At 58.4% G+C, this 111,980-nt stretch carries 123 protein-coding genes, 1 tRNA gene and 2 pseudogenes (1 of these 126 running past the window's edge); 50 read left to right on the top strand and 76 right to left on the bottom strand.

The window, feature by feature from the left end; translation table 11 throughout:
* Nucleotides 1–119: the start of an ester cyclase gene (locus E5K03_RS15185; protein ID WP_138007636.1), read on the bottom strand. 307 nt of this gene lie to the left of the window's left edge; the window shows 119 of its 426 coding nt (coding positions 1–119); the start codon lies at nt 117–119; its stop codon lies beyond the left edge, outside the window.
* Between the two features lie 151 nt (nt 120–270).
* Here E5K03_RS15185 and E5K03_RS15180 point away from each other — a divergent pair, with 151 nt between their 5' ends.
* Nucleotides 271–1,134 (top strand): alpha/beta fold hydrolase, encoded by an 864-nt coding sequence (locus tag E5K03_RS15180; RefSeq protein WP_138007635.1) that lies wholly within the window; start codon nt 271–273, stop codon nt 1,132–1,134.
* Between the two features lie 9 nt (nt 1,135–1,143).
* Entirely contained in the window at nt 1,144–1,527 is a 384-nt protein-coding gene (locus tag E5K03_RS15175; protein WP_138007634.1) for an aminopeptidase, read from the top strand.
* Here E5K03_RS15175 and E5K03_RS17955 read toward each other — a convergent pair.
* From E5K03_RS17955 to E5K03_RS15160, 3 genes and pseudogenes are all read right to left on the bottom strand, one after another.
* Nucleotides 1,509–1,727: pseudogene (locus E5K03_RS17955) on the bottom strand (hypothetical protein); the annotation flags it as partial. The gene E5K03_RS15175 and the pseudogene E5K03_RS17955 overlap by 19 nt on opposite strands.
* Before the next feature lie 97 nt (nt 1,728–1,824).
* Entirely contained in the window at nt 1,825–2,511 is a 687-nt protein-coding gene (locus E5K03_RS15165) for a hypothetical protein (RefSeq protein WP_138007633.1), read from the bottom strand.
* Nucleotides 2,512–2,522: 11 nt separating this feature from the next.
* On the bottom strand, nt 2,523–3,206 hold the full coding sequence (locus tag E5K03_RS15160; protein WP_171006716.1) for a helix-turn-helix domain-containing protein: 684 nt from the start codon (nt 3,204–3,206) through the stop codon (nt 2,523–2,525).
* Between the two features lie 222 nt (nt 3,207–3,428).
* Here E5K03_RS15160 and E5K03_RS15155 point away from each other — a divergent pair, with 222 nt between their 5' ends.
* From E5K03_RS15155 to E5K03_RS15140, 4 genes are all read left to right on the top strand, one after another.
* Entirely contained in the window at nt 3,429–3,737 is a 309-nt protein-coding gene (locus tag E5K03_RS15155) for a hypothetical protein (protein ID WP_138007632.1), read from the top strand.
* A gap of 324 nt (nt 3,738–4,061) precedes the next feature.
* Complete coding sequence (locus tag E5K03_RS17630; RefSeq protein WP_240730044.1) at nt 4,062–4,352, top strand: hypothetical protein; 291 nt, start codon at nt 4,062–4,064, stop codon at nt 4,350–4,352.
* A gap of 415 nt (nt 4,353–4,767) precedes the next feature.
* Nucleotides 4,768–5,070, top strand: coding sequence for a UPF0175 family protein (locus E5K03_RS15145; RefSeq protein ID WP_343145916.1), 303 nt, complete (start codon nt 4,768–4,770; stop codon nt 5,068–5,070).
* Complete coding sequence (locus E5K03_RS15140; RefSeq protein WP_138007630.1) at nt 5,070–5,558, top strand: hypothetical protein; 489 nt, start codon at nt 5,070–5,072, stop codon at nt 5,556–5,558. Before E5K03_RS15145 ends, E5K03_RS15140 begins: the two co-directional genes overlap by 1 nt.
* 185 nt (nt 5,559–5,743) lie before the next feature.
* On the opposite strand, the gene E5K03_RS15135 is transcribed toward E5K03_RS15140, so the two are convergent.
* The 3 genes from E5K03_RS15135 to E5K03_RS15125 form a co-directional block, all read right to left on the bottom strand.
* Entirely contained in the window at nt 5,744–6,091 is a 348-nt protein-coding gene (locus tag E5K03_RS15135; protein WP_138007629.1) for a type II toxin-antitoxin system PemK/MazF family toxin, read from the bottom strand.
* Between the two features lie 3 nt (nt 6,092–6,094).
* On the bottom strand, nt 6,095–6,490 hold the full coding sequence (locus tag E5K03_RS17445) for a winged helix-turn-helix domain-containing protein (RefSeq protein ID WP_205743014.1): 396 nt from the start codon (nt 6,488–6,490) through the stop codon (nt 6,095–6,097).
* Nucleotides 6,491–6,675: 185 nt separating this feature from the next.
* The gene (locus tag E5K03_RS15125) at nt 6,676–7,296 is read right to left on the bottom strand and encodes a hypothetical protein (RefSeq protein WP_138007628.1); all 621 of its coding nucleotides are present in this window, start codon (nt 7,294–7,296) and stop codon (nt 6,676–6,678) included.
* 11 nt (nt 7,297–7,307) lie between these two features.
* Here E5K03_RS15125 and E5K03_RS15120 point away from each other — a divergent pair, with 11 nt between their 5' ends.
* The gene (locus tag E5K03_RS15120) at nt 7,308–8,597 is read left to right on the top strand and encodes an MBL fold metallo-hydrolase (RefSeq protein ID WP_321167637.1); all 1,290 of its coding nucleotides are present in this window, start codon (nt 7,308–7,310) and stop codon (nt 8,595–8,597) included.
* Here E5K03_RS15120 and E5K03_RS15115 read toward each other — a convergent pair whose 3' ends face one another.
* The 6 genes from E5K03_RS15115 to serB form a co-directional block, all read right to left on the bottom strand.
* A complete protein-coding gene (locus tag E5K03_RS15115) occupies nt 8,598–9,032 on the bottom strand; it encodes a GNAT family N-acetyltransferase (RefSeq protein WP_138007627.1) in 435 nt (144 codons plus the stop codon).
* Between the two features lie 5 nt (nt 9,033–9,037).
* Complete coding sequence (locus tag E5K03_RS15110) at nt 9,038–9,538, bottom strand: peroxiredoxin family protein (protein WP_138007626.1); 501 nt, start codon at nt 9,536–9,538, stop codon at nt 9,038–9,040.
* 151 nt (nt 9,539–9,689) lie between these two features.
* On the bottom strand, nt 9,690–12,368 hold the full coding sequence (locus tag E5K03_RS15105) for a DEAD/DEAH box helicase (RefSeq protein WP_138007625.1): 2,679 nt from the start codon (nt 12,366–12,368) through the stop codon (nt 9,690–9,692).
* Nucleotides 12,369–12,432: 64 nt separating this feature from the next.
* Nucleotides 12,433–13,488: a Brp/Blh family beta-carotene 15,15'-dioxygenase gene (locus E5K03_RS15100; protein WP_138007624.1), complete on the bottom strand. Its 1,056-nt coding sequence runs from the start codon at nt 13,486–13,488 to the stop codon at nt 12,433–12,435.
* Complete coding sequence (locus tag E5K03_RS15095) at nt 13,485–14,312, bottom strand: lycopene cyclase domain-containing protein (protein ID WP_138007623.1); 828 nt, start codon at nt 14,310–14,312, stop codon at nt 13,485–13,487. Before E5K03_RS15095 ends, E5K03_RS15100 begins: the two co-directional genes overlap by 4 nt.
* A 118-nt stretch (nt 14,313–14,430) precedes the next feature.
* The gene (serB, locus tag E5K03_RS15090) at nt 14,431–15,171 is read right to left on the bottom strand and encodes a phosphoserine phosphatase SerB (RefSeq protein ID WP_138007622.1); all 741 of its coding nucleotides are present in this window, start codon (nt 15,169–15,171) and stop codon (nt 14,431–14,433) included.
* Nucleotides 15,172–15,221: 50 nt separating this feature from the next.
* On the opposite strand from serB, the gene serA reads away from it, so the two are divergent.
* Nucleotides 15,222–16,847 (top strand): phosphoglycerate dehydrogenase, encoded by a 1,626-nt coding sequence (serA, locus tag E5K03_RS15085; RefSeq protein ID WP_138007621.1) that lies wholly within the window; start codon nt 15,222–15,224, stop codon nt 16,845–16,847.
* Between the two features lie 21 nt (nt 16,848–16,868).
* Here serA and E5K03_RS15080 read toward each other — a convergent pair whose 3' ends face one another.
* The 6 genes from E5K03_RS15080 to E5K03_RS15055 form a co-directional block, all read right to left on the bottom strand.
* Nucleotides 16,869–17,240 carry a hypothetical protein gene (locus E5K03_RS15080; RefSeq protein WP_138007620.1) on the bottom strand — a complete coding sequence of 124 codons (372 nt, stop codon included), beginning with the start codon at nt 17,238–17,240 and terminating at the stop codon, nt 16,869–16,871.
* 69 nt (nt 17,241–17,309) lie between these two features.
* Complete coding sequence (gene thrC / locus E5K03_RS15075; RefSeq protein ID WP_138007619.1) at nt 17,310–18,596, bottom strand: threonine synthase; 1,287 nt, start codon at nt 18,594–18,596, stop codon at nt 17,310–17,312.
* Nucleotides 18,597–18,670: 74 nt separating this feature from the next.
* Entirely contained in the window at nt 18,671–19,039 is a 369-nt protein-coding gene (locus tag E5K03_RS15070) for a helix-turn-helix domain-containing protein (protein WP_138007618.1), read from the bottom strand.
* A gap of 79 nt (nt 19,040–19,118) precedes the next feature.
* Nucleotides 19,119–19,361 (bottom strand): hypothetical protein, encoded by a 243-nt coding sequence (locus E5K03_RS15065; RefSeq protein ID WP_138007617.1) that lies wholly within the window; start codon nt 19,359–19,361, stop codon nt 19,119–19,121.
* A gap of 11 nt (nt 19,362–19,372) precedes the next feature.
* Nucleotides 19,373–20,074 (bottom strand): DUF5828 family protein, encoded by a 702-nt coding sequence (locus tag E5K03_RS15060; protein ID WP_138007616.1) that lies wholly within the window; start codon nt 20,072–20,074, stop codon nt 19,373–19,375.
* A gap of 108 nt (nt 20,075–20,182) precedes the next feature.
* Complete coding sequence (locus E5K03_RS15055) at nt 20,183–20,407, bottom strand: hypothetical protein (protein ID WP_138007615.1); 225 nt, start codon at nt 20,405–20,407, stop codon at nt 20,183–20,185.
* A 100-nt stretch (nt 20,408–20,507) separates the two neighbouring features.
* Between E5K03_RS15055 and E5K03_RS15050 the strand changes: the two genes are divergently transcribed.
* On the top strand, nt 20,508–20,879 hold the full coding sequence (locus tag E5K03_RS15050; RefSeq protein WP_138007614.1) for a cupin domain-containing protein: 372 nt from the start codon (nt 20,508–20,510) through the stop codon (nt 20,877–20,879).
* Nucleotides 20,876–21,559 (top strand): hypothetical protein, encoded by a 684-nt coding sequence (locus E5K03_RS15045; protein ID WP_205743013.1) that lies wholly within the window; start codon nt 20,876–20,878, stop codon nt 21,557–21,559. The genes E5K03_RS15050 and E5K03_RS15045 overlap by 4 nt, the downstream gene beginning before the upstream one ends.
* A 35-nt stretch (nt 21,560–21,594) precedes the next feature.
* Here the strand turns inward: E5K03_RS15045 and E5K03_RS15040 are convergent, their stop codons facing one another.
* The 3 genes from E5K03_RS15040 to E5K03_RS15030 all read right to left on the bottom strand — a co-directional run bounded on the left by E5K03_RS15040 (nt 21,595) and on the right by E5K03_RS15030 (nt 25,045).
* Nucleotides 21,595–23,472, bottom strand: coding sequence for a carbon starvation CstA family protein (locus tag E5K03_RS15040; RefSeq protein WP_138007613.1), 1,878 nt, complete (start codon nt 23,470–23,472; stop codon nt 21,595–21,597).
* A gap of 324 nt (nt 23,473–23,796) precedes the next feature.
* Nucleotides 23,797–24,747, bottom strand: coding sequence for an ArsA family ATPase (locus tag E5K03_RS15035; RefSeq protein ID WP_138007612.1), 951 nt, complete (start codon nt 24,745–24,747; stop codon nt 23,797–23,799).
* A 1-nt stretch (nt 24,748) separates the two neighbouring features.
* Nucleotides 24,749–25,045: a hypothetical protein gene (locus E5K03_RS15030; RefSeq protein ID WP_138007611.1), complete on the bottom strand. Its 297-nt coding sequence runs from the start codon at nt 25,043–25,045 to the stop codon at nt 24,749–24,751.
* 132 nt (nt 25,046–25,177) lie between these two features.
* On the opposite strand from E5K03_RS15030, the gene E5K03_RS15025 reads away from it, so the two are divergent.
* Nucleotides 25,178–26,473, top strand: a complete 1,296-nt coding sequence (locus tag E5K03_RS15025; protein ID WP_138007610.1) for a CobW family GTP-binding protein — start codon at nt 25,178–25,180, stop codon at nt 26,471–26,473.
* Nucleotides 26,474–26,485: 12 nt separating this feature from the next.
* Here the strand turns inward: E5K03_RS15025 and E5K03_RS15020 are convergent, their stop codons facing one another.
* Together E5K03_RS15020 and E5K03_RS15015 are read right to left on the bottom strand one after the other, a co-directional pair.
* A complete protein-coding gene (locus E5K03_RS15020) occupies nt 26,486–26,701 on the bottom strand; it encodes a hypothetical protein (protein ID WP_138007609.1) in 216 nt (71 codons plus the stop codon).
* A gap of 113 nt (nt 26,702–26,814) precedes the next feature.
* The gene (locus tag E5K03_RS15015) at nt 26,815–27,135 is read right to left on the bottom strand and encodes a hypothetical protein (RefSeq protein ID WP_138007608.1); all 321 of its coding nucleotides are present in this window, start codon (nt 27,133–27,135) and stop codon (nt 26,815–26,817) included.
* 60 nt (nt 27,136–27,195) lie between these two features.
* Between E5K03_RS15015 and E5K03_RS15010 the strand changes: the two genes are divergently transcribed.
* Nucleotides 27,196–27,408, top strand: a complete 213-nt coding sequence (locus E5K03_RS15010) for a hypothetical protein (protein ID WP_138007607.1) — start codon at nt 27,196–27,198, stop codon at nt 27,406–27,408.
* Between the two features lie 85 nt (nt 27,409–27,493).
* On the top strand, nt 27,494–28,171 hold the full coding sequence (upp, locus tag E5K03_RS15005) for a uracil phosphoribosyltransferase (RefSeq protein ID WP_138007606.1): 678 nt from the start codon (nt 27,494–27,496) through the stop codon (nt 28,169–28,171).
* A gap of 75 nt (nt 28,172–28,246) precedes the next feature.
* Here the strand turns inward: upp and E5K03_RS15000 are convergent, their stop codons facing one another.
* From E5K03_RS15000 to E5K03_RS14900, 21 genes are all read right to left on the bottom strand, one after another.
* On the bottom strand, nt 28,247–30,295 hold the full coding sequence (locus E5K03_RS15000; protein ID WP_138007605.1) for a S9 family peptidase: 2,049 nt from the start codon (nt 30,293–30,295) through the stop codon (nt 28,247–28,249).
* A 230-nt stretch (nt 30,296–30,525) separates the two neighbouring features.
* Nucleotides 30,526–31,161: an IMPACT family protein gene (locus E5K03_RS14995; protein ID WP_138007604.1), complete on the bottom strand. Its 636-nt coding sequence runs from the start codon at nt 31,159–31,161 to the stop codon at nt 30,526–30,528.
* Nucleotides 31,162–31,228: 67 nt separating this feature from the next.
* Nucleotides 31,229–31,636 carry a hypothetical protein gene (locus tag E5K03_RS14990; RefSeq protein WP_138007603.1) on the bottom strand — a complete coding sequence of 136 codons (408 nt, stop codon included), beginning with the start codon at nt 31,634–31,636 and terminating at the stop codon, nt 31,229–31,231.
* A 1-nt stretch (nt 31,637) separates the two neighbouring features.
* A complete protein-coding gene (locus tag E5K03_RS14985; RefSeq protein ID WP_138007602.1) occupies nt 31,638–32,138 on the bottom strand; it encodes an amino acid-binding protein in 501 nt (166 codons plus the stop codon).
* A gap of 52 nt (nt 32,139–32,190) precedes the next feature.
* Nucleotides 32,191–32,778 (bottom strand): imidazoleglycerol-phosphate dehydratase HisB, encoded by a 588-nt coding sequence (gene hisB, locus E5K03_RS14980; RefSeq protein WP_138007601.1) that lies wholly within the window; start codon nt 32,776–32,778, stop codon nt 32,191–32,193.
* A 125-nt stretch (nt 32,779–32,903) separates the two neighbouring features.
* The gene (gene hisA / locus E5K03_RS14975) at nt 32,904–33,638 is read right to left on the bottom strand and encodes a 1-(5-phosphoribosyl)-5-[(5-phosphoribosylamino)methylideneamino]imidazole-4-carboxamide isomerase (protein WP_138007600.1); all 735 of its coding nucleotides are present in this window, start codon (nt 33,636–33,638) and stop codon (nt 32,904–32,906) included.
* 66 nt (nt 33,639–33,704) lie between these two features.
* Entirely contained in the window at nt 33,705–35,450 is a 1,746-nt protein-coding gene (gene flaJ, locus E5K03_RS14970; protein WP_138007599.1) for an archaellar assembly protein FlaJ, read from the bottom strand.
* A 15-nt stretch (nt 35,451–35,465) separates the two neighbouring features.
* Nucleotides 35,466–37,139 carry a type II/IV secretion system ATPase subunit gene (locus tag E5K03_RS14965; RefSeq protein WP_138007598.1) on the bottom strand — a complete coding sequence of 558 codons (1,674 nt, stop codon included), beginning with the start codon at nt 37,137–37,139 and terminating at the stop codon, nt 35,466–35,468.
* Nucleotides 37,140–37,160: 21 nt separating this feature from the next.
* Entirely contained in the window at nt 37,161–37,916 is a 756-nt protein-coding gene (locus tag E5K03_RS14960) for an ATPase domain-containing protein (RefSeq protein ID WP_138007597.1), read from the bottom strand.
* The gene (locus E5K03_RS14955; RefSeq protein ID WP_138007596.1) at nt 37,913–38,374 is read right to left on the bottom strand and encodes a flagellar protein G; all 462 of its coding nucleotides are present in this window, start codon (nt 38,372–38,374) and stop codon (nt 37,913–37,915) included. Before E5K03_RS14955 ends, E5K03_RS14960 begins: the two co-directional genes overlap by 4 nt.
* A 3-nt stretch (nt 38,375–38,377) precedes the next feature.
* Nucleotides 38,378–38,824 carry a flagellin gene (locus tag E5K03_RS14950; RefSeq protein ID WP_138007595.1) on the bottom strand — a complete coding sequence of 149 codons (447 nt, stop codon included), beginning with the start codon at nt 38,822–38,824 and terminating at the stop codon, nt 38,378–38,380.
* Between the two features lie 18 nt (nt 38,825–38,842).
* Nucleotides 38,843–40,297: a FlaD/FlaE family flagellar protein gene (locus E5K03_RS14945; protein ID WP_321167636.1), complete on the bottom strand. Its 1,455-nt coding sequence runs from the start codon at nt 40,295–40,297 to the stop codon at nt 38,843–38,845.
* An 88-nt stretch (nt 40,298–40,385) separates the two neighbouring features.
* Nucleotides 40,386–40,898, bottom strand: a complete 513-nt coding sequence (locus tag E5K03_RS14940; RefSeq protein WP_138007594.1) for a chemotaxis protein CheD — start codon at nt 40,896–40,898, stop codon at nt 40,386–40,388.
* A gap of 2 nt (nt 40,899–40,900) precedes the next feature.
* A complete protein-coding gene (locus tag E5K03_RS14935; RefSeq protein WP_138007593.1) occupies nt 40,901–42,079 on the bottom strand; it encodes a chemotaxis protein CheC in 1,179 nt (392 codons plus the stop codon).
* Nucleotides 42,080–42,442: a chemotaxis protein CheY gene (gene cheY / locus E5K03_RS14930; protein ID WP_138007592.1), complete on the bottom strand. Its 363-nt coding sequence runs from the start codon at nt 42,440–42,442 to the stop codon at nt 42,080–42,082.
* A 66-nt stretch (nt 42,443–42,508) separates the two neighbouring features.
* On the bottom strand, nt 42,509–43,183 hold the full coding sequence (locus E5K03_RS14925; RefSeq protein ID WP_138007591.1) for a DUF7500 family protein: 675 nt from the start codon (nt 43,181–43,183) through the stop codon (nt 42,509–42,511).
* Between the two features lie 78 nt (nt 43,184–43,261).
* Nucleotides 43,262–43,828 carry an archaellin/type IV pilin N-terminal domain-containing protein gene (locus E5K03_RS14920; protein WP_138007590.1) on the bottom strand — a complete coding sequence of 189 codons (567 nt, stop codon included), beginning with the start codon at nt 43,826–43,828 and terminating at the stop codon, nt 43,262–43,264.
* A gap of 202 nt (nt 43,829–44,030) precedes the next feature.
* Complete coding sequence (locus E5K03_RS14915) at nt 44,031–44,600, bottom strand: archaellin/type IV pilin N-terminal domain-containing protein (protein ID WP_138007589.1); 570 nt, start codon at nt 44,598–44,600, stop codon at nt 44,031–44,033.
* A gap of 36 nt (nt 44,601–44,636) precedes the next feature.
* The gene (locus tag E5K03_RS14910) at nt 44,637–45,218 is read right to left on the bottom strand and encodes an archaellin/type IV pilin N-terminal domain-containing protein (RefSeq protein WP_138007588.1); all 582 of its coding nucleotides are present in this window, start codon (nt 45,216–45,218) and stop codon (nt 44,637–44,639) included.
* A 30-nt stretch (nt 45,219–45,248) separates the two neighbouring features.
* Nucleotides 45,249–45,827 carry an archaellin/type IV pilin N-terminal domain-containing protein gene (locus E5K03_RS14905; protein ID WP_138007587.1) on the bottom strand — a complete coding sequence of 193 codons (579 nt, stop codon included), beginning with the start codon at nt 45,825–45,827 and terminating at the stop codon, nt 45,249–45,251.
* A 47-nt stretch (nt 45,828–45,874) separates the two neighbouring features.
* A complete protein-coding gene (locus E5K03_RS14900; protein WP_321167635.1) occupies nt 45,875–46,429 on the bottom strand; it encodes an archaellin/type IV pilin N-terminal domain-containing protein in 555 nt (184 codons plus the stop codon).
* 526 nt (nt 46,430–46,955) lie between these two features.
* Between E5K03_RS14900 and E5K03_RS14895 the strand changes: the two genes are divergently transcribed.
* A complete protein-coding gene (locus E5K03_RS14895) occupies nt 46,956–47,291 on the top strand; it encodes a helix-turn-helix domain-containing protein (RefSeq protein ID WP_138007585.1) in 336 nt (111 codons plus the stop codon).
* A gap of 9 nt (nt 47,292–47,300) precedes the next feature.
* Here E5K03_RS14895 and E5K03_RS14890 read toward each other — a convergent pair whose 3' ends face one another.
* Nucleotides 47,301–48,029 carry an RAD55 family ATPase gene (locus tag E5K03_RS14890; RefSeq protein ID WP_138007584.1) on the bottom strand — a complete coding sequence of 243 codons (729 nt, stop codon included), beginning with the start codon at nt 48,027–48,029 and terminating at the stop codon, nt 47,301–47,303.
* A gap of 328 nt (nt 48,030–48,357) precedes the next feature.
* Between E5K03_RS14890 and E5K03_RS14885 the strand changes: the two genes are divergently transcribed.
* Complete coding sequence (locus E5K03_RS14885; RefSeq protein ID WP_138007583.1) at nt 48,358–48,939, top strand: response regulator transcription factor; 582 nt, start codon at nt 48,358–48,360, stop codon at nt 48,937–48,939.
* 28 nt (nt 48,940–48,967) lie between these two features.
* On the opposite strand, the gene E5K03_RS14880 is transcribed toward E5K03_RS14885, so the two are convergent.
* From E5K03_RS14880 to E5K03_RS14860, 5 genes are all read right to left on the bottom strand, one after another.
* On the bottom strand, nt 48,968–50,398 hold the full coding sequence (locus E5K03_RS14880) for a single-stranded-DNA-specific exonuclease RecJ (protein ID WP_138007582.1): 1,431 nt from the start codon (nt 50,396–50,398) through the stop codon (nt 48,968–48,970).
* A gap of 58 nt (nt 50,399–50,456) precedes the next feature.
* Nucleotides 50,457–51,362: a transcription initiation factor IIB gene (locus E5K03_RS14875; protein ID WP_138007581.1), complete on the bottom strand. Its 906-nt coding sequence runs from the start codon at nt 51,360–51,362 to the stop codon at nt 50,457–50,459.
* Nucleotides 51,363–51,619: 257 nt separating this feature from the next.
* On the bottom strand, nt 51,620–51,952 hold the full coding sequence (locus E5K03_RS14870) for a DUF7344 domain-containing protein (RefSeq protein WP_138007580.1): 333 nt from the start codon (nt 51,950–51,952) through the stop codon (nt 51,620–51,622).
* Nucleotides 51,953–52,284: 332 nt separating this feature from the next.
* Complete coding sequence (locus E5K03_RS14865) at nt 52,285–52,716, bottom strand: HIT family protein (RefSeq protein ID WP_138007579.1); 432 nt, start codon at nt 52,714–52,716, stop codon at nt 52,285–52,287.
* A gap of 472 nt (nt 52,717–53,188) precedes the next feature.
* The gene (locus E5K03_RS14860) at nt 53,189–53,815 is read right to left on the bottom strand and encodes a uracil-DNA glycosylase (protein WP_138007665.1); all 627 of its coding nucleotides are present in this window, start codon (nt 53,813–53,815) and stop codon (nt 53,189–53,191) included.
* Nucleotides 53,816–54,153: 338 nt separating this feature from the next.
* Between E5K03_RS14860 and E5K03_RS14855 the strand changes: the two genes are divergently transcribed.
* Nucleotides 54,154–54,396: a hypothetical protein gene (locus E5K03_RS14855; RefSeq protein WP_138007578.1), complete on the top strand. Its 243-nt coding sequence runs from the start codon at nt 54,154–54,156 to the stop codon at nt 54,394–54,396.
* A gap of 87 nt (nt 54,397–54,483) precedes the next feature.
* Here the strand turns inward: E5K03_RS14855 and E5K03_RS14850 are convergent, their stop codons facing one another.
* On the bottom strand, nt 54,484–55,347 hold the full coding sequence (locus E5K03_RS14850) for a ribose-phosphate diphosphokinase (protein ID WP_138007577.1): 864 nt from the start codon (nt 55,345–55,347) through the stop codon (nt 54,484–54,486).
* Between the two features lie 22 nt (nt 55,348–55,369).
* Nucleotides 55,370–56,188 carry an HVO_0234 family beta-propeller protein gene (locus E5K03_RS14845; protein ID WP_138007576.1) on the bottom strand — a complete coding sequence of 273 codons (819 nt, stop codon included), beginning with the start codon at nt 56,186–56,188 and terminating at the stop codon, nt 55,370–55,372.
* A gap of 148 nt (nt 56,189–56,336) precedes the next feature.
* Between E5K03_RS14845 and E5K03_RS14840 the strand changes: the two genes are divergently transcribed.
* The 4 genes from E5K03_RS14840 to E5K03_RS14825 all read left to right on the top strand — a co-directional run bounded on the left by E5K03_RS14840 (nt 56,337) and on the right by E5K03_RS14825 (nt 59,350).
* Nucleotides 56,337–57,518 (top strand): inorganic phosphate transporter, encoded by a 1,182-nt coding sequence (locus E5K03_RS14840; RefSeq protein WP_138007575.1) that lies wholly within the window; start codon nt 56,337–56,339, stop codon nt 57,516–57,518.
* 1 nt (nt 57,519) lies between these two features.
* Nucleotides 57,520–58,014 carry a DUF2062 domain-containing protein gene (locus tag E5K03_RS14835; protein WP_138007574.1) on the top strand — a complete coding sequence of 165 codons (495 nt, stop codon included), beginning with the start codon at nt 57,520–57,522 and terminating at the stop codon, nt 58,012–58,014.
* A gap of 555 nt (nt 58,015–58,569) precedes the next feature.
* A complete protein-coding gene (locus E5K03_RS14830) occupies nt 58,570–59,049 on the top strand; it encodes an SIMPL domain-containing protein (protein ID WP_171006714.1) in 480 nt (159 codons plus the stop codon).
* On the top strand, nt 59,009–59,350 hold the full coding sequence (locus E5K03_RS14825) for an SIMPL domain-containing protein (protein ID WP_171006713.1): 342 nt from the start codon (nt 59,009–59,011) through the stop codon (nt 59,348–59,350). Before E5K03_RS14830 ends, E5K03_RS14825 begins: the two co-directional genes overlap by 41 nt.
* A 237-nt stretch (nt 59,351–59,587) precedes the next feature.
* Here the strand turns inward: E5K03_RS14825 and E5K03_RS14820 are convergent, their stop codons facing one another.
* Nucleotides 59,588–60,787 carry a hypothetical protein gene (locus E5K03_RS14820; RefSeq protein WP_138007571.1) on the bottom strand — a complete coding sequence of 400 codons (1,200 nt, stop codon included), beginning with the start codon at nt 60,785–60,787 and terminating at the stop codon, nt 59,588–59,590.
* Between the two features lie 109 nt (nt 60,788–60,896).
* Nucleotides 60,897–61,892: a radical SAM protein gene (locus E5K03_RS14815; RefSeq protein ID WP_138007570.1), complete on the bottom strand. Its 996-nt coding sequence runs from the start codon at nt 61,890–61,892 to the stop codon at nt 60,897–60,899.
* A 165-nt stretch (nt 61,893–62,057) separates the two neighbouring features.
* On the opposite strand from E5K03_RS14815, the gene E5K03_RS14810 reads away from it, so the two are divergent.
* The 3 genes from E5K03_RS14810 to E5K03_RS14800 all read left to right on the top strand — a co-directional run bounded on the left by E5K03_RS14810 (nt 62,058) and on the right by E5K03_RS14800 (nt 64,771).
* Entirely contained in the window at nt 62,058–62,792 is a 735-nt protein-coding gene (locus E5K03_RS14810) for a DUF6517 family protein (RefSeq protein ID WP_138007569.1), read from the top strand.
* 78 nt (nt 62,793–62,870) lie between these two features.
* Entirely contained in the window at nt 62,871–63,989 is a 1,119-nt protein-coding gene (locus tag E5K03_RS14805) for a DUF373 family protein (RefSeq protein WP_138007568.1), read from the top strand.
* Nucleotides 63,990–64,342: 353 nt separating this feature from the next.
* Nucleotides 64,343–64,771: a hypothetical protein gene (locus tag E5K03_RS14800; RefSeq protein ID WP_138007567.1), complete on the top strand. Its 429-nt coding sequence runs from the start codon at nt 64,343–64,345 to the stop codon at nt 64,769–64,771.
* A gap of 20 nt (nt 64,772–64,791) precedes the next feature.
* Here E5K03_RS14800 and E5K03_RS14795 read toward each other — a convergent pair whose 3' ends face one another.
* Entirely contained in the window at nt 64,792–66,486 is a 1,695-nt protein-coding gene (locus E5K03_RS14795; protein ID WP_138007566.1) for a DNA-directed DNA polymerase II small subunit, read from the bottom strand.
* Nucleotides 66,487–67,011: 525 nt separating this feature from the next.
* Between E5K03_RS14795 and E5K03_RS14790 the strand changes: the two genes are divergently transcribed.
* A complete protein-coding gene (locus E5K03_RS14790) occupies nt 67,012–67,584 on the top strand; it encodes a S26 family signal peptidase (RefSeq protein ID WP_138007565.1) in 573 nt (190 codons plus the stop codon).
* 75 nt (nt 67,585–67,659) lie between these two features.
* On the opposite strand, the gene E5K03_RS14785 is transcribed toward E5K03_RS14790, so the two are convergent.
* Nucleotides 67,660–69,393, bottom strand: a complete 1,734-nt coding sequence (locus E5K03_RS14785) for a Cdc6/Cdc18 family protein (RefSeq protein WP_138007564.1) — start codon at nt 69,391–69,393, stop codon at nt 67,660–67,662.
* A gap of 849 nt (nt 69,394–70,242) precedes the next feature.
* Between E5K03_RS14785 and E5K03_RS14780 the strand changes: the two genes are divergently transcribed.
* The 4 genes from E5K03_RS14780 (at nt 70,243) to E5K03_RS14765 (ending at nt 73,480) form a co-directional block, all read left to right on the top strand.
* A complete protein-coding gene (locus tag E5K03_RS14780; RefSeq protein ID WP_138007563.1) occupies nt 70,243–70,884 on the top strand; it encodes an Era-like GTP-binding protein in 642 nt (213 codons plus the stop codon).
* A complete protein-coding gene (locus tag E5K03_RS14775) occupies nt 70,884–71,288 on the top strand; it encodes a DUF2073 domain-containing protein (RefSeq protein WP_138007562.1) in 405 nt (134 codons plus the stop codon). Before E5K03_RS14780 ends, E5K03_RS14775 begins: the two co-directional genes overlap by 1 nt.
* Nucleotides 71,289–71,292: 4 nt before the next feature.
* Nucleotides 71,293–71,964, top strand: a complete 672-nt coding sequence (locus E5K03_RS14770) for a Zn-ribbon domain-containing protein (protein WP_138007561.1) — start codon at nt 71,293–71,295, stop codon at nt 71,962–71,964.
* Nucleotides 71,965–72,301: 337 nt separating this feature from the next.
* Complete coding sequence (locus E5K03_RS14765) at nt 72,302–73,480, top strand: aspartate kinase (protein WP_138007560.1); 1,179 nt, start codon at nt 72,302–72,304, stop codon at nt 73,478–73,480.
* Nucleotides 73,481–73,502: 22 nt separating this feature from the next.
* Here E5K03_RS14765 and E5K03_RS14760 read toward each other — a convergent pair whose 3' ends face one another.
* Both E5K03_RS14760 and E5K03_RS14755 read right to left on the bottom strand, forming a co-directional pair.
* A complete protein-coding gene (locus tag E5K03_RS14760) occupies nt 73,503–74,168 on the bottom strand; it encodes a metallophosphoesterase family protein (protein WP_138007559.1) in 666 nt (221 codons plus the stop codon).
* A gap of 195 nt (nt 74,169–74,363) precedes the next feature.
* Complete coding sequence (locus E5K03_RS14755) at nt 74,364–74,951, bottom strand: IMP cyclohydrolase (RefSeq protein WP_138007558.1); 588 nt, start codon at nt 74,949–74,951, stop codon at nt 74,364–74,366.
* 114 nt (nt 74,952–75,065) lie between these two features.
* Between E5K03_RS14755 and E5K03_RS14750 the strand changes: the two genes are divergently transcribed.
* Nucleotides 75,066–75,138 (top strand) — tRNA-Gln (locus tag E5K03_RS14750).
* Nucleotides 75,139–75,213: 75 nt separating this feature from the next.
* Here E5K03_RS14750 and cgi121 read toward each other — a convergent pair.
* Both cgi121 and E5K03_RS14740 read right to left on the bottom strand, forming a co-directional pair.
* Entirely contained in the window at nt 75,214–75,768 is a 555-nt protein-coding gene (gene cgi121 / locus E5K03_RS14745) for a KEOPS complex subunit Cgi121 (RefSeq protein WP_138007557.1), read from the bottom strand.
* Nucleotides 75,769–75,796: 28 nt separating this feature from the next.
* A complete protein-coding gene (locus E5K03_RS14740) occupies nt 75,797–78,256 on the bottom strand; it encodes an ATP-dependent DNA helicase (RefSeq protein WP_138007556.1) in 2,460 nt (819 codons plus the stop codon).
* Between the two features lie 84 nt (nt 78,257–78,340).
* Between E5K03_RS14740 and E5K03_RS14735 the strand changes: the two genes are divergently transcribed.
* Nucleotides 78,341–78,583: a ferredoxin gene (locus E5K03_RS14735; protein ID WP_137198087.1), complete on the top strand. Its 243-nt coding sequence runs from the start codon at nt 78,341–78,343 to the stop codon at nt 78,581–78,583.
* A gap of 52 nt (nt 78,584–78,635) precedes the next feature.
* On the opposite strand, the gene E5K03_RS14730 is transcribed toward E5K03_RS14735, so the two are convergent.
* The 5 genes from E5K03_RS14730 to E5K03_RS14710 all read right to left on the bottom strand — a co-directional run bounded on the left by E5K03_RS14730 (nt 78,636) and on the right by E5K03_RS14710 (nt 83,593).
* Nucleotides 78,636–78,869, bottom strand: a complete 234-nt coding sequence (locus E5K03_RS14730; RefSeq protein ID WP_138007555.1) for a HalOD1 output domain-containing protein — start codon at nt 78,867–78,869, stop codon at nt 78,636–78,638.
* Between the two features lie 463 nt (nt 78,870–79,332).
* Nucleotides 79,333–80,616 carry an O-acetylhomoserine aminocarboxypropyltransferase/cysteine synthase family protein gene (locus E5K03_RS14725; protein WP_138007554.1) on the bottom strand — a complete coding sequence of 428 codons (1,284 nt, stop codon included), beginning with the start codon at nt 80,614–80,616 and terminating at the stop codon, nt 79,333–79,335.
* Nucleotides 80,617–80,773: 157 nt separating this feature from the next.
* Nucleotides 80,774–81,652 (bottom strand): metal ABC transporter permease, encoded by an 879-nt coding sequence (locus tag E5K03_RS14720; protein WP_394343990.1) that lies wholly within the window; start codon nt 81,650–81,652, stop codon nt 80,774–80,776.
* Nucleotides 81,653–81,798: 146 nt separating this feature from the next.
* Nucleotides 81,799–82,539, bottom strand: coding sequence for a metal ABC transporter ATP-binding protein (locus tag E5K03_RS14715; RefSeq protein ID WP_138007553.1), 741 nt, complete (start codon nt 82,537–82,539; stop codon nt 81,799–81,801).
* Between the two features lies 1 nt (nt 82,540).
* A complete protein-coding gene (locus E5K03_RS14710; RefSeq protein WP_138007552.1) occupies nt 82,541–83,593 on the bottom strand; it encodes a metal ABC transporter substrate-binding protein in 1,053 nt (350 codons plus the stop codon).
* Nucleotides 83,594–83,929: 336 nt separating this feature from the next.
* Between E5K03_RS14710 and pdhA the strand changes: the two genes are divergently transcribed.
* From pdhA to glmM, 6 genes are all read left to right on the top strand, one after another.
* Complete coding sequence (gene pdhA / locus E5K03_RS14705; protein WP_138007551.1) at nt 83,930–85,039, top strand: pyruvate dehydrogenase (acetyl-transferring) E1 component subunit alpha; 1,110 nt, start codon at nt 83,930–83,932, stop codon at nt 85,037–85,039.
* Nucleotides 85,036–86,040, top strand: a complete 1,005-nt coding sequence (locus tag E5K03_RS14700; protein WP_138007550.1) for an alpha-ketoacid dehydrogenase subunit beta — start codon at nt 85,036–85,038, stop codon at nt 86,038–86,040. Before pdhA ends, E5K03_RS14700 begins: the two co-directional genes overlap by 4 nt.
* Nucleotides 86,041–86,043: 3 nt before the next feature.
* Entirely contained in the window at nt 86,044–87,615 is a 1,572-nt protein-coding gene (locus tag E5K03_RS14695; protein ID WP_138007549.1) for a dihydrolipoamide acetyltransferase family protein, read from the top strand.
* 4 nt (nt 87,616–87,619) lie between these two features.
* Entirely contained in the window at nt 87,620–89,044 is a 1,425-nt protein-coding gene (gene lpdA / locus E5K03_RS14690; protein ID WP_138007548.1) for a dihydrolipoyl dehydrogenase, read from the top strand.
* 122 nt (nt 89,045–89,166) lie between these two features.
* Nucleotides 89,167–89,901 (top strand): hypothetical protein, encoded by a 735-nt coding sequence (locus tag E5K03_RS14685; RefSeq protein WP_138007547.1) that lies wholly within the window; start codon nt 89,167–89,169, stop codon nt 89,899–89,901.
* 88 nt (nt 89,902–89,989) lie between these two features.
* Nucleotides 89,990–91,345, top strand: a complete 1,356-nt coding sequence (gene glmM, locus E5K03_RS14680; RefSeq protein WP_138007546.1) for a phosphoglucosamine mutase — start codon at nt 89,990–89,992, stop codon at nt 91,343–91,345.
* An 85-nt stretch (nt 91,346–91,430) separates the two neighbouring features.
* Here glmM and E5K03_RS14675 read toward each other — a convergent pair whose 3' ends face one another.
* The 3 genes from E5K03_RS14675 to E5K03_RS14665 form a co-directional block, all read right to left on the bottom strand.
* Entirely contained in the window at nt 91,431–92,600 is a 1,170-nt protein-coding gene (locus E5K03_RS14675) for a DUF7118 family protein (protein ID WP_138007545.1), read from the bottom strand.
* Between the two features lie 2 nt (nt 92,601–92,602).
* Nucleotides 92,603–92,977: a phosphoribosyl-AMP cyclohydrolase gene (gene hisI / locus E5K03_RS14670; RefSeq protein ID WP_138007544.1), complete on the bottom strand. Its 375-nt coding sequence runs from the start codon at nt 92,975–92,977 to the stop codon at nt 92,603–92,605.
* 84 nt (nt 92,978–93,061) lie between these two features.
* Nucleotides 93,062–94,048 carry an A24 family peptidase gene (locus E5K03_RS14665; RefSeq protein WP_240730043.1) on the bottom strand — a complete coding sequence of 329 codons (987 nt, stop codon included), beginning with the start codon at nt 94,046–94,048 and terminating at the stop codon, nt 93,062–93,064.
* A 149-nt stretch (nt 94,049–94,197) separates the two neighbouring features.
* Between E5K03_RS14665 and E5K03_RS14660 the strand changes: the two genes are divergently transcribed.
* The 4 genes from E5K03_RS14660 to E5K03_RS14645 all read left to right on the top strand — a co-directional run bounded on the left by E5K03_RS14660 (nt 94,198) and on the right by E5K03_RS14645 (nt 98,330).
* Nucleotides 94,198–94,611 (top strand): hypothetical protein, encoded by a 414-nt coding sequence (locus E5K03_RS14660; RefSeq protein ID WP_138007543.1) that lies wholly within the window; start codon nt 94,198–94,200, stop codon nt 94,609–94,611.
* A gap of 10 nt (nt 94,612–94,621) precedes the next feature.
* Nucleotides 94,622–96,460, top strand: coding sequence for an ATP-dependent nuclease (locus E5K03_RS14655; RefSeq protein WP_138007542.1), 1,839 nt, complete (start codon nt 94,622–94,624; stop codon nt 96,458–96,460).
* A gap of 141 nt (nt 96,461–96,601) precedes the next feature.
* Complete coding sequence (locus E5K03_RS14650; RefSeq protein ID WP_138007541.1) at nt 96,602–97,231, top strand: LysE/ArgO family amino acid transporter; 630 nt, start codon at nt 96,602–96,604, stop codon at nt 97,229–97,231.
* A gap of 76 nt (nt 97,232–97,307) precedes the next feature.
* Entirely contained in the window at nt 97,308–98,330 is a 1,023-nt protein-coding gene (locus E5K03_RS14645) for a hypothetical protein (RefSeq protein ID WP_138007540.1), read from the top strand.
* A gap of 226 nt (nt 98,331–98,556) precedes the next feature.
* Here the strand turns inward: E5K03_RS14645 and E5K03_RS14640 are convergent, their stop codons facing one another.
* Nucleotides 98,557–98,757, bottom strand: coding sequence for a hypothetical protein (locus E5K03_RS14640; protein WP_138007539.1), 201 nt, complete (start codon nt 98,755–98,757; stop codon nt 98,557–98,559).
* A 191-nt stretch (nt 98,758–98,948) separates the two neighbouring features.
* A complete protein-coding gene (gene fer / locus E5K03_RS14635; RefSeq protein ID WP_138007538.1) occupies nt 98,949–99,338 on the bottom strand; it encodes a ferredoxin Fer in 390 nt (129 codons plus the stop codon).
* Nucleotides 99,339–99,510: 172 nt separating this feature from the next.
* On the opposite strand from fer, the gene E5K03_RS14630 reads away from it, so the two are divergent.
* Complete coding sequence (locus tag E5K03_RS14630; protein ID WP_138007537.1) at nt 99,511–100,380, top strand: CheF family chemotaxis protein; 870 nt, start codon at nt 99,511–99,513, stop codon at nt 100,378–100,380.
* A 206-nt stretch (nt 100,381–100,586) separates the two neighbouring features.
* On the opposite strand, the gene E5K03_RS14625 is transcribed toward E5K03_RS14630, so the two are convergent.
* From E5K03_RS14625 to cheB, 5 genes are read right to left on the bottom strand one after another with little or no spacing between them, the layout of a single operon-like run.
* The gene (locus E5K03_RS14625) at nt 100,587–101,450 is read right to left on the bottom strand and encodes a CheF family chemotaxis protein (protein ID WP_138007536.1); all 864 of its coding nucleotides are present in this window, start codon (nt 101,448–101,450) and stop codon (nt 100,587–100,589) included.
* Nucleotides 101,451–101,487: 37 nt separating this feature from the next.
* A complete protein-coding gene (locus E5K03_RS14620; RefSeq protein WP_138007535.1) occupies nt 101,488–102,711 on the bottom strand; it encodes a HEAT repeat domain-containing protein in 1,224 nt (407 codons plus the stop codon).
* Nucleotides 102,712–103,521, bottom strand: coding sequence for a CheR family methyltransferase (locus E5K03_RS14615; protein ID WP_138007534.1), 810 nt, complete (start codon nt 103,519–103,521; stop codon nt 102,712–102,714).
* A gap of 34 nt (nt 103,522–103,555) precedes the next feature.
* Nucleotides 103,556–105,790 (bottom strand): chemotaxis protein CheA, encoded by a 2,235-nt coding sequence (locus E5K03_RS14610; protein ID WP_138007533.1) that lies wholly within the window; start codon nt 105,788–105,790, stop codon nt 103,556–103,558.
* Nucleotides 105,787–106,797 (bottom strand): chemotaxis-specific protein-glutamate methyltransferase CheB, encoded by a 1,011-nt coding sequence (cheB, locus tag E5K03_RS14605; protein ID WP_138007662.1) that lies wholly within the window; start codon nt 106,795–106,797, stop codon nt 105,787–105,789. Before cheB ends, E5K03_RS14610 begins: the two co-directional genes overlap by 4 nt.
* A gap of 235 nt (nt 106,798–107,032) precedes the next feature.
* On the opposite strand from cheB, the gene E5K03_RS14600 reads away from it, so the two are divergent.
* From E5K03_RS14600 to E5K03_RS14560, 9 genes and pseudogenes are all read left to right on the top strand, one after another.
* Nucleotides 107,033–107,497 (top strand): chemotaxis protein CheW, encoded by a 465-nt coding sequence (locus tag E5K03_RS14600; RefSeq protein WP_138007532.1) that lies wholly within the window; start codon nt 107,033–107,035, stop codon nt 107,495–107,497.
* Nucleotides 107,498–107,604: 107 nt separating this feature from the next.
* On the top strand, nt 107,605–108,300 hold the full coding sequence (locus tag E5K03_RS14595) for an RAD55 family ATPase (protein ID WP_138007531.1): 696 nt from the start codon (nt 107,605–107,607) through the stop codon (nt 108,298–108,300).
* Nucleotides 108,300–108,692, top strand: a complete 393-nt coding sequence (locus E5K03_RS14590; protein WP_138007530.1) for a hypothetical protein — start codon at nt 108,300–108,302, stop codon at nt 108,690–108,692. Before E5K03_RS14595 ends, E5K03_RS14590 begins: the two co-directional genes overlap by 1 nt.
* A gap of 45 nt (nt 108,693–108,737) precedes the next feature.
* A complete protein-coding gene (locus E5K03_RS14585) occupies nt 108,738–109,361 on the top strand; it encodes a DUF7504 family protein (RefSeq protein ID WP_138007529.1) in 624 nt (207 codons plus the stop codon).
* 253 nt (nt 109,362–109,614) lie between these two features.
* Nucleotides 109,615–109,932 carry a DUF5783 family protein gene (locus tag E5K03_RS14580; protein ID WP_138007528.1) on the top strand — a complete coding sequence of 106 codons (318 nt, stop codon included), beginning with the start codon at nt 109,615–109,617 and terminating at the stop codon, nt 109,930–109,932.
* Between the two features lie 47 nt (nt 109,933–109,979).
* Nucleotides 109,980–110,348, top strand: a complete 369-nt coding sequence (locus tag E5K03_RS14575; protein ID WP_138007527.1) for a NifU family protein — start codon at nt 109,980–109,982, stop codon at nt 110,346–110,348.
* A gap of 329 nt (nt 110,349–110,677) precedes the next feature.
* Nucleotides 110,678–111,004, top strand: a complete 327-nt coding sequence (locus E5K03_RS14570) for a hypothetical protein (protein WP_138007526.1) — start codon at nt 110,678–110,680, stop codon at nt 111,002–111,004.
* Nucleotides 110,994–111,608 (top strand): hypothetical protein, encoded by a 615-nt coding sequence (locus E5K03_RS14565; protein WP_138007525.1) that lies wholly within the window; start codon nt 110,994–110,996, stop codon nt 111,606–111,608. The genes E5K03_RS14570 and E5K03_RS14565 overlap by 11 nt, the downstream gene beginning before the upstream one ends.
* Before the next feature lie 174 nt (nt 111,609–111,782).
* A pseudogene (locus tag E5K03_RS14560) lies at nt 111,783–111,980 on the top strand (transposase); the annotation flags it as partial.

Raw genomic sequence — 111,980 nt, 5'->3', positions numbered from 1 at the left:
TGCCCGTGTATCACGACGTCCTCGGCGACGAGTTCTCGCAGCGTCTCTGCGTCGCGGTCGTTGATGGCTTCGATGGCGTTCCGAACGAGTTCCTTCTGTTGGTCAACCGTTGCGCTCATGTCTTCACATCTTGGTTGTGGCGGATGTCTTTTAGTTGTTAATCCGGCACGAGTCCTCGTAATCAGGAACCTAACTCTTCCACACTGATCCTATTTAACAGATACACGATATTTCACAAATGTTAGTAGCTACAGCGCAAACATTCGGCATATGCCGACGATCGAAACGAACGGGATTCAGACGTACTACGACGACTACGGCGACGGTCGGCCGATCGTCGTGCTTCACGGGGCAACCGCGGATCATCAGGTCTGGGCCGAACAGTTGCAGCCGCTCACCGACGACTACCGAGTCATCCTGTACGACCTCCGGGGACACGGCAAGACTGGTGGGTCAGAGCTTGACCGATACACACTCGACACCTATGTAGACGATCTTGCCGCCTTCATTGACGCGATCGGTCTGAGCCAGCCGGTCGTCCTCGGACACTCGCTGGGCGGGATGATTAGCTATAGGTTCGCTGCCGAGCATCCTGGGAATCTCTCTGCGCTCATCACAGTCGGGGCAAGGACACCAGAGATGTTTTCGACACGCGAGCGGCTCCTCAAGACTGCGAACGATCGCGTACTAATGCCGCTCATGGGAAACGAGCGGATGCTGAACGCCGTCATGTGGGCTGTGGAGAAGTTCTTTGGTGATGAATCGACGGTAGACGTCGACGAATTACAACAAATCCGGGAGGCCCACGGGTGTGATACGCCGGAACTCCCGCCGAGCGAGCGGTCTAAAATTCTGTATGCAGTACGAGAGTACTCCACGTCGAGTTGGTCGTGGCAGTCGTCTGGCATCCCTGTCTTGATGCTGTACGGCGAGAACGAGCCGTTCATGGAACCACACGCGGACTTTCTAGAAACACAACTCGAGGAGTGCCGTACTGCCGAGATACCGGACGCGAGCCACAATGCCCAGGTGGACAATCCGGAGTTCATTTGCGCTCGACTTCGCGAGTTCCTCGATGACACGTCCGAGAAAGGAGAGCAGACGGTTACGACTCTGTCAGAACAGGGTGAGTAACCGTTCAAAATGTCACGAATGCTAAAATCTCGTACGAGAGAGCAGGCGGAGTTACTGATGGAGTGGGCCGTCGACGTCCAGTCCGGAGACATGGTCACGATCTTGGCGCCGCCCCCCGCGAAGGAACTGGTCACCGCACTCCATGGGGAGATCGGGGAGCGCGGGGCAGAGCCGGTGACGGTCATGGCCTCGCTGGACACGACCGTCGGCCCATCGGGCGAACACACCGCCGAGTTCCTCACAAGCCACGACGGCGAGTTCGAGACGCCACGCCACTTTCAGGCACTCTTCGAGGAATCAGACGTGTTCATCGGCATCGGGGGCGGGACGAACACTCACATTCTCAGCCATGTCCCATCCAAGGTACAGCAACGGCGATCGACGATCGAGTGATCGGGATGACCGATGCCCCATCCGTACGCGTGGACTTCTTCCCGCGCGATATCGGCCGTATCGGGGGCATAGACTGCGATGTCATCGAGGTATTCGAGCGCCACAACTGGAATCGCCGACACACTGTCGGTCGACCGTGTGCGGATCAGATTCCGTCCCACGGCGTTCGCGATCGTGGGCGTCACGAGCGGAATTTCTTCCTCTTCAGTGAAATCTCGAATGACTCTCCGCAATCATCGCACTCGTGGGCCATACTCTGACTACAGGTGTCTGGAGGAAATGCGTTCTTGCTTTCTATCAGCGTCTATCGAGTTGGGCTCGCAAGAACTGGATTAGTTCGTCGATGTTGTCTTCTGGGAGTTCCTTCTGTTGGAACACACCCTTGAACGAGTCCGCGAACTCGTCGCTTTCGAGTTCCGCTATCACGCGTTCGATTTGCTCGGCTAACTGGTTCGGGTTCCCGCGATGGATGTGTTGTTCAATGCTGTCGAGATCTGCCTCGGAACCGACGATCACCAGATCTCGCGCATCTGCGAGCCGACCGCTGTGGAGCTTGAGCGCGAACAACAGTGCCGGCTCGGGAATCCGAGCAGTCAGCCCCTCTGCTACCTCGAGAGACTCGACAGTGCTGTATTCGTGGAGATAGCGGTACGACCATTCCGCATCGGTCTGGCGACAGCGAAGTGCGTCGACGAGTGCGTCAAATTCGACCGCGTTGTCGCCAACCGGTTTTTCGTACCGGACGATTCGTCCCTCGTACACGTTTGCCACGTCGTTATCGAACGCTTTGCTGTACCCCAGTTCGCCGAGGAAGGCATCGTACGCGTCGAGTTCTGTTTCAGGGACCACCATATCGACATCAGTAGTGAACCGAGTCTGAAACGCCGAGATTGCCCATCCTCCGACGAGTACGTACGGTAGGTCTTCGTCCTGTACGGCGTGGTGTGTGTCGATGAGTTCGGCTTGACGCTCTTGGAGGCTCATTGGTGGCTCGTTCAGTCAGCGGTCATCTGGTCGTGATGACTCGCGTCGATGTCCACGTCGTGCTCGTCGGCGATCATCTCCAACGCCGGTTCGTACGCTGCCCGGGTCTCCATCATCTGACTGACCGTGGCGTCCAGCGGAATCACGGGATTGCCGTCGACCCACTCGACGTCGATGCCCTCTGCCTGCGGGAACAAGACGTAGTGGACGCTCCCGTCAACATCGGCCGCGTCCGGGCGTTCACCCACGGTCGTGTCGACCCCGAACCGCTCGAAAAACTCGATCCACCGATCGACGTCGCGCTCGTGAACCTCGATGAACACGGGATAATCGTCGTGACTTCGAGCGATCTGGAATCCGCCGCTCGTCCAGACGTAGGCGGCATCGATCTCCGTGTAGGCGAACTCCATCCCGGCGAAGTGGGGGATCACGTACGCGTCCTCCTGTGGAACGTCGTCGCGGGTGTACAACGTGCCCATCATCTCCTCGTAGCGCCGTCGCATCTCGTAGTCACGGACTCGAACGCCGTTATCTGTATTTGAGATGATTTCTGCGTCGTCTAATCGATTGATCCAGTCGTAGACCCATGAATACGACGTACCGATCTTATTCGATATTCGGTTGATAGAATCTCCACGCTGGACCGATAAGACGATCTTCGCAGCGGTGGGATTTATGAATTCGGTCGTCGTCATAGTCCATCTAGTTATCTCGAACGAGATGATAGCTGATGAATCTATCGTCGAATCCAGAATTGGTGGGTTTGCTCGCTACCGCTTCAGGTACGCAGTTGGCAGTCCTCTCCGTGGTTTGGCCTGCGATGATCTGCGAGACGTTAGCATCCCATTCGAATAGATGTACTGACACGGATGGCGCGTCACAACGTCTATTACTGTGGGGGCAGTGGTACTAGTAAGATGGCCGCAAACAACGACAAAATCCAGTTCCGTGGGGAGACGGAGAAGGAAGCCTCACAAATCGTCGATGAAATGCGTCTTGGAGGGATCAATATCAGTGAACTCGCCCGACAGGGCCTCCAGCAGATGCTTCGTGAAACGTTGTCTGAAGAGGAAAAAATGGAACTCCACCAGCGGTACAAGCAGGGAGAGATTTCCGAGGAGGTCGCGCAAATCCTCATTGGTGACGCTTTAGAGGAAATCGAGCGTGAACGTGAGGCGTTCGAGGACGCCATGGAGCTTGACACGAGCGGCGTGTTCCAGCAGTGAGAGACGATGGCAGACGATGAGGTACGTCATCCCGTTGTTGTTGATACAGACGCACTGATCGCGGTTGCAAATACGTCCCTTTGGACTCAAGTTGAGGAAAATCTCAGTCTCACGACAACGAACGTATGTTGTCACGAGCTGAGACGGCACGTTCGAGACAAATCCGAGTATGCATCCGAGGGAACACGAGAACAATGGGTTCACGACGGAAGCGAGAACGCGTTGGAACCGTTCGATATGGAGTCAAAAGAATCGTTTACTTCGGTCACTTGTGTTCCGCGACCGCATGGCGACAATGCTGGAGAGGAATCTATTCGACGAGAGGTGGAGCAAAATTCTGAGGAGTATCGGTTCGCGATCTTGATGGATAGTGACGGTCGAGACTCGATCAATCGCGTGTTCGATGAACAGGACGGTGATGGAAGGGCAGTGGCCCCGCCATTTCTGTTGTATCTTTTGTTACAGAAAGACGAGTGTACCGTGGAGGAGTTCTGCAAGGCGTGTGGTGAAATGCTTCGAGGAGAAGGTTGGACAGGGTATCAAGCGGTTCAAGCAGCATGGGAAGCGATTCCGGTCGATTGCTCGCAGTATCTCCCGGACGATCTCCTCCCGTAAGTTCGACGGCGCTCATACTACCGGCTGTAACAGTGAGACAGAATTCGGCATCCCGGAGTGGCGAATATCTTTGCGAACTTACAGCCGGCAGTATCAGTTAGTAGGCACAACAGATCGGGACGAATAGTTGTAGTAGTGATCGCGTCGTGTCATGTGTGCGTCTCCAAATTGTGTGACATCGCCCGTGGGGACACTGCCAGTGAGTGGCCTCGCCCACGCCGTTCAGTTGCCGGGTCACCGATCATCGCACATAATCCGTGTTCGTTCACTGCCCGCGAATAGCCGTTCATACGCGAAGAGATGCCGTCGAAACCGAAAGGGACATCGGATAGGACTGGCGTTACTCGGCCGGAGATCCCATGTCGCATGATGTCTCGGCCATCCATTACATCTAACACGTATCGTAACGTAATAGATTGTAACGATAAAGACAGTCACCACGCGCATCCCAGAAGACGACGAGGAAGCGCTCGCCGAACTTGAGGCGGAGATGAGCGCCGATCGCTCGGAAGTCCTTCGTCGTCTCATCCGACAGGGGCTCGAAGATTGGCGCAAGGAGCGAGCACTCGATCGACTCCGGGATCACGCTGTGACGGTACGGAAGGCGGCCGAGTTGGCAGAGATCTCATACGTCGAGATGCTGACGCTCGCCGCTGCGGAAGGGATCGACGTGGGGTACACAACTGACGATCTCGAACGGGATCTCGATCGAATCTGATGGTTGTCGTCGATTCCTCTGCGCTGATTCCACTCGCGTGGGTCGGCCAACTCGACCTCATCTCGACCGCCTTCGATGACGTTCGAACGACCGAGGAGGTCCGGGAAGAAGTCCTCACCGAGGGGAAGCGTGGTACCGCCGCACTCGACGAGTTTTTGACGGACGTGGCTGTTCACGACACGCCAGTCCGTGCCGACGAGGTGGCGTCAATGGAGGGAATCGCAGTAGCCGACGCGTCGGTGATTCTCCTGGCGGCGGACGACGAGGAAATCCTCCTCGCCAACGACAAGGCGCTGATCGAGGTCGCCCGGAGCCACGGCGTCGAGTGCTGGTGGGTGACAACGCTATTGCTCAGTTGTACCAAAGCAGGAGATCTGACGGCAGATGCGGCCACCAACCTTCTGTACGATCTCGTGAACGAGGGAATGAACCTGCATCCGAAAGTCTACTCGCAGGTCCAGAAGAAACTCCGAGAGTTTGGCAACTAACATTCACCACACGGCTTAAGCCGGTGGGCTTTCCCCTCGCTACCACTGTTAAATTGGTCTTTGTCTCACCCGACACGACAATTCGTATCGACGATCGACTTCTCGGTGACTTTCTCCCACGACTGAAGTCGTGGGGTTCTGCTATCTTTGTGTCATGGTGTATTCGGTGCTGATCTGGCGTTCGACTACTCGACTGCAGACGGATCAAGATACGAAAGGAGAGCTGTCGTGACACGGCCCGCGAACTCGTCGGTGACCGCACCCTGAATCCCCGTGATGTGGGTTTCGTCTTTCAGTGTCGCTACCGACCACGGTAGGACATAACTTTGCGTCCGGGGGTCGCCCCGAATCCACGCATCGCTCGGTACGGCAAAACTTCCCTGATGATGTGACTGCGTGGTAAACGCGACCGCAATGGATTCTTCATCGGAATATGGAAGTCGATCAGTCGACACGACCACCCACGGTCGTGGGTTCCCGCCGCCCGACTTGAACGGGTCGGGAGCCCACACAACTGCGCCTCGCTCAGCCATCGTCTACGCTTCCCCACCGCCGTCCTCGTCGCGTCCATCGATCGGATCGACCGCGGTTTCCATCCACTCGTCGATCTGTTCGTCTGAAAAGCCGCCGTCGATCTCGTCTGCCGTTGCGGCACCGAGCAGTCCGGCAGAGGCCGTGGCGTGTTCAGCATCGGAAATCTTCCAGTAGTGGCCGCGGTGTTCGACCAGTCCGCGTCGTTCGAAGCGCTTGAGGGTCGGCCCGACGCTTCCCCGAGGCACGTCGACGTGGTCGACGATCTCGCGCTGTCGGAACGCCTTGTCGGCATTCTCGAGGAGGAACCGATAGATCCGCCCCTGCGTCGTGTCGGATGTGAGGTCGATGACGGAGGTGTTCTCATCGATCGTCCGAAACTCGTCCTCTGTGATCGGCATTGTGTATCAGTTTGTATTAGATTATATTAGATCTTATTGGTAGCTATCTTTTTGCGAGGAAAAAGATGTATCCAGATGCGAGATGAGTGGATCGTGACACGCCTGCGGTTCGGCGAGATGGCCACCGGCCTTGTTGAATTACGAGGAGGGACGATATCAAGGACAGTTGAAAATCCGTTGAACCGTTAACACACCGGCTTCGGATCGATCCCCATTCCCTCAAGCGCCGCAACATATTCGCCGTAGACGATCGAGATCGCCTCACCAGCGGCTGCCTCAGCTTCATCAGTAACCTCGATCGAATCGAGCAGCTCAACACCGCGATCGACCTGCTCAGTGGTCTCCGATCGCAGTTCCCGGAACGTCGCTGCCCCAGCGCGATCGGCCTCGTTCACGAAGAAATTGATGACCTGCAGCAGCGATCGCGACGACGCAAGCGGCCGCGCGAGGAGGCCGGCAGCGATTCGCTCGTCAGTCGACTCGAGCGATCGCAGGTACTCGTGGAGCCCGTCCGGCGCTGGATCGTCGACGTCGACAGAGCCCAACTCCACAATCCGCTCGTAGTGGTTGCATTCCTGTGCGGCGACGTCAGCAAACGCCGTCGCGACGCGATCGACCGATTCGTCGTCAGCCCACTGCTCAAAGGTGTCCGCCGCGCGGCGCTCTGCCATCGCGGCGGTTTCGAGCACCGTGTCGCGATCGAGCGCGGCGTGCGTCGTCGCGATGAGTGCCTTTTCGGAGCCGAGGCGATCGAGTTCGGTTGCGTAGGCGGTTTCAATCCGATCGAGGAGGTCACTGCCGTCCATACTGCCACTTTGTGGGGGACGTACTCAACAGTGCCGGCGATCTGGATGTCAACACAAAAACAGCGAGTGCGGCGATCGACGATCGATCAATGACCGGTCGGGACCGACCGCGATCGAGACCGCAATTCAAGGCTGTCGATCGCGTACAGGAGGGTATGACACAGGACGGGAACGACCAGGCGATTACACCTGAGGCGTTGTGGGAGCGGCTCGAAGCTGGCGAGCCCGTCGAACTGCTCGACGTGCGGAACCGCGAGGAGATCAACGCCTGGCAGATCGACGGCGAGCGCGTGTCGACGACTGAAGTGCCGTATATGCGGTTTCTGAGTGCGCGGGTGAACGACGAGGTAGCGTCGCTGGTCGATCCTGAGCAGTCGTACGTCGTCGTCTGTCCGCGCGGTGAGGAAAGCGCCGAGGTCACAGCCGATCTCCGAGCGGCGGGTATTGATGCCCAGAATCTCGCCGGCGGCATGGAGGGATGGGCGCGGGTTTACCTCTCGACGACGATCGCCGAGGACCCGACCGTGCTCCAGTACCATCGGCCGGCAAGTGGCTGTCTCGCGTACGCCGTGGTTTCGGGTGGAGATGCACTCGTTGTCGATCCCCTGCGCGCGTTCGTCGATCGCTACGCGGCGGACGTGGCGGCACTCGACGCAGAGATTACTCACGTGCTCGACACCCACGTCCACGCAGACCACGTGAGCGGTGTTCGAGAGCTGGCGGCCGCAACCAACGCGACACCGATCGTCCCCGCTGGCGCGACAGACCGCGGGCTTGCCTTCGAGGCCGACACGATCGGAGACAGAGAGACGATCGCGATCGGTGACGCGGACGTCGAGGTGCTCGCAACGCCGGGACACACGACCGATGCTGTATCACTCGTCGTCGACGGGACGCTGCTTTCGGGTGATTCGCTCTTTTTGGACGGCGTCCCCCGACCGGACCTACAGTTCGGCACAGCGGCAGCCGAAGAGCTGGCCGGCGAGCTATACGACACCCTGACCGATCGCCTCGCGAGCCTGCCCGACGACACCGTCGTCGCGCCGGGGCACGTCCCGCCCGGACGACGGCCGGATGCCGACGGCGTGTACACCGCACCGTTGGGCGAACTCCGCGATCGACTGGCGGCGTTCTCGGAGGAACGGACCGCGTTCGTCAATCGGATTGTCGACTCGATCGGCGAGCCGCCAGCGAACCACGAACGAATTGTTGCGGCCAATCTCGGCCAAGAATCACTGACCGACGAGGACGCTTTTGAGGTAGAACTCGGACCGAACAACTGTGCAGTTGCCGTGGACTGATTACGGGCGTGAGAGGCGGCCGAACAGCCGATCGTCCGCGTCGTCCGCATTGGCTGGGCCGTCTGTGTTGGCCGCACCCGGTAGCGGTTCGATCGTAAATCCGATCGACTCGTAAAATGGCCGCAGTTCAGAATCGAACGCGGCAGTGATCGCGCCGTCGCGACTCGCTGCATGCGCAAGGAGCTGACTCCCGATCCCGTCACGGCGGTGTGAAGGGTGGACCGCGATCGCCTCGACGTGCGCCGGATCACGGTCGAGGTCGAGAGACACTGCACCGACGACGCGCTCGGCACGGACTGCAACAAATACCGCACCGTGGGCGATCGCATCCCGGAGGGTGTCGAAGTCAACCGTCAAGAGCGCGCCCTCGAACAGCCGGATCACGTCGATCGCTTCGTCTTCGGCGGCCGGCCGGATGGAGACGGGTCGCGACACGGGCGTTATTGATCGCCGCGGGCAGTGTCGATTTCGGCGAGGAGCCCGTCGATGCTCGGCCGATCGGCCGGCGCGGTCCCCACGTGGGTGTAGATGACCCGCGGCGCCGTGCGGAGGTCGACGACGATCGCCTGTGGCATTCGACCGATCAGGTCGTGGAGGTTCCCGAGAATCCCGAACCGGACAGGCTGGTCGTAGCGATCCGAAACAGACGTATCCTCGTCAGCAAGAACAGGAAACGGGAGGTCGTACGTCTCAGCCCACTCTGCGGCCCGGTCTTTCGTTTCGGGGAGGATCGAGAGCACCTCGGCGTTTCGGGCTTCGAACTCGTCGTACTGCTCGGCGATCGCCTGGACCTGCTTTCGGCAGTTCCCACAGAAGTGATCGCGCTGGAACAACAAGACGGCGAAGTCGGCGTCCAGATCGGTCAGCGAGAGCGGGTCGGGGCCGGGGCCGCCGTTTGGGAGTTGGAAGGCGAGCGACTCGGCGGAGATATCAGCGGACATACTCCCTATTGGGGTCGAACAGACAAAAAGCCGATCCGGTCCGGCGTGGGCCGCGCAGTCTTGTTTCGCGATCGGCGAGACGAATCGATCGCTACGGGTCAGATTAATTCGTCCGCTCCGAGTCAGCCTACGCCGATCGCTCCGAGTCAGCCTACGCCGATCGCTCCGAGTCAGCGTGATCGGGATGCTCCGATGTCGACCCGTACTCGGAGCCGACGACCTCACGGATTCGATCGGCGGTCACCTCACCGACCCCCGACACCTCGAGTAGATCGTCTTTGCGGGCGGTCATCACCGCCTCGACCGTCTGGAACGCCGTCAAGAGTGCTTCAGCGGTGACCGGCCCGATGTCGGCGATCGAGGAGACGACGTACTCCTGTTGTTCGGCGAGGGTCTTTGCGGCCTTCTCGCCGTGAACCTGGACCGATCGATCGCGGGTTTCCTGCTCGCGGCGAGCGATCGTCTCCAGCAGTTCGGCGGTATCTCCCTGATCGGTCGTTCGCAGGACGCTCGCGCCGTAGTCGACTGCGAGGCTCGCGATCGCCCCCCGGATCGCGTTCGGGTGGACGTTGCGCTCGCCGTAGAGGTCCTCACCCTCGATGATTACGACCGGCCGCGCGTAGTTGCGCGAAAGGTCGCCGATCTGCTCGAACATGGAGCGATCGCCGCCGGTGAGCGTGTCGAGGAAGTCTGCGACCGATTTTCGTTCGACCGCAACGCGGTCCGAGAGGACGTAGTCGCCGACCGCAAGCGTCTCCAGTCGAGTGAGGATGCCTTCGCGCGTCGAGAGGTCACGGGCGATCGTCGACTCGAGTTCGCGCTGGTCGATCACGATCTCGACGCCGTCGGCGGCGCGAGCAGTTGCGACGATTCCGTCTGCAGTGTCTCCATCAGCACTGTCGCCGGCTTCTTCAGTGGAAGCGTCACCAGCCCCTCGATCGGAGCCGTCACCAACGTTCTCATCAGGGCCATCGCGATCGGCCTCCGCAGAATCAGAATCTGCACTCGGAGTACCAAAGTCGGTCAGTCCCGGCTGGCGGTTCGCTGACTCTGTCGGTTGACGGCTCTCTGATTCCGGTGGCTGGGAGGTGTCTGCTGCAGCCGAGTGCTGGCCGTTCGACGCCGACGATCGATCGTCGCCGTGAGCGTCGCCAACCGGATCGTTGCCTCGATCGTCACCAGCCTGATCGTCGCCGCGATCGCTGCCGTTTCGGGCTGTCCCAGCGCCAGCAGAGCCCTCGAAGGCATCGAGCCCCGACTGCTCGCCAGCGTCGAGTTCCGCCTCGACGTCATCGGCGATCGATTTGAGTTCGCGGAGCTCGGACTCCATCTGCTTTTCTTTGCGGCGAGAGATCCAAAAGTACGCCTCGTCGCGGGTATCTTCGGCCATGAGCACGACCACGCGACCCTCCTCCTGACGGCCAGTCCGGCCCTTTCGCTGGATCGATCGGATCGCTGTCGGCACCGGCTCGTAGAACAACACCAGATCGACCTCCGGAACGTCCAACCCCTCCTCGGCGACCGACGTCGAGACAAGTACCTCAAACTCGCCGGCGCGGAAGGCATCAAGCGTCTCCTGTTGGTCTTTTTGGCTCATACCCGGCGAGCCCTCTTTGTTTCCTTGCCCGACAAACCGCCGGACGTGGAAGCTTTCGGCGAGGAAGTCGGTCAGCGCTTCGGCGGTGTCTCTGGACTCGGTGAAGACGATGACGCGATCGCCGCCGTCGATCCCGAGTGTTTCCGCGAGCAGGATGCGAGTCTGGGCGAACTTCGGGTGCAGTTTGTCGTAGGTGTCGGCCTTCCGCATCGCCTTCCGAACGTTCGGCTCGGCGACGAGCCGCTGGCTAGCCTTCGAGGCACCCGAGGAGCGAGCGGCGTTTCGCTGGCGCTCGAAGTACCGTCGGAGAGATTCGACACTCTGGGTTTCGACCAGTTCGACCGCCCGCCGCAGCTTCATTACCTCCGCGTGGATCGACATGCCCTGATATCCCTCGGATTTGTCGTTGTCCATCAGCCGCCGGAGTTTCCCGCCGATCGTGTTGAGCTGCTTTTGGGAGATATCCGGCGACGTGCGGTTCGTCACGCCGAGTTCCTTCAGCGACCCCAACCGGTCTTTGATCACCTCGTTGAGTAGATCGCGGATCTCAAGCAGTTCCTCGGGGAGGTCGATCCGTTTCCACTCGACCTCGGTGTCGTGGGTGTACTCGGCGACGTCAGCGTCCTCTTCGGACATGACCTCGACGCGATCGAGCCCGAGGTTCGCACACACCGTCAGGATGTCCTCTTTATCACCGCCCGGCGAGGCGCTCATGCCAGTCACGAGCGGGTCTGCGGCGTCAGCGTGGTACCGTTCGGCGATGTAGACGTACGCGTACTCGCCGGTGCCGCGGTGGCACTCGTCGAAGGTGAGGTGTGTCACCGAGCGGAGACTGATCCGATTGCCGACGAGGTCGTTCTCGACGACCTGCGGGGTCGCAATCACAATACGAGCGTCCTCCCATAGCGCCGCACGATCGTCCGGGCGGACGTCACCAGTGAACACGACGATCTCCTCGTCGGGAATTGACAGCGCCTCGCGGTAGAACTCCGCGTGCTGTTGGACGAGCGGCTTTGTCGGCGCGAGAAACAGCGCCTTGCCACCAACTTCATCGAGCCGCGTTGCGGTCACAAGCAGGCTCACCGTGGTTTTGCCGAGCCCGGTGGGCAGACAGACGAGGGTGTGGGCCGATCGGGCCGCCCCCGCCAACTGGATCTGATAGAGTCGCCGCTCGATGAACGACTGCGACAGCATCGGGTGCTCAACGTAGGCAACGTCGTCGGAGACCGCCATTGTGTGCGCTACGGCGTCGCCGTTGTTAAGGGTTCGTCAAGCGCGGCGGAAGTGAAATGTCGTCTCAGCCAGCCCCAGTCCCGAGCTGACGGCGATCCATCCACGTCACGACGGCCACGTGCGGCAGGGTCAAAAGCGCAATCCCGACGAGGTACACGGCCAGCAAACTGTCGGGATCGATCCCGACCGAGAGCCCGACAAACAGGCCGACGAAGACGAGAAGCGAGGCGGCGGTCAACGGCGCTGCATCGCGGGCGAACCGCCCCACCGGCGCACGCAGTTCACCCGCCGTAAGGGCGGTGAGCGATCGATCGTCGATCGCCGCAAGCCGACCGATGTGTCTGACCGCGTGCCATACCGCAAAGTAGACCCCGATCGCAAAGATCGGCGGCAACACCCAAAAGTACGCCCAGAGCAGTCCAACCTCGAGCACGTCGCGCCGCCAGGCACGCGCATTGAGTCGGTCCTGTCTCACCCGATAGAGCCCGAGTGCGAGTGACGCGATCGTCACGCCGGCAAACGCAATGGCAGCCACGAGACGAGTGTCGGGGGTGAAAACAACGCCGAGTGTCCCGCTGGCATCAGCGGCGAATAGCGAAACGATCGCCGTCGCAACTGCCCGATACTCGTCGGGATGCGACAACAGCGGGACAAGCATCGGCAATCCGCCGCGGACGATGATCGACAGCCAGCGATCGAGCCGGCCCGACAGCGACCCGACGCCGCCGATCGCCGCCAGTGCGTACACATCACCCTGCCCCCAGTGATACCACGTGAGCAGGATGAAACTCACGAACCCCACAACAGGAGCGACCAGCCAGACGAGTAGGTAGCCGGCCATCAAAACCGCGTAGACGCCACCGACGACGGCGTACGATCGACGACGGCGAACGCCCGCGAGTCGAGCAGGGACGAGGTGGTCGACAGCGCCATGGGGGAGCCCAAAGACGACAACACTCACCAGGAATGGCGCGTAGCGCACTCGCGTCGGAAGTTGTGAGACGATCGGCCACACGAGAATCGTCGCCGCGAGGACGTACGCCGGCCACCGAAGCGTCGCCCGCGAGAGCGTCGAGCGGGCTAAAACGGGCAGCGACGATCGCACGGAGGCTGCCGTCATCTGTTATCTGGACGCTCCTCGGGGGCGGCTGGATCGGGGCTGGACCGCTCGAACGAAACAGCGGTAACGATCGCGGCGACTGGTGTGGGCCACCCTGTCTGATCCCAGTAATCGAGCACCCACTCGAACAGCGTGAGGCCGTGGATCGTCATGAGCGCTGCCGAGAGAAAGAACAGCATCTCTTCGATCGGCAGTCCAAGGACGGCGATTCCAGTCGTGTACGTCGGCGAGATGACCCACGTACCCATCTCGATCGCAATCCGATCGGCGATCCAAAAGTACGCAGACGGAACGAGCGCTGCTTCGAGCCACACCCGTGGAGTCCGCATGAGGTAGCCGCCGCCGACGGCCCACTGCAGGGCGACCACCGGGCCGGTCCACGCAACGAGCGCGCCGAGGTACAGGTACGACGCCGACAGTGTCACGAGCCACAGGCCGCCAACAGTCATTGCGACCCCGACGAGTACTCCCGCAAGCCGTGGGGTCCACGAGAAATCACCCGAACGGAACGTCGGATCGAACCCCCGATAGTAGAGATACAGCCCGACGATCACCGTTTTGATGATGAAAAACAGGTACTCGCCGAGCGGGATCGACAGCGCCCGAAAGGCGACTGCGCCGTCGGCGTACCACCACGCGCCGCGCTGGATGAGGTAGCTGCCCCACGGCGTGGTGTAGCCGAACGCGATCGTGACGAGAATCGCAATCCCCACAGCCGATCGGCGCTTTCGCACCGGCTCGTAGTTTGGGGCAAGATACAGCAACAGCGCTAACACGGGAAGCGTGAAAACGAGGTGAAACTGGAGATAGGTCAGTTGAATCATGGTCGGAGACGGACGCCGCAGTCGATTGATCGAACGTACACCCAACCTAGACTACCCATGTGTCGAGATACGATTGACAGTCAGATAAAGCCGCTGCCAGACAGCGTCGGTTCGGCGGCTACGACCGCGTCAACACGCCGTGATCGATGAGCGATTTGGCGAGGTCGTCCATCGAAGAAACAGTGAGATCACAGACGGGTTCGACCGCCGGCTTGGGGCTGAAACCGATCGCGATCCCCGCAACCTCGAGCATCGGCAAATCGTTCGCGCCGTCGCCGACAGCGATCGTCGCCTCGGGATCGATTCCCAGTTCGTCGGTGAGCGCCAAGAGCTGTTCGTCTTTTGTACCCTCGATGAGCGGCCCAGTCACCTCGCCGGGGAGCCGGCCGCCGGAGACCGGCAGGTGGTTCGCGACGATGCGATCGACCTCGGTGTCCGCAGCCGCGAGGGCCGCCTCGACACCGTCGTCGAACCCACCGGTGAGGATCACAACGGTGTGTCCCTGCTCGCGAAGCTGATCGATAACGTCGCCTGCGCCGGGGCGAAGCCGAACGGACTCGTAGGCCTCGTCAGCGCGCTCGACTGACAGCCCCTCAAGGAGTGCCGCACGGCGACGGAGGCTGTCGGCGTAGCTGAGTTCGTCGTTCATTGCTCGCTCTGTGATGTCGGCCATTTCCTCGGCGACGTCCATCCGCTCGCCGAGCAACACCGTCATCTCCGAGTCCGAGAGCGTCCCGTCGAAGTCGAAGGCAATAAGCGCCATAGCTGTCTGTTCGGCTCGACGGATTTGAAACGCGACGGTTTCGATCGTCGGTTGGTTAAATCGTAGATCGGCCGCGTGAGTATCTCTCGCATGCATAATCGGCCGACGTGGAAACTCTTAACAGCCAGCCGGCGATCCGTACAGGCATGAACGTACTCGTCACGGATCCGATCGCAGAGGCTGGTCTCGATCGGTTACGTGAGGCAGGTTACGACGTTCGAACTGACTACGATATCGAAGGCCAAGAGCTACTGGACGCGGTCGCTGACGCGAACGCCCTCATCGTTCGCTCCGGAACAGAGGTCTCACGGGCGGTTTTCGAGGCCGCGCCCGACCTCGTGATCGTCGGACGAGCCGGGATCGGCGTCGACAACATCGACATCGAAGCGGCGACCGACCACGGCGTGATTGTCGCGAACGCGCCCGAGGGGAACGTCCGCGCAGCGGCCGAACACACCGTCGCCATGGCGTTTGCGGTCGCGCGATCGATTCCGCAGGCGCACGCACGACTCAAAGACGGCGAGTGGGCCAAATCCGACTACCTTGGCACCGAGATTAACAACAAGACCCTCGGGATTATCGGGCTCGGCCGAGTTGGCCAGGAGGTCGCAAAACGGCTCGACACGCTCGGCATGAATCTCGTTGTCTACGATCCGTACATTTCCGAAGAGCGCGCCGCGCAGTTCGGCGCGGAGCTGATCGAAGACCTTGAGGAGTGTTTGCGGCGGGCAGACTTCGTGACGATCCACACGCCGTTGTTGCCTGAAACCGAGAACATGATCGGCACTGAGGAACTCGCACTGCTGGAGGGCGGCTACGTCATCAACTGTGCTCGGGGCGGAATCATCGACGAGGACGCGCTCGCAGCGGCTGTCGACGATGGAACGGTAGTCGGCGCAGCGCTTGACGTCTTTGCCGAGGAGCCGCTGCCGGCAGACTCGCCGCTTTTGGCTGTCGATGACGTGATCGTGACGCCGCACCTGGGTGCCTCGACCGAGGCCGCCCAAGAGAGCGTTGCGATCGATACCGCCGAACAGGTAATTGCCGCATTCAACGAACAGCCGGTGTTGAACGCGCTCAACGCGCCTTCGGTCGACGAAACGGCGTTCCCGCGAATCGAGCCGTACATCCCGCTGGCTGAAACCGCCGGCAAGGTCGCCGCACAACTACTCGGGAAGCGAATTACCGAGATCGAGGTCCACTACGAGGGTGAAGTTGCCGAAGAGGACGTCGAGCTCATCACTGCAAGCGCACTGAAGGGCGTGTTCACCCCGCTGGAGTGGCAGGTCAACGCAGTCAACGCCCCGCAACTTGCGAAAGACCGTGGCATCGAAGTCACCGAATCGAAGACCAGACAGGCCGCAGACTTCCAGAGCCTCGTGACGGTGACGGTCCGGAACGGCGACGAGGAGCTGTCGGTGTGTGGAACGCTGTTTGCCGGCGAGGATCCACGAATTGTTCGGATCGACGGCTTTCGGGTCGATGCGATTCCCTACGGCCACATGCTCGTCGCGCGCAACTACGACAAGCCGGGCGTAATCGGCTTCATCGGTACCGTCCTCGGCGAAAACGACGTCAACATCGCAGGGATGTTCAATGCCCGTGAAACGTACGGCGGGGAGGCGCTTACGGTCTATAACCTCGATCACTCGGTGCCCGACGTGGTAATCGAGGAACTGCTCTCCGACGATCGGATTATCGAGGTCAAAGAGATCGTCCTCGACGGCCAAGAGGAGCTGACAAAGCGGGAAACGCCAACCAGCGCGGACTGATCCGCTCGGAAGGCCTTTTGATTATCGGAGGTATCCCACCATCGTTTCGACCATCGCGTCGAGACGGGCACCGACTCGCTCAAAGGTGCCAGCATCGGTTCGTTCTGTTTCGAGTCGCTGGAGATCCGCGAGCAGGTACTCGTATCGTTCGACGACCTGTTCGCGCTCGCTCCGTTCACGATCGAGTTCGGTGCGGAGCATCGATACCTGTGTGCGGAGCTGTTTCGCCTCGGAGACCGCTCGATCGCGGTCCCGAGCGGCCGCTTCGAGTTCCGTCCGAGTTGGGTACGTCGGTGTGGCGGCCTCATCGGTTGGTGGCGGATCAAGTGGATACGTTCGATCGCCAGATCGATCCGTGCTGACAGTGCCGGTCGGGAGGCTTGAGGACCACATGCATGAGAGGTAGTAACACAGCCACAAAAATCCGCGTCAGACAGCCGGCATGCAGCTCGCGAGCGTCGATTACTCCGCGAGATGCTCGATGACCGCCTCTGTGTCGTTCGGAACCGGCTCTGGATCGTCACCAGCAGCGAAAGCCGCATCAGGATCTTTCAGAAGGTGTCCGGTCGTGAGACAGACAACATCCTCGTCCGCGCCGATCGTCCCGTTCGATCGAAGCTTCCGCAACCCTGCGACTGACGCCGCGGAGGCGGGCTCGACACCGATACCCTCGCCGGCCAGATCGCGCTGTGCCGCCGTGATCTCGTCGTCGGAGACCGCAACCGCGGTCCCGCCGGTGTTTCGGATTCCCGGCAGCGCCTTCGGCGCGTTGACCGGGTTGCCGATTCGAATCGCGGTCGCACGGGTCTCGACAGACTCCCAGCGGCGAATCGCGTCGGCACCGTTCTCGACAGCCTCGACCATCGGGGCCGCCCCCTCCGCCTGCACCCCGGTGAGTTTTGGGACCTCCTCGGGAGCGAGCGAACCGGCCTGAATAAGCTCGCGAAACGCCTTGTACAGCGCGGCCGTGTTTCCGGCGTTGCCAACGGGAAGGACGATCCGATCGGGATAGTGGCCGTGGTCGGCGTGAAATTCTTCAAGGATCTCAAATCCGATTGTCTTCTGCCCCTCGAGCCGGAAGGGATTGAGGGAATTGAGCAGGTACACCTCCCCCCGAGCGGCGAGCTCCTGGACAATGTCGAGACACGCATCGAAATTTCCGTCGACCTCAAGAATACGTGCGTTGTGGAGGCTGGCCTGGGCGATCTTCCCGGCGGCAACTTTGCCTTTCGGGAGCAATACGAGCGTTTCCATCCCGCCGCGAGCGCCATAGGCGGCGAGTGCGGCGCTCGTGTTGCCAGTCGACGCACAGGCGAGCCGATCGACGCCGAGTTCTTTCGCAACCCGCACGCCGACGGTCATCCCGCGGTCTTTGAACGCGCCGGTCGGGTTCATTCCCTCGTGTTTGATCCGCAAACGGTTCACGCCGATCGAATCGCGCAGCCGCGGCGCTTTGTGTAGCGGCGTGTCCCCCTCGGGGAGTGAAACCCCCTCGTCAAACGGGAGTGAGGCCGCGTACCGCCAGACGCCACGATCGGGGGCGTCCGGAACACGGCCGTCGGAGCCATACTCCTCAAACGTCGGTGGGTTCGCGTAGCGAACCTCAAGCAGACCGTCGCACGCGCGACAGGTGTACATGATCTCCTCGAACGGCGCGAACTGCTCGCCGCAGGCGATACACTCCAACCAGACGCCGTCGTCCGCACACGACGGTGCCGTCTGCGCGGGCGCGGTAAGGCTAAGACTCATTACTGGATAGGTCGGTGGGGACGACCAAAAGACGGTCGGTGTCGACGGATACTGTCGGGCAGTACAGGGGCGAGCTACGTTCCAAACTCGTCGATCGCCGTGTGTACCGACTCGACCCACTCATCGAGCGCAGTGTGCAGCATCTCTTTGGCCTCCGGAAGCGGAACAGCGGTGTACTGATATACGTAGCCGCCGGGATCGAGCAGCCGACGCTCACGCTCGACAAGCCCCTTTTCGAGCAGTGTCGAGAGCGATCGGTTGACGTTCGAGCGATCGCGATTGAGTGTCTCGGCGAGTTCGGCGACCGTACTGCCCGGGTACTCGAGCAACACGAGGTACGTCCGGCTTTCGTGATCTTGGATCCCGAACACGCACGCGAGCACGTGGCGGAATTCGGGGTCGGGATCGCCGATCAGGTCGTCCATTGTCGGGGTATCGCTCATACCGCTACCACGACGGCGGGCGTCGTTAAACCTCTGGCTTCGGAAAACAACAGTCAAGACAGCTCGGCCGATGCACGCATCACTCGTCGCGAGCGTAGCCCATATCACGGATACACGTGCGGATCTCGGGTTCGGTTTCGTGTTTCAATAGGCGAGTCGGCGTGTCACAGTAGTAGGTCGTGCCGTCATAACGGAGGGTAACCGTTCGATCGGTGCCCATCATGTTGACGGTGACGAGGACGCGCCGGCCTTCGTTGAGCGCGGACACGATCTCGTCAGCGGTCAATTCGCCAGCGTCGACGGTGAGTGGTGGCTCGGGCATTGAGTAATTACTTAGTTCTTCGTCGATTGCGACTGCTCGTCGCCGGTCGGCTCGGCGGGCGGTTCGACGCCTTCGGCGGCTTCGACGTTGGCAGTCTCTTTTTCAGTCGTCACGTGCCAGCGATCGATCGTGTCCTCGTACTCGCCGAGCCGCTCAGAGACCGCTGCTTTCAGGTCATCATCGTTAACATTTACCTCAAAGATGAAGGTATGTTCGTCGCTGTCGCTGCCGCGGCTCGTCTTTTGAATGTTCGCACTGATGAGCTCGTTGTCGAAATAATACGGCGCAAGCTGAGTCATCACGTTCTGATACACCGTATTTTCGACGGTTCGGATAGCCTTGCGGCCCGCCGAATCCGCCGCGCGAGCGACATAGTCGAGTGACTCGCTCCAGCGTTCGATCGCCCCGTCGTTGTCGCCGTGTTCAACCTTTTCGTAGGATTCGCTGAGCTTCTCGCCGGCGCTTTTGAGATCGTCACCGACATCTTTGCCCTTCTTTTCGCCCTCACCCTCGGCGACGCTGGCTTGTGCGGCGGTCTTTTTATTAACGTCTTTTTGTAACCGTTCGTGGGGCTTCGGTCGCCATTCGTCCCACTCTTCGAGCGCATCGCCGTCGACACCAGCGTCTCTGAGCGCCTGGGTAATTCGTTCGCCGTGCTCGACGACGTCGCCCCAGTCCCCGCGTTCTTTGAACCCTGCGATGCTTTCTTCCATTGCCGTTGGCCGAGGCTATGGCGGGCAGTCATATAAGCCTCCCTGAGAGATCGACACACGCATGCGAGGCGCTATCGGCGTCACAGGCGATCAAATTATGCAGAACGGTTACCGATCGTCGCCGTACGTGAGCTTCGTGGCAGCGCGGTTGAGCCGCTCGGTGATGCCGCCTAACCACGCACCGGGAGTGACCTGTCGCATCTCGTCCTCGTCGACCTCGATGCGCTCGCCAGCGAACGGATCACGTTCCGCACGGCGCTCTTCGTCACCGACTGCGTCGACGACTGTTGTCATCGAACAGCGGCCGCACGCCTCGCTTTTTTGCGTACCCATGGTTGTTCGCTCAACGATACGGGACGAGGAATGTTAATAGTTATCCATGCACGAGTTCGGTGTCGACGGGCTTTTGCCGACCGGCCTGAGAACAATGCACATGGGATATCGGACCGTGGATCCAGCGGACGTCAAGCCAGTCGACGATCGGCCCTGCGAGCTCAGACGGCTCGGCGAGGCCGGCGGCGTCGAGACGATGGCGATCAATCGCTTCGTCGCCGCTCCCGGCGAGCAAATTCCACTTACGTATCACTTCCACGAGGAACAACAGGAGGCGTTTTACGTTCTCTCTGGGACACTCACTGTCGAAACGCCGGACGGAACCAAGACCGTTGGGGCCGAACAGCTGTTCGTCGCAGATCCAGAGAGTCCCCACAGAGCGTACAATCCGACAGACGCCACAGAGCCTGTCACTGTGCTGGCGCTCGGTGCGCCGCCGGTGTCGGGAGACGCAGTACCGTACGAATCATGAGCGATCGAACCGCAGCGCCTGAAGAAACGGCTGCAGAAACTCCTGCAGAAACGGTTACAGAAACGGCTGAAGAGACGACAGGAGTCGAGCCAACGGAGCTTCCCGACGAGATCCTCGAAAACGTCCCAACGTGGGAGGACAAGTACTTTGATCGCGTCAGCGATCGGCTCATGTACAACTACGATCTCGAGAAGGATCGCACGATCGAGGGCGAGCGCTTCGAACTGTACGGCGAACTCCGCATGGAGATTCAAAAACAGTTCGTCCACCCGGCGTTGAACTACGCAAACCACGAAACCGAAGAGTACGTGTTCGCCCGGCGAACGAACACGGTCCGGGTCGCGGAACTCGAACGACTCGTCGAGTTCGGCCACGACTTGGCCGACGAGTGGATCGTCGCCGACGAGGAGCATTTCGGGACCGATTACACCTTCGTCGTCGTGACCGACTCGATCCCCGACGACGTCCGATCGTTCGTTTCGGGGTTCTCGGACCGAACACTGCTCAAATTCGGCTACTACGGCCACTACGAAGTAAACCTGATCGTCGTCGCGCCCGATCGCGAGGACGCAGTTGGGAGCAAAAACGCCGATTTGCTTGAGGCAGTCACCCTCTGGGAATCCGTGAGTGAACAAAAACAGGGATTTTGGACGCGGCTAGCGCTCAAATTCTGGAGATAAATAAAAAGGAGTGAGAGACGTCGGCCGTCGCAGTGTCAGTCGTCTGCTTCACCCCCGTCAGTCGCAACAGCACCCCGTCCACCACGGACTTTTCGGATGTTGCTGTAGCCGAGTCGAACAAGCGACAGCGCCAAGTAAATAAGCGTAGACGCCAGTACGATCTGGACGATGCTCGAGGCGATCGCGACAGTGCCCGTAGCGTTGCCGAGGATGAGGTTATCATAGAGGTTGTCCCAAACGATCAGCCACGTGAGACCGAGGACGGTGATCGTGACCATGATAGCCATCGGGACTCCGGTGCTGATGAGCTGTTTGGAGTCGTCCCAGTTTGCAAGCCAGACGGTCGCGGTCAAAAGCGCCAGCGCCGCAAGCAGCTGGTTTGCCCCGCCGAACAGCGCCCACAGGGTAACCCACTGTCCTGAGCTGACAAGGAGATACGCGAGGACGATCTGGATACCCGGGTTGGTGTAGCGACCTCGAGCGAACGAACCGATACCGCCTGAGAAGCCGGTGTCAGTCACGCCGGCTGGCGTGCCGACGATCTCTTCCATCATGTACCGGCCGAGCCGCGCGGCCGTGTCAGTTGAGGTAAGCAAGAAGCTCACGAGCACCAGCGCCATGAACGGCGCGCCGATCGCCTCCGGAAGCCCGACGGTCGAGAGGATAACGCCACCACCGGTTGCGAAGTTCGGCAGCGCGCCGCCGATCCCGCCGGCTGAGGCGTCCGCCGAAAAGCCGGCCACCGCAAGCGTCGACAGCGCGAGCGCAGCGAGAAGCCCCTCACCGAGCATGCCGCCGTAGCCGATGAGGCGCGCATCAGATTCTTTGTTGAGCTGTTTCGACGTGGTGCCCGAGGAAACGAGCGAGTGGAAGCCGCTTATCGTTCCACAGGCGATCGTAATGAACAAAATGGGGAACAGCGGCGTGATACCTCGGATTTCGATTGCTGAATCACTTCCCCAGAAACCGTGGAACATTCCGATCGACGAGTCGATCGTCAGCGTGTCCGCGCCACCCACGATCGTCCCGACGATGATCGCGAGAATACCGCCGCCGACCCCCGTGTACAGAAGGAACGACGAGAGGTAATCTCGCGGCTGCAAGAGCACCCACACCGGCAGCGCGCTCGCGAGCGCCGCGTACAGAAGGATTACCGGAATCCACGCAGCCGTGTTCGCCGAACCGAGTTGGGCGGCGCCCGGAAGGTAATTACCGCTGCCGAGTCCGAGCGCTTCCGAGAGGATGAACGTCTCTTCGACGAAGTTACCCGGTTCGAACAGCGCGAACGGGTACTGGATACCGACCCAGACACCGGCGAAAACCCCAAGAACGAACAAAATCGTCCCAGGAATAAACGGTCCGTTGAGCTGGTACAGGTAGATCCCAAACCCAAATGCCAACAAGATGTACACGAGGCTTGCGGTCGTCACCTGCGGATACGCGTTGAACACGATCCCGACGACGAGCGCGAACACGGCCACAACGAGGATAATCGTCAAGAACGCGAACCAAAGCAATAGGTTCTGTCCGCGCTTACCGACGTACTCGCCGACGATGTACCCGACTGATTTGCCCTCATGTCGCAGGCTGCCCGACAGCGACACGAAGTCGTGGACTGCGCCCATGAGCGGGTTACCGATCGCAATCCAAAGCAGCGCTGGAAGCCATCCCCAGATCGCCCCCGCAGTAATCGGGCCGACGATCGGCGCGCCGCCCGCAATGCTCGAATAGTGGTGCCCCAATAGCACCGGCTTTTTCGCCGGTACGTACTCCTGTCCGTCCTCGTATTTGTGTGCTGGCGTCTCGTTTGCGTCGTCGAGTTCGACGAACTGCGACAGGTATCTCGAGTAGCCGAGATACCCGACACTGAATGTTGCCAGCACTGCAAGCACGAGCCAAATTACTTGTGTCATATGTCCCTACCTCACACGTCTGTTGATGACATATGTTACATAAAGTTTGATGATAAACATCGATTGCTGACGGGACAGTAACGGTTTTACCGCAGAGAGGCGGAAGTCGTTGCCGCTAAATATAAGCAAGATCAGCCGGACTCAGGGCGGATCAACGCGGTACGCTGCTTGCCCGCGAGCATGCAATAGGAGAGATCGGCTGTGAACCCGTTGTGAGTGGCCGGATACCTGGGTGTAATTGACATCCTCTCACGGCCGAAGCCGTGGGCTTTCGCCTCGCTACCACTGTAATCGGTGAATCATGTTTGACCGGTCGGCGATCGATCAGGGATCGATTGCAAGCTCAGCCGCGACGTCTTCGAGGACATCGCCGCGGACCTCGGCAGTTCGGGTTTTGATTTCGGCGACGAGCGGGACCGAAAAGCCCGATCGGACCTGCTCGAGTCGATCGGTTTCGGTCTCGACGCGATCACGAAGGAATCGTGCGCCGCGGCCGTTCTCTTCAGGATCTGGCTCCGGGGTAAGTTTGTTTGCAACCAATCCGCGAACCGAAAGATTGCGGTCGGTCATGCCCTCGATCGCCCGTTTGGTTTCGTTTACCGACAGCTGATCGGGATTGAACACGAGAAAGAACGCGGCCTCGTTTTTGAGCGTCTGCCCAGCATACTCGAAGAATTCTTTTCTATCCTGGAGGCGCTGTAACACCGGATCGCCGTCCATGACGCGGCGAGGTTCGAGGTTGCCGATCGCGGCCTTCTCGAACAGGTCGATGCTCTGTTTTCGCTTGTGGACCAGCCGATCGATCCACCCCTCTAAAAACTCCGGCAGGCCCAACAACCGAAGCGTCCCACCGGTCGGTGCGGTGTCAAAGACCACGCGATCGTACTCGTCAGCCGATTGCATCACGTCAATAAACCGATCGAACAGCGCAGACTCGTACGCACCGGGAGTCTGGTGGGCCATCTCGATCTGTCGGTTGATCTCGTTGACCATCGAGGCGCTGACCTGTGAGGACAGATCCGAGCGGATCTCGTTGAGGTGTCTCGTCACCTCCTCGTCGGGATCAATTTCCATCGCGTAGAGTCGATCGATCCCCTCGACGCGGCGCGGTTCGTCATCGAATTGCTGGTCGAACACGTCAGTCGTGCTGTGTGCGGGATCCGTCGAGACCACGAGCGTATCCAGTCCTGCGCGTGCACATTTGAGCGCGTACGCACAGGAGACGGTGGTCTTGCCGACCCCGCCTTTGCCGCCAAAAAAGACGAACGGCTCCATGTTAGAAATGATACTGCTGGCCTTTGCGCTCGATGAGCGTGTCTCGATCCCACATCCGCCGCTCCCACGCTTCGAACTCGTTTTCGAGGAATGGCAAGAGCTCTGCCGTGTAGTAGGAGACCGGCGAGGGGATACCGAACGCGTCGGGAAAACACGCCAGCATGAACGTGTCCTCGATGTCTTCGGCCTCTTTTTCGATCTTCTCGTAGGCCGGGTGCGAGATCATCCCGTGATACAGGCCTTTGAGCCACTCGGTGAGGATCAGCTTGGTGCGTTCGATCCGTGCTGCGAGCGTCATCGTCTCTCATGATCGACCGCGAGGAATAAAAAGCGTGCCATCGCGGCGACGAGCCGCCGATAACGATGGATTTCCTGCCGCTCAAAGCCAAAGACAGAGCCATTCAAGAGCGTGGGCCTGTTGTGCGTAACCATGCCAGCCGAGACGATTCCCGTAACGATTCTCAGCGGCAACTTGGGAGCCGGGAAGACGACACTGTTGAATCACCTGCTATCGAATGCCGGTGATCACGACATCGCGGTGTTAATAAACGACATGGGCGAGGTGAACATCGACGCGGAGCTGATCGACGAGTCCGCCGAAGTCGATCCAGAAGCCGGCGTTACGGAGCTGTCAAACGGCTGTATTTGCTGTGAGCTACAAGACGATCTCAACGCGGCAGTCGTTCGGCTCGCGCGAAACAGGGATTTCGACGCCCTCGTCGTCGAGGCGTCTGGGATTAGCGAGCCCGAGCCGATCGCCCGACTATTCACCACTGAGTCTCGGGTTGCCGCGTTGTACGACGTCGACGCGGTCGTCACTGTCGTCGACACGCGGCTGTTCTACGACGCGTTCGCCGGCGACGAGGTGCCGAAACGCCGCGGCGCGGCCGGCGGAGACGCGAAGCCGCTTTCTGATCTGTTGATCGAGCAGATCGAGTTTTCGAACGTCGTGTTGTTGAACAAAGCCGACCTGTGCACAGACGCAGAACTCAAAAAAGCGCGAGCGCTCGTCACGGCGTTGCAGCCCGATGCGACGATTCTGCAGACAGTACAGTCGGCCGTCGATCCCGACGAACTGCTAGATACGGGGTATTTCGAGCAGGGAACGATGGCCGAATTAGCGGGCTGGAAACAGCTGCTCGCGGCCGAGGACAACGAACACGATCATGACGGACATGGAGAGGATGGAGAAGATGCACACGGCCACGAGGATCATCCCAAAGACGCGGAGGGACACGACGGCCACAGCCACGGCGACCACGACCACGCCCATCCCGACGAGGAGTACGGCGTCACCTCTATGACGTTCCGATCGCGGCAGCCGTTTGATCCCGCACAGATCGCCGAGATTCTTTCCTCGCTCCCGGAGGGGATCGTCCGATCGAAGGGAACGCTCTGGGTGGCAAACAACGACATGAAGCTCGTATACAGCCAGGCAGGGCCGTCTGCGTACGTCGAGGCGATGGGGCCGTGGATCGCCTCGCTGCCGGAAATTGATCAGAATCTGTACCGCTCGAACCGGCCGAACCTCGAGTGGGACGAGGCGACCGGCGATCGGCGAACAGAACTGGTGTTCATCGGAACAGCGCTTGAAGAAGCAACTCTCCGCGAGCAACTTGCGGCGGCGATCGTAGACGTCGAGGCAACACCCGAGGATTCGATCGGCTTCCCAACCGATACGGAGACGACGCTAACGCTCACCGAGCCAGCAGTTTCGGACGCCTAAACAAAAGGGAGATTAACACGCACAGCCGGCTGTTCCGGTCGATCGCTCAAACCGCATCGACTCCCCACAGCTCGGACACGTTGGCTCGTCGCTCGCCGCGTCAGAAGCGAGAATCCGCTCGTTGCAGTCATCACACCAGTACGCCCCGGCGGGCTGTTCGTCTGTCGCCTCGGTTGTGCTCGCTGCGGATTGCGTGAGCGCGCGCTTGAGCGTGCTAACGAGACTCATATGTAATGCTACGCGCTTGATCGCAAAATAGCACCTCGGCTGTGTGCAGTAGGCGCATAAGCGATTTGACCAGGACCATCCCTGACAGGCGATCGCGACCCAACATTGGGCGCTCACACGACGAACAGCGGGATCGAAAGCAGCACCGCGAGTCCGACAAGGATCGCGATCGCGTACAGCAAGCGCCGAAACCGGTCTGCAGCCGGGATCGCCGCCATGCGAACCGGATCGTGCGTCCAGACCAACTGGTGGTAGCTGACGATCGCGGCCACGAGCGTCACAGCCCCCGAAACAGCGAGGCCGATCCCCAATGGGAGGCCGAAGGCGCTCAGGTAGATCGGCCCAAAAGAGATGAGCACCATCGCAGACAGCGACGTGACGACGAAAAACGGGACCGGATCGACGCGGTCGCCGTCACGATTGCGGACCGGCATACACGACCTTGGGATTCGATGACAAAGAAGCTAAGTGCGCGGCCACCCCGACACCAACATATGGGCGACAAAGAGGGGTTCGGAGACGCTGTCAGCCGCTCGGAGGGAGACATCCGCGTTTTCCTTGCGCTCAACGCGCTGCTGTCTACGGTGTTTGCCGCAGCGATCGTGTGGGGACTCTCGTACCTCGATTTCATTGCCTGGTCGCTTTTGAACGTCGCAACGACGGCGATCGTGTTGTTCTCGTTTGCGTATCTGATGAGTAATGCGTGAGCTAGCAAAGACAGCAAGTGGTGGTGTACGAAGGTGCGCCAGCAGATGATCGGCTTTATTTATTCAGCCGTTCGCCTCTAGCCTAATGCCGATCGAAGATCGCGACAACGCATATCTCATTACGCACGCGCTCGCCAAAGACACGCTCTCGAAGCTCAGAGACGTCGAGACCGAGCAAGTCGCGTTCCGAAAGGGACTCGTCAAACTCGGCCGTATCGCCGGCTACGAGATTATCGACGGCGCGATGGAAACCGAGTACGTCCCCGTCACGACGCCGCTCGAAGAAACGACTGGCGAGCGCGTCAAAGGCCTCGACGACGTCGTGATCGTCAACGTCCTCCGGGCAGCGACCCCGTTTGTCGAAGGCTTGTTGAAAGCGTTCCCACGAGCAAAGCAGGGCGTGATTTCGGCAGGTCGCGACGAAGAGGCGGGCATGAACGAGGACGGCGAGTTCCCGATCACGATCGACTACGTGAAACTCCCCGAAATAACCGAAAACGACACCGTCATCGTTGCCGATCCAATGCTCGCAACGGGATCGACAATGTGTACCGTCCTCGAACACGTGCTCGCGGAGGCTGCAGACTTCGAGAACCTGTTTGTCCTCTCTGCGGTGTCTGCGCCCGATGGACTCCTTCGGGTATCGGAGTCGTTCCCAGAGGCGGATCTGTTGACAGTCGCGATCGACGATCACCTCAACGAGGACGGCTTCATCGTTCCCGGACTGGGTGACGCCGGCGATCGGGCGTTCCGAACGACCTGACGACGGTATGAACCGATCACAACCCCTTGTCTTCGAGTGGAAAAACGAGATGCGGGAGGGCGTCTGACGCCGCTCTTACTCGTCCGTCTCGTCGGTCGAAGAGAGGCCGTCATCGCCACGATCGAGCGCGTGTGGTGCGTCGTGGTACTCGGAGTAGCCGTCGAACCAGCGGGCGATCCGCTCGATCCTGTCGACGACGTGGCCGGGTTCGCCCGAACGAGACAGTTCGTGGCCCTCTCGCGGATACCGGACTAACCGCGTGTCGACGCCGAGCTTCTTCAAAAAGAGGTAGAACATCTCGCCGTTGTTGACCGGGACTCGGAAGTCGTTGTCAGAGTGGATGACGAGCGTCGGCGTTTCGACGTTCTCGACGTGGGCGACCGGCGAGGACTCCCAGAGGAATGCCGGTTCTTCCCACGGCGTCGTGTCGAAGTCGTACTCGATCAGTTTGAACGCGTCCGTCGACCCATAAAACGATGAGAGGTCGTAGACGCCGCGCTGGGCGACTGCGCCGTCGAAAAAGTCGGTGTGTCCGACGATCCACCCAGTCATGTATCCCCCGAAGGAGCCGCCGGTGACGAAGGCGTTCGTCTCGTCGACGTACTCGCGATCGCTCACCAACTCGACACCCGCCATCACGTCCTCCATGGTCAGCTCACCCCAGTCGCGCTCGATCGCCGTCGCAAACGCCTCGCCGTAGCCCGTCGATCCGCGGGGATTCGACCAGAAGACGCAGTAGCCGCGAGCAGCCAGCGTCTGGAACTCGTGCCACATCGTCCCCGACGTCGACCACATCGCGTGCGGGCCGCCGTGGATCTCGACCGCGAGCGGGTACGTCTCGGTCGGATCGAACCCTGGCGGCGTGAGCAGCCATCCCTGCAGTTCAACCGCCCCGTCGGCACTCGTATAGCGCAGTTCCTCAGGTTCGCCGATGTGTCGATCGGCCAACAACGACTCGTTCAGCCGCGTAAGCCGGACATCCTGGCTGCCGTCGATCGAGATGCCGAAGAGATCGCCAGGGTGATTCCACTCGCTCGTTGTATACGCTACCCTCTCTTTGGCCGCCGAGAAGTCGGTGAGCATGCCGCGATCGGCAACCGTTTTCGGGTCCGTTGAGCCGTCGCCCGCGACCGAGCGAAGCACGGTTCGGCCCTCATCGGGCGTGGTGAAGAGCACGTGAGCTTCGTCGTCGGTCCACTCGAAGCCCTCCGGCGTCACGGTTCGATCGAGCCCGTCTGTGAGCACGAATTCGGTGTCGGTTGCGCGATCGAACACCTCGAGGTCGGTCTGTCGCATCGACGCCGACTCCTCAGGGGTTCTGGGATACGCGATTCGATCGTCGCTCGTGACCGCGATATCGACCGCCCACCCGGTCGTCCGGTGGACGTGTGTTTCGTCGTCGGTATCGAGCGCGTACGCGAAGATATCGACGATCACGTTGTCGTCGGGATCGTCCTCACGTTTCGAGGTGTAATACAGTGTCTCTGAGTCGCTCCAGACGGGTGAGCCATGGTCGTACTCGCCGTCGGTAAGTCGCTCGACGCCGTGATTGTCCGTGGTGTCGATCGCGGTCTCGACGTTGACGATGTAGACGTGACCGCGGGTCCCGTCGGTGTACTGTGCGGCCTGCCGGTAGATCAGCCGATCGATCACCCGCGGATCGGGCGTGTCGCGTTCGTACTCGTCTTCCTCGGAGATGTCGAGATCAAGCCCGTCCGCTCGCTCGTCAGCTGTCGTCTTCCCGACGAACGCGATCTGTGAGCCGTCCGGCGACCAGACCGGATTGGAAACGCCGCCGGGAACCGACGTCACCTGCGTCGCCTCACCACCATCGCGGGGTATTACCCACAGCTGTGTGCGATCGTCGTCGTCGCCGCGCGTGGACACGAATGCGAGTCGATCGCCGCTCGGCGACCACGTTGGGGCGCTGTCGACGCCTGCGGAGATCGTAAATCGCTGCGGTTCCGAGGTTCCGTCTGCAGCGACGAGATAGATGGTCGCTTCGACCGATTCGTCGTCTTCGGGAGTCGATCGAACGAATGCGACAGTCTCGCCGTCTGGGGACACTGCTGGCTCGCTCGGTTTTGTGATTTCGTAGTAGTCTGTCGCGGAGATTCGATCCATACCCCTACCGAGCAGGGCGTAGTGCAAAAACGATCGGGAGGCGGAAAGCGGGCGTGATCAACACAGCCGCAGGGACGAGCGAGTCCAGATTGAAATACGATAACGAATCCACAGCGACTGTGTCCTGAGAAGTCGACGCGGATCGGTCGAGGTGGGTGTCCGGCAAACCGATTCGTATACGAGAAATGCCGGCTGTTCGCAACAATAGTAATCAAGAGATGGCGGTGAGGCTACTCGATCGCAACGCGGCCGCTCGTCGCATCATTAAGCCGTTCGCGAAGCGCTGCGGCGGCGTCGATCGGGACGCGAACTGAAAATGAAACCTCGGATTCGTAGGTTGCGTCGAATTCGACGCCTGCAGATTCGAGAATTCCCCTGACAGTGCCGGAGTCGTCGTATTCGACTGTTGCGGTAAACTGCTCGTGCGGAACTCGTTCGGTGATGCCGGCGGCGTCGATCGCCTCCTTGACGCCACGGGAGTATGCGCGAGCCAACCCGCCGACGCCGAGGTTCGTGCCGCCGTAGTACCGCGTGACGACCGCCGCTACATTTCTGAGATCTTGTTGGACGAGGACGTTCAACGCGGGCTTACCGGCCGAGCCAGTCGGTTCGCCGTCGTCGCTGGCGTACTCACGAAGCATGGCCTCTCCAGTGGGTCGCGATCGCGAGGGCTCCCCAGCTGGCACGCGATAGGCGGGGACGTTGTGTGTCGCGTCAGCGTGGCGATTGCGGACCTCGTCGACGAATGCCGCTGCCTCCTCAACAGTCTCGACAGGCGCAATGTAGCCAATGAACTCCGATCTCCTGATCTCGAACGTTGCGCGTGCACGCGAAGCGACTGTGCGAAACGGTTGTGGGTCGGACACGACGATCGGTACGGGAGCGCTCGGCTAATCGGTACCGATCGATCAGGCCAGCACCTCGCGACAGCAGTTAGCTGGGACCGTTGTCGGCGGCTCGATCGGGATGTGAGCGTCGATAGAGCACACCGAACGCAACGATGCCGACAATCTCGCCGACCCAGGCGATCGCTGCGAGTGGTTCGGCCGCGAGCGCGGCCACAGTGGCGGTTCCCTCCCACATAATAAAGCCGACCAGCAGCGCTGCGAGCGTTCCAATAAGTAGCGAATAGAGCCGTCGGTGGGAGTAGCCGCGAAACAAGGCAGCTGAGCCGGCGACGAGGACGACGATCGCGGCTGAAAACAGCGGCACCCGAATATCGGACACCCCAGCACTCGACGACAGGAGCCAAAGGAGGTGCGCTGCAGCACTCAGAAGCGCCGCTTGAATTCCGACAAGCCAGAGCACGCGATCGCTCAGTTGCTCGGACGGGCCAGCCATTTCAAAATTCGACGCGCCGGACGAATGAAAGCTCGCGGATCGACACGAGCAGCGAGCCAGGAATCGCCTCGTCGGTGATAATGTACAGCTTCGGCTCGTCAGTGAACTCTGGATCCTCGCTGATCACCTGCCGGATCGAGATGTCATGGTCGGCGATGAGCGTCGTCACCGTCGAGACGATCCCCGCCTCGTCGGCGGCAGCGACCTCAATTGTGAGTACCGTCAGATCGAGCACCGGCGCGAGGTCCATGAGGCTGGGGATCGAAGAGATATTCGTGAAAATGCGGGCCAACTCGGGATCCGAGAGGATTGCGTCTGTCGTCGAATCGACGACACGGCGATCGACGCCGATCTCGCGGGCGATTCCAGTGTAGGGGATCTCGATTCCCCCGGAGACGACCCGTCCATCCTTGTTGACCGAAAACCCGCGTTCGAGTAACAGCCGGATAACCGCCTGTTGGCTTGGGCTGCCCTCGAACTTCTCCATGATCTCGTCGAACATCGCTTGTCCGTGATCGACGGCCAGTCGGCTTAACCGTAGGGGATCGCCCCGCTCAAAGCGATCCTTTCGTACTCGGGGTGTCCGATCGGCGCTCATCGATCCGCGTTGCGTCGTCGAGCGCCCGTGCCAGCGACTTGAACAGCGCTTCAACTTCGTGGTGGGCGTTTTTGCCGGTCACGGCGGCGTGGATCGTCAACCCGCCGTTCATCGCCAGCGATTCGACGAAGTGTCGGGCCATGTCGCTGGTGAAATCACCAACCGACGCCTGCGAGAACGACCCCTCGAAGCAGAAGTACGGTCGGCCGCTTACGTCGACAACAACTGAGCCGACGGCCTCGTCTAAGGGAACGCGTCGATCGGCGTATCTGACGATGCCGCGCTTGTCGCCGAGCGCGTCCGCGAATGCCTCTCCCAGGACGATCGCGACGTCTTCGATGGTGTGGTGGTCGTCGATGTACAGATCGCCATCGCAGGTCACCTCAAGGTCGAAGAGCCCGTGTTTGGCGAATGCTTCGAGCATGTGGTCGAAGAAGCCGATTCCGGTGTCGATCGACGACTCGCCGTCACCATCGATCGAAAGCTCAAGCTCGATTGTCGTCTCGGCGGTCTCGCGGCTGATTGCGGCGTGTCGATCGCCCATACTACGATTCTGTGGCCCACAGGTATATTGGTTACCGTCGCGTTCGGGGCGCAGCGATCAATAGCTGACTGCCCGTCGCGGACAGCGCACGCAGCGATCGACAGCGACTGTCCGTCGAAGAGGTCTCACCGATCGACAGCCGACTGCGCCGCTTCGAGCGTGAACGACCCTTCGTACAGCGCGGTTCCGACGACGACCGCGGCCGCACCGGCGTTTTTGAGCGAGCGGATATCGTCGATCGTCGCAACCCCGCCGCTTGCGACGACCGGAATATCGACGGCCGCACAGACCCGCGAGACGAGTTCAGTGTTGACACCCTCGAGTTGGCCCTCAACGTCAACATCAGTAAAGAGGATCGCGCCCGCACCGAGATCCTCATACCGCGTCGCGGCTTCAGCGGGATCGAGCCCTGTCCGCTCTGTCCACCCGGAGACGACGACCTCGCCGTCTTTGGCATCGAGGCTCACCATGACCGATCGAGGATACTCCGCAGAGATTACTTCGACGATCGGTGGCTCCTCAACGGCGGCGGTCCCGAGGATGACCCGATCGACGCCGATCGAGAGCAGGTCGAACGCGTCCGAAGGGGTTCGAATCCCACCGCCGATCTGGATCGGCACGGACACCGCGTCGATTACTGCCTCGAAGGCGGCCTTGTTGACCCGTTCGCCTTCGAACGCGCCGTCGAGGTCAACGAGGTGAAGTGTCTCCGCGCCGGCGTCGACCCAGTTTGTCGCCGCCTCAACAGGATCACCGTAGCGGGTTTCGGTCCCGCGCTCGCCGGCAACGAGTTGGACGACCTCGCCGTCTTGAACGTCGACGGCCGGGATTACCTCGAAGTGTGGAAAGTGTGTGCCCATAGTGGCGGATTTACTGGCGAGTGCGTAAAGGCTGCGGATGGTGGTCGATCTGAAAGGAGAGCGGGCTCAAATCGAGAGGATTGCGTTAACGACGATCCGCGTCCCGATCGCAGTGAGACACCCAAGCCAGGTCAGCATAACAAAGTGGATGTACGCAGTCGCTTTGTTGCCGCCGTCGATCGATCGGATCATGAGCGCAGACAGCGCGGCGTTGAACAGAATGACAAGCAATAACAGGTACTCGATGACTGGAATGTCGTAGACGCCAGCGTAGATGATCCGGCCGAAGTCGAACTGCTCGGCGGTGAGATCGCCTGACAGCTCTGCGAGGATGTTCACAACCTCCAGACCGATGAAAAACGCGAACGTCGCCGCCGCAGTGATCCCGTACAGCAACCCGATGAGTGTCGTTGCTGCCTGTCGGCGCTGTTCGCGAAGCTGGTTGACCGTGTTCATGTTCTTACTAATCAGCTCGCCGAGTTGGCGGGGATCGCCACCCATCTGTCGGCCGATGAGATACATCTCGCTGAACTTCTGCATCAGATAGGACTTACACTCTGTAGAGAACTCGCTCCACGCCTGATCCGGACTGAGACGAAGTTTCAGCCGTCGATACAGTCGATTGATTGCCGGCGTGAGACCACCGAAATCTTTGGTTCGCAGCGTTTCGAGAACCTTTGAGGTGGTGCTCTGTTTTGCGGTTTCAGCCGCCCCGAGCGCGCGAATAAAACTCGGGAACTGCTGGTCACGTTCGTGGATGAACTTCTCCTCACGACGCATGACAATACCAGTGATCAAAAGTGGCGTCACCGGCACCGCGATGTATAATGGCAGCGGTGGGCTGTCGAGGAAAAACAACAACCCAGGTAGCCCAGGACCGATCCCAATGAAGCCGAGGCCCATAAAAACGATGAGGACCATCGATCCGAATGCACCGATCGCGAGTGAGCCCCACAGATCGCGGTTGTCAAAAAATCGGTTTTCCGGAAAGTACCACACCGGATCGAACGGGGCCATCGTTCGAATAACGAAGAAAAACCCGGTTTGCACAAAAATGAACATGCCGATGACGCCAGCAACAGTGAGCGTCGGGTTCACACCGGTGAGGATCGGCAGGACGATCGCGAACACGAGCGCGAACGTCATCGAGAGAATCATCGACATGTACAGATCCTTCATGACCTCGAGGTTCCGCAATGAGCCCTCGTAGATCGTGATGTAGTTTTCGATCATCACCTCCTGTTCGTTGAACAGGAACTCGTGAAGTTCCTGACCGGCACCGATTGTGTATCCCAGCCGCTCGAAGAAGTCGGCTAACGCCTTGCTTGGGACCTCCTGTGCGCGGCGCCGAAGCGCGTCATCGAGGCTTTGATTCCACGTGTCGACGAGGTGAACGACCCGGCCGAGTTCCTCGGCGAGGACACCGTACTCTTTTTCCCGTGCGAGGGTGCGAAAAACGGCCATCCGATCGATGTTAGTGGTCGAAAGAACCGTCATGTGGGTCATAACAAGGTGAAACTGGTTTTCGATCGCAATCCGGCGTTGGCTGACGTAGATCTTTGGATAGACGATCGCCGTGATGAATAACAAAAACCCGAGCAGCGGAATCGGCAATCGAGCGGCCAGCGGCAGCGGCAGCCAGACGGCAAGCCCAATCGAGATGAGCGCAAACACGAGCGACGGCAGCAAAATGAGAAATACGTACTTTCGCTTTGAGATCTCTAATTTGTCGTAGGAGGCAAGCAGTGACCCAATGAACGAGAGGATCGTATTGAGTTGGCTGGTGATCTTTTCGGCAGAAGAGGTAGACATGTTGAATGAGAGATATTAGAAGTGCGAGCGTGACATTGAAAATGGCAGTCCTTCGACGCCGTCGCGCTGGAACGCGTCGATCGTTTCGTTCACTTCGTGGTAGCCCAAGATACCCTCTTGGATCATCCGTTCTGTGAGTTCCGCACGGAACTGCAGATCATCGTATATGTCTCGAGTATCCGCATAGCCGAGCAGTGTCGCAATCTGCTCTTCGAGCACGTAGGAGTTGTTCATACCCTGGAAAATTATCTCGTCCTCGACAGGATCCCACGAAAACACCTCTCGGGTGACGACACCGTCCATCTCTTTCGAGTAGCCTTCGATCTCCTGGACGCTCGTCACCCGACGAAGAACCTTATCGCCCTGTTTGACGCGGTTTTGGAACAGCGCCACGTCGGCGTTGTCCATGAACGTCTCGGGAACGTTGATCGGATCGCCCGTAAACCGCTGGATCATCGAGACAATATCAGACGCGTGGAAGGTCAACATGACCGGGTGACCCGTCTGCGCGGCCTGGAATGCCATGCGTCCCTCCGCACCACGAACCTCCCCCACAATGATATAATCCGGACGGGACCGAAGCGCCGCCGCGACCAGGTCGAACATATCGACCTCGCTCGTCTCCTCGCCGCCGCCCTCGCGAGTGAGAAGCTGTTGCCACGTGTCGTGTGGGGGCAACACCTCAGCGGTGTCTTCGGCGGTGTAGATCTTCGAATCGCTCGGGATGTACGACAAAATCGCGTTGAGCGTCGTCGTTTTTCCTGAGGCAGTCTCCCCGACAACGAAGACGGTCTGTTCATTCTCCAGACACAGCCACAAATACGCCGCCAGCTCGGGACTGAGCGTCCCCCAGTTCGTAATCTGGTTTATTGACAGCGGCACGCCCTCGCTTTGACGGATCGTGAGCGATGAACCTTTGATCGAGACATCGTCGGAATAAATAATATTGATACGCGAGCCGTCCGGCAGGGTGGAGTCGACAATCGGATCCGAATCAGAGACCGGATCGCCGATCCGTTCGCCCATGTTCCGAAGCCAACTGTCGAACTCCTGTGGCGTCCCGAAGTCGACTGTTGTCTCTAACATGCCGTAGACGCCGTGGTCGACGTGACACTCCTTGGGGCCGATAACGTGAATATCCTCGTTAGCCGGGTCCCGCATTACCGGTTCGAGCGGCCCGAGCCCAACGATATCACGGTTGAGCCGATACCGGATGCTCTCGTAGGTCGGCCGCGACACCTCGATCTTTCCGAAGTTCCACAGCTGCTTGACTCGGTCATAAAACGTCGTATTGCCGTCGTTGATGTACGTAACCTCCTCGAGGAGTTCTTCGATCAGGTCATCGTAGCCTGATTCGTCTTCAGGGGCGCTTCGATGACCGCTCATCGCGAGCAGCTTGCGCTTGACGCGTTCGAGGATAACCGATTCGTCCTCTGAGATCGTCGGCTCAACCGCGTAGTACTTCGTATCCTGGCCAACGTCGCCGTAGACGTGCGTGAATATCGGCCCGCCGACGGGGTAGATCACGTTCGGCCGATCGGCCTCGTACTCGCCGTCGGCCTCCTCAATCAGCATTGGGAACTCCCCGGTGATCTGTTTGAACTTCAGCAGGTGCTCGCGGAGATGCGGCCGGCGCATCGCGAGCTGTTTGAGTTCGTTTGAGGGGCGAGGTTGGCCTTGATCAGTCATGATGACTCTGGTCGGTGATGGCTACGCGACGCTTCTACTCTCGATGACGATGCCAGTTCCAGATCGAACCGAGTAGCCGATTGTGTCCCCGACTTGTTCGCCCATCCCGGCGAACCGTTTGACCTGGACCTGCCGGCGGATGTCGTTGCCAACCTCCACCATCTGCAGTTCGAGGTAAACATCGGCGATCGAGCGGAACGGCCCGATCGCCTCGTCGTCAACCGCAGATGGATCGACGGTAAGCACGATGATTTTTCCCGAGGAAATAATATCTCTGAAAAATGAGATGATCTCCAGAGCCGCCTGGCGCTCCTCGTTTTGTCTGACGAGCGCCTCGAACGTCGGATCGTTTCGGAGGATCGCATCGAACGTATCGATGATGATTACGTCCGGGTCCCACATCGTTTCAGCCTCCATCAGGCGCTTGAGAAGCTTCTTTCGTTCCCCGTCCTCGTCGGATCCGGTCAGTGCTCCGGTGCTGTCGATATCGGCATGGAGGAACAACAGCTGCTCGTTGAGAAGCGGCTTGACGACGTCGTATGACAACGAATGCATCTGATCAATAAAACCGCTGACGGTCAGCTCGGTCGATAACATTGTGACCGACGCGCCGGTTTGACAAAAGCCGTAACTGAAGCGTTGGGAGATCGCGCTTTTGCCCGCACCGTAGTCGCCTTCCATGAGGACGATACTCCCGCGGGGAATCCCGCCACCGAGCTCTTTGTTCAGTCGATCGTGATCGTCCAGTCCTAACGAAATCAGGTTGTGTCTGCTCATGATCTGAACTCAAATACCTCCTCATCACCGTTGACGGTGAGAAACAGCCGATTGTCCGTTTCGATTCCCGTATCGGAGACGGTGATCGCGACCACCTCTTCAGGCCGCCACACGTCAGGATTGTCACTGTCTGAGACGAGTTCCATATTCAGATCGCTTCCGGTCTTGTACTCGCCGTTTAATAGGACATCGACAGCAGACTCCTGTACCGGGATGGTCTGTGACCCGGTGTTGCGAACGTAAATAGTGACAGTTGCTGCAGATTCGTTGTGAACGTCGCTTTTTGGATCGCTAATGACAGTTACGTCCGTGCGAACCTGTTGGCTCACGTCGAGACTCCCGTCTTGAACTGCATTCGACACCCGATCGACGCCGGTAGTCAACGTCCCGACGACACCAGCGGCAACGACAAGACTCGCAACAAAGATGATGAGATGAGACGTCGAGACGCTCGCCATCGGTCAGGCACCTCCGTCGATCGTACTGGAGACACGAATTCCATGATCGGTGACGATTGTCACTCGCGCTGGTTCGGTGTCAACGGTCGCTTCGATTTCCAGCGATTCACTCGGCAGCCACAGGTCCGTGCTCTCGTTGCCATCTACGGCCGTCGTTGTTGTATTCATGTATTGGTTATCGATAAGCAGGTCTACGGTCTCGACAGATAGCGCCGTGGCACCAGTGTTTTCGACGGTGACGCTGACTGTCCATTCGTCACCATCGTCCTGTTTCGTCGCATTTTGGAGCTCGATTTCGGTGTTTTGCTGGTCGAGAAATCGCTCGGTTCGATCGGATTCAGCGCCCGAAACCGCCTCAAGCCCGTTGGTCATCGTCGGGTAAAACATCCCGAACGCGAGGAATAACCCCACGATGATGATTCCGGTCGAGGCACTGACGCTAAATCCCATCTGTTGTCTGTTCCCGTGTTAGAACCCACCGTTGTCTCCGGTCTGTCCCGACAGCGTATCCCACCGATCAAGGATAACCGACGTCGCGGTCGTCCCGTTGAGCTGCATGATGTATTTGAGGCTCTTGATGTGGTGGTCGCGCGCTAAGTGTTCGGTCCCGGGTCTATCGACTTTGTTACGATCGATGTCGCCAAAGCCCGAAAGGAACGATCGGAGCTGATCGGCCACGTCGGGACCAATCCACTCGATCCGCTCGTAGTAGTTTACCGCACGCGCAGCGTCAGTGACTGTTGATTTACCGACGAGGAACTCAAGCCACTCCATCACCACGAGGTCACCAACGTAGTCACCAGGAAGCTCGGTGAGGTATGGCTTTTCACCACCGCTTGAGAGCTGATCAGGACTAACGAACTGGAAGCTGCCAGCGGCGCTTGCCTTCCCACGTGCGTCCTCGGGCTCAAACCCATCCCCAGCGTGATCGGCCGTTGCAGGCTCGAGCTCGGCCTCGATCGATGTCGACTCAGCCGAGGAACCGTTCTCTATCGGGTCGCTGAAATCCTCGCCAAACCCATCGTCTTCGAAGCCATCGTCTTCGAAGTCGTCCTCGGCGAAATCACCGAGCCCATCGTCATCGATGGCTTCGTCGATCGCATCGAAGTCGTCGCCATCTTCGGCCCACTCGGCCTCCCCAGAGTCGTACTCTTCTTTCAGTTCACTAAACGTCTTGCCGCCGGAGTCAGTTTGTTCGCTCATCTCTTCTGATTCTAATTCGTCGCCGAAGTCGTCGGCGTCGTCTTCGGTGAGCTCCTCGTCAAAGAAGCCCTCCGCATCAGCACTCATAATTGATTCATCAACCGCCTCGGAATCGGCTGCCTCCTCGTCTTCGCCGGAGTCAAACAACCCGAGTGATCCCTCACCCCCAAGATCGAAGTCGCTGCTGGCCTCGTCGACGAAGGGATTAATCCCACGAGTGACCATCTCGTAGATGTCCAGCAGGTTTCGGACGTCCTCTTCGACATCCTCGACCCGACCGGAGATCTCTTCGTTTTCGCTTCGAACGGTGTTGACCGTCGAAGAGAGACTCCCGACCTCATTTTCGAGTTCGTCAACTTTGTGTTCAAGTTCGTCGAGTGCGGCGCCGCCATCGTCGCCCTCAAAGCCACCCATCTCATCGTCGAACCCGCCCATGTCGTCGAAATCGTCGAACCCGCCATCCATGTCACCGAAGCCACCGCCACCCGCATCGCCCATCAACGCGTCGACCCCGTCGGTGCCTTCGGTGTCGGCTCCGTCGGTATCGTCGTTATCCAGGATACGTTCAAGAATGCTGGCACCAACTATCCCAACTGAACCGAGCGCGGCCGGCCCAAGCAGTATCTGTTCGATACCGCCCAGGCCTCCACCAAACAACGCCGGGAGCGTACTCACAAGCGACATACCGAGGCCCATTAGTACAACCGTCTCTACGTACATACTTCAAACCTCCTCTCCGAATTTCATGATTGAGATTTTCCGCGAGCGTCACGCAGTTCTGCCCGCTTGAGTCACCACGGGATATTCGCTACGACAGTGACTGTTCGGTGCCGTCTGCCGTGCGGACTGACAGCGCCGCATCAGCCGGGCGAAATTCGATCGACCGACCGTGTGAGCCGCCAACGTCAACACCGACGATCGGAATCGATCGAGACGAAAGAATCTGTTTCGCGGCATCGATATTGCGAGCACCAATGCTGTCCTCGCCGCCGGAGAACTCGAGCATTTGGCTGCCGCCAACGAGCCACGCCTGCAGCCGCCGTGGATCCCCACCAGCAGCCTCGATCTGTGAGATGAGTGCCTCAACTCCGGTGTCGACGAACTTCGTTGGTGTCGAATCTCGGGCTGCTTCGGCGTGTGGTAACATCGCGTGAAGCAGCCCCGAGACACCGTGTTGTGGGTCGAAAAGTACAATTGCTAGACACGATCCTAAGCCACTGGTGATGAGGTGTGTGTCGTCGTCGACAACGACCAGATCAGCAATTCCAACCTTTTTACGCGAAGCCTGTCGATTGTCCGCGCCAAGCAGGTCAGTAGCCACAGTTACCCCGCGGTAGTCGGCAACGCAGAGAGGGTTTTTGCCAGTTCGCGCTCGTCTGGAAGCGCGTAAATATCACATTGGCCAGTGCGGCCATCCAGTTGGATCGTCGAATCGATGACGAACGCGTACTCCTGTCTTTGACCAAGTTTTGCGACGACGGGACTCATGATCGACGAGCTCATGTCGTAGATGTAGTTCGGCGGCGAGTGTTCGATACTTGTGCCCAAAACGTTCGCCCAGCCGTCGATGAAGCCACTTGTCATAATGTTGCCGAGTTCTTTGACTGCTCCTTCGGTCAGTGTTCCAATTCCGTCTTCGGCCATTCCGCCGGGCATCATCGCTTCGGCGACGGTGGTAGCGGAGGCTTCGTCGAACAGAATAACGAGATAGCCGCTCGGCATCCCAGAGAGCGTGAATACGACACCAACCGATCGATCGTTGCCCACCGTGGCAGGCACATCCGAGAGGGTGACAAAGCGGATCTGGCTGACATTGACGTCAGTGTCTATTCCGGTCATCATACCGATTTGCTCGGCTGCACGGTGGGCCCCGCGTTTTGCCAATCCGTCGAACGCTCGAAGCTTGTTTGCCGGGATCGTCGGCTCTGTCGGGCTCCGCGAGAGCATCTCGACGAACTCGCCGTATTCTGGAAGCATGTAGATCGAGAAGTCGAGATTTTCGTTCAGCGCTTCCAAGCGGCTCTCGAACAAAAAGACACCCTTGTCGCCGGCCGCCCGCATCGTCTCACGAGGGAGAATTCTGGTTCCCTGCGCCTCGAGGTACGTCGGCGGTGTCATGTTGATCGCTTCCCCGAGGTGGTTGGCCCAGCCGTCAATGAAGCCGCCGATCATGATGTTTCCAAGCTCCGAAACGCCGCTTTGAGCGAGTGATCGGTCCGCCCCAGAGCGATCCAACAGCAACGACTGTAGCACGTTTGCGTTCGATCGCTCAAAGGCCAGTATAGTCTCGCCTGCGAGCCCACCCGCAAGCCCAACCTGCACGCCAACGAACTCCTGTCCGCTAAACGTCTCGGCTAACACCTCGTCAGTTACGAGACTCACGTCGGTCACCTCCACGGTAATGTCGATGCCGGTGAGCTGGCTGAGCGATCGGGCGGCACGCTCGGCACCGTTTGAGGCAAGCCGGTTGAACTGGCCGAGTTCCCGGATGTCGAGTCTCATCTACGCGGGAACCACGTCGTTGATGGCCTCAAGGACATTTGGCTTCTGGAACGGCTTCGTGATGTACCCATCCGCGCCGGCCTTGATCGCCTCTTTCATCTTTTCTTCCTGGCCAACACTCGTACACATGATAACCTTCGCGTTGGGGTCGCTCTGGGTGATTTCCGTAGTTGCTTCGATACCGCTTCGGATCGGCATCACGATGTCCATCATGACAATGTCGGGTCGTTCTTGTTCGTAAAGGTTGACGGCCTCGACCCCGTTTTCGGCCTCGCCGACAATCTCGAAGTCATCTGCGAGAATCTCCCGGAGGAGGTTGCGCATGAACTCCGAGTCGTCTGCAATGAGCACTCGCTTCGGCATATATTCTACAGAGGCGATGGATCCCGCTTAAACGCTCGCCTACGATTATCAGCGTTGAGAAGAGAGTTAGTCGTTTTTCGACGGCGGGACCGCCATGTACCCTTCCGATCGGACCGCCTGAAGGAGATCCGCGATCGAGTCTTCGGGCGTGAGCCCGTGGCGTTTGACGAGCGTGTACGCACTTTGGACAGGGTATTGGACCTCCATGTCGGTCGCCGCGAGGAGGATTCCGACCACGCGCTCTGGCGGGAGATCGTCGGTCGCCTGGTCGGCGTACCACCGCAGCATCGATTCGAGCGCCTCGCCGATGTCGTTCGACGCGGCACGCGTGCGCTTTACGTTTCCTTCCATGTCCACGGTCAGATCGAAGCCGTACTGCCCGCGGTTTCGGGCGAATGACCTGGCCAGCCAGCGGCTCACGTCCTGTGCGGAGATTTCTGGATCGGCCGTCGATCGCGGGCCTGCTGGCGATTGTGGGGTCGAAGGCGATCCGGATCCAGACCCGGTGGCGTTGGTGGACGCTGATCGCGCACTCCGAGACGCTGGAGACGCGTCGTCGTCGCGATCGCGCTGAAGCCAATCCTGCCGTTCGATCGAGTCGGGATCCACTCGCGGTTTGCTCCCGTCCGGCGAGACGACGTAGCGACCGTCGTCGATCTCGGCAACCTCCTCGCGGCGGGAGATGTCGAGTTCATCAGGGTCAAGAACCGATCGGCGCTGTTTGTTGTCGTCGGGTGGCATGGCTCTATCGTATGTTGTGTCGTTTGGCAATAAAATGGTGGTTGATCGAAGCGATCGAAGTGATCGAAGTAGCGACGGTTACAGCTCGACTGTTTCGCCGTCGTCGATCGTCTCAGGCGCTCTGGCAACCTCTGTCGTCGTTGCACCGGAGGCAGTTGTGATTTTGATTGTCAACTCCTCGCTCTCAGAGACCGGATCGACATTGCCGATCTCGCCGGCGTCGAGATCTAAGTCGAGTCGAATCCGATCACTGCGGTTGTCCAGCCGCGTATCGCTGCTGTCGGTCACGGCGGTCGTGGTGAAGCCACTATCGTGAGCCACCGTATCGAATCCGTCGGGACCGGTGATCTCAACAATTGCTTGTTCGAGATTGATCTCGTTTGCGCCAGCGGCTCGGCTAACAGTGAGATTGAGATGATCAAGTTCCCCATCGTCGTTCGAGTCTGATCCGAGGGTCGTTATCACCTGCACGCGGTCCGTTACCTGTGCGCTGCTTTCTTCGCCCGTTGCCTCTGCTTGGCTCTGCAAGAAGCCGGCCGTGTTGATCAACACGCCAGCCGCGATCGCCGCGACGAGCACCATCGCGATGAACACGATCAGCGTGCCGATCCCCACCTGACCTCTATCTGTCTGTTGTTGTGTCATAGTTGAGTTGTTGTGCAGTCGGTTCCGAAACCACGGGCCGATCGATGCAGGGCACAAAACGACCCAGGTCGACAAACCTCCAACAAAATCCGAGGACCGTGTGTTTCCGTACAGTACGTCAGGACGTGTTCAGCGACACCAGACGCTCGACAGTAACTGCGATCGTCGAGCAGTGTGGTGTGGGCGATCATGCGACGAGTTGTTAGAGTGCGACGTTTTCGTCGTTATCCAGCGTCTCCGGCACGCGGATCTCTTCGGTCGCCGTCGCACCCGATGCGGTCGTGATCTTGATCGTCAGCGACTCTCCCTCGTCGGGCGTCAGGTCAGTCCCCTGTGCTTCGAGGTCGATCCCGAGGTCGTAGCGGTCACTGGAGTTCTCCAGTACGTTGTTGCCGGCCGGATCGACCAGCGCATCGAGCGTGAACTCGTCATCGTCGTACGTTAGCGTCTGGAACGTATCCGGCGACGTCACCTCGACGATCGCATCCTCCAGGGCGATGTCGTTCGCACCAGGTGCTTTCGACACCGTGAGGTTAACAACGCTCAGATTGCTGCCGTCGTTGCTTGCGGTCCCGACAGTGCTAATCACTTGAATGCGATCGCTGACCTGTGCGCTGCTTTCTTCGCCCGTTGCCTCTGCTTGGCTCTGCAAGAAGCCGGCCGTGTTGATCAACACGCCAGCCGCGATCGCCGCGACGAGCACCATCGCGATGAACACGATCAGCGTGCCGATCCCCACCTGACCTCTATCCGAATTTGATTTGTTGAACATGGTATGAGTATTGTATAGTGAGTAGTTGTGCGTCAGTTACAGCGACACCGTCTCATCGCTATCAAGCGTCTCTGGGACGCGGATCTCTTCAGTCGTCGTTGCGCCTGATGCAGTCGTAATTTTGATTGTTAGCCCATCGCCCTCGCTTGGGTTAACCCCGTTACTGCCAGCACTACTAAGCCCGCTGTCACCACCGATCTCGATTGCCATCCGGTCGCTCGTGTTCTCAAGGATATCGTTATCTGCGCCCACAATAGTGAATAAGCTGACCTCGGTATCGTCAGTGGTGACAGTCTCGAAGTTGTCTGGCCCAGTGAGTTCAATGATCACGTTATCCACATTGATATCATCGGCACCAGGGGCCTTTGAGACAGTCAGGTTAACCTCAGAGAGGTTATTCCCATTGGAATCAGCGGTCCCGATCGCACTGATAACCTGCACGCGATCGCTGACCTGTGCGCTGCTTTCTTCGCCCGTTGCCTCTGCTTGGCTCTGCAAGAAGCCAGCTGTGTTGATCAGCACGCCGGCCGCAATTGCGGCGACCAAAACCATCGCGATGAACACGATCAGCGTGCCGATCCCCACCTGACCTCTATCCGAATTTGATTTGCTGAACATTGTATATAATTGGTAGTTGTTGTGTATCAGTTACAGCGAGACCGTCTCATCGTCATCAAGCGTCTCCGGCACGCGGACCTCTTCGGTCGTCGTCGCGCCCGCAGCGGTCGTGATCTTGATGCTCAACCGTTCGCCTTCATTTGCGGTCACCCCGCTGGATCCGAGACTCTCGAGTCCGTCGTCTTCGCCGAGTTTGATAACCATCCGATCGCTCGAGTTCTCAAGGATGTTGTTGTCGGTGCCGACCAGCGTATCGAACGTGACATCGTCGTCGCTCGTCACCGTCTCGAAGTTGTCGGGACCGGTTACCTCAATGATCGACTGGCTCACGTTAATGTCGTCAGCACCAGGAGCCTTCGACACCGTAAGTTCGGTCTGGTTCAGGAAGTCTCCATTCGGGTCAGCAGTGCCGACGACACTGATGACCTGTATCCGATCGCTGACCTGTGCGCTACTTTCTTCGCCGGTTGCCTCTGCCTGACTCTGGAGGAAGCCGGCCGTGTTGATCAGCACGCCAGCCGCGATCGCCGCGACGAGTACCATCGCGATGAACACGATGAGCGTGCCGATCCCCACCTGACCTCTGTCTGTGGTATTGTCAGTGAACATTATGTGGATCGTGAAATTTGAATTCTCGTGGGTGTGTTCAGCAGTCGTTACAGCGAGACGGTTTCTCCGTCGTCAAGCGTCTCCGGTGCGCGGATCTCTTCGGTCGTCGTCGCGCCTGAGGCGGTCGTGATCTTGATCGTTAGACGCTCGCCCTCAGCGGGAGCGACATCGGTATCTGAGCCGTCTATATTGTCGAGAAGGCTAGTTTCACCAATCTCGATCGCCATACGATCGCTCGTGTTCTCGAGGATGTCGTTGTCCGAGCCAACAATGGTGTGTAGCTCGACCGCATCATCGTCCGGCGTGACTGTCGCAAAATCATCAGGACCAGTGAGTTCGATAATCGTGTCATTGAGCGCGAGATCGTCCGAACCCGGTGCCTTCGACACGGTTAGATTTACTTTCTCCAAATAGTCACCGCTAGTGTCGGCGGTACCGATCGTACTGATAACCTGCACGCGATCGCTGACCTGTGCGCTACTTTCTTCACCCGTTGCCTCTGCCTGACTCTGGAGGAAGCCGGCCGTGTTGATCAGCACGCCAGCCGCGATCGCCGCGACGAGTACCATCGCAATGAATACGATGAGCGTGCCAATCCCCACTTGACCTCGATCCTCCGACGTTGTATTGCTTCCAAACATTGTCTCTCTCGCCTGCGGTCGTAAGCAGACGTTATCCCAACGAAATCATGATATACTCATAAAGCTACGTTTTAAAATACCAATACTGATAACAACTTTTCAGACCTTCTAACACCAGAATTCAGCGTTTTGGGCAAATTTGGAACGAGTGGTGAAGAGCCAAATATCAAGACAAGATATCAGTATTGATATCTACACCCCGAGTGTAAGCGCCGACAGCATCTCCATATTTCCGCTGGAGTTCGGATCGATCGTTGCGGCTACAACAGCACAATGAGCTGGCCGAGCCAGGGCAGTCCAACGAGTCAGACGCAGCCATAACGAGCGTTGAAATGACCTACAGTTATGATCTCAACGAGACCAATTGTCAACAACTGGTCGGGTGACAATCAGCCGAAACAAGTACCCAATTTGATAGCGGACCGAACGCAACCAGCAAAATCGCCACCGACACCCTTTTTTACTTTACCCGCGCAATTATCACCGAATGGTATCGGAGGAGCTCATCGAGATACTTGGGAACAAATACAACACCGAGATTCTCGCGGCGACAAGCGATCCAAAATCCGCCCAAGAGATCAGCGACGAACTTGACGTCCCAATTGCGACCTGCTACCGGCGGATCAACGAGCTCACCGAAACCGAACTGCTCGAGCTCCACGATCGCCCGCTTTCTGACGAACACCGCCGTATCAAAGTCTACCGCCGCAACGTCGACGAAGTCGAAATAAATTTTGTCGGTGGCGTCACCGTCGAAATTTCGGAGCGATCGGCCGTCAAGAACAAACTCGACGACGTCTGGCGGACGATGTCCGACGCATAATCCAGACAGTCAGAACCCTGGCGCGCTATCGCCACCCATCATTGAGAAGCCGCCGGCCTTCTCAAAGACGGTAATTCCTCCCTCGCCTATTTCCATCGGGAAGATATCGGTGTTGATGTTTTGTTTGCGCATCTTCGCGACCCAGACGTAACGGTTCACGCCCGAGTCTGTCGGCGTCTGAATGAAGTAGATGTTCCCATCAGTGAGGAAATTCTCGAGGCCGATCTCGGTTTCGGGAAATACCGCTCCTTGTTCGTTGATCAAAAGCGAGGTAAGCCCATTCTGTTTGAGAATGTCCGAGAACTTCAACAAGTACGTGCGCTTTTCTTGTTCGTCATCGAAGAACAACTGAAACATCGTCAACGAGTCGAGCACGAGCCGATCGTACTCCTCTTCAGCGAAGTCCGTCAGAAGGAGATCCATTGTCGCGGTGAAATCACCTTCTTTGAGCATTTGGCGCTTGTCGTAGACTTTTATTTGCCCCGCTTCGACGAGTTCGCCCCAACGGTCCATACCGACACTCTCGGCGGCACGGCGAATGTCGTCTCGGTTCTCTTCGAAGGAGATGTAGATACCGCGTTCATCCTCGTCGATCGCACCCGTATAGAGGTACTGGATGCCAAAGATGCTTTTTCCAGTGCCAGGGTTGCCGCTAACGAGGACCGTTGATCGTGGAACAATACCACCGTCGAGAATCGAATCGAGACCTTCGACGCCGGTTTTGATAATGTCCGACATGTGTAGTTATGTGTCCTACGAACCCCTCCTAAAAGATACCACCGGCTATCGACGTCGACATAAGTACCGAGATAGGTTGTCCGACGAAACCAGTGAACCAACTGGATTATACGAGCGTTTACAAGGCCTCCCAACAGCTTATTTGGTATTTGCTTCGAGAGCGGTTGCGCCCACGCTCCCCGAACAACAGCCGGAATAAAATTGCAAACACTACTATAACCAAGTATTCAGTTAGGTTTATATCGTCGGAAATGAGCACCTTAATATATATGTGCCGGGCAAACGGGAAGACCTGGATTGTGACGGGTCGTCTGCGGGTGATCAGCTGATGGGTGACCGCTATATCCTTGTCGTTGAGGATGATGAATCAATCGCCGGGCTATACAAGCGGTTTCTTGAAAAATCATACACCGTAGAGACCGTCCACACTGCCGCAGACGCGATCGATCGGGTCCAACGTGACGACGCCTCGGCTATCGATATCGTATTACTCGATCGACGGTTACCAGATGGTCCAGGCTCAGACGTGCTCGACGCCATAAATAAAAACGGACTGGACTGCCGGGTCGGAATGGTCACTGGCGTCGAACCGGATTTTGACATCGTCAACATGGGATTTGATCTGTACATTGTCAAACCAGTCAACCGAAATGACCTTCGTGAAGCCGTCGAGACATTATTTATCCGATCAGAGTACGATGCGTTGCTCCAAGACGCGACAGCGCTGGCATCAAAGCGTGCTCTACTCGAGTCTGAGAAGTCCCGAAGTGAACTCACCGCAAGCGAGGAATACACAGATCTACTCGAGCAGATTGAGGATTTGGACAAAGAGTTCACTGAGCTGACCGAAGATCTTACGTCCGAGGACTACCGAGTCGTCTTTCGTGATCTCGGGAAGGCAGGTGAGTGAGCCGCCCACACCTCGTAAACCAGACGAGTCAAGATCGTTTTGAAAGTTGTTCATTAACGATTCGTCCGGCTTCGTCAACGAATGACCGCTGTGTACCCGACGGAATCGTCGCCCCAGCTGCGATCGTATGCCCGCCACCGTCTCCACCGACTGCACGAGCAGCCTCACGCATCACAACAGAAAGGTCAAGCCCGCGACCGACAAGAAAGCCGCTCCCGCGAGCGGAAACCTTGATTTCATCCGGTGATTTCTCGGCAAAGGCGATGATCGGCAGATCGTGGCGAACGCCATTGGCACCGACAGCCATCCCGGCAACAATGCCAACGATCGTCTCGCGTATCCGCGTCCCGGCATCGAACCACTGGACGTTATCCTCGATTGTAACACCCTCGCTTGTGACCCACTGCAACCCCTCTGAGAGGTTTCGACGGTGGTTCCGAAGCAGCTGTCTAGCCTCCATGAGTCCGTCTTCACGATCGCCGAGACACACTCCCAGTCCAACATCCGCCCGTTCGTAGCGGGCAGTGGCGTTCAGCAAGGTAGAGAATTCGCTGACGTCGCGGAGCTCGGTTCCGTGTTCCTCACGTGTGAGTTGATATGTTGTCCCGACGAGGTCGTCGATTCGATCGGCCGGAACGCCGCTTGCGACTGCCCGGCGCAAGAGCGCGTTAACGACCGTCCGGCGTTCGTCGTCCGAGAGATCAACCCACCGTCGCCACTCACCGTCGCTTTTTAACGGAATGTCGAGCCCTGAGAGGAATTCAACCGATCCGTGCTGGTCGTTCGAAATACCGGGAATGCGTGCCTCACTAGCGTATTCGAGGAGTTTCGGCAGCGGTCTGGTCTGTTTGCCGTACAGCGTCAGGTCGGTGCTGACCGTGATGACACCCGCTTCGACACCCTCGGTCACGATCGACTCATTCGCGCCAGTTAATCCATCGGTGCCACTCTGCATGTCGCCGACTGCACCGACAACGGCGAGCGCGGCCAAGTCGCGGTTGTCCACGTCACTGCCGGCAGGTTCGAGCGCGCGTGCAAGTACATACGTCGTTCCAGCGCCCGAAAGTTCCGACGCGCCGTCGATCCCAACCAACAGCGGATTGAGGTGATACGCGGTCTCAGCGTCCGCTGGCTGGTGATGATCAGCGATAATCGGTGTAAAATCGCCAGCAGCTTCATGGGGAGCAATCTGGTCGAGTTGTCCGCTCCCGAAATCTGTGAATAAAACGGTCTCGTGATCCGTCTCGGCTGCCCGATCAAGCGCCGCAGCGTCGAGCTGTTTTTCAAATCCCGCCTCGAAGGCGATTTCGGCCCGTTCGAGCGCGCTTGCAGCGATCGCCGCACTCGTCAATCCATCCGCATCGATGTGCGAAAGCAAGAGCACCGACTCTGCGTCGCGGAGACGATCCGCACAGGCTGCTGCGCGATCCGCAAGTGCAGAGATTGGAGCAGAAGCCATCAGTATCCAATGTGAAGCCGCGATAGTACATAAGCGATCGGCTGCAGGGGACGACAGATCAGCGCGATCGATCAGGTGTGCAATCTAATTCATCAAGCTTTTTATATGTTTTTCGAACAGTTACCGAAGAAACATCGGCAACCGCCGCGGCTTCCCGTTGGGTGATCGCATACCCGTATTCGAGACCTGCAGTGTACAGACACGCGGCGGCAATACCTGCTGGGTTGCGACCGTTCGAGAGCCCAGACTCCTGACACGCGATCGCGAGCCTCCTCGCATACGATTCAGCCTGTGCGTCAAGTTCGAGTTCAGTTGCGTATCGAGGGATATATTCGATCGGCAACGGCGGTCCAATCGGAATGTCGAGCTCGCGGTTGATCGCAGCAAATGCAGCGTCGAGTTCGGCCGCAGTAGCTTTCGACGCAACGAGGATCTCAGCTTTCGTTCGCGAGACCGAAGCGATGCGGCACGCGGCGTACACACTGGCGGCAGCAAATCCCTCAAGCGATCGGCCCTGGAGCAGATCCGCGTTTTGCGCCGATCGGAAAATCGAACACGCGGTATCGCGAACCATATCCGGCAGCGACAGCGTCGAGACCTGCTGTCTAATCTCAAAAAACGAGTTGCGCCGGTTACGATCGCGCTTTGATGCCGTTTGTGCGCGACGATGTTGGCGGCGGAGTCTGGCCATCCGTCGCCGGCGTCGGGGTGAATGCGACCCGGGACGGCCAATTTCTGTCGACAGTCCGCGATCGTGTCGGGATGGTGTGAGTGGTGCACCGGTTCGTTGTTTTTGTTCTCTGTCGTCGGTGAATGAGCGCCACTCCGGCCCACGATCGATCAGGTCTTCATCTACGACTAATCCGCATTGGTTGCAGACAATCTCACCATCACTTGCCCGAACTGCACCGCTGCATTCCGGACAAGCCGAATCAGTTGCCACAGATAGATCGTGACTCTTCATTCGTACGTACTATTGTGCCAGTACATCGTATATAAATTATTGGATCTGATAATAGTAGGACGAACTGTAATACAGCAATTAGATATATAGAATTAAAACTAATAATTAAGATAGATTCTAATGGCCTACGTTCACGTGAAGTTGAGAGATTTGTAGACAAGACGCTGATTACACTTCAATTTCCACCCCTGCCTGAACACCTGTGTGTGCGACGATCGACAGCGTGCAACTTGATTGAAAAAATCGCTGAGTAGCGGTTAGTCGATCGTCTCGGGAGACGACTCAGAGATACTATTCATGAGCGGTTCCAGTTGGGGGTGGCCGTGATACCGTACTGTATGATCGGTTGGATCGTACTCAAGGACGCCAGTATCTGCCAGTCGGGGGAGCGTCGAGTGGTGTAATTTGATCCTGAGCTGTGTTGTGTCGCCGTGACCGTCGGTACTGATCTCGTCTGTGAGGTCTTGAACCGAAACAACACTGTCCGAGGAGTGCTGCAAGTACGAGAGGGTAGTCCGACAGTGTGGGTCTGCAAGTACGTGCAGTAATTTGTCGATGTGGTTTGACTGCGATGGGTTATTTTGAGGCATTGTGTGGGTTGGATATTGCAGTCTGCGTTTGGACTATGTATGCGGCCCACGAGGAGACAAAACCACGGGAATGGACGGTAATCTACCGTCACGAGAACGTCCACTGCATATGAGAGCGGACGCATACTGTGTACTTTCGAGTACTGTAGTTCTTAGAAGGGCCACAAGATGTATTAAGTGAGGCCTTCACTGACATCCTCACAGCACACTATTTTGAAATGTTTGCCGGCAGTATTGACCAATCCAGACAGTTCTAGTTAGATGAATATTAGTATCAAAAATATACACGTGTATATTCGTATATAACACCAAATACTTTTGTTTCAGTGTATTCACCGATCGATCGCCTCACCAATCGCCACCAGCGTCGCATCAAGTTCGTCGTCACTCGGATCGGGACGATCAGGTTCGATCGCGTGGATGGGGCCGCCGCCGTCGCCCTCGAAGCGCGGAACAATGTGGACGTGGACGTGCGGTACTTCTTGACCGGCCGCAGGCCCGTTGTTGATTCCGATCGTGGTTGCGTCGGCGTTGACAGCAGTTTCGATCGCCGGCGTGAGCGCGTGAACCGCGTCGAACAGGCTCGAAGACAGCCCCTCCGGAAGGTCGTCCAGCCGCTCGTGGTGAGCTTTTGGAATGACGAGCGTATGCCCAGTAGCGAGCGGATTCACGTCGAGGAACGCAAAGACGTCCTCGTCTTCGTAGACGGTTCGGCTGGGGATGTCGCCGTCGATGATGCGACAGAAGATACAGTCGTCGGTCATAATCGAGAAATCGATCGCCCGCAGTAAGAACGTTACCCGTCTTAGGGGCGATCGGCGTCAGAAAATATCTTCCCGCCGGATATAGAGAACAATGAGTCCGGCTATGAGCAGGCCAATCCCCCACCAGAGCGAATCACCAGGCAGCACAAAGAGTAGTAGCGTCACTAGCCCCGATGTGAGAAGTGACCAGCCGACTGTGGTCTGATACGCCATATCAGTGATAGCCGCCCCTCACAAAAAGGATGGCTGGTTGCTGTTGCAAGCATGGTTAATTGTCCCGCTTGGAACTGGGGAACCCGAGAAACAATCAGAGAATGAACCATATGCGCGCTCTATCTTGCACCCACTTTGAGAAATATCAAATGGAAAGTAATCAAACAGAGCGCGAACCTGCCAATCAACACGTGATGACCACGCAGTGCGATCGCGATCGGATCCATCGAGATCCCGATCGAACCCAGCAACAGAGCCATCAAGCCATATCAGGGCCGCCGATCGCCTCCGAGACAGCCTGGCGATATCCCTCGACATCGTAGCCGAGCCGTGCGCGCCAGACGGCCTGATACGAGGGATGCAAAATTGGAACAATACGAGCGTCGAATACGTCCGCGCGAACCGGTGTGAGCACCGAGTCGAGAAAGCCGTCCAGCGATCGCCTGGCAAGCGAGAACACCGATTTCGTGGCGTGTTTGCCGGTTGGAACGATCGCCTCCGGGGCGACAGCGTCAATCTCTGTACGGAGATGACTCGCACAGGTGACCCGTTCGTCGGCTGTCGGCTCGCGGTTCGATCCGGTTCCGTCGGCGGGAAAGCACTTGACCGCGTTCGTGTAGTAGGCGTCTTCGGCGTAGCCCGCCTCGGCGATGAGTTGCCTGATCAGTCGGCCGGAGTGGCGGGAAGTGTAGGCCGCGCCGGTGTGGTTGCCGCCTTGCCAGCGATCGGCCGTCGGGTCACCAGCCGCAGGGGCCTCGCCGACCACCAGGACGCTCGCGTCGAGCGGACCGGTTCCCCACGAGATCTGGGTCCGGGACTCGACGAGAGCGGGACAGCGCTGACAGTCCGGCTCGATTGGGTGCGTTTCCGTTGGATACCGACACATAGCTGTGGGTTCGATTGGATGAAGAAAACTCCGTGGGGTAGCAGAGATCCACAGCAGCGACGCGATCGTCGGTGCCTCGATGCTGTCGATCCTCGAGCGGAGTCCATCGCTGTTGCACCCGCTCATCGACAAAAGCGCGAACCCTGCCCGGTGGTTTGCGTCTACGACTCGTTGAGAGAGACCGGGTCGGCGAGACGATTCGTCCAAGAAGATCGGTTCGACGCTGCGATTTGCCGTGAAAAATCAGTTCTGGTCCGACAAACGACAGCTCAGCACCACAGCGAGCGTTTGATCGACGACCCGAAAGACTGACAACCGTCAACGATCCACCGGCGGGTATGGAACTCCTCTCGGAGTACGTACTCGGGGTCTTCGAACTCGTGGCGTACATCATCGGTGCAGGACTGCTTTCTGGAATCGGGCTCTACGTCGAATCACTTGCGTACGCGTCCTACCTCGCCGGTGAAATCGAAGTCGCGGCATGGTTTGCCGCGGCTGGTGCGATCGCGCTGTACGTTGGCGTTTACGCCGTCGGTGCGACTGAGCTACTCCCGCGGCTTCGGGCGTTTCGATCAGCGTAATCGGGCTGTCGCTACCGAAAACCAAGATCGAAACACCGCCACGATCGCGGTTGCTCAGGCTTGAAACACGGCCGCGATCGCGGTTGCTCAGGATCGAAGCACTGCCGCGATCGCCGGCGCAGCCGAGATTTCGCTGACCGATCGCTCGATCGTATCGGTTCCGTACACCGCAGAAATTCCAGCCGCCGAGAGCTTTGCGAGCGCGTTGTTTGCGAGCATCGGATGGACACAGGTGACGTAGACGCCCGCTGCACCGCGATCGCGCAGTACGGCAATCGCCTCGCTCATTGTCGATCCGGTCGCGATGATATCGTCGACAAGGACCACATCGCGTCCCTCGACGGTGGCGTCGCTCGGTGAGATGTCGACCGCGCCGGTGTCGTAGTCGCGATCTTTTTCGAAATAGTCGGTCTCACCCTGTCCGTAGCTGTCGCGAACGGTTTCGGCAAGCTCGATCGCACCTGCGTCCGGGGAAAGAAACAGTGGGTCGGTGAGCGCGTCAGGTAACGGTTCCGCGAGATGTGCCGCAGCGTCGACTGTCTCGACAGGGGTCGAAAAGAACGACGCGATCGACGGTTCGTGAGGATTGACGAGCACGACGCGATCGGCCGCGGTGTCGATCGCCGCAGCGACCGCGCGCGCAGAGACAGGCTGTCCGTCGTTGAACGCTCGATCCTGTCTGGCGTAGCCCATGTACGGAATGACGACCGTCACAGTCGTCGCGCCGGCCTCACAAACCGCATCCGCGAGTTGGAGCAGTTCGATGTGGGCATCGTTGCTGACGGTTGCGGCAACGACGATCGCCGAATCGTCATCGAACTGAGGAACAGCGGCAAGCGTTTCACCGTCCGGGAAGCGATCGAAGGTCGGTACGGCCAGCGTAGCGTCGAGTTCGCGGGCGAGCGCGGCAGCCAGCGACTGCGACGCGGAGCCGGGAACGATAGTGGTCATACGGGGATACTCACGACCGCGCCTAAACGCCGTTTCGGTCCGCCGCGATCGCAATCGACCGCGCCTCGGTGACACCGAGCAGCTGGTGTCGCCACCCGTCACCAGCATCGACACAGAGCCGACCGGCCGAAGTCACAGCAACAAGCAGCCCAGCACCGTGGGCCAACGCGACGATCGGCTCTGCAACCGGCGAGTCGATCGGCTCCCACGCGTGCCCGGAGTACGCGAAGAGTCCAGCCGTCCCGACCGCGTGGCCGCTCTCGTGTCCATCTCCAGCAACGAGTTCGAATGAACCATCAACGTCTTTCATCCAGCCGTTTCCAAGCGTGTACAACCCAGTACCTGTCGCGGCAAAGGGAACGCCGCGACCGACGACATCGCGGACATCCGAAAGTCCGACGCCAGTGAACGAACCGTCTTCGACGCGATAGACGCCGTCTGCGGCCGCGATCAGTGGCAGATCGATGGCCCGGACCCCTTCTGTGCGCCCGATCGTTTCAATCACCCCATCGAAGCCAAGCCGACGCACTGAGCCATCGGGCCCAGCGACAAGAAATCCATCCGGATCGGCAGCGATCGCGACAGCCTCGGCATGCGCGATTCGGGTGAATGGTCGATCGTCGGCGTAAACTGCCGCGGTATAGACGCCTGAGTCAGTCGCGATCGCAACGACGTCCTCGGCCACAGCAACGTCCGCAACCGGTTCACGGTAAATCAACGAGAACTCACCAATCTGCTCACCCGATACTGAGACGGCGACGAGCCCGAGCTCCGTTCCGAGAAACACCGCCGTAGACCCAGACCGATCGCCGAAAACGCGCTTTTCTGTGAGCGTTTGCATGTGTGAGCGTTGGCTAGCCGGTCGCAAAAGCGATGCGGCAGTGCTCGCAGCATCGATCGGCACCAGAGAAGCCATATCCGAAGCGCGAAACTTACCACGACCGCGCTCGTGTCTCCAGTGTGATCGAACTGCTGGTTGGAGGTGCGATATGATCGAACTGCTACTCGGCATTGGGCTCGTGGTGGCGATGTTCGTCGGGTACAACATCGGTGGTGCGACGACGGGACCAGCGTTCGGTCCTGCAGTCGGAGCCGGAGTTATTTCGAAAACACTAGCGGCGGCGCTGATGTCGGTGTTCTTCTTTGTTGGTGCGTGGACAATCGGTCGACGGGTCGTCGACACGCTAGGGCGCGAGTTGGTGTTCGATCCCGCAATATTCACCATTGAGGCGAGCATTACCGTGTTGTTTTTTATCGGGCTCGCGCTGTTTGTCGGGAACGTCTTTGGCGTGCCTGCGTCGACCTCGATGACCGCTGTCGGGGCCATCGCTGGGCTCGGGCTCGCGACAAACGAACTCAACTGGGCAGTAATGGGCGAAATCGTCGCGTGGTGGCTCGTTGCACCCGTGATCGGCTTTTGGGTTTCGGGTGTTATCGGGCGGTACTTCTACGCTGAACTCAATCGTCGTATTGCCCTGATTCAAACAGATGGGAGTCTCCTTACCATTGATCGATCGGGATCAATTCCGTCAATCGCACTCGGGCCAAATACGACAACACGGGAACTTGTCGGAACGACCGTTGTCGTGGCGATCGGCTGTGTAATGGCGTTCAGTTCGGGGACGAGTAACGTCGCGAATGCAATTGCCCCGCTTGTCGGCAGCGGCGCACTCGAAATGAACCCCGGAATTGTCATTGCCTGCGTCGCAGTCGCGATCGGCGCGTTCACGATTGCACGACGAACGCTCGATACACTCGGTAACGATATCACCGCGCTGCCGTTGACGGCGGCGATTATCGTCTCGACAGTGAGTGCGATCCTCGTCGTTGGGCTGTCGCTCATCGGCATCCCCGCGAGTTTCGTCGTCATTGCGACCACGTCGATCGTCGGACTTGGATGGGGTCGAGCAACCCGAACGACGACAGTCAGAGACAGTGTTCGCGGAACCGCCGAAAAGCCGCGGGTCTCCGTCGGAGCCCTCGCTGCTGACGAGGAAGGCGAAGAACTCCCAAAGATCGGCGAAGAAAACCCAGCCGACATCCCGAGCGCATCGGACCTGTTCAATCCATCGACAACTGCACGCGTGTTGATAATGCAGAACGTCGTCCCACTCATTTCGACGATCGGTGCGTTCCTCGTCTTCCGCTTTGTACCGGTCTTCGGGTGGTAACATGCGGCGCGGACGAGTGGGGACGTACTGGACAAAAGCCCGCGCGGAACTGCGACGGGCATTCGCAGAACAACACACGCCACATGAGGTTGCCGGCAGCTTTGCCATTGGCGTGTTCGTGACGACGCTGCCGACCGGCGGCCTCGGGTTGGGCCTGTTTTGGCTCCTAACGCGGCTGTCTGCGCGGATCAACTCGATCGCAATCTTCTCTTCAGTGCTCGTAATCAACCCGTTGGTCAAAGCGCCAATGTACATCGCAGCCTTCTGGATTGGAAGCCTCATGTTCGGTCGATCGGCGACATCGATCGAAGCGAGCGCGGAGGGCGCAGTCTCAGTCGCGGTGATGACCGTCTCGGGGTTTGTCGTGTTCGGGATCGCGGTGGCCATTGTTGGATACGCGATCGTCTACGCGATGACGAGAGCGTATCAGGCTCGCGAGCTAGACATCGTTGACGAACTCGTCGATGACGAGTTGTTGGCTGAGCGCGATCGGTGAAATAAGAAACCTGGTACCATGCGCTGTTGAGATCCGCAAGATGTCATCGGATTTTGTAGCCGTACGAGAGACACAGCGAGTATGGTTTATTCTCTGATTGTTTCCCGGGGTACTCTGTTCTAGGAGCGACAATTAACCATCCTTGCAACAGCAACCAGCCATCCTTTTTATGAGGAGCGGCTATCGCTGATATGGCGTATCAGACCACCTTCGGCTGGTCACTTCTCACATCCGGGCTAGTGACGCTACTACTCTTTGTGCTGCCTGGTGATTCGCTCTGGTGGGGGATTGGCTTGCTTATAGCTGGATTCATTATTCTCTATATCCGGCGGGAAGACATCTTCTGACGCAATCAGAGGAGTCCGGATACAAACGGTGGCTCGGTTCCTAACAGCGAAGACAATCTTGACAAAATCAGATGGACCTGGTGAATATATCCTCTGTGTTTTGTACAGCATGTCTATCAGGTCCGGAGGATTTCAACAAAAACAGATAACACAAAGACATCTTTGTGTCTACGGCGTTTTTTATACTGATCCCGCCGTCGTCGCTACTATGCGACGCAGAAAGTTCATTACCGCTGCAGGCGCCGTTGGTGCCGGTCTCGCGAGTGCAGGATGTACCTCGCTCGCTGCAACACCGATCGGGAATACAGGCGAAACAACCAGCCCGTCAGTTAGCGGATCAAACACCCAAGTAGACCAGCTCAACGTCAACGGCCAATTCATCCACGTGGCGGCATCCGGTGCGGTCGAAACTGAACCGGACACTGCCTCGATATCCGTGGTAATCGAAGCGAGCGGCAGCGAGGCTGAAGCAGTTCGCGAGGAACTCGCAAGCCGCGCCGAGGAGCTCAAGGACGCATTGCTCGAATACGGTCTCAATGATGAGCAGATAACCACCGGACGATACGACATCCGCGAACACAGAAACGACGGGACCTATCGAGGAATAAATGAGTTCCGAATCAACGTAGAGGATGTCGATTCAGTTGGTGAACTCATCGATACGGCCGTCGACGGGGGGGGGCGATGAGGTCGGACGGATTCACTTCGGCGTCTCCGAGGATCGCCGGGACGAACTCCGTAAGGAAGCGATCGAACTCGCCGCGGAAAACGCCCGACAGGAGGCCGAAGTTGTGGCTGAGGCAAAAGGCCTCACAATCACGGGCGTCCAGACGGTCTCGACTGATCCAGGCCGCGTGCGTCCGTACCGTGCCTCAGTCGGGCATCTCGAGATGGCTGCTGGGGACGACGGCGGAGCACCGACCCAGATTGACCGCGGACCGGTGACCGTCTCGGCACAAATAGAGGTGACGTACCGATTCGAGCAGTGAGAACCAAACAAAGAACGTGTCCCCGCTGACGATCGGCCCTCCACTCCACGCTGATGATCGACCCTCCACCACGCTGACGATCGGCCCTCCACTCCACGCTGACGATCGACCCTCCACCACGCTGACGATCGGCCCTCCACTCCACGCTGACGATCGACCCTCCACCACGCTGACGATCGACCCTCCACTGACCATTGACCCTCCGCTACTTGAGATCCGACATGGTCGTCCCTATTTTCAGAACGTCGTTGCTATCTCAAACCCGTCGGTGAAATCTTCGACGCTCCGCTGGTCGAGGTACTCGTTTGGCTCAATGCCGTGATCTCGCAGGATCGAAATAGCTGCCGAGAGTGATCGATCGAGCGTGGCAGTCTCCGTGGATGACTCAAGATTGATCTCTTTGGCTGGGAGTTCCGATCGATCGTCGACGCCTGCGATCGCTTCAAGAAAATCCGGCTCGACTGCCGCTGGCGGTTGATGATACGAGTAGTTCTCGATGTAGAAGCAAAGCAGTTCATGGCCGTCACCGAGTGTATGCCGGGCGACCCGAATCGAATCCGGATCGAACCTGCCGAATCGATGAACTGCGACAGTTTTTGTCCGATACAGTGCGCGCTTTCGAACCGCATGCGCTCGTGCGTGCGCACCATCACCACGGCGGTACGCTGTATCGGCCTCCGCTCCGAGACGCTTGGCGTGCCGGTTGATCGTGAACACAGCCCCTAGTAGCTCGTCAGAGTGCGGAAGTGGATCAAGATCCTTGTAGGTAATCTCGGGATGGCGAGCGGGTGGTGAGAGATCCACTTCACGTAGCTCAATATCTGGCGCTGTGGGCTGCTCAGCGATCGACTCGAGCGGTTCGACCCGACTGATCTGACCAACCTCGATTCGGTCAAATCCTCTGACATCCGTGACTCCTTCCGCACGGATCGCACGGACAGAGAGCGTCGGGCGATCGAACGGGACCGGTGGTCGATCGGGATATCTATCGGGAGCGTTGGACGCCCATTCGGTGATGACTGGCGAATCAGAGGGGATCTCATCTAGATGCGAGAATATGTACGGCGCGTCGGACGCGTGGAGACTGTCTTCGCGACTCGCCCAGACCTCAAGCATTCGGCGTGGCGGAAAAAACGGACTTCTGAGATCGGCGTCGTCCGCGTGCCAGTGACGATCGAGCCCGGTTCGAACCCATTCAGAAGCGGGGAGATGCAGCCCATCCATACAGCACAGTGTGAGACCGCCGTCTTCGATCGCAGCGCGTTCAACGATAGCGTCAAAGTAGTCGACCGAGACGGTTGTCGTAGCTGGAGTCCCACCGCGACACGGCTCGGTCGGGATCGTAAGCTGTCCATCTTCAAGATGGATGCGAACCAGCTCGTCAACGTTCGTCACGAGCAGGTGGGCGATCGTGTCGGGTGTCTGCGTCTCTGTCATCACACCCAGCGTGGACAGGTGTTCGTATTTGGATGTGCGCCAGCGGACACTGTTGGATACAATCAAAACGTGACCGATCGGAGAAAATAATCGCCCGGCTGAAGACTGGTCAGGCGAGCGGGGTCCGCTCGACGACAGTACCGTCGACTGTCGGATACTGTTCGACGATTTCGCCGCGATCGAGATCGCCCTCCTCGATCATCTCTTCGAGCAGCCACCACGCGAGTTCGACGTGGTCGGATTTGACCGTGTAGAACGCTTCAGGGACACCGAGTTCGTCGAGACGTTCTTTTGATTCCCACGCCTTCCCGTAGACGATCGTTCCGTCGTCGGTGATCTCGTCGAACTCCCGGCGGATGACTCGAGCCATCCGCTTCAGGCGGTTTCGGTGCTGGGCGGCATCTTTGAACACACTCGTACAAAAGTACACCTTCGGGTGATCGCCCATCTCCTCGAGAATCGCCGCCTTCGATCCCTCGACCGCAGACATGTGTCCTTCCTGAAGCTCGTAGCCGGCTTCCTGCATCCGCCGGTAATTGCCGTGGGACATCTCGAACTCGTTGACGTTGCAAAAGTCGGCGGCCCCCTCGTCGAGGAACTCCAGAAACTCCGGTTCTGCACGGATTCCAGGGATTTCGAACGCAGGCGTGAGCCCCTCCTCACGCGCGATGTAGAGGATCTCTTCCCATTCGGTGCCGTGAAGCTCACCCCACAGCTCGTAGGGCGGATGGAACCTGATCTCGTCGAGTCCGGCTTCCGCGAGTCGGCGCATGTTCTCTCGACCGCCGGTGATTCCCGTGTACAGGTGGGTGTGGTGATCCTCACCAAACTCGTCTTTCAGAAGCCGGAGGTACCGACAGGTCTTTTCCATCGCCTCCTGGGGTTCTCCACCGGTAATCGACGTTCCGAGGGCGTTCATCCGGTGTGCCTCTTCAAGCACGTCCGCATCGGACTCGACGAGTCGTTCGTTGGCGTACACGTCGGTCACGTTCTTCCTGTTCTCGCCGAGTGGACAGTAAAAACAGTCGCGCTGATCGCAGTAGCCGTAGACGAAAAGCACCATCTTACCGCCTTTCGCGCACTGCTCACAGCCCTTCGAGATCATTCGTTGCTATCAATACCGTCTCGGAGTCTAAAAAGCGTGCGAAACGCGCCCACGTGAAGACTCCCGTCCGATCGACGGTTGTTCACACCCAATGAGACATCAGCAAACCACTATTTTCTCCCCCGTACCCGCAGTGTCTTCTGAGGTGGCCGCTTATAAATAAACATGGATCGCACACCGATCGCCCAGGATGCTAACAAATCCGCCAAAACCAGGTCGAAAGCCGATGCGCAGTCGATACAGCTCAACCGATCGCGGCGGCGGCTCTTGGCCACAGCCGGCGCGATCGGCGCTGCCTCGCTGTCTGGATGCGTCGTAACCGATTTTGTGACTGGCGAGCAAGTCGAGTTCAACGCCGCACAGGCAAGAGCCAACGAAGACGCGCTTTCTGCGACTGGCTACAGCGAGTACCGGCTTCGAGATCCGGAGGTGACACGTACCCTCGAGGCGGCCGGGCAGTCCAGAGACGTGGTCGTGACGAATCAGGTTGCCGAGTACGATCGCGCGATCGAGGTGCTCGGCGTACGCCTCCAGGGAGCGACATTCACCGTGTTTAGCACACCGCAGGTCGAGCTATTCGGCCAGACGTTTAATCCGGTGGGAGAGATGAGCACTGACGAACTCATCTTGGAGGCCCAGGCGCGGTACGAGTCAATCGATTCCGTCGATCGCGACAGCGAACGGACTGAGACAGTACTTGGATCAGACGTGACAGTAGTTCGGTACCGCGCGGAGGCCAGTCCAGCGAACGCAGACCTGACAATCGACATCACACTCCACGTGACAGAACCGATCGAGGCCGGCGAAGATTTCGTGATCTGTCTGGCAGCACATCCGCGGGTGATCGACGAGACAGACAGCGTCAATCGACTGCTTGCAGGTGTCGAACACGACGCCTAGAGTGTGAGAAATGGAATCACAAGAACGGTCCGAGCCCCCGAAAACACATATGTGGGTAGCTCGCATAGACGCAAACGAATGCAGCTTGTCCTCTGTGTGGACCTAGATAACGATCTCGGTCGAAAAACCGGCTTCGATACCCCGGTGATTGGATACGAGAACGTCGAAGCCGCAGCCGTCGCGCTCGCGACGGCCGATCCAGAGGACTCAGATGTGAACGTGTTATTTCAGGGTCTCCACGTCCACGAGACGCTTACCGCGGAGGAGGACGAGGAGGTAGAAGTCGCAGCAGTGACCGGCGTTGAGGGAAGCGATATCAAAGCAAATCGTGCGATCGGCGAGGAGATCGACACCGTGCTTGCGAGCCTCAAAACGGGAGAAGAGGTCCGCGCAATCGTCATCACTGACGGCGCACAAGACGAATCGGTGTTGCCAGTAATTCGGTCGCGAATGCCGATCGACGGCGTCCGACGAGTCGTCGTCCGGCAGGCGCAAAACCTCGAATCCATGTACTACACAATGAAACAGGTGCTCGCCGATCCTGAAACGCGGGGAACGATCCTCGTACCACTTGGGATTTTGCTGTTGATCTACCCGTTCGTCGTGATCGCAGGGATTTTCGATGTCGCTGGAGCAGTTGTCCTCGGGTTGATTTCGGCGCTACTTGGGCTCTACACACTGTTTAGAGGATTGGGCCTGGAGGAAACAGTCGATCGGACTGCCGATCGGATCAGAAACGGACTCTACGCCGGACGTGTCACGCTCATCACTTACGTGGTCGCATTTGCGCTCATCATCGTCGGAGGTGTCCAAGGGATGAACACCGTCGATACGCTCAATGCAAATACCACCGAGGGATTAGCGCTTCTCACCGCGAGCGCAGGGTTTATTCACGCATCCGTACAGTGGTTCGCCGCTGCAGGCGTAACGAGCAGTCTGGGACAGATCACCGACGAGTATTTGGCCGATCGATTCCGCTGGCGATATCTTAACGCGCCGTTTTACGTGATCGCGATCGCGATTGTCCTGTACGGCCTCTCGGGGTTTTTCTTGCCAGATACGGACGTGTTTGCCCCGTTCGGACTGTCGGATCTTGCGGTCGCGTTGACCGTGGGAACGCTGTTGGGCGTCATCAGTACGCTCACGTTCGCGATCGCAGAGTCGAAATACCCCTCGCGAAGGGATGCCGCTGTGTAGCGTGGGCCACTGGCTCTGTGTCACGGGCTGAAACCTCATATCATAAGCTAGCAGATGGGTGAACCAATCGGTGACAGTGCCGTTCAGCTATCGAGCGAGCTTCGGTCTCAGATTCCGCCTGAAGTCGAATCCTCCCAAACGATCGGTCACAGCGCTGATCGCTGCAGTCGATCGTCGCGATCCAATGATGACCGCGGATCGAGACGCCATACCTGAGCGGTGCGGTACAGACTGGACAGGTGGCAGATAGTGATCGGTACTGCCGCATACGGGATGGGTGGCCGCGTGATGGGATTTGAATCGTTGTAAGCGACGATGAGGATGTTTATTTATGTGTGTCGGTAACATATAGTATGGATATTCGTGACGCAGTGGAAGCCGACGCCGAGGCGCTAGCTGCGATCGCTGATTCGCCAGTCGACGTGATGCGGAACCTCGTCCACGACAGAACAGTCCGGGTCGCCGCTGACGACGACACACGCGCAAGTGATCCCAACACGGACGCAGGCGATACGGGGGCATCACTTCTCGGGTTTGTGAGTTTTGATGCACGAGATCAAACGGTCCACATCACGCAGTTTGGTGGACAGCGATCGGCGTGTGTACAGCTGCTTCGTGAACCGATCCGATTTGCCGAACGCGAAGGAATGTCCGTTGAGCTACTCGTTGAAACCGAACGGGACACGCTACAAGGGGCCGCAGAGCAAGCAGGATTCAAAAACGCCGGTCCTGGCCCGATGTTCGAGACGACGCAAACGATCAGGTATCGCCTCGACCCGTAGTAAGCGTCGAAAAGCAGCGATCAAACGAACTTTCGAACGGTCATATCCAGGGTATCGAGATCGACAATCGGTGCGTAGCCAGAATCAGGGTCAATGTTGACACTCCGCTGGAAATCAGTTTGGGCCTGCCAGCAGCCGCTGTTTACGGCGAGCACATTGTGGTATTTGCCCCACCCGAGTTTGTGAACATGACCGGTATGAAAGATATCCGGGATCGAATCAATAACTAAGTAATCTTTCGTTTCGGGTGCGAGCCGGTTTCGGCCGCCGTACTGGGGCGCAACATGGCGCTTTTTCAGTAGCTGATACATTGCTTTGTGTGGCTCGTCGTAGCTCGCTTTGTCCTCGGGGAGTTCGGCAATGACCTCGTCCAAAGAGATGCCGTGGTACATGAGAATCGAGACGTTTTCGATCGTCACGGTCGCAGGGTTGCTGACGATTTTCGGATCGTGGACATCCATAATCGATCGGAGTTCCTCGTCGAATCCCGGCTGTGGCTCCGCGAGTCGGACCGCATCGTGGTTACCGGGAATCATGACGATATCGAGGTCTCCGGGAACCTCTTTGAGATATTCTGCAAACTGTTCGTACTGCTCGTAAATGTCGATGATATCGAGCTCTTCGTCTTGGTTTGGATAGACGCCAACGCCCTCAACCATATCGCCGCAGATGAGGAGGTATTCGACATGTTGGGCTTCGTCGGTGTGAAGCCAGTCGGTAAAGCGGTGCCACGCCTCGGCCATGAACTCCTGGCTGCCGACGTGGACATCCGAAATGAGCGCGGCCTGGACGTGGCGATCGGCCGTGCTCGGACGGTAGGTCCGCGGCACGTCAGGGACGTGGAGCGAATCGACAAAGAGAATGCCTGCGTCGTCGGAGAGCCGACCCTGTACCGCGACACATTCGTCGAGTAGTAACTCCGCAACCAACTCGGCGATCGGCTTGTCTTTCGTTATGAGACACGGAAACGTCCCCGTAGTGTCTTCAAGTTCGATAAGCCAATGACCACTTTTTGTTGATCGAATGTCGTTGACGAGTCCAATCATCTCGGCTTCACTTCCGCCAGGCATCGTCTCGATCGCCGTCGCTGGTCGATGGTTGACTCGGGTCTTCAGAAGCTTCGAGAGCCGCTCATAGCGGTCGCGAAAGGTCCGAACGAACTCCTTGTACTCGCCGGTGCCGGTGCTTCGACCAGTCATGTCGTTTGTAATCGAGAGCGATCGCTGTGAGGAATCCCTCGGAGACCGATCAGACGAATTACCGGGAGAGTGATCAGACGAATTACCGGGAGAGTGATCAGACGAATTACCGGGAGAGTGATCAGACGAATTACCGAGAGACCGATCAGACGAATCACCAGTGGGGTTCACGTAACCTTGGTCGCTCTTGGGATTAGCTTCGGTAACTCGATCACTTCGTTCGGATGTGGACCGTGCTGTAACCCCCTTTGTTTCGACTGGAGAATCGGTCGGCTGCACCGCTTCGGTAGATGCTGGCGAAAGCTGCGGTGGATCCGAAACTGGGTCGGTCTCGAGGATCGATCGTACGTCCTCAACGGTAATGCGGAGCACGTCGTCGTCAATCGCCTCAACGACAGCTTCGACCGCGAGCTGTGGCTCATCGGTTCGAGACAGTACTGTTACGGCGTCACGATCGGCGTTGTATCCGTGGAGGGCTAACTGTTGTACGATGCTCACAGGCGTCTCCGAAGGCACATCGATAGTATGGTATCGGTTCGGTGAAAAGGATAGCGGGACCCGGCTCGGTGAAAATGATAGCGGGACCCGGCTCGGTGAAAACGATTGAGCGACCAGTCACAGAGTGGAGACAGAAGGTTGAAAGCTGGCGATCAAGAAGAGTCATCAATGAGTGGAGGGGACGAACAGTCCGATCGATCGTCCGAGAGGACCGGCTCAGACAACCGAACCGGTCGACCTCCAAACGATCTCCCCAGTGATCAATCAACTGTGGATACGGAGCACTCGTCTGTAGACGAAGAGCGATTATCTACCGCTAGCAAAGCTTCGGATCAGATCGGTGACAGCGAGCGAACCCCGCTAAACGACAATACGCCACGAGTGAAGAGCGAACAGACAGATTCTCGCTCGCAAAATCCAATCTACAGGCTCTACCACGCGGATGAAGGGCCATTAGTGTTCCTCAGGGAGATCCTACTGAGCGTTATTATTGTACTGCTGATTGGTGGATTGCTCTTTGGAATCAGCGGTGTCTGGCCTCCAATGGTGGCGATCGAAAGCGGGAGCATGGAGCCAAACATCAAAACGTACGATCTTGTGCTGGTCACCGAGCCCGGGCGACTCACACCCGATTCCGCGGATAAACACGGAATCGTAACCTATCGAGAGGGGGAGGCGAGCGAGTACACGTCGTTCAATAATCCCGGGTCGGTTATCGTATTTGACGAGCCAGGCGGAGTTGGCCCACCCGTAATCCACCGTCCACACTTCAGTGTCGATCGCGGAGAAAACTGGGTCCAAACCGCCGATGATCGGTATACAAACGGCCGTGACTGTGAGGACCTCGAAACCTGTCCTGCCCCCCGAGACGGCTACATCACCAAGGGCGATAACAACGGCGCCTACGATCAAGTCAACGGCGTTGCACCGGTCGTCGATGCCGAATGGATCACCGGAATCGCCCGGCTTCGGATCCCGTATCTCGGGTGGATCCGCCTCGCATTTACCGGCCAAACCGTGTTGGGGCCGACCGTGCCGCTGTCGACGATCGCGATCGTCGGCGGACTCTGGCCGGCAATTGGGAGACGACCGGAAGCACAGAAACCTCGCAGGTAATCCCAACCCAAAGGGAACAGTACAGCCAGACAAAGCAAACAGTACAGCCACATAAAGGACACAGACTACTGGCAGTCAGTTATCGAAGCGCGCTTGAACAAACGGCTGAACGTTGTCAAGATCGCCAAGTCGTGAATCAGACAGGAGGACAGCCTCCGTCTCGTCGATCGGCACCGAGAGACTGATCTCTTTGGTCCGACCGTAGCGACCCTTCGAGACGACAACCGCGTTGACGATCCCGAGCATATCTAACTCAGAGATGAGGTCAGTTACGCGGCGCTGCGTGAGCACATCTGCGTCGAGTTCCTGACAGATACGCTTGTAGATGTTGAACACCTCACCCGTGTTGATATTGTGGACTCCATTTTTTTCGAGCAGAATGATCGAAAACAGGACAATCTTCGATTGGGTTGGCAGCGTACGGACAACTTCGACGACGCGATCAAGCTCAATCTTGTCCTGTGCCTGTCGGACGTGGGATTCAACGATGGTGTCTTGTTGGTCTCGCTCAGCAAGTTCACCTGCGGTTCGGAGCAGATCGAGCGCCCGCCGGGCGTCACCGTGTTCCTGGGCGGCGAACGCTGCACAGAGCGGAATGACGTCGTCTGAGAGCGCGTTGGGTTTGAATGCAATGTCCGCGCGGTGTTGGAGAATATCTCGGAGTTGGGTCGCGTCGTAGGGCGGAAACACGATCTCCTCTTCGCCGAGTGATGATTTGACCCGTGGATCCAGAAAGTCCGTGAACTTGAGATCGTTTGAGATCCCCATAATCGAGATCCGAGAGTTTATCAGTTCAGAGTTCATCCGCGAGAGATTATACAGTGTGTCGTCGCCAGACTTTTCGACGAGTTTGTCGATCTCATCAAGCATAATAACGACAACACGTTCACGATAATCGACGGCGTCAAAGAACGTTGAATACACCCGGTCGGTTGGCCAGCCGGTCATCGGCACAGGTTCCATGTCAGCACGATCGGATTCAAGTTCGTCGATCCGCTCCTCGAGAGCCTGTCGAGAGTCAAACGATCGATCGATCCGATCGAACTCGACGGTATCGAAATCTGTACCCTCAGTCGTTGCAGCAAGACGGTCGGTGAGATACTCGAGCCGTGATTCGATCGCCGCCCGGTTCTGCTCGATAATCTTATTCGCGAGTTGTGCGAGGACGCGGTATTGGGTGTCAGTCACCTCGCAGTTGATGTACTGGACCTCACATGGAACGTCGTATTTTTGTGACGTCGATTCGAGCTCTTGGCTGACGAACTTTGCACTCGCAGTTTTGCCGGTTCCCGTTTTGCCGTAGATGAGAATGTTGGATGGCGTTTCTCCGCGGAGCGCAGAGACGAGAATTGTCGCCATCTGGTTGATTTGGTCGTTCCGATGCGGTAACTCGTGAGGGGTGTAGGAGGGACGAAGGACTTCTTTATTTTCGAAGATCGGTTCACCCGCAAGGAGATCGTCGAACAATCCTTTGTTTTCAGACTCCTCGTCGGTCTCTAACATTTTGTTAAAATCGAATCTGGTCGAGGATCGATCCCGACTGCGGCTGGTATCTGTTTTAGGAGAATTATTCACGCCAGTCTCTGAGGTATCTATGACATCAGTCTCTGAGGTATCTATGACATCGGTCTTCGCAGTCTCTAAGCTGTCTATGATATCGGTCTCCGTCGTGTTTGAGTCGCCAGTATCACCAGTCTCAGTGTCTTCTCCCCCAGTATCGCTCTGTTGACCCATCCACGTCTCGATATCTTCATCAGGTTTGATTCGGTCGGATTTATCTGGATCGCCTGATTCATCGATATCTTGCATGACTGTATCTACGGTGGTATTGCGCGATTGTGAAGACTCTTGTTCAGAGCTCGGAGGCGGCGTATCGTCGTCTTTTGTATCGTTGTCGGTCATATTCCCCCAGGAGCGGACAACCCCCTTGTTTCAAGTGGAGCTTTTCGGCAGCGAACCGATACTCGTCGATTTTACCGATTAATACAGCGTTTTCCGAATTCGTTAGTAGACGGTGACTCCACGTGATGCAGTCGAACCAGACGAACACGACCAACAAAAGTGTTACTTATCTATCTGTTGGTATGTGGATAGTACAGACGAATTGATTTGGTACACTCACAGACATATCTCACCCCCCACCCCTTTGTTTCGGGTGGAACACTCTCCAAGAGAGGGTCGAATTATATCGCTGTTTGTATTTAATTGAGAAAATTTTATATAATATACTGTATAACAGTAACCGCGTCACAGGAAGATAGTATATTACGTAATAATATATTCTTATTTTTATTAGAAAAATAGCGATAAATACTTCTCGAGACTATCCGGGTTGTCTATTTGTTCGTGTTCCAGTTGAAACAAAGGGGTGGGGGGCGACAGTACTCTCGATATAGTCCCGCTCGGGACTATATTACGAACACACCGTGGGAGACAGCAACACGGAGATCGAACGAAGCGAGGGCCGTGATAAGCTGCCCTCGGCGGACAGCTGTTTCTGATCCAGATATATTTGGGACTACAAGAGTCAAAACCAGTAATTAGGGACTGATTTCCCACGTCTGACGTAGTACTTAAGTGTGCACAGAGTGGAAGATAGGCGTATACGCCCTCCAGCCGTCCGATCGACCGGACGCCAGGGAGGCGCGGGAGGTCAGGATGGGTCTACTTACAAATCTCAAAGACAGCATTTCAAAAGTAACCGATCGGCTGTTTGCCGACAGTGAACCAAAACGCATTGGAATCTATGGGCCGCCAAATGCAGGCAAGACGACACTCGCAAACCGGATCGCGATCGATTGGGCAGGAGATACCGTCGGTCCTGAAAGTCATATTCCACACGAAACTCGTCGTGCACGTCGCAAAGAGAACGTCACGATTGAGCGCAATAACCAGACGGTGACAATCGACGTCGTTGACACTCCTGGAGTCACGACGAAAGTCGATTATAAGGAGTTTCTTGATCACGATATGGAAAAAGAGGACGCAGTTCGCCGATCGCGCGAGGCGACAGAAGGTGTTGCCGAAGCGATGCATTGGCTCCGCGAAGACGTCGACGGCGTGATCTATGTGCTTGATTCGACACAGGACCCGTTCACGCAGGTTAATACGATGTTAATCGGAATCATCGAAAGTCGTGACCTCCCGGTTCTCATTTTCGCGAACAAAACCGATCTCGAAGACGCAAACGTCCAGCAGGTCGCAAACGCATTCCCACAGCACGAAACGGTTCCGCTGTCGGCCCTTGAGGGGAATAACATGGATGAAGTATACGACAAGATCGCGGAGTACTTCGGATAATGCCTGAAGCGAAACCCACAAACAACGACAGTGCATCGGCCGATGAAGGTGTTCAGATCGACCTAATAAGCGGTGCTCGGATGGATGGACTCGCAAGTATGGAAAAAATTCGGCTCATCCTCGACAGCGTCCGAGACGGAAAAATTGTCATTCTTGAAGAAGGATTGTCACCCGAAGAGGAATCTCGGCTTATCGAGGTGACAATGTCGGAAATCAACCCTGACGGGTTCACCGGACTCGAAATCGAGACGTATCCAAGCACACAGGCAGCCACCAAGGGCCTTCTCGATCGAATTATGGGTCGGGAGTCGACAAAAAAACTCACCGTTATTGGCCCGGCGAACCAGATCAAGACATTGCATAAAGACGAGACGCTGATCAGCGCACTCGTTTCACGCAAATAGAACGATGCCTCATCAGTGTACCAACTGCTCCCGCACGTTTCCCGACGGCTCAAAAGAGATGTTATCTGGCTGCCCAGACTGTGGTGGAAATAAGTTTCAATTTCATCCTGGATCGATCGACGATCTCACTGAATCTTCCGGCTCGCCGCAGTCTGAATCTTCTGGCTCGCCGCAAACCCAATCTTCCAGTGCAACCACTTCATCAGCTCAGACACCTGCCCCCCCACAGGATCCACCACCAGCCGGAATGAATACCGTCGACACTCCTGTTTCCTCCCGGAGTGACAATGATTCTAGTTCTAGTCGATCGGATCGCTCAACCGAACCCGGCAGTTCGGAGAAACAATCACAATCTGGCACTTCCAAAGAAGATACCGCTCAGGCAAGCGCTCGATCTGATGTCGTCTCCCCTGCCGAAATCGAGGCTGCAAAACCTCACGAAACAGATACTGACGCCCCCGTCGCCGATGACGCTGGTGGTGATCGTCCGGACATTGAAGAACTCAGAAACGAACTAAACGAACAGTTTGAGAGCATCAAAATTCTCAATCCTGGCCAGTACGAGATTAATCTCATGGAGTTGTACGATCGTGATGAGTACATTATCTCCCTGCGTGAAGACGGGAGATATGTCATCGAAGTACCGGATGCGTGGGGCGTTACCGATCGGGAGTGACGCGCTCGTTTCTCTATTTATTCCTTTGTTTCTTGTGCACCTACTCGAGAGGTAGTATCTCGAAGGATGGTGGTTTGCAGTCGAAATAAAGGGGCTCAAAGTTGGAAACTGCCAATTATAGATTGAGTGTATCAAATACGACTGTTGATCGGTAGGAATGTAACCAATCGAAATCAGTTGTCTCCACTTTTGTAACCGCAAGGCCGGAACCTGTGGAATCGGCAACCGTTGGACAAGTGGACAACGTTATCTGATTGCCCGCGCTACGGTGGCGCATGACCGAGTACATCGCACTTTTGGACATGCGTCCACTCGATCGACCATCGGGAGGGTGTCAATGCGCGTAGTTGCCAAATTCGGCGGAACGAGCCTTGGAAGCGGCGATCGGATCAACCGTGCTGCGGATTCTATTGCGAACGCAGTCAACTCCGGGCATGAGATTGCTGTCGTCGCGAGCGCGATGGGGTCGACGACCGATGATCTGCTTGACGAAATCCAGTTCGAGGCATCTGACGCCGATCGCGCGGAGATCGTTTCGATGGGCGAGCGCACGAGCGTTCGGATGCTCAAAGCGGCGCTCGAGTCGAGAGGGGTCAACGCAGTCTTCCTCGAACCTGGCCGCGACGAGTGGCCGATCATCACGAACGACCTCGGTGAAGTTGATGTCGAAGAGACCACAAAGCGCGCTGCGGCGCTCGAATCGAACCTCGACCATGTCGTTCCCGTTATTACCGGATTCCTCGCACAGAACCACGCTGGAGAGATCACGACTCTCGGACGGGGTGGATCCGACACGACGGCAGTCATGCTCGGCAAGTATATGCATGCCGACGAGGTCGTGATCGTCACTGATGTCGAAGGTGTCATGACCGGAGACCCTCGCGTGGTTGAGGGTGCGAGAAACGTCGGTCAAATCACCGTCGACGAACTCAGAAATCTTTCGTTCCGGGGCGCTGAAGTCGTCGCACCGAGCGCGCTGTCGTACAAATCCGGCCAGATGGGCGTTCGCGTGGTCCACTACCAACACGGTGATCTGCTCACCGGTGGGACACGGATCGAAGGGCAGTTCGAGAACCTCATCGACATGCAAGAGACGCCGCTTGCGTGTATCACTGTCGCGGGCCGAGCGATTAGAAACCGGCCGGGGATCCTTGCGGAGCTCTCACAGACACTTCGGGAGGCCGATATCAACATTGACTGCGTCGCAAGTGGGATGGATTCGATCACGTTCTATATCGAAGAAGACCTCGCCGAAGAGGCTGAAGCGCTGTTACATGAGCAGGTTGTATCCGATACGACGCTCTCGAGCATCACCGTCGACGGCGGTGTTGCAGTTATTCGTGTGACCGGCGGTGAGCTCCCAAACCGTCCTGGTGTCGTTCAGGCGATCCTCTCGCCGATCGCCGAAGCGGGAATCAACCTCCACGACGTGATCACGAGCGCTACCTCCGTTGCGCTGTTCGTCGACTGGTCCGATCGTGAAGAGACACTCGAAATCGTTCAGTCAGAGTTCTGAAATCGCAGATACTACCCTGTACCTACCGCCCCTCGTAGAGCCGATCGGCCAGCGATTCGGGAAGCCCAACGTCTCGTATTGCCGCTGCGACGCGATCGATATCGTACTCGACTCGACAGAGTTCAACAGACAGCGCTTCGGTATCGACGACTGCGTACGCCGCTCGCGGATCTCCATCGCGCGGCTGGCCAACGCTGCCGGGATTCATGACAATCCCGGATGAAAATTGCTCAGCGGCTTGTTTGTGCGTGTGACCCATCACGAGTACCGATCCATCGACCGTTTCGAGTAATCGCTCGCTGAACTCGTGTGGGAACGTGTACCGATCGGGGTCATCTGGGTGGCCGTGGACGATCACAACTGTGCCGACGTCGACGCGTTCTCTCGCCGGGAGCGATCGAAGCCACGCGATTGACTGGTGATCCAATACTTCGCGCGTGTATTCGATCCCCGCTCGTGCCGCACCGTTGAACCGGAATCCCGTCTCTGTAACCGCCGCACGATCGTGATTCCCAGAGACCGTTGGGATATCCTGCTCTCTGGCCCACTGTGTGCACTCGTTCGGCCACGGATTGTACCCGACGAGATCGCCCGCACAGACGAGCTGGTCGACCGGTGGCATATCAGTCAAAACGGCATCTAATGCTGGCTTGTTTCCGTGCACGTCAGATAGGATCCCGATGTGCATACGCGGTGATCAACGGCGAAGACGTATATATCCAGCCTCGAGGAAAACGACGCTCACCAACCTTGTCAGAAGTCTCTTCGCAAAAACCCTACGCGGTAGTCACTGGCTGGGTCCGTTTTCGATCGGTATCTCCACGCGGTCAATTTTCGATCGGTATCTCCACGCGGTCAGTTCTCGATCGGTATCTCCACGCGGTCAGTTCTCGATCGCCATCTCAACGCCATCAGGATCGACAGTCACGCCCGCAGCACAGACTGCGTGTTCGAACGCCGCCTCGTAGACTTCGCTTGCGGCTTCGGTCGCATCTGTGGCTTCGAAATCGTACGCTTGTGGGCTATCGTGTTCGTACGTCGCTACAAGCGTGGGCTCGGTCACCGTTTCGACAATCAGCGCGTCGTGGCGGACGATGGCGATCGTCGCGTCGGCTTCGGTTACCACGCCGGCGATCCGTGGGGTATTGTAGTCGTCTTTTTCGAAATCCAACGCCAGCAGGCTCAACGCCAGCGCGTCTCGAGCGGGATAGCCCATATCGACTTTTTCGGCGATCGGATCGACGTGTGAGCCATTCCCAACGATCGCCATAGAGTCTCCGCCACCGGGAGGGGTCGCAGTTCGCACGCAGTTATACGAGACGTAGGGATTGTCGGTTTCTGGCGCATCGGGAGTCGGACCTACGGTTAGCGTTTCATCCCGATCGAGAATTTGTCTGTTCGGGAACGATCGAGAGGAGACGCGATATGCACCGATGCCGGGGGCGACGACAACAAATCGTCCGATGTACATGCGTTTTGATCCCACCTATACGGTGTTGTATCTACCGATCCCCGACAAAGCGGTTCAATCACCGCAGCGAGAGAACGACAAGGTTTTGTTATTCACCTCCGTTCTTTCGACTGCAGTCCCATGGGGTAGTGGCCAATCCTGTTGCCTTCTGGGGGCAACGACCCAGGTTCGAATCCTGGTGGGACTAGTTTTCAACTTTGTTCTGTAATCAACGGCTACAGAGAGTTCCAGTTGAAATAAAGGGGATTCCATACGACTCGATTCATTTTGAGACATCGAGCAGTGCAACCCGCTCACGGACGATCGCATCGCGATCACCATCGACGAGGCGCAGTTCAGAATCCCCGATCGAAAAGAACCGGTCTACTAATTGCGGATCGTACGATCCGATCATCTCGCCGGAATCACACAGCAACTTGAGCGCATCGATCGCAGTATTCACACCACCTTCATCGGTGGTTTCCGAGCCTGACGACGATTTGCGCTTACGCTTTTCGACAACAATAAACACGACCGACTGTGGATTCACTGCCTCACCAACCCCCATTTCAAGTGCATCGGTAATCTGGCGCCTCCCAGCTGCGTACAGTAAGATTTCGACGGCCGGATCGCGGGCAATCGCCTCGTTTCGATCGATCGCTCGTTCGGCCAGCTCAACTGCTCGCCGCAGGTGTTCCTCGGAGGTCACGTACTGAGCGTTGACAGCCTGAATAACGGTTTCAGTTCTCGTTGCGATCTGCTCGATCGATTCTAAAAACGCATCTAGATCGTCGATCGTTGCCGCTCCAGCGAGCAGTTTTGGCTCCCGTGCGATCATCTGAATTCACCACTGATCGCTCGTGAGATCATTCAAAATCACCAAGGCTCGACTGATCGGGAGAGTCACCGGTTGCGGCGTCGCTCGAAGCTGCGGACTCAGTAGATGTTGCTGTGTCCGCCGACGTCTCGGGTAGCTCAGCTTCACGTATGCCGTCCATCGATGGGTCCTGCCGGCCGACGTTTGCCAGGATCTTTTCGGCGGTTTTCCGTCGACCCCGAAGCGCAGCCAACACGCGCCGTTTGTTGGCTTCGCGCAGGTTCGATCGGCTCGTAATTCCCGCCTCGTACAGCCGTCGGGCGCGCTTTCGACCCACTCCTCGGACGCCAGCGAGGTCGAGTAACTCCTCGCGAACGCCGTACTCGATCCGTTTTTTTGCCTCGCGGATCGCCACGTTCGACCCCAACCCGAGCGTTCCCGCAAGCTCTTCGGCCGCCCCGAGAAGCCACTCGGCGGTTTCGACCTTGCCGCGGATGTCCCCGGGGCCGACGCCGTACCGTTCGGTGATTCGATCTTCGTCCACTTCGAGCGCCCAATCTTCCAGTAGCTTTGCGGTTTTCAGCGCCGAAAGCCACTCCTCGAACCGGACCTCTTCGAACTCGGAGGGGGTCAAGCCCAACAGCTCCGATTCGCGCTCGTAGCACAGTTCGGTGTACGTCTCTTTGTCCCCGGACTTGAGGTACAGCTCGTACATGTCGGGGGTTCGACTCACGAGGTGATACAGGCCCAGCGGTGTCGGCTTCGCTGGCTCGGTGTCGGTCTCATCTTCAGCACTTGGCCCATCGGTCTCCGATCGACCGCCTGGCCCGTTAGCAGACCGTAGTTCTCCAGCCGAAACGAATCCCGTCGGTTCGCTTTCTTGTCCGGTTCCAGCTCCCTTCGATCGACCATACCGCCCAGTGGCTCCATCTCCCGACTCGGCCGCACGGAGTCCGTCGATGATCTCCGCAGCGCTCATCGGATCGAGATAGAGCCGCGAGACGGTGTGGCCAATCGACGTTGCACTCAGGGTATCGCCGTCACGCTCGATGAATTCGTTCGCATCGAGATACGCCAATACGGCGTCTGTGACCTGCGCAAGTCGATCGGTGGCCCCGCTCGCTTCCGCTTGCGCCGCGTATAGCGTTCCGTCGAGAAACTCCAACAACCCTTCACGGGTCGTTGCGAACCCGGAGGCGATCGTCGCGAGTACGTGCGTTCGCAGCGCGGGTTCGGCGGCGAGTTTCGAGCGGACGGGTTCGGGCTCTGCCCAGATGTAGCGATCGAACAGCTCGTCCATCTCGTCGGCGTTTTTGGCCAGCAAGACGGCTTCTCCGTAGGGATCGAGACCGGGTCGCCCGGCCCGCCCACACATCTGGTGGATCTCAAGGACGTCAAGCGGCTTCATCCCGCCGAACTCGCCGTCATAGCGCCGCCAGTCGCGGACGATGACCCGCCGGCTCGGCGTGTTGACGCCGGCGGCCAGCGTCGGGGTGGCACAGATCGTCTTCAGCAACCGATCGCGGAAGGCGTCTTCGACGATCGAGCGGTGTTCGGCGGCCAATCCCGCGTGATGAAACGCCGCGCCGCGCTCGACGGTCGCCGCCAGGTCGTCGCTGGTTTCGGTATCCGAGACGTCTCTGATGTCGTCGGCCAACGCAGCCAGTGCATCTCGCTCATCGTCGTCCAGATAGCGATCGGTCACCTCAGTCATCCGCCTGGCCGCGGATTCGGCGTTCCGCCGGGAGTTGACGAACACGAGCGTTGAGCCGCCGTCATCGAGGGTATCTCCCACGATCGCCGGTGCTTGTCTCCCACCGGACTCAACTGCTACCTCGGTCTGGCTTCCGTCGTCGAAGTTGATCGCGTTGCCGAAGTGGACGCCCATCCGGAGGTCGATCGGCCGCCACTCCGATTGAACCAACGCGGCGTCGAGCCAGTTTGCGATCTCTGCGGCGTTGCCCACTGTTGCCGACAGCGCGACCATCTGCACCCCTGGGTTTACCGTTCGGAGCTTTGCGAGGGTCACCTCGAGCGTCGGTCCGCGGTGGCGATCGTCCACGAGGTGGACCTCGTCGGCGACCACACAGGCCAGATCATCGATCCACGGCGCGTTGTTTCGCACCAGTGAGTCGACCTTCTCAGATGTCGCGACGATGATGTCCCGACTCGCGAGCCACTCGCCGCTGGCCTCGTAGTTGCCCGTTGAGACACCCACAGAGATACCGTACTCCTCCCACCGTTCGAACTCTGCCTTTTTTTCGCTCGCGAGCGCCCGCAGCGGGACAATATAGAGGGCCTTCCCGCCGCGTTCAATCGCCGACAGCATCGCTAACTCGGCAATGAGCGTCTTCCCAGAAGCGGTCGGGACCGAGGCAACCAGGCTCTGGCCGTCGGTCAGTCCCTTCTCGACGGCTTCCGCCTGTGGCGGATACAGCGATTCGATCCCCTCCTCCCGGAGGTGCGTTGGGACCCCCGCGGGCAATCCGGGGATCTCCGAGGGCTTCATTACCCGAGGTTGGCTCGTGGTCGGGTTTAAATTGTCGGACCTCACGCCGGCACCGCTTTGTAGCCCGCCCCCAAACGAGTGCGTATGCGCGTGGAGTTCGATCGCGAGACCTGTATCGGGATGTTCCAGTGTGTCGACGAGTGGGAAGCGTTCGTCAAAAACATGGACGAAGGAAAAGCCGACCTGGTCGGCGCGGAGGAACACGATTCAGACACGTTCGTGCTTGAGGTTCCAGACGGCGAGGAGCTGGACGCGAAGTTCGCCGCCCGGGTTTGCCCGGTCGATGCGATCTCGGTCTACGACGATGACGGCGAACAGATCGTCTGATCAGGTTTCGTCTCAGGAAACGTTCGAATCGCGCTGGCTCATTCAAAACTGCCTACGGCTCTGTCGTCTCGGCCCCGTCGCAGACGCGTATTCTTCCATCGGCGTGGACAAATACCATCCACGTTTCAATGGTGAGGCGAAGTAGTATCTCCGCTTTTTCACTCCCAGGATGATCGAACAGCATGTCCACCGCATCTGGATCGACGTACTCATACAGCGGCGTAGACGCTAATGGATTCTCGTCAGCAGCCGCTGTCACTGCGTCAACGATCGCCTCTGCCGGCAATTGATTGGGCCCTTCCTCCGAGCGCGAATTGACAACCGATGGACACTCCCGATACACTGTTTGATTGGGGGGACGATGTAGTAATTGTACGCGTTTATCCATAATTAATATGACTGTTTATATATGCTGCATTTAAACGAATAATATAATTGGTGCCACAAATCGGTGAGCAACTTGCGCGGTTATAATCAGCACGTACCAACTGCTGTAGAGTTCTACAGATCGTCCCACGAGCAAAGACGAGCCTCGCGAATGAGGCTCGCGGGGCTGTGTGGAGACAACGTCGATCGGCTCGGTGAAAGACGGCGCCGTTATATCGGTATTCGATACGTCAGGACGGCCGTCGTCGCGAACGCACGACGAACTGCGAACCGACTCTCGTCGATCCGCACACGAGGCTCAGGACGCGCTCAATTTAAATTCCGCTCAGATTCTCAGGACGCTGGAATTGCCTCCAAACTGATTATGCTTCTTCGATCGCCTGGTCGAGATCGGCGATGATGTCGTCGACAGTTTCGATCCCGACAGACAGGCGGATCATATCGTCGCTCACGCCTGCGGCGAGTTTCTCTTCTTTGGAGAGCTGCTGATGCGTCGTCGAGGCGGGATGGATGACGAGGGTCTTTGCGTCGCCGACGTTTGCCAACAGCGACGCGAGTTCGACGTTCTCGACGGCCCCCTTCGCGGCGTCGTAGCCGCCGGCGAGCCCAAACGTGATCATCCCGCCGTAGCCGCCGTCGAGGTATTTTGTGGCCTCTGCGTGGGTTTCGTGGCTCTCAAGACCCGGGTAGTTCACCCACGAGACGCCAGGGTGATCCTCGAGGAACTCCGCGACGGCCATCGCGTTCTCGCAGTGTTTCTCCATCCGAAGCGGGAGGCTTTCTGACTTCTGGAGGACAACCCACGCGTCGAACGGCGACTGTTGGTTGCCAAGATCCCGTAGCCCACGGGCGATCGACGCCGTCGCGAACGCGGCCTCACCGAACCGTTCGACGAAGTTTACGCCGTGGTAGGCGGGGTTGTCTGCGGCGATCTCTGGGTACTTTTCTGGGTACTCGCCCCACGGGAACGACCCGCCGTCGACGAGCGCGCCGCCGACCGTCGAGCCTGCACCGTGAATCCACTTCGTCGTCGACTCCCAGACGAGATCTGCGCCGTGTTCGAGCGGACGACAGAGGTACGGCGTCGCGAACGTGTTGTCGATGAAAAGCGGCGCCCCGTGGTCGTGGGCAATCTCCGCGATCCGCTCGATGTCAGGCGTCACGAGCGCGGGATTGCCGATCGTCTCGAGGTGGACGTAGGCGGTGTTCTCGTCGATCTCCTCGGCGTAGGCGTCGTAATCGAGTGTGTCGACAAACCGTGTTGTGATCCCCCGGCGCTCGACGGTGTGTGTCAGGTAGGTGTAGGTCCCGCCGTACAGCGAGGACGATGAGACGATGTTGTCGCCGGCGGAGGCAAGCAAGAATGTCGCCAGATCGAACGCAGCCATCCCGGAAGCGGTCGCGGCCGCGCCGACGCCGCCCTCAAGCGAGGCAAGGCGCTCTTGTAACATCCCAACTGTTGGATTCATCAGCCGCGAATAGACGTGCCCGGGCTTCTCTAGGGCGAACTGTGCTGCAGCGTCCTCGGCGTCTTCGAAGACATAGGACGTCGTCTGGTAGATCGGCGGCGCTCGCGATCCGGTCTCGGCGTCGGGCTCGACGCCCGAATGGATGCTTCTTGTCGCAAAACGGTGATCATCTGCCATACTCGTCTGTACTCCGATCGGCCTGATAAAACTGCATTCTCTCGGCGAATATATGTCGTTGTACAACCCACCAGCAATTATTTCCGGAATGCGGTCACAAACTGATAGTTCAGATCGTCTCACACGGGATGTCCGATAAGTCGAGTAATCACACCGCCTATCGCTTGCCGGCGGCGACGGCGAGAACGTACAGGCCGACTGCAACGAGAACAATCGTCCCACCGGCGGTCGTCTCGTAGGTGTACGAGAGGCTGATCCCGACAAGCACCGCGATTTCCGCGAGGATGATCGAGCCAACCAGCGCCTCCCGAAAGCCGCGGGCCAGTTGGGTGGCGGCTGCGACCGGGACGACGAGCATCGCCGCAACGAGGATAACGCCCATGATCTGCATCGCGCCGACGACAACCATCGCGGTCAACATCGTCATGATGCGGTTATACCACGGCACATTGATCCCGGCGACCCGGGCGGCCGTCTCGTCGAACGTCACGTACAACAGCTGTTTGTAGGTGAGCGTCACGACGGCGACGATCACGACGAACAGACCGATCAGCACGCTCGCGTTCGATTTTGAGACCGTCGAAAGATTCCCGAAGAGATACTGATCGACACTGACAGTCAGTCCGCCGGTGTTGAGGCTGATCAACACCGCCCCCAGTGCAAAGCCCGTCGAGAGCACGATCGCCATCGAGACGTCGTTGTACGCCCCGGTCGTCTCGCTTATGAGTTCGATCGCGAGCGCTGCGATCATCGCGACGACAACCGCGGTCAGGTACGGCGAGATCGACACCGACACCATCGTGTTCACGAGCAGCCCGATCGCGACGCCTGCGAAGGCCGTGTGTGCCAGCGCGTCGCCGATGAGCGCGAGCTGGCGGTGGACAAGAAAGGTTCCGATAAGCGGGGCCATAATTGCGATGAGGATCCCGACGAGGAACGCCTGCTGCATGAACCCGTAGGTCAACATCTCGATCCCGAGTTCGATCGCGACGCGCTCGATCGCGTCGTTCCACGCCTCGACAATACCGAACAGCACACCCGAAATCGGGTTTGACTGTCCCGGAATCGTCCCGACCACGTCCAACGCGACGGCGAGTGCTGCTCCGACCACGTCTAACGCGACGGCGAGTGCTGCTCCGACCACGTCTAACGCGATCGTGAGTGCTGCCGCGACAGCGGCGATCACTCGCCTGTCACCTCCCCGATTGCCATCCCGTACGCTCGCGAGAGGGCGTTGCTGTCTGTGAACGCCGCCGTCGGCCCATCGAAGTACAGACTCCGATTCAGACACAACACCCGATCGGCCCGTCGTATCACCGCATCGACGTCGTGTTCGACCAAGAGCACTGTCATTCTGTCGTCGTTCAACGAATCGAGCAGATCGAAGAAGCCGGCAACAGACTCGGTATCGACCCCGACGGTCGGCTCATCCAACACCAACAAATCCGCCTCACTCGCGAGCGCGCGGGCGATGTACGCCCGCTGTCGCTGCCCACCCGAGAGGTCCATGATCTGCCGATCGGCTACGTCGGCCATGCCGACGGTTTCTATCGCCTCGGTCACGCGCTGTTTGTCTGTCCTGTCGATCCGGCCAAACCCTGCGTTCGGAAACCGCCCCATCCGGACGACTTCTCGGACGGTAATCGGCATCCGTGAGGCGTTCGCTGTCACGTCTTGGGCAACGTAGCCGACCCGATCGCGCTCCCGAAATGACCGTGCCGGATGGCCGAACAGCTGTATCGATCCGTGATCGGGCTCGTGCAGGCCGAGAATCAACGCGAGCAGTGTGCTCTTGCCGGATCCGTTTGGTCCGACGATCCCAACGTATTCGCCGGCATCGACCTCGAAAGAGATCCCCTCGACGACCGGCGTCGCTGTGTAGCCGAACGAGACGTCTTCGACGGCTATCTGTGGGTCCGACATATTACAACGGTCCGAAGTTTCGCCACTCGTCGTCGAACGATGTGTCGGGCTCACTCGCACCGAGGATGATCTCGAACGTCTTCATGTTGATCTCTCGGGCGATCTCGAGGTATCCCCATCCGTTGTCAACCCACCGTTTTGTCGTCCCGGCGTAGGGAGTTACCGGGTAGTATGCCTCCACATCGGTCTGTTCGAGTAGTTGTTCGGCGGGCCGGCGTGGCTCAAAAACCGCCGCGCCGATGTGTTCGATTCCGTTCTCGGCGATCGTCTCTTGGGCACGGCGCATGTCTGCGGGCCGGACGTCGTTGCTCGCTGCGAGGTTCGTCACGAGCGGTTGGATCGTCACGTCGTAGCGTTGCCCGATGTACTCGAATGCGTTGTGCGCCGCCAGAAAGACGACGTCGCGATCGCCCGACTCGATCATGTTCGCCCACTCCTCGTCGACTTTTTTGAGCGAATTGACAACCGCTTCGGCATTTTCGGCGAACGTCTCCTCGTGATCGGGGGCGATCGTTGTGAGTCCCTCGCGGATGTTTTCGACGGCTGCGGTCGCCCGGATCGGATCGAGCCAGAAGTGTGGATCTTTGCCGCTGCCGACCTGTTCGTCGGCTTCCAAGGAATCGGCGAGATCGATCAACTCGACCTCTTTGCGTGCGTTTATTAATGCGGTCTCAGCGTCGTCGTCCTCCTCAAGGGTCTCGATCGCCCGATCGGCCCACGGCTGGAAGTCCTCGCCGACATGGATGAATCCGTCGGCGTCGATGATGTCGCGCGTGATCGACGGATCCGGTTCCCACCCGTGGCCGTGCATCCCCGTCGGAACCAGGTTCTCGACGCGCAGTGGTGTCCCGTTTGCGATCTTTCGGCCGAAGTCATAGAAGGTAAAAAACGACGCAACCACGGTGTATTCACTCGCGCCCTCGTCGGCGTCGCTTCTCGGCTGCCCGCCGGCCCCAGTACAGCCGGCGATCGACGGGAACATCGCCGCTGTGACGGCCCCGCCGCAGGCCTGAAGCGCCTTTCGGCGCGGTATCGATCCACTCGTGTTTCTCATGGTACGTTACACGACGCAACGACATAAGTATATTCTCATCTAATCTAATTTTTAGACTAATCTAATTCACTCGGTACTCTACTTCGTCTGCAAACCATCACTTGGTGACTTGGCCGTGTTCGACTCCGGGTATACAATTAATTATTATATATTTCTGTCCGAAAGCCCTATATTTTCAGGTTATTACTCTATCTTACGACATATTATTTCGCATATGTAGAAAAATGCTTGTTTCCGTGTGTCTGTCTGGCAGAATTTCGCTGTATAGTAACGATTTTACGAAAACCCTATACATCGCGGCAGAGATTGCTCAAGCATGCACAGGTGGATCAACGTATGAGCGTACTCGAACGCGATCCGGGCGACCTCGTACAGGTACTGGACGAGGACGGAGCCGTCGTCGGTGAGCTCCCCGATATTGGCGACGAGACGATCGTCCAGATGTATCGCGACATGGTGTTGGCTCGGCACTTCGACAAGCGAGCGGTGAGCCTCCAGCGACAGGGGCGGATGGGCACGTACCCACCCTTATCAGGCCAAGAGGCCGCCCAGATCGGCAGCGCCCATGCCCTCGGCGACGACGACTGGCTGTTTCCGAGCTATCGCGAGCACGGCGCAAGCTTTGTTCGGGGGATTCCGCTGGATCAGACGCTGCTGTATTGGATGGGCCACGAGGCCGGCAACAAGGTACCCGACGATGTGAACGTGTTCCCCGTCGCGGTTCCGATCGCCACCCAAACACTCCACGCAACAGGCGCAGCGTGGGCCGCATCGCTGAAGGGCGATACTGACACGGCCATGTTGTGTTACTTCGGCGACGGCGCAACGAGCGAAGGCGACTTCCACGAGGCGTTGAACTTTGCGGGCGTCTTCGATACGCCGAGCGTGTTCTTCTGTAACAACAATCAGTGGGCGATCTCGGTCCCCAGAGAGCACCAGACGGCCTCGGAAACGATCGCCCAGAAGGCAACCGCCTACGGCTTCGAGGGCGTGCAGGTCGACGGGATGGACCCGCTCGCGGTGTACAAGGTAACCCGCGAAGCCCTCGAGAAGGCCACCGCTGCAGCGCCGCCCGACTCAGGCCGGCGCCCGACGCTGATCGAGGCGGTCCAGTATCGCTTTGGCGCACACACGACCGCTGACGATCCCTCGGTCTACCGTGACGCCGAGGAGGTCGAGCGCTGGCAGGCGAAAGACCCTATTCCGCGGCTCGAATCGTTCTGTCGCGATCGTGGCCTCCTCGATGACGAGTCGATCGAGGCGATCGACACTGACGTCACAGATCGGGTTGCGGAGGCGATCGAATCTGCCGAATCAGTCGCCCGACCGCTCCCCGAAGCGCTGTTCGAGTCGGTGTACGAGACGATGCCCGATCGTCACCACGACCAACTTGCGGAGATCGAAGCCCTCCGTGCGGAACACGGCGATGAGGTGTTTTTTGAATGAGCACACAAGAGACAACAGGACAGACCCAGAGTTTGACGCTAGTACAGGCCGTCCGAGACGGACTCTACACCGAGATGTCCGCGGACGAAGATGTGATTGTGATGGGCGAAGACGTCGGCAAAAACGGCGGCGTTTTCCGAGCCACGGAGGGACTCTGGGAACAGTTTGGCGACGATCGGGTGATTGACACACCGCTCGCGGAGTCTGGGATCGTCGGCACCGCGGTCGGCATGGCCGCCTACGGGCTCAAACCCGTTCCAGAGATCCAGTTTTCGGGCTTCATGTATCCGGCTTTCGATCAGATTGTGAGCCACGTCGCCCGGCTCAGAAACCGAAGCCGTGGCCGGTTTACCTGTCCGATGGTCATCCGTGCGCCCTACGGCGGCGGCATCCGGGCACCCGAACACCACTCCGAGTCGAAGGAGGCCTTTTATGCCCACGAGGCGGGGCTGAAAGTCGTCATGCCATCGACGCCGTATGACACAAAGGGGCTTCTCATCTCGGCGATTCGCGATCCCGACCCGGTCATCTTCCTCGAACCGAAACTCATCTATCGGGCGTTCCGGGGAGATGTGCCCGAGGACGAGTACACTGTCCCGATCGGCGAGGCCACGACCCGTCGGGAGGGGTCGGACGTGTCGGTGTTCACCTACGGCGCGATGACTCGTCCCACGATGGAGGCCGTCGAAGAACTCGCCGAGGAGGGCATTGACGCGGAGATGATCGACCTGCGGACCGTCTCGCCGCTCGATCGCGAGGCGATCGTCGAATCGTTCAAAAAGACCGGGCGGGCGGTCGTCGTCAATGAGGCGCCGAAAACCGGCAGCCTCGCCGGTGAAATCACGGCGATCATCCAGGAAGAGGCGCTGCTCTATCAGGAAGCGCCAGTTAACCGCGTCAGCGGCTTCGATGTCCCGTATCCGCTCTACGCCCTGGAGGATTACTACCTCCCGAACGCTGCCCGTATCACCAAAGCCATAACCGAGACGGTGGAATTCTAACCGATGGCGACGAAGGAATTCAAACTCCCCGATGTCGGCGAAGGTGTCGCCGAAGGCGAGCTCGTTAGCTGGTTCGTCTCTCCCGGCGATACCGTCACCGAAGACCAGCCCGTTGCAGAGGTCGAAACCGACAAAGCACTCGTCGAGGTACCCTCGCCGTACAACGGAACGGTGAAAGAACTGCTCGCCGAGGAAGGCGAAATGGTCCCGGTCGGCGACGTGATCATTACCTTCTCAGTTGGTGAGGAGGGCGATGAGAGCACCGAGGCTGCCGAGACTGAAGCGGGCGACGAAAGCGACGCCGTCGCTGCTGAGGAGACAGCCGATGCTGACGTGGGCACAGCAGAGACTGAAACACCCAGCGGACGGGTGTTCGCGCCGCCGAGCGTCCGGCGGCTTGCGCGGGAGCTGGGCGTCGATCTGGCGTCGGTCTCAGGCTCAGGCCCCAGCGGTCGGATCACTGAGGGTGACGTTCGTGCCGCCGCAGAGGAAGCCGAGGCGGACGAGGACGCACCCAAACCGAAATCCTTCGAACCGAGCGGCCAATCGGCCGTCTCGAAGGACGGCGAGTCGGTCTCGGGTGCTGGACTCGCTTCGAGATCGGGATCGGACACCTCGGTTGGTGAACCGGCCGATGTCGAAGCGGCAGGGAGAGACCGGACCCTTGCGGCTCCGGCGACGCGGCGACTGGCCGAGGAGCTGGATGTCGATTTGGACGACGTCCCGACGGACGAGACACGTGACGGCGAGCCGTTCGTCACGCCGAAAGCCGTCGAGGCGTACGCTGACGCGGTCACAGCGGCGAAACAGGCTGACGTAGCGGCAACACAGGCGGACGCAGCCGCCGAGCCCACGGCCGGTGCTGCTGCCGAGGGCGTTCGCGATCGCATCCCCTACCGCGGAGTCCGCCGAACGATCGGCGAACAGATGGAGCGCTCGAAGTATACCGCGCCGCACGTCACCCACCACGACACAGTCGTCGTCGACAACCTCGTCGAGACGCGCGCGGAACTCAAACCAGCCGCCGAGGACCGCGACGTTCGGCTCACCTACATGCCGTTTGTGCTGAAGGCGATCGTCGCCGCGATGAAGGAGTTCCCGATCCTCAATTCGACGCTCGACGAGGAGGCCGAAGAGATCGTCCTCAAAGACGAGTACAACATCGGCATCGCGGTTGCGACCGACGCGGGACTCATGGTTCCGGTTGTCAAGGACGTCGATCGGAAGTCGATCCTCGAACTCGGGGCAGAGATCGCCGACCTCGCTACCCGCGCCCGCGACCGAAAGGTGAGCGTCGAGGAGATGCGTGGGGGAACATTCACCGTGACGAACTTCGGGGCGATCGGCGGCGAGTACGCGACGCCGATCATCAACTACCCCGAGACGGCGATCCTCGGACTCGGCGCGATCGAAAAACGGCCCGTCGTCAGCGAGGACGAGGTCGTTCCCGCGCACACGCTTCCGTTGTCGCTGTCGATCGATCACCGCGTGATCGACGGCGCGGAGGCTGGTGCGTTCACGAACGAACTGATGCGGTACCTACAGAACCCGTCGCTGCTGCTTTTGGAGGCCTAACACAATGGTTGTAGGAGATATTTCGACTGGAACGGACGTACTGGTAATCGGCGCGGGACCGGGCGGCTACGTGGCCGCGATCCGCGCCGCACAACGAGACCTCGACGTGACGCTCGTTGAGCGCGATGCCTATGGCGGGACCTGTCTGAACGTGGGGTGTATCCCGTCGAAGGCGTACATCACGGCCGCCGATCTGGCTGATGAGGTTGCGACGGCCGAACACATGGGCATCTCCGCTGATCCGGAGGTGGACATGGCGGCGATGACCGAGTGGAAAGACGGCATCGTCGACCAACTCACGAGCGGCGTCGAAAAGTTATGTAAGGCAAACGGCGTGAATCTCGTCGAGGGAACCGCAACGTTCGCAGACGAGCACAAGGTTCGCGTCGCGCACGGCGGCGACGGCCAGGGTAGCGAGTCGATCGAGTTCGAACACGCCGTTGTCGCGACCGGCTCGCGGCCGATCGAGATCCCGAACTTCTCGTACGACGACGATCTCGTCTGGGACTCCACGGACGCGCTTGCGGCGACAGAAGTCCCCGATCGACTGGTCGTCGTCGGCGCGGGCTACATCGGGATGGAACTCTCGACGGCCTTTACGAAACTTGGCTCTGACGTCACCGTGATCGAGATGCTCGACGACGTGTTGCCGGGCTACGAGGACGACGTAGCCCGAATCGTTCGCAAGCGCGCCGAAGACCTGGGAATCGAGTTCAATTTCGGCGAGGGCGCAGCCGGCTGGGAAGCAACAGACGACGGGATCGTCGTAACTGCCGAGACCGAAGACGGCGAGGAATCCGCCTACGAGGCCGATCGAGTCCTCGTCGCAGTCGGCCGATCGCCGGTTTCAGACACCCTCGAACTGGACAACGCCGGCGTTGAGACAGACGATCGCGGCTTCATCCCAACTGATGACCGAACCCGGACGAACGTCGAGCATATCCACGCGGTCGGCGACGTGGCCGGTGAGCCCATGCTCGCACACGCTGCTTCGAAGGAGGGAATCGTTGCGGCGGAGGTCATCGCCGGCGAACCGGCTGCGATGGATGTCCAGGCAATCCCGGCGGCTGTCTTTACCGACCCCGAGATCGGGACAGTCGGACTCACCGAGGCTGCGGCGGCCGAGGAGGGCTTTGAGCCTGTCGTCGGCGAGATGCCGTTCCGTGCGTCGGGCCGGGCGCTGACGACCGGGCACACCAACGGCTTCGTTCGAATCATCGCTGATGAAGATTCGGGCTTCGTTCTCGGCGCACAGATCGTCGGCCCGGAAGCATCCGAACTGATCGCGGAGGTCACCCTCGCGATCGAACTCGGCGCGACGCTGTCGGACATCGGCTCAACGGTCCATACGCACCCGACGCTCGCCGAAGCCGTGATGGAAGCCGCCGAAAACGCCGAGGGACAGGCGATTCATACGCTGAACCGCTGAGATCGATCCGGCGGCGGTACCCGCTGAGATCGATCCGGCGGCGGTACCCGCTGAGCCGATTGCGAGCCCTCTCGCCGGCGCATGCCAAACGCTTAGGTGTCCTCCACGTGTTCCTCTTCGTCATGAGTCCTCCAACCGACCCCCACGACGAGGAACAGAAAGACGGGGATGACCCCCCCGCAGACACGATCGAGCCCCCAACCCGATCGACTGATACTGACGTTTCGACAGCAGACGATCGATCTGACGCGCCGACAGCGGAGGATCAACCTGACGTGTCGACAGCGGATGATCAATCTGACGCGCCGACAGCGGATGATCAATCTGACGTGTCGACAGCAGACGATCGACCCGACCAGCCCGGCCTCGGTGCGGATCCACAGGCCGATCGTGACCGATCGCCTGCGGGATTAGAGAACCAATCGACGCCTGCACAGCCTGTTGGCGGCGATCCGCAACTGCGTGTCGACTCCCGGTGGTGGTACTGGGTCGCGGCGGTGCCGATCTATGTACTCATTGGCGTGATCGGGTCGGTCCTCGTTGCCATCCTCCTTGTCGGCACGATTGGCCTTGACATCCTCGGTGGCGGCGGCGCGTTCACTGGGCTTGCGAGCATTCTCCTTCTCATCGCTGGCGGGATCTACGGACTGGCAGGGCTCGCGCTGTTGTTTTTGTTTCCGATCGGGATCTATCTCGACGCGAAAGCAATCGGCGACCTCCCTGTCGAGTGGGACCCTGATCCGATCCTCTACGGCGGACTCGCGGCGCTATCGGCGTTGTTTTCGGCGTTCACGCTGAGCCTGTTCGTCGCGCTGTACTACCTGTACAAACGCCACGGGGCGATCGGTGAGCCGTAGCCTGGTGCCGACAGACGCGCCGTGATCGCACACGACACGCCGCCCCGGCCTTCGGAAACGATTTGAGTCACCCCGGTGTGGATAGGGTATGGACATTTTCGGCTCCAGCGGGGTCCGCGGGGTCGCCGGGAAGGGGCTCTCGCCGGATTTCGTGTTGCGGGTCGCGCGGGCAGCGGCAACTGAGTGGGACACAGACCGTGTTGCCGTCGCTCGCGACACCCGAACCACCGGCCAATTGTTCGCGAACATCGCCGCTGGCGGGATCGCGAGCACCGGTGCCGCGGTCGATCGGCTCGGCGTCGCGCCAACGCCTGCCGTCACACGATACTGCGAACACGAGTCTATTCCTGCGGTGTTGATTACCGCCTCACACAACCCCCCTGAGTACAATGGGATCAAACTCGTCGGCACCGACGGCATCGAGCTTTCGATCCCGACGCTCGAACGCATCGAGACGCACATTCTTGAGGAGAACTTTGCCGTCGCACCGTGGAACGAAATCACCGACACCCGTCGTGTCGAATCGGTCAACGACGACTACATTGACGAGCTCGTGGCGTCTGTCGATCGCGAGGCGATCGCTGCGGCGGATCTCACCGTCGCAATCGACCCTGGTCACGGCGCAGGCGCGCTCACGAGCCCCGAGTTCTACCGGCGGCTGGGCTGTACCGTGCTCACTGTCAATGGTCAGCCCGATGGCCACTTCCCCGGCCGGCTGCCCGAACCCGTCGAGGATCACCTCGGTGATCTCTGCAGGCTCGTCGCCTCGACCGACGCTGACGTCGGGATTGCCCACGACGGCGACGCCGATCGAGCGATCTTCGTCGATGAGGATGGGACATTTATCAGCGGCGAGGAGTCGTTCGCCGCGCTCGCCGCTGAATCGCTCTCGGCTGGTGACTCTACCGTTGCGGCGGTCAACGTCTCTCAGCGGCTCGTCGACGTCTGCAACGACGTCGGGGCAACACTCGAGCTCACGCCGATCGGCGCGACGAACATTATCACCCGAATCACGGAGCTGTGGGACGCTGGTAAGTCGGTCCCAATCGCTGGAGAAGGCAACGGCGGCATCTTCTTTCCGAACTATCGATTGGTCCGCGACGGCGCCTACATCGGCGCGAAGTTCCTCGAGTTGCTCGTCGATCGCCCCGCCAGCGAGGTCGTCGCGCCCTATCAGGACTACTACAACGTTCGGCGGAATCTCGAATACGAGGGCGATCGCGAAAAGAAGGCTATGGTCAGCGCGGCGGCGGCGTACGTCCGGACAATCGACGCCGACATCAACTCGACCGATGGATTCCGGATGGATCACGGCGATGCGTGGGTGCTCGTCCGTCCGAGTGGAACTGAACCAAAGATCCGTATCTACGCGGAAGCCAGTGATCCAAAACGAGCTGACGAACTCGCAACCGATGTCTACAACGTCATTTCAGACGCCTACTGAATGTCTGTGCGGTTATTACTGACGTCTACTAAATGTCTGTGCGGTTATTACTGACGTCTACTGATCGCGATCGCACTCGGTTATATCAGTCTTCGAGTGCCGTTTCCTCAAGCGCCGTCTCAAGTCGCTCGATCGAGTCCACCACTGCCTCGTAGTCGGCCTCAATTGCGCCGGAGACGATCCGATCGAACGTCTCTTCGTCGAGTTCTGCGCGCGCTGTCGCCGCGTTCTTCAGTGTCTCGTAGTCGTCTTCGCGGACCACCCGGCGTAGCGTCCGGAGGTGCGGTTCGATCGCTTCTGCATCGAGCTTTCGCGTCACGGGCGTGAGTTCATTCAACCGGAATTGGAGGATCCCGGCCTCCTCGGGCGGCCACGATATCCGAAGCGGATCGGCCGACAGCCGATCGAGATATGTCCGGTGGACGGCGACGTTCGTCCGCAACGCGCCGGGGTCGTCGACGTAGTGATCGAGCTTCGAGGCGGAGTAATCAACGAGGTCGAGCAACTCAGTCAGCGGCCGGTCGCCGGCGTCGGCCGACCGAATGTATTCGAGGAGCTCCGGCGGCGGCTGTTGAAACGCAACGAACGGAAACGGCTTGGTTGACTCGACAAAGGTGAAAAGCTCGCGTGCGCCTCGGTTTGTTTTGAACGACTCGAACGCGTCTGTTACCGCCTCGTTGTACGCGTCAATCGGCTCCCGAAGCGCCTCGACGGGGACCGTCAGATCGAGCGCTGTTAGTTCCACGAGCTCGGCGTACGCCTCCTTGGCCTCTCGGAGCACCGAAAGCCGCTCTCTAGCGTCTCGGCGCGCTTCATTGTACGCCGATCGCGCCTCGTCGCGGGCTCTGAGCAGCTCGACGAACTCTCCGGCCGGCTCGATCGCCCCGCGGGCGAACGCGAAGTCGGCCGCCGACAGCCGACGTTTGTCCATCCGATCGCTCGCCTCTTCGAAGCCATCCCGCGCCGGGACTGTTTCTGGCAATGAAGAAACGAGCGCCAGGAACTGATTTTGAAACTCAAGATACGAGGCGAAATCGCCAGTTCCCGTTGCCGTATCCTCGTACGAATCGAGCAGCCGTGTTGCGCTCCGGTAGGCGTCCGCAGCTGTCTCGACTACGTCTTCGCCGTGGCTCTCAATCTCGTCTTCGATCGCCTCACGTTTCGCTGCGGCCGATCGGAGCTGCTCGATCGCGCCCTCGGCGGTCGGCAGATCAGTTGGGATCGAATCGGTAGCGGAGACAACACTGTCGGACATGTTCACCCGTAGACTTCATCAGGATCGAAGACGGTCTCGACGCTCTCGACGCGCTCACCGTCGATCGTCCGATAGAAACACGACTCTGCGCCGGTGTGACATGCGCCGCCGCTTTGCTCGACGAGGTATAACAACGTATCTGCGTCGCAGTCGACCCGAACCGACTCGATCGTCTGGGTGTGGCCGCTGGTCCCGCCTTTTTTCCACAGTTCCTCGCGGCTTCGGGAGTAGTAGTGTGCATAGCCCGTTTCGACGGTCGCTTCCAGCGCCTCCTCGGTTACGTACGCGAGCATCAACACCTGCCCGCTATCTGCGTCTTGTGCGATCGCCGGCACGAGTCCGTTTTCACCGAAATCGATGTCTACCTCGACACTCATTGTCCGGACTGACGGGCGGCGATCGAATAGGCCTTGTGTGTGGTTTCTGGCTTCGACCGCCACCCGCTCATTCCGTCACGGCACTCATGCCAGCCCCACTACTGTGAGTATCCCAAACAGCAGATCGCCGTACGTGAATGCGACGAGAAGTCCAAAAAACATTGGAAGAATAAACGGAAATCCCGGCGAGACCCACACCGTCTCTGTTTCGACGAGGGTCTCAAGTCCCTCTCGAAGTGTTTCTGGGTCAGTCCCGTACGCGCTCGTCTCGATCGAGTCGAGAAACTGTTCTGCGCCCCATGGATCATCGAACACGGGTTGATCTGTGTCGATCCCGCCGTCAGTTCGCGGGCCGACAGTCGTTGCACCGTCTGTCGGGTCGAACGTCTCCTCGATGCTGGCTGGATCTCGGAAGGCGTCTGGATCCGATCGGATCGCTTCGAGCGTTGTTCCACGCCATCGGAGATACATCCGCAACGCATCGAGATCCAATCCTGTCCGGGTGTATCCTCTGCGAGTTTCAAACAGCTGGCCGTGACGGTCCACGACTGATTCAACGGCGACCGGCCGCGCAAAGAGGCTCTGCGCCGATAGCCGCCCCTTCGCGACGTTACCGGCGGCGATCGCCAGCGGAATGACCGCCGCGAGCAACACTGTGTTCGTGAGGATGGTAAACGAAAACACCCCGATCGCGCCTTCGACGATTGGATACACGGTCGAGTCGATTGTGTAGTGTGGTACCGTCGGGACCGCGATCGCGAGCGTCATCAACGCCTTCGCGTCAGCGCCACCGAACCCGCCGAACCACCAGAACGCATACGCGAGCGGTGCGACAAACAGCAGGCTCACTGCGACCTGAAAGACGAATAGCCGGCCACCCAGCGTCTCGAATGGCGCGTATCGAACCGCATCCAAGAGCAGCGCAACGACGCCGACAGCAACGAGCGGCGGCCAGATCGAACTCGGGAGCCGACGAGTCTTGATGTCCCTGATCGCGGCCCACGCGAACACGGGGACTACGACGAGCCGAAGCAGGTCTGGAAGGGTCGCGATCGAGTATATCGACTGCACTGGTGGAGCCTCACGCCCTACGGTGGGTTAGGTGTTTTCCTCCGATTTTCACTGACGAGAATTGTCGCGTCGGTTAGGCGTGGGCTGCTACCACATGACTAGTCAGGTGGAAGGTATATTCGAATTTCGTCCGTAGATAACATACAGAAATGCGACCGTTAGAAACCCCAGATCGACGGATATTCGTGTACGACGACGCTGAGATTGAAGACCTCCCGATCACTGGTGACCCGTATCTCCCCCCGGTCTCGACCACGGAGGGATTCACACCAAAACACAGCGACAAGCCGACGCTGTACCCTGGCGACGTGATCGTGCTGGTCCAAGACAAAAAAATTGTGACCGCAGAGCTCATTATTCAGAAGCTTGACGATAGCGTCATGGTCCAGCCCCTAGAGGGCGTGTTACCGAGGCTCGTTGACGATGGCTACTTTGGGTCGCGATTCCACCGCGTCGACGAGACCCACATCTACGACAACATCGCCCCAGATCTTGAAGAATCGAACGTCGAGTATGACCCAACCAAGCTCGGCACGTTCGAGATAGCCGGCAGACAGCGATAATACCACAGGGATGCAACTGTTACAGCTCCGCGTTCGAAACTACAAAACAATTGACGACTCCGGCTGGGTCGATCTCGACGATCTCACCTGTCTTGTCGGTCGAAACGAGTCCGGAAAGACAGCGTTCTTGCGGGCGATCGAGCAGCTCAATCCGGCATACAGTGACGGCAGCTACGACGTGTACACTGAGTATCCCCGCGATCGGTGGACTCAGTACCGCGAACGCCACGACGAGGAGCCTGATCCGGTCGTGAGTGTACGGTTCCGATTAGATGACGACGAAGTGGAGCAAATCGAGTCAGCATTCGGTGACGGCGTCGTTGCTGATCCGGTTGGGGTCGTCTCGAAAAACTATGCCAACGAGCTCCGCTGGGAGCTCGACCTGGACGAAACAGCCTTCGAGCCGCCGGATGAGGTGGACGCGACCGACGCGGAGGAGATGGGCTTTGCCAATTTGATCGGGACCTCCGTTCTTGCGGACGCCATTCCGACGTTTCTGTACGTCGACGAGTACACACTGCTTTCGGGCCGAATCAACCTTGCGGGGCTTCGTGAGCGCCAAGACACTGGCGATGAGACCCAAAGCGACGCTGCATTCTTGTCGCTGTTATCGATCGCTGGACTCGACCCCGCTGATCTCACAGATGCGGACGATCGCCGCGAACGAGTCGCCGAACTCGAAAGCGCCTCCCGAACGATGAGCCAGCAAGCGATGCGGTACTGGAGTCAGAACGAGGGCGTTCGGCTCCGGCTCCGGCTGGCCGGCGAGGACGGCAATGAACTCGAAATTCGCGTCGAAGACGTCGACACCGACATCACCGTCGAATTCGACAGCCGATCCCACGGCTTTCGGTGGTTCGTCTCGACGTTCTGTACGCTGTACGACCTCGCGACCCGCGAGGACGGCCCAGTGCTCCTGTTAGACGAACCGGGATTGAACCTCCACGCGAAGGCCAAGAGTGACTTCCTCACGTTCCTCGAACGCGAGGTTGCGACAAACCGCGCGGTCGTGTACACGACTCACTCGCCGCACATGATCGACCCCGATCGACTCCACCGAGTCAAGCCCATCCGTGCTGATCCGCCATCGGGGCCGAACGTCGTCACCGACATCGCCAACGCGGACCCGGATACCCGATTCCTCCTGAAAAACGTTGTCGAGCTTGGCATGATCGACGCCCTCTTGGCGCGCCCACAGACGCTTTTAGTTCCCGAAGACGCTGACCACACGTATCTTCACGCAATCTCACAGTCGTTTGTCGAAACGGGCCGGGACGGGCTTGACCCACGGTGGACGATCGTCCCCGTGGGCGGGGAGGCGAACGTCCCGTGGTTCGTCTCGCTCATGGACTCCGTCGACCTCGACGTTGCTGCCCTGTTGTCGGATCGATCACAGATCGAGGACGAACTCAGTGCCGAAGAGAGTCCAATCGACGGCTCGAACGTCCAGACGGTCGGCGAGTTCGTTGACGTCAACGGCCCAGCAACCGTCGAGGACCTGTTTTCGACGCCGTATTTCCTCACCGTAGTCAACGAAGCCTACCGGTCCGAACTCGAGGCGACGGGGACTCTCGATGGCAAACTCGCTGAGGCGGATTTGCCGACCCACTCTGCTCCGATCGTCGATCGGCTCACCGCCGTTTTCGAGGAACACGGGGTCGCTGACGGCTTTGATCGCGATCGCGTTGCCCGGTACTTCCAGCGACAGCGAAGCGATCTGCCGGAGCTCGATGGCGACTCCAGCCGAACGTTCTCGGGTGTGTTCCGCGCGTTCAACAGCCGATTGGAGTCCTTCGAGGGAGTTTCGAAACGACGGAAGACGATCCGCGAACTGCTCAACCTCGGCTAGCCGTGGGTGGTTCGCTCTGCGATCGGTGATCGCTCGTCACCGTATCGACAAACGTATCCGAACCGTGATTTTGTGACCTGTTGAACTGCGAGTATCGTCGCTCGGAACTACTGATCCGCTGACGGGCGGTGTCTCACTCCCATGTCTGTCTCAGCCTTCACCCACGGATTCGTCCTCGCAGCAGCGTTGATCGTCGCGATCGGCCCGCAGAACGTCTTCATCTTCCAGCAGGGGATTGCCCAACCGCGACTCGTTCGGACGATTCCAACTGTCCTAACCGCGGCGATCGCGGACACGTTCTTGATCGGGGTGGCCGTTGTCGGGCTTTCTGTTGCGGTGCTTCGGTTTGCGTGGCTCCGTACTGCGATGTTCGCTGCTGGTGCGATCTTTCTCGCATACTATGGATGGGCACTGCTGCGACAGCCGGCGCTTGCCGTCGATCCCGACACCGAATCATTTCTTGGCACGCGCCAACAGATCGGATTCACCGCGTCGGTGTCACTCCTGAATCCACACGCGCTGTTGGACACCATCGGCGTCATCGGTACGAACGCGCTCGCGTACGACGGTCCCGATCGCTGGAGCTTTGCGATCGGCTGTGTGCTCGTCTCTTGGCTGGCGTTTTCGACGCTTGCGATTGCTGGCCGGTTGTTCGGGACCGCAAAAACAGGCAGTCGACTGGTTGGCTACGTCAATCCGGCTTCGGCGATCATTATGTGGCTGTTTGCCGGCTGGATGGTGTGGCAATTGCTCGGAATGACGCTGTTTTGAACCGCGATCGTAGCCCAGCGCAATCGTCTGCCACCGTAGTCCCGAGCGTTTTGGTGCTGGCTCCCAATGTTTTAGCATGACTACGCCGAGTTCACCAGCCGATCGATTCCTCGGAGAGAATCCGTTAGCTGACGGTCGTCTGTGGGTGCTCATGCGGTTGAACCGCTGGGTACTCTCGGCTGTCATCCTCTGGGGCGTCTTCGTGGCACTCCTTGTCGGCGCAACGCTGGGGCCCGATCAGTTTCGGATGCTCGTTGCGAACCACAACGTCGTCTGGTGGATCTTCGCTGCGTTCCTCGGAGCGATCATTACTGGCGTCACACTAGTTGTCACGCTGAATCAGCTGGTGCTCTCCCAGGAGCTTGGCTCCGCCGGTGACCAACGTGAGCGAATGGAGGGCGTGATGGAGTTTCGCCACGAGGTCGAGGAGACGATCGACGTGGACGTGAGTTCGTCCGACCCAGCTGCATTCATGCAACAGCTTCTCAACTACGCACAGACGCAAGCGGAGCAACTTCCGAACGCGGTCGCGGTGGGCCGCAACGAGGAACTCACAACGCAGGTCGACGAGTACGCTGCAACCCTCGTCGAGAACGCCGTCTCAGTCGATCGCATGCTTGATGACGCGCAGTTCGGGACGTTTGCGCTGCTTTGGGCTCTCTTTAAGTTCAATTACTCGTCGAAGATTTTCCGTGCCCGCGAGATCAAAACCCAGCATGCGCCGGCGCTCAGCGACGACGCTGAAGACGTGTTCGACAATCTGATCGACGTCCTGAAACTGTTTGGAACTGGTCGTGAACACTTCAAGACGCTGTACTTCCAGTGGGAACTCATCAATCTCTCACGAGCGTTGTCGTACATCTCGATTCCGGCGCTCGTTCTCGTGGGGATCGCGCTCATGAATCTCGGACCGAATGCCGTCCCCGGCACGATGTTCGGCGTCGATAATCTTGTTTTGCTTACGAGCGCCGTGTACACGGTGGGTCTTGCCCCGTTTGTGGTGTTTCTCGTGTACATGCTGCGGATCGCCACAATAGCCAAGCACACGCTCTCGATCGGGCCATTTGTCCTCAGCCAAACGGAAAACGATCAAAACTAAAGCCTACACCCGAGTCAAACCGTGGTGTCTGCGACAAAGCGCACGTGTCTCGGCCTCGTCCGGATTGCTTCGGGTTTTGTGTTCCGCGGCTCTTCGATCCTCGATGGAGTTGACCCGCGACAGTTTACTCTCTGCGAGCGCCTTCGTTATCTGTAGGCTCTCGGACTACAACGGCTCAATACGACTGCCATTCGGCCATCGATCGTCACTGTTCTTGGACTGTGGTCTACGCGATCGTCAGCAGCTCCCGTTCAGCTGCCCGGGACTGGATCGTATTTCCACACTCGGGGCAAACGTAGTCGAGAGACGTTGTGTGGTCGTGGATGATCCAATCCCCTGTGACGGGGCTTTCGTGGGTACAATCTTGACAGTAGAGCGTTGCCTTGTGCGGCAGCTGTCGCTCAGTGTGAGTACTGGAGGGAACCATTGTCTCTTTTAGTCTCTGGATCGGCATAATCATGCCGTTATTGATCCGTGACCGATCGAGTCCACCGGTCTCCGCCAGCGTGTCACTTCCGCTGGCACAGTACCGATCCTGAACGATACGAATAATAGTAGGTTGGCTCTCGGCACGAGGCCGAGAACAGCCACCACGGCAAACGCTTTCTATCGCGTTCGTTAGATGACGCGGTTCTGCAGGTAGTCGAGGTGTTTCGCGTTGTAGACGATCTTGACCTCGTCGGCGGCGGGCGACCCTATACAGGTCAGCCGGACGTTCTTTTCGTTGACTTCTTCATCAGAGAGGATCTGCTGCATGTCCATGTCGATGTCACCCTCTTTGACGATCGCCGCGCAGTTTGCACACGCGCCGGCACGGCACGAGAACGGCCAGTCGTACCCCTGTGCCTCGGCGGATTCGAGGATGTACTCGCCTTCGTTTACGTCGAGGGTGCCGTAATCTTCTCCATCGAGACCGGCGTCTGCGGCGTTTTCGAACAAGTCATCGTCGTCGATCGACCAGTCGTGGTCGTCGAGCACTTCGTAATTAAGGTATTCTACGGTTGGCATCACATCCGAGTTGTGCACCCACCACATTAGACTTTGCTGTTCAGTCTGCCGTTTGCTCACCGTCACACGGTTTTTTGTCCCCTCACTTAGGCCTACAGCTACGGGCACACTCCTGTGTGTGACCAGCTCGCGAAACAGTCATTAGGATTGGATCCCACCTCTATGACGTGGTATGAGCGAGGGTATCGTCGCAGATTTTGTCGGACAGTTTCACACCGCTTCGATTGCGGGCCCAGAGCCGGTTACCGGCCGAATTCTGCTCAGCAAACAACGGTTAGTCCTCGCTCACGATGGCGGTAAGACGACGATTCCGCTGTCAGCGATCTCCGATATCAACGTCGGAACGGTCCCCCCGAGCATGCGGGAGTTCTTCAGCGACACGATCTCGTTGGCGTATTCGATCGATGACGATCGGGAGATCGCGGTAATCGAATCCGGCGGAACGAACGTCGAACGGTTCAAAACGGTGTTGTTCAAAACGCTCCTCGAAGGACAGACGGTCAAAATCAAACACCCTGCAAAGGTTGGCGGACGCGTCACCAATGCCGACGTTCATAACGCGAGGCTCGCACTTGCCTCAGGTGTGTTACGGTTCCGAGGACGGGCGGGCGGCTTCTCAATCGACCTTTCGAACGTTACGGATTTTGCTCGGGAAACCCGCGAACTCGCCGGAACCGATCGTCCGACCATTGCAGTGACGCACATGGACGGTAGAACCGCCAAAACGACCCTCGTGACCCTCCCGAACGCCCGTAAACTCAACCTGCTTGCGCGGTACCTCCGGCTCGAATATGAATCGGTCATGAAAGACGCTGCCGAGCTCTCTGTGGCTCCAGAGGAGACCGAAATCCTCGTTTCGATCTACAGCGCAGGCGGAAACGTTGCACTCAACGATCTCGTAACCGGCGATGTCGCGAGTATGCAAGTTGTGCTTGATGCGCTCCGAGAAAAAGGTCTCATCGCCGATCAGGGATCTGGACTCGTCTTGACACCAAAAGGACAGGTCGTGGTTACAGAACGGGTCGAATCGGTCAATACCTGAGGCGGTGGTTCTGTTAAAATTTGAGACCTGAGGCGGTGGTTCTGTTAAAATTTGACATCGTCGGTGGAATTGTTGGGTTTGTTGCGGCTGAACAACGTGGAAAGCGTGAACAAGGCGGAAAGCGTGAACGAGGTGGAAAACGCGAAAACGCGAAAACGCGAACGACGCGGATCGATCGACTTCTCAGTGGCCAATTGAGCGATCAATTATTGTTCGTTCATCGCTTGGCTTGCGATGTTCCGCCCACGAGAGTTGAGCGCGACTTCTCGACGGATCCGTACCTCTTCGAGGACGTCGAGGTCGATCAACCGTTCAAATATCTCTTCGACGCGATCGACATCCATGCCGATGAACGCGGGGATCTCGAACGGCGACACGCCCGAGTACAACGCCATCAACACCTCTTTGTCACTCTCTGAGAGATCAACGTTCGCTTGGCTCCGACGCTCACCCTCTCTGAGGAACGATTTCAAAAACATTAGGGTCCGGCTCTCACCGGTGATGTGCGTTTGAACGTTGGTTTGCCCTTCGGTGTGTGTCACTTCGAGTACGGTCTGTTTGCTGTCTGTGACTGTTCGCTCTTCAGTATCGATACTGCTGATATCGTCAAGATCGAACCGGACGAACTTCCCACTTTCAAGCGCGGTTGCAATTGCGTCGTCTTCGACCTTCAGTCGGGCTTTTTCCCATTCGGTATCCTGGACGACGCCGCCGGCGACTGCGGGGTGTTTTGCGGTCACGACCGTCTGATCAAGCATCGCGCTGTAAATGTCACGTTCAAAGGCCTCGTGATCGGCCGCCGAAATGAGGAGCACATCTTCGCCGAGTCTAAGACTGACGTAGCTGGATACCTTTGCGATCGTCTGATTCGGATCGTGCCGTCCAGACATCCCGTGGATCTTTTTCAATGAGAGAGTCCGCTTACCGCTGTTGCCGACCAGGATTATTCGACGGTTTGATAGGATGATGCGCCCCTGTGTCCATGAGACGTCGTTAACGGCTCGCCCGTTTTTGACCGCCTGTGCGAACTTCCCTTTCGTATCCGTAATCTTGTATTCGCTGTCGCTCATTCGCTGCTGTCACCTCCGGTACGGCCGCTGAGCCTGATCATTGTGCAGTCCGCCCCCTGAGTTTTGAGATCGACGCAAATGTCCGCTTACGGACGAGCTGGCTCTCGTCTTCCGAGAGGCGCCGGAGTGTTTCCAGCGACTTTTCACCGCCCACCTGTCCGAGAACGAACACTGCCTTCGCGCGAGCTTCGTCGGAGGCATCGGTATTGAGAAATGATAATAGTCTTGCTTCCACCCGGCTTCCGCCAATGTCGGCGAGACCTGTTGCGGCGAACTGTGCGGTCGGCGTATCGTCGTCGTCGAGTCGATCGACGAGCGCGTCAAGAATGTGCCCCGGTACCTCACCGTCGACAAGCCGGCTGATGAACCAGACGGCGTTGCGCCGCTGTCGTCGCTGATTGCTCGTCTCGATGATGTCCAACAGTGGATCAAAGACTGTCTCGGTTGTGGCCGCTTGAAGCTCTGTGACAACGGCTTCGCGAATCTGGTGGCTCTGTTGGGCTGGTGCGTTCGACAACAGGTCGATAATGGAAAATACTGCCGCACTGCGGACTCGCGCATTGTTGTCCGAAAGCGTGTCTGCAAGTGGCTCTACGACCCGGACCGACCGAGCATTGCCTAATGCGACCGTGGAAATTCGACGGATCTCCGGATTCTCGTCTGAGAGCATGTCCAACAGCGCACTGAGCGCTCGATCGTTGCCGATTGTCGCGAGTGCGTTCGCCGCCGCGAGCCGAACCTGTCCTCGGCTGTCATCTAACTGCCTGATAAGCGGCTCGACAGCCCGTGGGTGTTCGAGTGTGCCGAGTGCTTTGCACACGCGGATCCGTACCGCTGAGTACTCGTCATCAAGTGCGGACAGTAGTGCCGGAATTGCGCTTGCCTCTCCGAGATTGCCGAGCGCGTTTGCCGCGGCCATCCGTAGCTCTGGAATATCCGAGGACAGTGCGGCGGCAAACCGCTTTGCAGTCGCCCACGTCGCACCCTGTTGGATCTTGGTCCCGGTGACTTTCACGAGGAGCTGTTCGACCGCGCCTGCCCCGATCTCATCGAGAGCATCGATCGCGGCCGCACGTACCCCTTCGTCGTCGTCGCTCATCGCGACTGCGACGAGCGAGCCGACAATCTCGGTGTCGCTTTCATCAACTAACTCGCCGAGCAGCTCTGCGGCACGTTTTCTGACAGCCGGACTGTCGCTTCCGAGCAGCCGCTCGGTTAGCGAATCGGTATCGCCTGATCGCGCGAGTTGATACAACGACATCTACTTCACCCGTTTGTAGATCCGACATCGCTTGTTTACCGGTTCAAACGTATCCCGACATGCCGAGGGGACTGTTTCTGTCATCCCAACAACGAGATATCCGTCGCTGACGAGCGAGTCGGCAACTGCCTCGAATACTGAGAGCTTGAACTCCGAATCGATGTATATCAAGAGATTCCGACACAACGCGAGATCGAACCCTGATTTTTGTGGATCGGCGATGAGATCATGCTTTTCGAACGTGACGAGCGACTGTACTGCCGGTTTGACACTAAAACGGGTTTCGGCCTTCTCGACGTACGTTAGGGGATCATCCAGTAGATCAAGCTCCGCTTCGATATCTGTGGTCCGGGTTGTCTCATAGACGCCGTTGCGGGCGTTCGCAAGTGCTTCTTCGCTGATGTCTGTACCGAGAATTTCGATCCGGCTGGCATCAATCTGTGGATCGTCGAGCGCCAACATTGCCAGTGAGTACGGCTCGCGACCGTCTGCACACGGCGCGCTCCAAATACGGACTCGGCGCTTCGACGTCGACAGCTCCCGTAGCACTGGCTGCAGTGCCCGCCACATCTTTCGGTTCCGAAAGAAGTTTGTAACGTTGATTGTCAGTGAATCCAAGAGCGCGTCCCGTTCTTTGGAATTATTTGTGAGTACTGCAAGGTAGTCTGCGTGCGTGTCCACGTTTTGACGACGCATCCGGGCGCTAATTCGACGACTGAGGTATGCCTCGTTGTAGTATTCTGGCTCGAAGTCGACCGATCCGTCGATCTCCTCGAGGACCCGTTGGAAATCCTGACCGAGTTCGTTCACGGTTGGCCCTCCCGTTTTGTTCTATTCGCTGTCATTATAGCGTCACCACGTCCAACACTGCAACGACGTCTCCGTCGCCGAGGACGGCTGTACCACTCAATCCCGGAATGCCGCTCAACACGCCTTCGAGTGGCTTGACGACGACTTCCTCTTGATCGAGCACCGCATCACAGTGTAGCGCAACCTGCCGTTTGTCCTCGTGGATCCGCAACAACATGCCGTCGCCGTTGACCGCCGAGGGCTCTTCGAGCACCTCTCCGAGCCGCAACACCGGGTAGATGTCGTCATCGTGTTTGATGATCTCATCGCCGTTGACCTCGGTAACCTGTTTTGCGCGGGTCACCTCGGCGATGTTTTTCACGGGGATCCCGTACTCGGTCCCGGCGACTTCGACGAACATCACCTTCACGATCGCGACTGTTACCGGCAGTCGAAGCGTGACCACGGTCCCCTCGCCAGGCTCGCTGTCGACGCTGACGGTCCCATCGAGCTGTTTAACAGTGGTGTGGACCACGTCCATCCCGACACCCCGACCCGAAACATCCGTGACCTCCTCGGCTGTCGAAAAGCCCGGATGGAAGATCAGATCGTACACCTCGCTATCGTCCATCAGCTCCAGCTCGCTGCGGGTTTTCACATCCTTCTCGATCGCCTTCTCGCGGAGTTCGTCGGCATCCAATCCTGCCCCGTCGTCTGCGACCTCGATCGTCACGTGGTCGCGTTCGCGTGTCGCTGTGAGCGAGACCGATCCCGTTGGGTCCTTGCCAGCATCCTCGCGGACCTCGGGTGGTTCAACGCCGTGATCGACCGCATTGCGCAGGATATGGATAAGCGGATCGCGGATCTCGGTGAGGATGGTGCGATCGAGCTCGATGTCTGCACCGGTGACAGTAAACTCAACGTCCTTGCCAGTTTCGCGCGCGACATCGCGGACCACCCGTGGGAAGTTGTCGACGACTTTCGACAGCGGGATCAGTCGCATGTCCATGGCGGTGTTTTGGAGGTTCGCCGTGATCTTGTCGAGCTCATCGAGATTGTCCGAATCCACGCCGGCGTCTTCCATCTCACGGCGGAGCTTGATCCGGCTCGTTACGAGCTGTTCGACGAGGTTGTACAGCTCGTCGAGTTGGCTCACGTCAACCCGGACAGAGGCGATATCGGCGTTGGTGTCTTTTTCCGGACTTCCCCGTTTTGCGTCTGTCGGGGAATCTGTGCTGTCTGTTGGCTTTGTCGTCGTCGAATCAGCGCGGTCTGTTGATTTTGTCGTCGTCGAATTGGTCTCTGTGGTGTCGGATTCCGGTGTCATGTCGTCCTGTTTTCGGGTGTCAGACACCGCATCCGAAGCGTGGTCGTCAGCTGGTTCTGCTGACTGCTCAGTAGCCCCTTCGAATTGTTCACCGGCTCCTCCGCTGGTCTGTTCAGCCGGTTCGACCTCGACGTTTGCGACCTGGCTCAGTGCCCCAATACCCGCGCTGACCGTCTCGGTATCTGCTGCGGCGACAAAGACAGTAAAGGTCTCCTCGAAGTCACCATCTTCGACCGCCTCGCGATCGGGCACTGTCACGAAATCAGCGAAGCCGTCTTCGATCGCGTTCAACACGAACATCGCATCGACGCCCGGCATCGACGTTTCCCCGAGATCGACACGGGCACGGAATGCCGACGCCTCCTCAGGTATCTCTAACGCAGTCGGAACGACCGCAGTGGCACCGTCGGTTTCGTCCTCGGTGCTTTCGGGACCACCCGATGGTGGTTCCTCGGACTGTTCAGACGAGGAGGGCCCGTCGTCCTCGGGTTCACCACCGCTTGCGGTGTCGGCGTCCGTCTCGCTGGGCTCGGCACCGGCTGAACTGTTGGCTGCAGCCTCGTCTGCGGTGCCCGGTGGCGGCGTCTCGCCGTCAACGATCGACCGTAACTCGGCTTCGAGCCCCGCGATGTCGATCGTCGTGTCTCCCTCGTCGGCGATCTCGCCGACCATCGCATCCAGATAATCGACGCCGTCAAAGAGTAGGTCCATCAGTTCAGTCGTGACCGGGATCGAACCGTCCCGGACCTCGTCCAGCAGGTCCTCCAGTGCGTGTGCGAGCCCGCTCACTTCGTCGAAGCCCATCGCCGCGGCGTTGCCTTTCAGCGTGTGTGCGATCCGGAAGATCGAGTCCATCGCCGCCGCGTCGTCGGGATCGCTCTCGAGATCGAGAAGCGCGTTGTTCAACTCGGTGAGTCCCTCCTGGCTCTCGTGGACGAACGCGTTGATGTGTGCGCCGCTCATGCGTTCCCCTCCGCGATCGCCGCGGACACCTCATCGAGATCACGGATGTCGTCGACGTGTCCGGTTTCGACCGCCCGCTTAGGCATTCCATAGATGACGCAGGTGTCTTCGCTTTGGGCGATCGTCCGGCCGCCTGCGGTGTGTATCGCCCGAATCCCGTCGGCACCGTCGGCACCCATCCCGGTCAAGATGACTCCAATGAGTGGATCGTCGATCGTCTCCGCGGCCGAGGCCATGGTCACGTCGACAGCCGGCTGGACGGTGTATCCGCGATCGTCTTCGATCAATTTGACCCGCAACCGCCCGCGTCGGTAGTTCGAGACTGTGAGGTGGCGTCCTCCCTGCGCGACAAGCCCCTCTCCCGGCCCGATCCGCGCACCGTCTGTCGCCTCGGTAATGTCGTACTCGCTGGCGGCATCGAGTCGGTCAGCAAATCGTGCGGTGAACGCTTCCGGCATATGTTGGACCACGAGCACCCGACAGTCACCCGAGGGCAGCGATTCTAATACCCGCTCGACGGCGTTTGGCCCGCCAGTCGATGAGCCGATGACGACGGTGTGGGGGTGTTCAAACGCTGTCTGCTTTGACGACTCCGGTGGTCGTGACCGTCTCGCTCGTCGATCCTCACGGTCGAGAATCGATCGATCGATGTCTGCGTCTGCAACGGTCTGGACGGTCGACACGAGCTGTTCGCCCATTCGTGAAACGCCCATCGACACTTCGCCGCCTGGCTTTGCGAAGAAATCGACTGCGCCCTTGTCCAACGCTTCAAAAGTTACTTCAGCGTCGTCGTCTGTGTACGCGCTCAACATGAGGACGGGTGTCGGGCGTTCAGCCATGAGCCGCTCGACAGCCTCGATGCCGTTTAGCTCCGGCATCTCGAGGTCCATCGTCACGACATCCGGTTCGACGTCTTTGACGACCTCGATTGCTTCTTTGCCGTTGGCTGCCTCGCCAACGACTGGTATTCCTCCATCGCTGAGCAGATCCGTTATTAATCCGCGCATGAACCGCGAATCATCGACGACAACGGTCCGCGGTTCACGCACGGCAGTCACCCCTGACACTGTTGGCGGCCTCTACGGCACAATACTGCGCCGCCGAGGCCTTTTGTATCGCGAATCCATCGCCCCACATTCTATCGGTAGTTTCTCCAACAGTCTGAATAAAGCCTCCGTCCTGATAATCACCACTGATAATTCAGCGGATAGAATTAACTATTGACCACCGCCACCATCGAGTATGGCTGAAACCGAAGCGCCACAGTCGGACACGGCTGAGGGTGATCTTGGAGAGACCACGCAGGTTCTTGAGTTCGGCCTCGGCTCAGAAACGTACTGTCTCGACATTGGCGTCATTGACGAGATTGTCGACGCCGGTGAACTGACCCGAATCCCGAATTCTCCGCCCCACGTCAAGGGTGTCATGGACCTTCGCGGCCGGACAACATCTATTATCGACCCGAAGATCGTCTTCGACATCGTCGATGAGGGCGAACGCAACCGAATTATCGTCTTTGATTCAGATACCGTCTCTGAACAGGGAACGATCGGCTGGGTTGTCGATGAGGTGTACCAGGTTAGCAATATTCGACCAACGGACGTCGACGAGACGACCACCGCCAACGACGATCACGTTCACGGAATCGTCAAAGGCGACGATCGATTCATTGTCTGGGTTGATCCAAATATCGCCGCCACTGAGTAACGGTGGCTGCCAGTGAGAGTGTATCTACCTGCGACTAGCTACCATTGAGTTATCGCTGCTGATAATAAAAGGCGTAGGTTTATCATGCGCTTTGACAGAGGGCTACTATGCGTATTCCGAGCGGTGTCAGTGGATTTGACGACCTCGTTGACGGTGGGTTACCCGCGGGTCGGTTATACGTCCTGAGCGGCCCGCCCGGAAGTGGCAAAACGACGTTTTCTGCACAGTTCGTGACCGAGGGAATCCGCCACGACGAGGGGTGTCTCTACGTCAGTATGCACGAAAGCAAGGCCGATCTCCGTGCGGATATGAACGGCTATGACTTCGGCTTCGATCAGGCAATCGATCGAGACGGCATGCACTTTTTGGATGCCTTTTCTAGCGAGGGGAAGCGATTTTTGGGCTCGCCCGGCGAGTCGGGTAACCGAAGCAAGTTGACAACCCGCCTGAGCGGCTTTATTTCCTCGCGGGGAATCGATCGGGTTGTCGTCGACTCGACAATGCTCTTAGATTATCTGCTCAAAGACGGCGACGACAGTATGATCCCGTTTTTGACGGCGCTCAAACGCACCGACGCCACGACGCTTTTGATCTCGGAGATGACCGATCCGACCGCCTACAGCGACGAGCACTTCCTCGCTCACGGCGTCGTGTTCTTTCACAACTACATGGAAAACGAAAGCATGACGCGGGGCATTCAGGTAATCAAAATGCGTGGGACCGATATCGACACCGAGATTCATCCACTCTCGTTTGACGCTGACGGCCTCCACGTGCATCCGGGATCGGCGGTGTATCGGTAATGTACGACGATCGCTACGGCACTGACTGGACCACGCTTGATCGCGAAGCGGCCGTTGAGCGGGCGTACGCACTTGGCGTTGCGGCCGCCTGTGGCGCGCCGGACGACCACGAACGCGACCGGCTCATCGCGGTCGGGGAAACCGCGTACGATCGCAGCATGATCGAACTCGCCTACCAGGAAGGCAAAACCCACGCGTACAACCGAAAACGGGAACGCTCCGATGAAGAGGCTGTCTGGGCCGAGCTTGTCGGCGAGACGAAACCAACCTCGCCATCCGAGCGCGAGTTCTTTCCTGGTGCGTTGAGCCGAGTCAGCGCGATGCTTCCGCCAGAGAGACAGCCAGATATGCTTGAGCTGCCCTCGTTCCTGCAGCGAAATCAGCAGAACTAACAAGCCGTGGTAAGGTTTTAATTACCGTACGACAACCTCAAATCAATGTCCGGAAACGAATCGCCGCCAATCCAGGTCCCCGACATAGCGTCCGATGCGATTGTCATTTCTGGGCCACCGATGAGCGGCAAGTATCAGCTCCTGTTGCGGCTGCTGGGGGCTATCGCTGACCGGGCGATTGTCGTCTCGACTGGACACGACGCCGAGACAATCAGCGAAGAGTACCAGTCGCTCACCGGGCACGACGATCGATCTATCGGGGTAATCGACTGCGTTACTCGCGAGCAACGCCAGTCGGTGACCGACACCGAACTCAGAAAGTACGCGTCCTCGCCGAAGAACCTTACTGAGATCGGCGTCAAGTTTACAGAACTGACTGAGGTGATGGACGGCCAAGACGTTGCAGTGGGCGTCCACTCACTCTCACAGCTTTTGATGTACTGGGAGGCCGATCGAATCTACCAGTTTACTCGCGTCCTGTTGGGCCAAGCACGGAGTCAGGGCTGGCCGGTGATCGCCGTCATCAACCCGACAATGCACGACGAACAGGTCGTTCACACGCTGGTAGACCCCTTCGATACGGTCGTCGATACTCGAGTCTCTGAAACCGCCCGTGAATTCCGTGTCCGCAACCGCACCTCCTCACCAAGCGAGTGGCGATCGTTCTAGTGGTTTTTGCTGGCGATCTGCCCTGCGACCAGCGATGCGCTTTCACAAGGTCGCGTGTCGAGCCTGTCGATCTTGAGATCAGCGAGGACTGCGATCGAAGAATTCTGTGATTAGCGAATTCTGTGGTCTATGACCTGTCGATCTCGTGACGCACCAATCTCTGGGGAGACTCATATATCCGATTTCATATCGCGATATACGCTTTATCGCGGGCGATCGCCCGGCTTTTACTCTCGCCGGTCATATCGCCTCTATGGTCGAGTTCGATCCCGAAAAGTTCGAAGACAAGTACGCCCACTACTTTCCGCAGCTGCAGCGATCGTACAAGAACGCGTTCAACGCGATGAACGAGCAGTACGACTCGACGCTCATCCACGCGATCGACCAGCAGGTGCTCAACGAGTCCGAACCGATCTACGATCCTGACGCGGAGGATTTCTACATCGAACTGCCCGAGGACCCTTACGATCGGCTCACTGGCGTTGTCGTCACCGAAGAGAAATTCGAGGCTGTGTTAGCGGAGTATCGTGAGCGGCTTCGATCCCAACTTCGGCGGACATTCAGGCTCTGATCGGCCCCAACCAAAGGCCTAAGACCGTTGGCGGCCAACCGCAGAGCATGAGCACGGAAAGCGCGGATTCGGACAACGAGCTCCGAGAGCGGATCACGAACTTCCTGCGTCGGAACTTCCCGCAGATCCAGATGCACGGCGGCAGCGCTGCAATCAGCCACCTCGATCGCGAAACGGGAGAGGTACACGTCCAACTCGGCGGCGCGTGTTCGGGCTGTGGGATCTCGCCGATGACGATCCAGGCGATCAAGACCCGGATGGTCAAAGAAATCCCTGAGATCAACGAAGTCCACGCCGATACCGGCATGGGTCACGGCGCAGACGGCGATCTCGGCGGCACGAGTGGAATGAGTCCGTCGTTCCCTGGAGAGACTAGCGACTCCGACAGCGACGAAGGCCCACAGGCTCCGTTCTGATCCTCTCAATTCTCTTGTTTTTAGCGGCGTAGCGGCTGCTGTGGCCTGTTCTCTTCTGTATTGATGGCTGTGGCTCGATCAGCACAATAAATTGTATACCGCGATATAGAATACCTGCGCCTGCCTCCACCCCAACTTGCCAGTTTGGAATTCTACAAACCACCAATTGAGAAACATTTATGAGATTAAACCCATCTGCACGGTTCCTAACTCATATCGCACCCTTTGAGAGAGGGTGACCTGTCTGGCAGTGCTACGTTCTTCGCCACTTGTAACGACAAGTAAGTACGCGTCATAACATATATGCCTCTCCATGTCGAACATCAAGTATGAGCGGATCAAGCTACGACAAGACGATTCAGTTCCGTGCCGGAGCCGAAAAAGAGGCTGCGGAGCTCCTCGATGAGATCCACATCGGTGGCGTCAACGTGAGCGAACTCGCCCGCGTCGGGCTGGTCGAAATGCTCCGACAGTCGTTAGATGAACAAGACAAGATTGCGGTGTACGAACGATACAGTCGTGGTGAGATCGGTGAGGACGTGGCCCGTGTCCTTCTCGGTGAGAAACTCGATAGGATGGAAGAGGAGAAAGAGTCGTTCGAGGCGGCTATGGAACGAGACACGTCTGAATTCTTGACGGACAGCGATGGCGAGTGAGGCTCGCTATCCGATACTGGCTGATACGAGTTCTTTGATCGCGGTTGCGAACACCGCTCAGTGGGAACGACTGAAAGACGCGATTCATCTTACAACGACAAACGTCTGCAAGCACGAACTCCAAAACCACGTCAACTCGAACAAATACCCGCCTGAGGGTAGCCGTGAGCACTACTTGAAACGAGGAAGCCAACGTGTTCTTGAACATCTAGACGAGGATTCGTCGCCGTGGTCGTGCGTAACTGTCGTTCCCCGCCCGCATGGGCCAGATGCAGGCGAGCAATCGCTCAAGCAGGAACTTTCTGAACACGGTTCGTCGTATCAGATTGTAACGATCCTTGACTCAGCTGCGAGACGATCAATTCGGCGTCTCATCAATGACAACGGGTACGACATCGACGTTGTGGGACCACCGTATCTCCTCTACATCTTACTTGACAACGACCTCATCGAAAAGCCTGAATTCTGCGAGGCAACCGTGGAGATGATTCGAACGGAAGGGTGGACTGGGTACGAGGTTGTGAAGAACGCGTGGAGTAGTATTCCCGTTGATTGTTCCGAAATCCTTGACGACGAATATGATGACGCCCTTCCACCGAAATGATCTGGCTTATACTGCCAATCTGATCAGTAATGCTGGTAAGCTGAACGAGGAATAGCTACAGTCTATCTCCGTATAGCCTGTTGCACGACTACGAGATTAACTCAGACCTATCGAACAGTGGTCACTAGCGATAGAATTAGTCAGTTTTTCTAGATTGGAGGTCGGATCAATGGTATGTCCAATACCCGATCCGACATCACCGAACAAACGGTTGAAGCTCATAAGAGTGCTGTTCGTGCGTTCCTCCGAACTCACGGAGAAGTCGCTTCGAAAGAGGCACTCCGCGCTGGCACCTCGGTGCCAGCGTGGTATATCACCCAAATCTCCTCTACAGATGCGTTCTACACCTCGCTGAACCACAACGGCAAATAC

Origin of the sequence: Halalkalirubrum salinum, from assembly GCF_005543295.1 — an archaeon.
Classification (GTDB): domain Archaea; phylum Halobacteriota; class Halobacteria; order Halobacteriales; family Haloferacaceae; genus Halalkalirubrum; species Halalkalirubrum salinum.
This window is presented reverse-complemented; position numbering and strand designations above follow the sequence as displayed.

Coding starts and splice junctions, on each gene's coding strand:
- E5K03_RS14800 (WP_138007567.1), top strand. CDS start 64,343: ATGGATATTCGTGACGCAGTGGAAGCCGACGCCGAGGCGCTAGCTGCG.
- E5K03_RS14770 (WP_138007561.1), top strand. CDS start 71,293: ATGCCTCATCAGTGTACCAACTGCTCCCGCACGTTTCCCGACGGCTCA.
- E5K03_RS14575 (WP_138007527.1), top strand. CDS start 109,980: ATGAGCACGGAAAGCGCGGATTCGGACAACGAGCTCCGAGAGCGGATC.
- E5K03_RS14600 (WP_138007532.1), top strand. CDS start 107,033: ATGGCTGAAACCGAAGCGCCACAGTCGGACACGGCTGAGGGTGATCTT.
- hisA (WP_138007600.1), bottom strand. CDS start 33,638: ATGGGCACACACTTTCCACACTTCGAGGTAATCCCGGCCGTCGACGTT.
- E5K03_RS15140 (WP_138007630.1), top strand. CDS start 5,070: ATGGTTGTCGTCGATTCCTCTGCGCTGATTCCACTCGCGTGGGTCGGC.
- E5K03_RS14955 (WP_138007596.1), bottom strand. CDS start 38,374: ATGGCGAGCGTCTCGACGTCTCATCTCATCATCTTTGTTGCGAGTCTT.
- E5K03_RS14925 (WP_138007591.1), bottom strand. CDS start 43,183: ATGCCACCCGACGACAACAAACAGCGCCGATCGGTTCTTGACCCTGAT.
- cgi121 (WP_138007557.1), bottom strand. CDS start 75,768: ATGATCGCACGGGAGCCAAAACTGCTCGCTGGAGCGGCAACGATCGAC.
- E5K03_RS15095 (WP_138007623.1), bottom strand. CDS start 14,312: ATGATTCAACTGACCTATCTCCAGTTTCACCTCGTTTTCACGCTTCCC.
- E5K03_RS14985 (WP_138007602.1), bottom strand. CDS start 32,138: ATGTTCGACGAGATCATGGAGAAGTTCGAGGGCAGCCCAAGCCAACAG.
- E5K03_RS14610 (WP_138007533.1), bottom strand. CDS start 105,790: ATGAGCGGCGCACACATCAACGCGTTCGTCCACGAGAGCCAGGAGGGA.
- E5K03_RS15160 (WP_171006716.1), bottom strand. CDS start 3,206: ATGACGACGACCGAATTCATAAATCCCACCGCTGCGAAGATCGTCTTA.
- E5K03_RS14820 (WP_138007571.1), bottom strand. CDS start 60,787: ATGACAGAGACGCAGACACCCGACACGATCGCCCACCTGCTCGTGACG.
- E5K03_RS14870 (WP_138007580.1), bottom strand. CDS start 51,952: ATGCCTCAAAATAACCCATCGCAGTCAAACCACATCGACAAATTACTG.
- E5K03_RS14875 (WP_138007581.1), bottom strand. CDS start 51,362: ATGAAGAGTCACGATCTATCTGTGGCAACTGATTCGGCTTGTCCGGAA.
- cheY (WP_138007592.1), bottom strand. CDS start 42,442: ATGCCGAAGCGAGTGCTCATTGCAGACGACTCGGAGTTCATGCGCAAC.
- E5K03_RS14695 (WP_138007549.1), top strand. CDS start 86,044: ATGGCGACGAAGGAATTCAAACTCCCCGATGTCGGCGAAGGTGTCGCC.
- E5K03_RS15030 (WP_138007611.1), bottom strand. CDS start 25,045: ATGACGCTCGCAGCACGGATCGAACGCACCAAGCTGATCCTCACCGAG.
- E5K03_RS14760 (WP_138007559.1), bottom strand. CDS start 74,168: ATGCACATCGGGATCCTATCTGACGTGCACGGAAACAAGCCAGCATTA.
- E5K03_RS15015 (WP_138007608.1), bottom strand. CDS start 27,135: ATGCCGGTCCGCAATCGTGACGGCGACCGCGTCGATCCGGTCCCGTTT.
- E5K03_RS15000 (WP_138007605.1), bottom strand. CDS start 30,295: ATGGATCGAATCTCCGCGACAGACTACTACGAAATCACAAAACCGAGC.
- E5K03_RS15165 (WP_138007633.1), bottom strand. CDS start 2,511: ATGAGCCTCCAAGAGCGTCAAGCCGAACTCATCGACACACACCACGCC.
- serB (WP_138007622.1), bottom strand. CDS start 15,171: ATGCATGCGAGAGATACTCACGCGGCCGATCTACGATTTAACCAACCG.
- E5K03_RS15025 (WP_138007610.1), top strand. CDS start 25,178: ATGCCAGCCGAGACGATTCCCGTAACGATTCTCAGCGGCAACTTGGGA.
- E5K03_RS14585 (WP_138007529.1), top strand. CDS start 108,738: ATGTCCGGAAACGAATCGCCGCCAATCCAGGTCCCCGACATAGCGTCC.
- E5K03_RS14945 (WP_321167636.1), bottom strand. CDS start 40,297: ATGTACGTAGAGACGGTTGTACTAATGGGCCTCGGTATGTCGCTTGTG.
- E5K03_RS14845 (WP_138007576.1), bottom strand. CDS start 56,188: ATGCAAACGCTCACAGAAAAGCGCGTTTTCGGCGATCGGTCTGGGTCT.
- thrC (WP_138007619.1), bottom strand. CDS start 18,596: ATGAGTCTTAGCCTTACCGCGCCCGCGCAGACGGCACCGTCGTGTGCG.
- E5K03_RS14840 (WP_138007575.1), top strand. CDS start 56,337: ATGATCGAACTGCTACTCGGCATTGGGCTCGTGGTGGCGATGTTCGTC.
- E5K03_RS14895 (WP_138007585.1), top strand. CDS start 46,956: ATGGTATCGGAGGAGCTCATCGAGATACTTGGGAACAAATACAACACC.
- E5K03_RS14640 (WP_138007539.1), bottom strand. CDS start 98,757: ATGGTTCCCTCCAGTACTCACACTGAGCGACAGCTGCCGCACAAGGCA.
- hisB (WP_138007601.1), bottom strand. CDS start 32,778: ATGGGCGATCGACACGCCGCAATCAGCCGCGAGACCGCCGAGACGACA.
- E5K03_RS14645 (WP_138007540.1), top strand. CDS start 97,308: ATGACTACGCCGAGTTCACCAGCCGATCGATTCCTCGGAGAGAATCCG.
- E5K03_RS14580 (WP_138007528.1), top strand. CDS start 109,615: ATGGTCGAGTTCGATCCCGAAAAGTTCGAAGACAAGTACGCCCACTAC.
- E5K03_RS15010 (WP_138007607.1), top strand. CDS start 27,196: ATGGGCGACAAAGAGGGGTTCGGAGACGCTGTCAGCCGCTCGGAGGGA.
- E5K03_RS14660 (WP_138007543.1), top strand. CDS start 94,198: ATGCGACCGTTAGAAACCCCAGATCGACGGATATTCGTGTACGACGAC.
- E5K03_RS14755 (WP_138007558.1), bottom strand. CDS start 74,951: ATGTACATCGGACGATTTGTTGTCGTCGCCCCCGGCATCGGTGCATAT.
- E5K03_RS14890 (WP_138007584.1), bottom strand. CDS start 48,029: ATGTCGGACATTATCAAAACCGGCGTCGAAGGTCTCGATTCGATTCTC.
- E5K03_RS14885 (WP_138007583.1), top strand. CDS start 48,358: ATGGGTGACCGCTATATCCTTGTCGTTGAGGATGATGAATCAATCGCC.
- E5K03_RS14675 (WP_138007545.1), bottom strand. CDS start 92,600: ATGTCCGACAGTGTTGTCTCCGCTACCGATTCGATCCCAACTGATCTG.
- E5K03_RS14865 (WP_138007579.1), bottom strand. CDS start 52,716: ATGACCGACGACTGTATCTTCTGTCGCATCATCGACGGCGACATCCCC.
- E5K03_RS14780 (WP_138007563.1), top strand. CDS start 70,243: ATGGGTCTACTTACAAATCTCAAAGACAGCATTTCAAAAGTAACCGAT.
- E5K03_RS15155 (WP_138007632.1), top strand. CDS start 3,429: ATGGCCGCAAACAACGACAAAATCCAGTTCCGTGGGGAGACGGAGAAG.
- hisI (WP_138007544.1), bottom strand. CDS start 92,977: ATGAGTGTCGAGGTAGACATCGATTTCGGTGAAAACGGACTCGTGCCG.
- E5K03_RS14860 (WP_138007665.1), bottom strand. CDS start 53,815: ATGTGTCGGTATCCAACGGAAACGCACCCAATCGAGCCGGACTGTCAG.
- E5K03_RS15045 (WP_205743013.1), top strand. CDS start 20,876: ATGAGCGATCGAACCGCAGCGCCTGAAGAAACGGCTGCAGAAACTCCT.
- E5K03_RS15020 (WP_138007609.1), bottom strand. CDS start 26,701: ATGAGTCTCGTTAGCACGCTCAAGCGCGCGCTCACGCAATCCGCAGCG.
- E5K03_RS14935 (WP_138007593.1), bottom strand. CDS start 42,079: ATGAGACTCGACATCCGGGAACTCGGCCAGTTCAACCGGCTTGCCTCA.
- E5K03_RS14650 (WP_138007541.1), top strand. CDS start 96,602: ATGTCTGTCTCAGCCTTCACCCACGGATTCGTCCTCGCAGCAGCGTTG.
- E5K03_RS14835 (WP_138007574.1), top strand. CDS start 57,520: ATGCGGCGCGGACGAGTGGGGACGTACTGGACAAAAGCCCGCGCGGAA.
- E5K03_RS14920 (WP_138007590.1), bottom strand. CDS start 43,828: ATGACACAACAACAGACAGATAGAGGTCAGGTGGGGATCGGCACGCTG.
- E5K03_RS15110 (WP_138007626.1), bottom strand. CDS start 9,538: ATGTCCGCTGATATCTCCGCCGAGTCGCTCGCCTTCCAACTCCCAAAC.
- E5K03_RS15060 (WP_138007616.1), bottom strand. CDS start 20,074: ATGGAAGAAAGCATCGCAGGGTTCAAAGAACGCGGGGACTGGGGCGAC.
- E5K03_RS17445 (WP_205743014.1), bottom strand. CDS start 6,490: ATGCCGATCACAGAGGACGAGTTTCGGACGATCGATGAGAACACCTCC.
- E5K03_RS15070 (WP_138007618.1), bottom strand. CDS start 19,039: ATGAGCGATACCCCGACAATGGACGACCTGATCGGCGATCCCGACCCC.
- E5K03_RS15175 (WP_138007634.1), top strand. CDS start 1,144: ATGTCACGAATGCTAAAATCTCGTACGAGAGAGCAGGCGGAGTTACTG.
- E5K03_RS15125 (WP_138007628.1), bottom strand. CDS start 7,296: ATGGACGGCAGTGACCTCCTCGATCGGATTGAAACCGCCTACGCAACC.
- E5K03_RS14625 (WP_138007536.1), bottom strand. CDS start 101,450: ATGAGCGACAGCGAATACAAGATTACGGATACGAAAGGGAAGTTCGCA.
- E5K03_RS14655 (WP_138007542.1), top strand. CDS start 94,622: ATGCAACTGTTACAGCTCCGCGTTCGAAACTACAAAACAATTGACGAC.
- E5K03_RS15105 (WP_138007625.1), bottom strand. CDS start 12,368: ATGGCGGTCTCCGACGACGTTGCCTACGTTGAGCACCCGATGCTGTCG.
- E5K03_RS14830 (WP_171006714.1), top strand. CDS start 58,570: ATGCGACGCAGAAAGTTCATTACCGCTGCAGGCGCCGTTGGTGCCGGT.
- E5K03_RS15055 (WP_138007615.1), bottom strand. CDS start 20,407: ATGGGTACGCAAAAAAGCGAGGCGTGCGGCCGCTGTTCGATGACAACA.
- E5K03_RS14565 (WP_138007525.1), top strand. CDS start 110,994: ATGGCGAGTGAGGCTCGCTATCCGATACTGGCTGATACGAGTTCTTTG.
- E5K03_RS14910 (WP_138007588.1), bottom strand. CDS start 45,218: ATGTTCAGCAAATCAAATTCGGATAGAGGTCAGGTGGGGATCGGCACG.
- E5K03_RS15100 (WP_138007624.1), bottom strand. CDS start 13,488: ATGACGGCAGCCTCCGTGCGATCGTCGCTGCCCGTTTTAGCCCGCTCG.
- E5K03_RS14815 (WP_138007570.1), bottom strand. CDS start 61,892: ATGATCTCGAAGGGCTGTGAGCAGTGCGCGAAAGGCGGTAAGATGGTG.
- E5K03_RS15035 (WP_138007612.1), bottom strand. CDS start 24,747: ATGGAGCCGTTCGTCTTTTTTGGCGGCAAAGGCGGGGTCGGCAAGACC.
- E5K03_RS15135 (WP_138007629.1), bottom strand. CDS start 6,091: ATGGCTGAGCGAGGCGCAGTTGTGTGGGCTCCCGACCCGTTCAAGTCG.
- glmM (WP_138007546.1), top strand. CDS start 89,990: ATGGACATTTTCGGCTCCAGCGGGGTCCGCGGGGTCGCCGGGAAGGGG.
- E5K03_RS14740 (WP_138007556.1), bottom strand. CDS start 78,256: ATGAAGCCCTCGGAGATCCCCGGATTGCCCGCGGGGGTCCCAACGCAC.
- E5K03_RS14880 (WP_138007582.1), bottom strand. CDS start 50,398: ATGGCTTCTGCTCCAATCTCTGCACTTGCGGATCGCGCAGCAGCCTGT.
- E5K03_RS14735 (WP_137198087.1), top strand. CDS start 78,341: ATGCGCGTGGAGTTCGATCGCGAGACCTGTATCGGGATGTTCCAGTGT.
- E5K03_RS14950 (WP_138007595.1), bottom strand. CDS start 38,824: ATGGGATTTAGCGTCAGTGCCTCGACCGGAATCATCATCGTGGGGTTA.
- E5K03_RS14775 (WP_138007562.1), top strand. CDS start 70,884: ATGCCTGAAGCGAAACCCACAAACAACGACAGTGCATCGGCCGATGAA.
- E5K03_RS14620 (WP_138007535.1), bottom strand. CDS start 102,711: ATGTCGTTGTATCAACTCGCGCGATCAGGCGATACCGATTCGCTAACC.
- E5K03_RS14590 (WP_138007530.1), top strand. CDS start 108,300: ATGTACGACGATCGCTACGGCACTGACTGGACCACGCTTGATCGCGAA.
- E5K03_RS14960 (WP_138007597.1), bottom strand. CDS start 37,916: ATGAGCAGACACAACCTGATTTCGTTAGGACTGGACGATCACGATCGA.
- fer (WP_138007538.1), bottom strand. CDS start 99,338: ATGCCAACCGTAGAATACCTTAATTACGAAGTGCTCGACGACCACGAC.
- lpdA (WP_138007548.1), top strand. CDS start 87,620: ATGGTTGTAGGAGATATTTCGACTGGAACGGACGTACTGGTAATCGGC.
- E5K03_RS15050 (WP_138007614.1), top strand. CDS start 20,508: ATGGGATATCGGACCGTGGATCCAGCGGACGTCAAGCCAGTCGACGAT.
- E5K03_RS14810 (WP_138007569.1), top strand. CDS start 62,058: ATGGATCGCACACCGATCGCCCAGGATGCTAACAAATCCGCCAAAACC.
- E5K03_RS14805 (WP_138007568.1), top strand. CDS start 62,871: ATGCAGCTTGTCCTCTGTGTGGACCTAGATAACGATCTCGGTCGAAAA.
- E5K03_RS14595 (WP_138007531.1), top strand. CDS start 107,605: ATGCGTATTCCGAGCGGTGTCAGTGGATTTGACGACCTCGTTGACGGT.
- E5K03_RS14990 (WP_138007603.1), bottom strand. CDS start 31,636: ATGGCTGGCCCGTCCGAGCAACTGAGCGATCGCGTGCTCTGGCTTGTC.
- E5K03_RS15065 (WP_138007617.1), bottom strand. CDS start 19,361: ATGCCCGAGCCACCACTCACCGTCGACGCTGGCGAATTGACCGCTGAC.
- E5K03_RS14915 (WP_138007589.1), bottom strand. CDS start 44,600: ATGTTCAACAAATCAAATTCGGATAGAGGTCAGGTGGGGATCGGCACG.
- flaJ (WP_138007599.1), bottom strand. CDS start 35,450: ATGTCTACCTCTTCTGCCGAAAAGATCACCAGCCAACTCAATACGATC.
- E5K03_RS14855 (WP_138007578.1), top strand. CDS start 54,154: ATGGAACTCCTCTCGGAGTACGTACTCGGGGTCTTCGAACTCGTGGCG.
- E5K03_RS15040 (WP_138007613.1), bottom strand. CDS start 23,472: ATGACACAAGTAATTTGGCTCGTGCTTGCAGTGCTGGCAACATTCAGT.
- E5K03_RS14630 (WP_138007537.1), top strand. CDS start 99,511: ATGAGCGAGGGTATCGTCGCAGATTTTGTCGGACAGTTTCACACCGCT.
- cheB (WP_138007662.1), bottom strand. CDS start 106,797: ATGCGCGGATTAATAACGGATCTGCTCAGCGATGGAGGAATACCAGTC.
- E5K03_RS15080 (WP_138007620.1), bottom strand. CDS start 17,240: ATGTGGTCCTCAAGCCTCCCGACCGGCACTGTCAGCACGGATCGATCT.
- serA (WP_138007621.1), top strand. CDS start 15,222: ATGAACGTACTCGTCACGGATCCGATCGCAGAGGCTGGTCTCGATCGG.
- E5K03_RS15180 (WP_138007635.1), top strand. CDS start 271: ATGCCGACGATCGAAACGAACGGGATTCAGACGTACTACGACGACTAC.
- E5K03_RS14785 (WP_138007564.1), bottom strand. CDS start 69,393: ATGCAAGATATCGATGAATCAGGCGATCCAGATAAATCCGACCGAATC.
- E5K03_RS14905 (WP_138007587.1), bottom strand. CDS start 45,827: ATGTTCACTGACAATACCACAGACAGAGGTCAGGTGGGGATCGGCACG.
- E5K03_RS14965 (WP_138007598.1), bottom strand. CDS start 37,139: ATGACTGATCAAGGCCAACCTCGCCCCTCAAACGAACTCAAACAGCTC.
- E5K03_RS14725 (WP_138007554.1), bottom strand. CDS start 80,616: ATGGCAGATGATCACCGTTTTGCGACAAGAAGCATCCATTCGGGCGTC.
- E5K03_RS14700 (WP_138007550.1), top strand. CDS start 85,036: ATGAGCACACAAGAGACAACAGGACAGACCCAGAGTTTGACGCTAGTA.
- upp (WP_138007606.1), top strand. CDS start 27,494: ATGCCGATCGAAGATCGCGACAACGCATATCTCATTACGCACGCGCTC.
- E5K03_RS14850 (WP_138007577.1), bottom strand. CDS start 55,347: ATGACCACTATCGTTCCCGGCTCCGCGTCGCAGTCGCTGGCTGCCGCG.
- E5K03_RS14715 (WP_138007553.1), bottom strand. CDS start 82,539: ATGTCGGACCCACAGATAGCCGTCGAAGACGTCTCGTTCGGCTACACA.
- E5K03_RS14765 (WP_138007560.1), top strand. CDS start 72,302: ATGCGCGTAGTTGCCAAATTCGGCGGAACGAGCCTTGGAAGCGGCGAT.
- E5K03_RS14685 (WP_138007547.1), top strand. CDS start 89,167: ATGAGTCCTCCAACCGACCCCCACGACGAGGAACAGAAAGACGGGGAT.
- pdhA (WP_138007551.1), top strand. CDS start 83,930: ATGAGCGTACTCGAACGCGATCCGGGCGACCTCGTACAGGTACTGGAC.
- E5K03_RS14710 (WP_138007552.1), bottom strand. CDS start 83,593: ATGAGAAACACGAGTGGATCGATACCGCGCCGAAAGGCGCTTCAGGCC.
- E5K03_RS14790 (WP_138007565.1), top strand. CDS start 67,012: ATGGTGGCGATCGAAAGCGGGAGCATGGAGCCAAACATCAAAACGTAC.
- E5K03_RS14570 (WP_138007526.1), top strand. CDS start 110,678: ATGAGCGGATCAAGCTACGACAAGACGATTCAGTTCCGTGCCGGAGCC.